We start from the raw sequence: 112,738 nt of genomic DNA, 5'->3' as shown, positions 1-112,738 counted from the left end.
GGTCACGACGGCCGTCGGGGCCGCGGCGCTGCCGATCTGGCCGCGCACCAGGACGGCGTTGTCGTTGATCTGGCTGCCGATCACCGCGAAGTAGAAGCCCGCCGCCGTATCGACGCCGATGTCGGACGTGAACGACGAGCTGAACTGGTCGTCGCCCGCACCGCCCACGCCGTTGCTGGCGACGGTGGTCTGGCTGGTTCCGTCGCTGTTGATCCGGTACAGGCGGGTGTCGGAATCGCCGCCTTCGGTGAACACCCAGAGCTGACCCGTCAAGGCCGCGCCACCGGCCCGTTGCGGAGCGTTGTCGGTGCCGTCACCGTTGGTGTTTACATGCGCCATGGATCAACCCCAAATTTGAACAGGCGCGCGGCGTGGCGCCTTGAAACTATCGGGCTGTCCTGGATGGCGAAGATTCTCGCGGGCGCTTACTAAACGCGCTTGCCCCAAGAACAATATTCACTCGGCTCCACGAATCTCCTGGCCGATGCACTGTTCAACCCTGGGTTTTCGCCGTTGGCGACTAACGCAACCCAAGACATTCACCACACTTAATTGGCGAATATTTAACTCAGAGACCGGATAGGCAACGTATTTGTTGTTCGTGACTCCGAACGTCCTTAGCTCTTCCCACCCATGTGTCGTGATTTCGACATCCGGCTTTCCGTTCCCGCCCGCCATTTCGCTTTCTAGCGCGCGTGATGTTCTTGCCATAGTCAAAGCACGTCTGAGACTTTTGCCCAGCCGTCGCCATTTTGGCCGCGAAAACACATTGGCGTCTTTGACTGAACGTGCCACTAATCTTGCACCAGCGTGCCAATCTGTCGGTTGTGCGATATATTCGAGACAACTATGGCGATATTTTCAGTTCCAACGCCGTGTCCCGGACCCGCCGCGCGCCACGAGACCGACGCGCCGTCCGAGACCTCCGCGCAGCGCGTGGAGTGGATGCTGTCCGGTCATCAGGGGGCGGAGCGCTACCGGTCCGGCATGGCGCCGCTGCTCGACGTGGCGCTGCCCGACGACATGGTCTTCCATGATCATCTGCGGGGCTATCACCTGGGCCCGGCCGTGGTCGCCCGCCGCCGGTCATCGGCCCGCATCCTGACCCGCACGCGCGCCCTGGCCCGGCTGGACGGGGTCGACTCCGTGCAGGTGATCCTGCAGCTGTCCGGGACATTCCAGGGCGATTGCGACGGACGCGAGATCGACGGCGGCCCCGGCGCGATCCGCATGCTGGACATGGGCCGTCCCTTCAGCCTGACCGAGAGCGACGGCGAGATGATCGAGCTGAGCCTGGCCCGCGAGCGGCTGGACGCGGCGACGGGCGGCCGCGACGCTCACGGGCTGGTCTTTCCCGACGGCGCCGCCATTGCCCGGCTGCTGGTCGCCCACCTGGAGGGTCTGGCCCGGGCCGCGCCCGAACTGACCCCGAACGAGGCGGCGGCCGCCGCCGACGCGGCCTGCGCCCTGGCCGCCGGCCTGATCGGCGGCCGGACCGGCCTCGATCCGGCCCAGCACGGTCCCGTCGAGGGCCGGCTGTTCGCCATCGCCCGCCGCTATATCGACGCCCAACTGGACAGCCGCGACCTGACCCCGACCGCCGTCGGCGCGCATCTGGGCGTCTCGCGCCGGACGCTCTACCGCCTGTTCGACGGCAAGCACGGCGTCGCGGGCTACATCCAGCAACGTCGCCTCGACCGCGCCTTCAGCGCCATCGCCCAGCATGCGCCCCCCGCGGCCTCGCTGGCCGAGATCGCCTATGCCCACGGCTTCCAGTCCGAGGCCCATTTCAGCCGCGCCTTCCGCGCCCGCTTCGACATGCGCCCGGGCGAGGCCCGCAGCTTCGGCCAGGACGGCCGCCGCCCGGTCGAGGTCGCCGGCCAGTCCGAGGTCGACAAGCTGCTGTCCTGGCTGCGGGAACTTTAAAGGCGCCGATGACCGCCCCCCTGTCGCCCACCCAGGTCGAGCCGCTGGCGACGGAGCAGACGGCCGCCCTCGATCGCGACGGCTATCTGCTGCTGCGCGGCGCCGTACCCGAGGCCTGGCGCCAGGGCCTGCGCGACGCGTTCGACGCCGGCGTCGGAACCCCGGACCAGTGGGGCGCGCCCAAGGGGCCGGGCTGGCGCCACGCCCTGGTCGATCTCGATCCCCTGGTGCGGCGGACGTGCCGCGCGCCGGCCCTGCTGGCGGCGGCCGGGCGGCTGGTGGGCGGCCCATTCTATTTCAGCCAGGTCGAGGGCCGCGAGCCCCTGCCCGGCGCCGGCCACCAGCCCCTGCACCGCGATGGCCTGGGCAAGCGCTGCGTCGCCGCCCTGATCTTCCTGGACGCCTATGGTCCGGACAACGGCGCGACCCGCGTGGTCCCGCGTCCTCTCGACCACGGCGCGCTGGATGAGTCCCTGGCGCGGACCCTGGCCGGCGAGGCGGGGGATATCCTGGTGTTCGACGCCGACCTGCCGCACGGGGCCACCCGAAACCGCGTCGGCGCGCGGCGGCGCTCCCTGCTGCTGAGCTTCCGTCCGGAGGCCGACCGGGCGGTCGACGCGGCCACCCGCGCCCTGCGCACCGTGCGAATGGACACCGCCGAGGTGTTCGTTCCGTAGCGGCCGGCGGCGTCAGTCGGTCGCACCTCCGCGCCCCGCCCCCGCAATTCTCGGTTAACCATCGAGGCGCTTACTCGGCCATTCCGGCAACCTTGAGCGATCCGCTTTCGTGCATTCGTCCGCTCTCCTCTCGGCCGTTGAGGCCTCGGGCCCTGGCGCTCCATCACCGCAGGACGCCCCCGTCCCGGTAGCGCGGCCGTTCATGCCGTCGGCCGAGGCGATCCTGCCGTATCTTCAGCGGATCGACGCCAAGCGCTGGTATTCCAATTTCGGCCCGCTGCTGATCGAGCTGGAAGCCCGCCTGGCGGCGCGGTTCACGCGTCCGACCCTGGCCTGCACCGCCGCCAACGGCACCCAGGCCCTGACCCTGGCCCTGCTGGCCCTGAACGCCAAGCCGGGCGGCCTGTGCCTCATGCCGGCCTGGACCTTCGTCGCCACGGCCCATGCCGCGATCCAGGCGGGTCTCGTGCCCTGGTTCGTCGACGTCGATCCCGTCACCGGCGTGCTGGACGCCGACCATGTCCGCGAGCGCCTGGCGCACGCGCCCGGCCCCGTCTCGGCGGTGATCCCGGTGGCTTCGTTCGGCCGGCCGCTGGATCCCGCGCCGTGGACCAGGCTGCGGGAAGACACCGGCCTGCCGGTCGTCATCGACGCGGCCGCTTCGTTCGACAGCGTCAGCGCCGCCCCGGTCCCGACCATGGTCAGCCTGCACGCCACCAAGTCGCTGGGCGTCGGCGAGGGCGGCTTCATCGCTTCCGAAGACCCAGCCTTCATCGCCCGCTTCCGGGGCCTGACCAGCTTTGGCTTCATGGGCGACCGCGAGGCGCGGTTCCCAGCCAACAACGCCAAGCTCAGCGAATATACCTGCGCGGTCGGCCTGGCCGCCCTGGATCAGTGGGCCTCGACCCGCACGGCCTACGCCGCCACCGCCCAGCGCCTGCGCATGGCCCTGCTGCACACGCCGTCGGTCGTCTTCCAGCCCGGCTGGGGCCCGGAGTGGGTGTCCAGCACCTGCGTGGTCGAACTGCCCGCCGGGTCCGCCGACGCCGTCGAGGCTGCGCTGCGCGCGCAGGGCGTCGACACCCGCCGCTGGTGGGGCGCGGGCTGCCACACCAGCCGGGCCTTCGCGTCCTGCCCGGCCGATCCGCTGCCGGTCACCGCCCGCCTGGCGGCCGCGTCCCTGGGCCTGCCCTATTTCGCCGACATGGACCTGGACCAAGTCAATCGCGTCGCCCTGGCGCTCGCCGAAGCGCTCGCCTGAACGCCTGAAAGCCATCCGCTGCGACGCCGCGCCGCAGCGGCCGGACCTTATGGTTAACCGGTCTTTAGAACTTGGAACCCTAGTCTCAGCCGTCGGTTGAGGAGCGTCTGCGTCCCGTGGGCACGAGCGGAAAAATCGTTGCGATCGCCAGCCACCTGCCCGAGCAGGTGCTGAGCAATGATGACCTGGCCGCGCTGTATCCCAGCTGGCCGGCCGACAAGATTCTCGACAAGACCGGCGTCCAGACCCGCCATATCGCCGCCCCCGACGAGACCGCCGTCGACCTGGCGCAGGCCGCCGCCGAGGCGTTGTTCGCCCAGGGCCGCGTCGCGCCCGGCGATATCGACTACCTGCTGTTCTGCACCCAGGCGCCGGATCACATCCTGCCGACCTCGGCCTGCATCCTGCAGCGGCGGCTGGGGCTGCGGACGGACATCGGCGCGCTGGATTTCAACCTTGGCTGCTCGGGCTTCGTCTACGGCCTGTCGATGGCCCAGGCCCTGATCGCCAGCGGCCAGGCGCGGCGCGTGCTGCTGCTGACCGCCGACACCTATTCCAAGCTGATCCATCCGATGGACCGCGGCGTGCGCAGCCTGTTCGGCGACGGCGCGGCCGCCACCCTGATCGAAGCCGTCGAGACCGATACGCCAGCCCTGGGTCCCTTCGTGTTCGGCACGGACGGATCGGGGGCCGAGAACCTGATCGTCCCGGCCGGGGGCTTTCGCCAGCCGCGCACGGCGCAGACGGCCGTCGTCACCGAGGACGCCTCGGGCAACCTGCGCTCGGCCGACCATCTCTACATGAACGGCGCGGCGATCATGACCTTCACCCTGGGGGCGGTTCCGGCGGCGATCGACAAGCTGCTGGCCCGCGCCGGCGCCACGCTGGACGACTACGACGCCGTGGTGCTGCACCAGGCCAGCGCCTTCATCCTCGACCGCCTGCGCCGCAAGCTGGCCGTGCCCGAGGACCGCTTCGTGGTGGCCCTGCGCGACCGGGGCAACACCGTCTCATCCACCATTCCCATGGCGCTGGAACCGCTGGTCAGGGACGGGCGTCCGCGCCGCGTCCTGCTGGTCGGGTTCGGCGTCGGCTATTCCTGGGCCGCCGCCCAGGCCCTTCTCTAGGAGCCCCTTATGCAAGAACTGTACGCCGGCCTGGCCGAGATCTTCGAGACCGACACCGCCGAGGTGAACGCCGACACCGTCCTGGCCAACCACAACTGGGACTCGCTGGCCATCGTCTCGACCATCGCCCTGGTCGACGAGATCCGCGGCGAGCTGCTGGACGGTTCGGCCCTGGCCGAATGCGTGACGGTGGCCGACATCGTCGCCCTGATCCCCCAGGCCCAGGCGGCCTGATCATGACCACGGCCACGTCAGCCGCCGGTGAGCGTCCGCGTCGGGGCGGCTACGCCCTGTCCGGCGTCGCCCTGCGCGGCGTGGTCTGCGCCGTACCCGGCGCGCCAGTGCCCAACGCCGTGATCGCCGAGACCCTGGGCGACCAGGCCGTGGCCGACGTCGTCAAGATGATCGGGGTCGAGACCCGCCACTGGTCCGCCCCGGACCAGACCACCGCCGACCTGTGCTTCGCGGCCGCCCGGCATCTGCTCCAGAAGCTGGACTGGGACCCCGGCAGCGTCGACGCCGTGATCTTCGTCACCCAGACCCCGGACCATCCGCTGCCAGCCAGCGCCTGCCTGCTGCACGGCCGCCTGGGCCTGGCCGCTGACTGCCAGGCCTTCGACGTCAATCTGGGCTGTTCGGGCTATGTCTACGGCCTGTGGCTGGCGGCCAGCCTGATCCAGTCCGGCTGCAAGCGCGTGCTGCTGCTGGCCGGCGAGACCATGAGCCGCCTGGTCGATCCCAACGATCGCGGCACGGCCGTCCTGTTCGGCGACGCCGGCTCGGCCTCGGCCATCGAGCACGATCCCACCGCGCCGGTGATGCGCTTCCGCCTGGGCTCCGACGGCTCGGGGGCTGGCGCGCTGATGGTGCCGCAGGGCGGCTTCCGCCCCGTCGATCCCGACCGCGCCTTCACCCTCGATCCGACCCGCCTGCACATGGACGGCGGCGAAGTGTTCACCTTCACCCTGCGCGAAGTGCCCAGGCTGGTGGCCGACACCCTGGCCGACGCGGACATGACCGGCGACAAGGTCGACGCCTATCTGCTGCACCAGGCCAACCGCTTCATGCTGCGCCATATCGGCAAGAAGATCGGCGCCACGGACACCGACCGCCTGCCGATCAATATCGACCGCTATGGCAACACCAGTTCGGCGACCATTCCGCTGCTGCTGGCCGACGACATGGCCCAGCGCCTGACCACGGGGGCGGAGACGCTGATGCTGGTCGGCTTCGGCGTCGGCCTGTCGTGGGGCGCGGTCTTGGCCGAGTTCGGGCCGCTGGCCTGCGCCGAGGTGATCTCCGCATGACCTTCTCGGCTGACGCGCTGAAGGATCGCTCCATCCTGGTCACCGGCGCCTCCTCGGGGCTGGGCCGCGCCACCGCCGCCCTGATCGCCCGGTGCGGCGGCCGGGTGATCGCCACCGGCCGCGACGAAGCGCGTCTGGCCGCCACCCTCGAGGCCCTCCCCGGTGACGGCCACACCGCCTTCGCCGCCGAGCTGAACGAGGCCGACGCGGTCGCCGATCGCATCTCGGCCATCGCCACGGAGGCCGGCGGCCTGGACGGCGTCTTCCACTCGGCCGGCAGCGAGCTGGTCCTGCCGGCCCGCCTGACCAAGTCCAAGCAGATCGACGGCGTGTTCGGGGCGGCGGTGCACGGCGCCCTGGGTCTCGGCCGCGCGGCCGGCAAGGCCAATGTGATGAAGCCCGGCGCGTCGATCGTGCTGATGTCCTCGGCCTCGGCCCAGCGCGGTCGCGCCGGCATGATGGCCTATTCCGCCGCCAAGGCCGCGATCGAGGGCCTGACCCGCTCCCTGGCCTGCGAGCTGGCCCCCAAGGCCATCCGCGTCAACGCCATCGCCGCCGGCGGGGTCGAGACCGAGATGCACGCGCGCCTGGCCCGGGGCCTCTCCGACGCCGGCATGAGCGCGTATGAGGCCCAGCACCCGCTGGGCTTCGGCCAACCCGACGACGTCGCGGGCGCCGCCGTGTTCCTGCTGTCGCCCGCCGCCCGCTGGGTGACCGGCGCGGTGTGGGCCGTCGACGGCGGCTACCTGGCCAGCTGAGGGGAAGGCGCGCGATGACGGACTATGTGCTGGTCGGCGGCGGGGCCTTCGCCCGCGAGATCCACGACTGGTTCGCCCCCGGCCTGCCCGAGGGCGACCGCTTCGTCGGCTATCTGGACGACGGCGACCGGCCGATGGCCGCCTTCGGCCGCGACCTGCCGCAGCTGGGCGACACCAGGGCCTATACGCTCGCCCCCAACCAGCGCCTGGTGATGGCGGTCGCCGGTCCGGCCGGCAAGGTCGCCCTGGCCGGACGGTTGGGCGGCCCCGACGCCTTCGCCACCCTGCTGCATCCGCGCGCCTGGGTCTCGGCCTCGGCCAGGCTCGGACGCGGCGTGGTCGTGGGTCCGTTCGCCGATGTCTCGGCCGACAGCCGGGCCGGCGACCTCGTCACCATCAACGCCCATTCGGGCCTGGGCCACGACGCCAGCCTCGGCGACTTCGTCACCCTCAGCGGCTATGTCGACCTGACCGGCGGCGTCACGGTCGGTCCGCGCTCGTTCTTCGGCTCGGGCGCGCGGGTGCTGCCGCGCCTGACGATCGGGGCCGACTGCACGATCGGCGCGGGCGCGGTCGTGGTGCGCGGCTGCGAGGACGGGGTGACCCTCTACGCGGCGCCGGCGAGGCGGCTTTGAGCCCTCTCGACACCACCCTGCTGAACGGCTTCTGGCGCCTCGTCGCCCACCGCGGCGAGCTGGCCGAGCCGGGCGCCTTCCTGCGCCTGGACTGGGCCCTGGGCGACCTCGTGCTGCACAATGACGAGGGCCAGATCGTCGCCTTCGACAATGTCTGCCCGCATCGCGGCGGGCGGTTCTTCGTCGAGGACCACGGCGTCGGCCGGGCCGTCTGCCCCTATCACGGCTGGAGCTATCGCGGCGGCCAGGTGCGCGTGCCTTTGGCCAAGACCTTCCCGCCCGGCGCCCTGGACAAGGTGGCCTTGCGCCGCTTCCAGACCGCCTGGTGCGGCGACTTCCTCTTCGTCGGGATCGCGCCCGCGCAGACCCTGGAAGACCAGCTGGCCGGCAAGATCAAGCCCGGCTACGAGACCGCCGTCGCGGCGTTCCTCGACTCCAGCGCCCGGGTCAACCGCCAGATCTTCGACGAGGATCACGCGATCTGCGCCCGCGTCAGCCCCCACTATGACCTGACCTCCGCCGACCGGGTGTTCTCGCCCGGCGAGACCCGCGTCGCGCGCCTGCACGCGATCCTAACGGCGATGACCCAGCAAGAGGACCTGCCCTGATGGCTCTGTTCGATTTCCTTCAGGAAGGCGCCCAGGAGCGGTACCTGCCTTCGATCCAGATCATCGCCGAGCGTTGGGACATCATGCTCGGCGAAGACGCCCTGGACGGCGTCAACGACTATACCTTCGCCGAGAGGGTGATCAACCTGCTGGAAAGCGGCAAATACCCGGCCGACTTCATCCTGCAGGTGATCTCCGACCTCGGCTCGATCGCCTGGTGGCGCGGCCCGCATCTGGGCGATGGCCACGCGGCCCGGGTCGCGGCCCTGGCGCGGCGCCTGCACCTGAACGGCGCCGACGCCCTGATCCTGCCGCCGCGCGACATTCCGCTCGGCGCCGTCCGGCGCGCCCACGTGGTCTTCGCCGGCGACCTGGCCGGCCCGTTTCACTCGCCCTCGCGCGGCGCGATCGACTATGTCGCCGCCCTGGCCATGGACCCGACGGTCGAGCGGATCGACCTGCACCATGGCGGCGATATCAAGGACAATATGCAGGCCTATATCGACGAGCGCCTGGGCCACATCCCGCCCGAGCGCGGCGTGCGGCTGATCTCGACGGTCGAACACCCCGACTACCTGGTCGACACGATCCGCAAGGGACCGTGCACCTATCACTTCTGGTGCGAGCCGATCATGGCCCCGCAGATCACCATCGCCAGCCGCCTGGGCCCGACGGTGATGTTCACCTGCGGCGACGAGCCGCCGCCGCAGTACGCCGACGTCTTCTGGTACTTCCACGAGCCCCAGCACATGGCGCCGATCTGGAAGCGCCGGGGCGCGCCGGCCAGCTTCATCCGCAACTATGTTCAGAGCCTGTCGGGGCCGTTCTACGACGAGGGTCCGCCCGCCCCGCGTTCCCGCGCCGAGGTCCACCTGCCGCAGGACGCCTTCGTCATCGCCACGGTCGGCAACCGCCTGGCGGTCGATCTGGACGAGACCTTCGTCACCGGGATGGAGAAGATCCTGCGCGACCGTCCCAACTGCATCTGGCTGGTGGTCGGCGGCCTGCCCGACAATCTGCTGGACGCCTGCCAGGCGATCCTCGGCGATCAGTTCCGCTACATCTACCAGGACCTGGAACTGGCCCGGCTGATGACCACGGTCGACGTGTTCGCCAACCCGTTCCGCCAGGGCGGCGGCAACAGCGCCATGATCGCCCTGACGGCGGGCGCGGTGCTGCTGACCACCAAGGACGGCGACGTCGCCTCCATGGCCCCGCCCGAGCATCGCGCCCAGGACCCCGACGACTATTTCGCCCGCCTGGCGACGCTGATCGACACGCCCGCGACCCTGGACGCCTGGCGCGGCCCGCAGCGAGAACGCTGTCGGCTGATTATTGACCAGACCCACTTCCTCAGCGCGCTGAAGGCCATGATCGACCTGGCCCATGAGCGCTTCGAGGCCCGCCAGGGCCGCACCCTGACCTCGGTGGTCAACGAGGACTGAGGGTTCGGACGAGGGTCGGGACCGGCGGCCCGGACAGCCGCTCATCGTCATGCGCGTCCGGCCAGGTCGTCCGGCGGGCCAGGCGCGGCGACAGGAACAGCAGCGGCAGTTTCACGGCCAGCAACTCGCCGTGGATGAACCCGTCGACCGCGCGCTCGTAGCCGTTCGCCTGGCGTCGGCCATGGTCCGCGAGCCAGCCGTCATAGGGCGCCCAGTGGCTGGGTTCGTCCTGTTCGATCACACGGAAGATCTTGGTCAGGGACCCATCCCCGAGGACCCAGGGGTTGCGAAGCAGCACCTCGACCTGCCGGTAGCCGCGCTTCTCGGTGAGGGAGATGATCCGGCAGAGGCGTTCGAACAGATCCTCGCGGCCGATCAGCGCGGGGTCCAGCGCGTCGATCGGCGACCTGAACATGATCTCGACGAAGCGGTCGATGTGGCCGCAGGCGCGATCCACGTTCAGCGGCATGACGCCCCGCCGCTCGAACCAGCGCCGGAACATCATGTAGTGCTTGCGCTCGTCGGCGCGGTGCTTCTCGATCAGATCGATCAGCCTGTGATCGTCCGGCCAGCTCGAACGGACCGCCCACAGCATGCGGTCGATCGCCGTGTAACCGCGGTGCTCGTTGTAGATGTAGATCGAGCACAGAAGATCGAGATAGCGGTCTCTGAACGCGCCAGCCATAGGCTCAACCCCAGTCAACCGGTTCCGGTTGGCGCCGATGCGCCGCGAACCTTCACCACAACGGTCTTTCGGCGCGCCCGTTCCGCCAGGGCCGCTCGGCCTTGTGTTATATTATATCACTACTAGATAGGAGGCATCGGGCAGGACCGGGTGTCGGCGGAGGCCGCGTCTGAATGTCCCGCGACGCGTAGATCAGGAACGCCTTCATGACCCCCACCCTCGCCAAGGCCCTCGACGCCTCCGCCGTCGGCCTGTCGGCCCTGTGCCTGGTCCACTGCCTGGCCTTGCCGGCGCTGGCCCTGCTGCTGCCGGTGCTGGGCCTGTGGGCGCGGGCCGAGTGGGTGCACGTGGCCTTCGTGCTGGTCGCCGCGCCGGTCGCGGCGCTGTCGTTCGTCGACCTGTCCACGCGCCGGCCGCGCTCCTGGCCGCTGGCGACCGCGGCGGTCCTGGGTCTGGCCCTGATGATCGCCGGCGCCCTGGAGTTTCCGGTCGCCGCCGACGAGCGCGCGCTGACCGTGCTGGGCGGCCTGCTGCTGGCCGGCGCGCACCTGGCCAACTGGCGCCGCCGGCACAACGACTCGCACTGCGCGGCGTGTGACTAGGGTTGTGAGGGGGCGCTGCCGCTGACGATAGCAGCCACGCTGGACTTCTGAGGAGGGTGGCGAGCGCTCGGCGCTCATCCCTTCAGTTGGCGATGATGACGGACCTGACACCGCCGCCGGACAGCATGACCGGAGCGACGATGGTCCCGCCCCGCTGCTCCAGGTAGGCACCCTGCTGGGACGGGAGTTCCCAGCTGACGACCACGGCGAGATGGTAAGCGCCATCGGGCAGTCCGGAGAACTGGAATCGGCCCTGGACGTCGCAGGTCGTGGCCTGCGGCTGGCCATCGAACGGTAAGCCTTCCCACCGCGTCGTCAGAATCAGACCGCTGCGTGATGGGCCGAAGGCCTGCTGCAGGAACGCGTCCGCCTTGCCGGAGGCGGGAATGATCCAAGCCTTGCCACCAGCGCAGGTCCGGGTCTGGCCCTCGCGCGTCAGCAGCCCCCGTCCGTCGATCTGGTTGCCCGCCAGCGTCGGCCCCTTGGGCGGAGGCCCCTTGGGCGGAGCAAAGCCGACAAGGCCCTCGGGGGCAGTCGCGACCGATCTCGTTATTGACTGTGACGGACGCGGTTCGGGATCGGACGGGGGCCTGGGCGGTGGCGAGACCGGCGCGCGCGGCGTCTGTCTGGCGGCCGGCGTGAGTGGAGCCGGCGCGGTTGGAGCCGGCGCAGGCCAAGCGGCGACTGTCGGCGCACGGATCGGGCTTGCGGCCGCAAGGCGCGCCCCGCCGAACCTGTAGCCCGCCTCGAACGGCGCGCCAGGGACCTCCAGGGCGTACATCCCCGGATCGGTGCAGATCGAGGTGCTGCCGTTCGTATAGGCGGCAGGCCTGACGCTCGATGCGGCCGGTTGGCCGGCCAGGTAGGCCTGCACGGGCGCCAGATCCAGATCAGGGCCTATCGCCGCCGCGCCCAGGTCGAAACTACCCAGATAGACGATCTCACCCGCCCTGACCTCGACGGAGGGCGAACCCAGGCAAAGGCTCAGCACCGGCATGTAGCCCAGGCTGCTCATCCGCCAGCGACCGGGCGCGACCGGCATGGCGACGAACTTGCCGTTGGCGTTGACGCTCACAATATCGGGTCGACGATCCAAGGTCGAAGGCGGAGTCCCCGGATCTGGACCCACGCGCGCGAAGCTCAGACCGGCCCCATTGCGCATGCCGCCGTTCGACACGCGGACCAGCACGATCCCGGCCTGAGGCGTCACCGCCGCGATCTCTGCGGGCTTCACGGGCTTGCTGGGAAAGGTCTTGTCAGCCTTGACCCGCTGCGGCGGCACGAAGTTGGGGCCTGTGGCCTGGTCGAGGGTCTGGCCGTTCACCGCCTTCAGGCTCAGCGGGCCGTCGTTCTGGTGCGCCGGTCGGATGGAAAAGCGCGGGATCGCCGCGTTGGCGGCGTCGTTGTTCCAGATGCGGACAACGGTCCCGGGCGGCGCGTCGGCGCCGATCCAGGGGGCGAGCCGGTCCATCAGCGGCGCCGGCGGCAGGGCGGCCAGGGCCTTGCCCTCGGCGTCTGCGAGACTCACGACGCGCCAGCCCCGGACGACCATGCAGTTCTCAAGACCCGCGCCGACCGTGCCGTGGTAATAGGCGTCGCCGATCGCGCCGCCGATGAGCATGCCTGCAATGCCCATATTGGCGCCGTTGTTGATGACCTGGTCGAACGAGCGCGTCGTCACCGCCTGCGAAAGGCAGGCCAGGACGTCCGCATTGTGCTCAGGGACGCTCGCTCCCGGCCTGTTGAAATAGCTGTAGCCCATGGTCATGCGCGACAGGTGCACGCCCTGGCCGTCGGCATCCGCCGCCTTCGGCGCGGGCGCGGCGAGCGCCAAGGCCGGCGTCGTTGCCAGCGCGCCAACCATCAACAGCCATTTCGCCCGTTTCATCGCCGCCCCCGGATGCTCAACCGCGTGTAGAGTGGGGATCAAGCGTTATCAATGTCCAAAGCTTGGGCTTACGGTGAACTGGCGATCGATGCCGATCTGATCGAGCGTTGGCGCAGTCTGGCGCGGCGGGGCCGTCCGAAGCGGGCCAGAGTCCAAAAGCGGCGCCTTGCCGACATGCCGACCTTCAGGTCGCCCCGTATGGCTTGAGCCCCGCGGTCGGATAAGGTTCGATCGCCACCCACACCCCGGAAAGGACCCGCGCATGATCACCGTCTGGGGCGGACAGACTTCGCGATCGATGCGGGTCGTGTGGGTGCTGGAGGAGATGGGCCTGCCCTATCGCGTGCGGCAGGTGGACATGCTGGCGCCCGAGCAGGACCCCGAGTTCCTGGCGATCAACCCCGCCAACTACATCCCGGCGATCCAGGACGGCGACGTCGTCATGGTCGAGTCGATCGCGATCATGGAGTACCTGATGGCCCGTTACGGGCCGACGCCGCTGGCGCCCGCGCCTCGGGATCCGACCTTCCCCGCCTATCAGCAATTTCTGCACCTGGGCGAAGCCGGCCTCGCGACCCTGATGATGCCCGTCGTGGTCAGCCGCTTCATCGCGCCCGAGACCGAGCGCGAGAACTGGGGCGCGACCTGGTGTCTGCGGTCGTTCCACAAGCGGCTGCGGCTGGTCAGCCAGAGGCTCGCCGACTCGCCCTACCTGGCCGGCGAGGCTTTCACGGCCGCCGACATCTCGGTGACCTACGCCCTGGACCTGGGCCAACGGACCTGCGGGATCACCCTGGGCGAGGTCGAACAGGCCTATCTCGCCCGTACCACGGGCCGCGACGCCTACAAGCGCGCCATGGCGCGTTCGCACGAAGGGGTGAACCCCTGATCCCGGTCTCCCCAGGTCGAGACACGAGCCCTCCGCGTTGGGCGGGAATGTCCCGCCATCCAGGGCCGTCGGAGCATTGGGGGGAGATTTTAGGCCGGGGTACTTTTTGACCCTTTCGTCAAAAGATTTAGCCAAGGCCCAGATACACCAAACCCGTCGCGGGGGATAATCGCGACGGGCTGGCTATTTTCTCGATCATTCGATCTAGGCGGGCGTTTCCTCCCCGAAACGCCGAAGAACGGGAGCTCTCTGTTGGGCTCGTTTCGCTCTTGCATCGTCTAGAAACGTCAAATTCATGACGGTGTCAACGCGGCAAATCCCTTTTTCGCAAAGGTTTGGCCGAATTTTTGACGCGAGCGCCGTAGTTTGGACCGGAAAGTCGATTTTACCTTGTGAATCGATGTTATATTTTGACTATATCGTCAAAAACTCAACAGCCGAGCGCGGCGGTGAAGCGATCCAGCACGGCCGAGCGCGACTCGAACACATAGTCCGGACGCGACACGGTGACGGGCTCGACCCCGGCGGCGGCCAGGGCGGCGGCGGCGTCGAACAGGTCGCCGGTGGCCAGAAGGGCGCCGTTGGCCCGGCGCGAGCCGCCCTTGGCGACGAACGCGGCCACGGCCGCCTGGCCCGCCGCGTCCTGCTCGGCCGGCCAGACCAGCGCGGCCAGCTTGCCGGCCCGGCCCTTGGCCTCGACCACGGCCAGCAGGCGCTTCAGGCTGTCCAGTTGCGACGGCGACCACGCCGCGATCAGCGAGGCGGTCAGCTGGGCCTGGCTCTTGAGGATCACGCCGTCCGACAGGATCTTCAGGCCGTTGGCGGCCAGGGTCGCGCCGGTGGTGGTGATGTCGACCACCAGCTCGGCCGCGCCGGCGGCCGGGGCCCCCTCGGTGGCGCCGCTGCTCTCGACGATGCGGTAGTCGGCGACGCCGTGGCGGGCGAAGAAGGCGCGGGTCTGGGTGACGTACTTGGTCGCCACGCGCAGGCGGCGGCCGGTCTTGGCCAGATGCAGGTGCCCGACCTCGTCGATATCGGCCATGGTGTCGACGTCCAGCCAGCTCTTGGGCGCGGTCACCACCAGGTCGGCGCGGCCGAAGCCCAGGGCGCGCAGCAGCATGACCCGGCTGTCCATGTCGTCGCCGCGCTCGCGCAGCAGATCCTCGCCCGTGACGCCCAGGTGCAGGTCGCCGCTGTCGAGGCCGGCGGCGATGTCGCCCGCCGACAGCAGCCGCACCGAGACGCCGGGCAGGCCGGCCAGCTCGGCCGAATAGCCGCGCGCGCCGCCGGTCATCTCCAGCCGGAAGCCGCAGTCGGCCAGCCAGGCCTCGACCTGGTCCTTCAGGCGGCCTTTCGAGGGGATGGCGAAGATCATTGGAGTCGCAGTCATTCGCCGCCTCCCGCATAGGCGCGCGCCGGACGGACCATGCAGCCCACCGCGCCGGTGTTGGTGGAGACGCCCAGCTTGCCTACTCCTAGCTTAAGGGGCAGGCCGTCGTAGCGGCCGCCAGCGGCCAGCGGCCGCTCGGGGCCAAGAGCGGCCGAATGCACCTCGAACAGGTAGCCGTCGTAATAGCCGAAGGCCCGGCCGAAGGCGGCGGCCAGGGTGACCCGGTCCAGCGGGACGCCCCGCTCGACCATGCCCGCCAGGCGCGCGCGCCAACCGGTGATGGCGGCCTTCAGGCTACCGTCGTTGGGACCGGCGAGCGCCGTGATCGCGTCCAGCGCCGCGTCCGGACGATCCGAGACGGCGAGGAAGGCGCGGATCTTGTCGGCCTGCTCCGCGTCCAGACGACCGGCCTTGGCGGCCTCGGCGCGCTCGACCAGGCGGTGGGCGATCTCGGCCGGGCGGCGGCCGCCGACGGGCTCGATCCCGGCCAGCGACCACAGCTCCTGCAGCACCGCCGAGGCCTCGGTCTCGGGCAGGCCGGCCAGCAGCGACGCGATCCGCGACTGCTCGCCGGTGGGCGCGGCCACGTCGCCGTCCAGCTCGGCCTTCAGCTGGCGCGGCTTGGCGAAGGCGCGCTTGAGCCGGGCGGCCAGGGGCGGCGCCAGGTCCAGGCTGTCGACGAAGGCGGCGAACAGCGAGACGTCGCCGAGGATCATCGACAGGTCCGATCGTCCGCCAGCGGCGGAAGACGCCCAGGCCAAGGCGGCGATCTCGGCGTCGGCGGCCACGGGGTCGCCCGCCTCGAAGGCCTCGACGCCCAGTTGCAGGAACTCCTCGGCCCGGTCCGAGCCGCGCGGGGCGACGCGGAAGGCCTTGCCCTCGTAGCGACGCCGCGCGGGCTGGGCGCCGTTCTCGAAGTGCTGGCGGGCCACGGCGACCGTGAAGTCCGGGCGCAGGCAGGCCTCCTCGCCGCCGTCGCCGGAGACGACGAACAGCCGCGAGCGCATGGCCTCGCCGGTCAGGTCCAGCAGCAGGCCCAGGGGCTGCAGCACCGGCGCGTCGGTCAGGGTCGCGCCGGCGGCCAGAAGCGGCGCGCGGATGGCGTCGAGCGCCTCCGCCGGAATGGAACGCTCGAGCCTCATGACCTAGCCCTCGATGATCTTCTGAACCGCCGCGACCAGCTGATCGCGCGGAATGGTCTGCTGGCCCGGACGCTCGGCCTTCCAGGCGGCGTTGTCGGTCACCCCCTCGGCGGCCTGGCGGCCGGCGTCGAGGTCCTTGATGGTCACCGTGCCGGCGGCGATCTCGTCGCCGCCCAGCATGACCACGGCCGGCGCGCCCCGGCGGTCGGCATATTTCATCTGCGGCTTCATGCCCGAGGTCCCCAGATAGACCTCGGCGGCGATGCCCGCCGCGCGCAATTGTCCGACCACGGAGAAGTACTCAGGCATGTGCGCCTGGTCGAACGCGATCACCACCACCGGCCCGCGCGCCGCGCCGCCCGGCTCGCGTCCGGCCGCCCGCAGCGCCGCCGCCAGGCGGGTAACGCCGAACGAGAAGCCGGTCGCGGGCGTCACGGCGCCGGTGAACCGCGCCACCAGGTCGTCATAGCGCCCGCCGCCGCCGATCGAGCCGAACGAGACCTTGTTGCCCTTCTCGTCGGTGGTCGACAGCAGCAGCTCGGCCTCGAACACCGCGCCGGTATAGTATTCCAGCCCCCGGACGATCGACGGATCGATGAAGGCCTGGTCGTCGGCGATGCCCAGGCTGGTCAGGGCCGCGTCGATCCGCGATAGCTCCAGCAGGCCCTCGTCGCCCTCGGCCGAGCCGCCGATCACCTTGGCGATATTGTCCAGCGTCGCCGCGCGGCCACCGGCGCTTCCCCCAAGAGTTCCGGCCGACACGAAGTCCAGCACCGAGTCGATCGCCTTACCCTTGAGGCCCGCGCCCTTGGTGAAGTCGCCGCTCTCGTCCAGCCGGCCTTCGCCCAGCAGCAGCCGCACGCCCTCGACGCCAAGACGATCCAGCTTGTCGACCGCGCGCAGCACGGCCAGCTTCTGGCCGGCGCTTTCCGCCCCCGCCGACGTCAGCAGGCCATTGAGCAGCTTGCGATTGTTGATCTTCAGCACCGCCGCCCCGCGCGGCAGGCCGGCCGCCTCCAGCCCCTCGACCGCCATGGCGATGATCTCGGCGTCGGCCTCCGGACGGGCCGAGCCCACCGTGTCGGCGTCGCACTGGATGAACTGGCGGAAGCGCCCCGGCCCCGGCTTCTCGTTGCGCCACACCGGCCCGAAGGCGTAGCGGCGGAACGGCTTGGGCAGGGTCTCCCAGTTCTGCGCCGCGAACCTCGCCAACGGCGCGGTCAGGTCGTAGCGCAGCGCCATCCACTGGTCGTCATCGTCCTGCAGCGCGAACACGCCCTCGTTGGGCCGGTCGCTGTCGGGCAGGAACTTGCCCAGGGCGTCGGCATATTCGAACGCCCCGGTGTCCAGGGCCTCGAAGCCGTAGCGCTCATAGACCGCCGACACCGCCTCCAGGATCGCCCGCTCGGCCCGCAGGTCGCGGGCGCGCTTGTCGGCGAAGCCGCGCGGGGCGCGGGCCTCGGGGCGGAAGTCTTGCGGGGTGTTCACAGAGTCGTCGGTCATCGTCGGTCCTTAGATCTTCAAGGCTTCGACGGATGGCGCTTTAGCCAAGCCCCATCCGCTAGGCGGGGCTCTGGCTGGGTCGCTCGGCTTAGAGCGCGCGGACCCGGCCGATCCCGCGAGGCGAGTTCGGATGGTGGTGGCAGCCGTGGTGGTGCGGCAGGCGGGTCATCGGGCGGGGGTGTAGCGGATGAGGGGCGGCGGGGGAAGGTGGGAATTTTCCCCTCTATACTCCTACCTGCTCAACGGCAGCTGAGTTGCGCCGACAAGCCTATGCATGCTTAGCTACACGCTATACGCGCTTTGATGACGACCTAACGTCTATGTGAGTAGCGTGCTGACCGAATTCCCAACGCCAATGGATGAGCTAGCGAATGAAACTAACGTTCGGCGATATTGAATTCGGAGAGACTGACGCCAAACACGAAGTTTTCGCACAAGCTAGAGAGGGTACATATGTGCTTCTCAACGCATTTCAGATGCCACCATCAGTGAAATTCGAGAAACTTCTCACCGGTGCCAAGTTTTTTATATCGGGACTTAAAGGCACAGGAAAAACATCTCTAATTCTTTATCTAAAAGATCAAATAGATAAGTCTGGCGGCAGGAGTCACGCCATTCTATTTAAAAGCAAACTCACTGACGCGGAACGCCAACGCCTAGCTCCGATTGCCGACCTCACAGCATTTATAGACCAAGACAAAATCAAATTTGAGCACGAATATAAAGTTAATTGGCTCTGGTATATAATTAGCGAATTTTCACGGCTGATCGAGCCGTCCGATCTACTTGAAGGCAAAGATCAGCTTCACGATCTAAAGATCCTAACGGGAGCAAAGCAACCAAGCTCGCGATCTATGTTTTCCGGCCTTCAGTTGACAAAAATCAAAGCGACACTTGAAACCGCGCTTAGCGCTGGACCGTTAAAAACAGGAGTTAAAGCCGAAATAGAGGCCATATCTGCGCCGAAAGAAGAAAAATTTATTCATCTAGTCGATATCTGCGAACGCCTACTTTATTCGCTGAAACCAGCACCAGGATTTCGCACCTGTCTCTTTTTTGATGAACTTGAGCTTTTCATCGGAAAAATAGATCAGAAGGAAAGAGACCTTCACCTTATACGAGACCTTCTATACGCCGTATCGCGTATCAATCAGGGTTTTGGTCCGGAGAATTCCAGCATATGCGCGTATGCATCTGTTCGGTCTGAGGTAATGTATGAAATCAATAGAATTGATCCCGAGATTTCGCGCGAAGTGAGCGATTTCGGCGTCTCAATCGATTGGCACGGAACCAGAAGCACGCCAGATCAGAGCATTTTAAAAATTGTTGAATCAAAAATTCAATATGCGGAATTGAATTCGGACGGCATTCAGACACAAGATATCTGGAATGGGTATTTTGAAGAATCTCTCCAAGGCACTTCTGCAAAACAATACCTTCTTGATATATCCATGTTTAAGCCGAGAACGCTTGTAATGCTTATGTCGACGATATCAGAGCAGGTTCCGGATGCAGAAAAAGTCAACTCGGAAATACTCAAGCAAGTTGAAACAACTTTTGCTAACGAAATGTGGCGAGAGGTAGAAGAAGAACTACGCACTAGCTATGACGCCGAAAGCGTTAGAACAATTAAATCCTCTTTGCGTGGAATAAAGATTAGAACAAATATCCAGAATTTGGAAAATCATATAATTAAATATTGCCAACAAGACGACGTCGCCAGATCTATACTTGGATCAAGGCCTAAAATAAGAAACCTACTAGAATCTCTATATCGTGTAGGAGCAATAGGGACACAATTTACTGGAAAAAATGGAAACAGCGAAGTGGTTCGAGATGCATGGGTATTTCGACACTCATATGAGCCGCAATTCGGCGGCGCCATTCTTTTTCACAAATCTCTAAGAAAAGCGCTTCAACTTACCTAACCCGTATCTCGCAGGGAGACGATCGCAGGGCTGCAGCCTCCAAGAGATATAAGGCTCGCGTCGACCTCCGAGAGGTTGGACGGCGGTACGGTTAGAGCACGGCCCATCCTCTTCTTCCCGTCATTCCCGCCCTTGTGGCGGGAACCCCTGGTTCAGCGGAGACGTGAGGCGCCTTGGCGGGCTGGCCCGCCACATCTCCGCACCTGCGGCGGACAGAGGGGTTCCCGCCACGAGGGCGGGTGTCCACCGAGACCGGCAATTGCTAGCGGTCGCGATCTAGACGTTCGAATTGCGCCCGGCGCGCGCCAACGCTGGTGCGCAGAAGGAACGGTGAGAAGAGCTATGCCTATGCCGTCGCCCTCTAAGCTACGATTTCTGCCAGCGGCCGAATGGAGCCGAGTCGGCCACGCCCACGTCTTCGCCGCCACGACCGATTCAGACACAGCTAGACTGGATCAATTTGCTGGAGCTGTTTGAGCCAGCGAAACTGATGACGATAGCCGCTTCAACGCCCTGGAACAAAAGAAGAATACGCCATAGGTTAAGGCCATGGCCAACTCCGCCCCGACAATAGAAATCTATCTTGGCGCTCCTCCCTCCGAGCAGTCGGAACGTGAGTTCGTGACGCGACTGCAGGCCGATCTTAGCCAGGGCGAAAGCGACGCCGTCGTGCTCGCCAACTTCAATATCGGTCCGAAGTCGCTTCAGATCGATCTAGTGGTTGCGACAGAGACGACCGCATGCGTGGTGGAGGTAAAGAGCTACCAGCTTCCTGTCACCGGAGATCTCAACGGCACCTGGAGACAGAAACTTCCGGACGGCGCGACCCGATCACTGGGCGAAAAGAACCCGTATATGCAGGCGATGGACGCGAGGTTCGCGATCATCGACGCGATGGTGATGTCGAGCGGGCGGACCCCCGCCCGAAAACTTGTACGAGATCATGAAGACCTGTTGGTCGCGGCGGGTCTATCACCTGTCGCTGGAAGCCATCGATCTTGGGCAACGCTTTGGAAGGCGTCTGGAAGGTGATGATCTCAAGCGTCTAGGCGAACTGATGGAGGGGTGGCTCAATAACTCATCACCCTGGCTGAATTCCTCAATTATTGACGTCCTCCAAATGATCGATCACTGGGATTCCGGGGGCGACGTCGAAGCGGCTGCTGAAGAGTATCGTCGGATCATCGCAAGCCCAGTGACGCCTGAGGTCTGCGAGGAGGCGCTAACAAGCTACATTCAGCTTATGGATGGGCCGTATCAACGGGTTTACGGCGAGGCCTGGTCCGAACACTTAAATGACCTAGAGCGAAGAGCGCTCGTGGCGCGTGCAGCCGGCGCGCACGACCGCTTGACAATGTTCATGTCGGTCGCGGTTTGTGAAGTCGCAGAAAACCCGACGCCTGAAGCCGTCCCGGCGTTGCTCCGACACGCCTCGGAACCGCAGATCGACACAATGTCATTGCAAGATTCGACGAGCATTTTTGCTAATGCAGCAGGAGCCCTTGCGCGTCTTGGAGTGCCGCTTAGCGACTTGCCTCCTCCCCAACCCGGCGCATCTGCCGCGTGGAGAAAGGCAGCAGAGCTAGTCCATGGTTTCAATCTTGACGAACCGCCAGGCGATCTGTCGAAAGTGTGGGATGAGCTGGAAGGTATGAGCGGGTACGCACTCGATCCGATCTGGCGGATCGACGCCACGGTGATGCACTGGCTGAAAGTCCGCGTTGCGTTTCGAGAGGAATTCAAAGACGGACTGATGCGTCTGTGCCGGCTTGCGCTCAAGCCAGGATATATGCCGGTCTCCATCTTCGAGGCAAAGACGCGCTTTCGCGAACTTCGCGAAGATCACGCAGGCTACGCCTTGTCCATTCTAAGTCTCCACGGACGGTCATCGGATCTGGCCATTATCCGCCCGTGGCTGGAGCATGCGACGCTCGGCGAAAATGCTCTCGCGGCAGCTCGTGCCGTCGAGCTCAGATCACAGGCGATCGACAGCTGACCAGCCTACACAACACGGATCGACGACATCTTGTCGGCAGGAAGCTGAAGCGCACTACAAATTGTAGATCCGACCTCGCCGGGTAAACGCCGCTTTCGCCCCTTCGAGCACGGCACACGCTAGCTCTTTGGTTTCCTGATGATCGATGGAACCTCGTGTGACGATCACGGCCTTCTCGTTATTAGCCTTCAAAATGATGATCTGTTCTGCATCGCCAAGCACGGCGATGTTTGGATTGTGCGTCACGATGATGATCTGCCGGCGCTCTTTAGCCATGCGGATGACGGGAACTAACTGCGAGTATATAAATTCACTGTCCAGATTGTCCTCCGGCTGGTCAATCAGTAGAGGGTTTGGATTTTCGGACGAAAGCATCAGCGCCAATAGAACTGACTGTTGTTGTCCCAAAGAGAGTTGACCAAATTCGCGGATGATCGGCTTTACACCGCCAGCTTCATCCGTCGTGACGCGCGTTACGGTTAGACGCGGGCGGTCAAAAACCTGCACGCTTTCCAGACGCGCCAGGACGGCGGGTTCTTTAAAACGGTCGATGATATTTTGCGCTTCGGCTTTGCTGAACATAGCAATCCCCTCTGGGGTAGCTATCGCCTGAATTGGTCCGGTGTCGTTCGCCCTCACACTGGCTATGAGCTTCGGGATGGTAAGCTGTCGTGTCAGCAGCGTAGCTCGGGGAACCTGTGTTGTGCGCCACCCCATGATCTCGACCAGTAAGTCATAACCCTGCGGCGAAAGGGCGTTTTCTTCGAACTTCAGGGTGACATTGAGATCAACGAGCGCTTTGCGAAGCTTGGTCGTCGCCACGGAGGCGAAAGCCTTTCGCTTGGCGTAAACGGCCTTTCTCGCAACCCATCTGGAAGCGATCAGTTTATCGCGGCTGGCTTGCAAATTAAGGAGGTGCGGCTCCCAGGTCTTCAGGTTGGAAATGTTCTGAACGAAGCCTGCTTCGTCCTTTGTCAGCTTCGTGATGTATGAGACGTCAACGACAACGCCTTGGGCCATCAGGGCCGCCTTTTGCTGATCTATCGAAGCAATCAGCGTCTTCTCTTTCGCCGTCCACTCGGCCACTTTGGTACGCACGACTTCAGCAAGGTGATCGGACTTCGCCCGCAAATCCCCTTCAGAGGCGGCAAGCCCTTTTTCGAATTCCACAGCGAGTGTTTGGATAGCGCCGAACTCATCCTTGCCCACAACAAGCGTGGATATGTCTGCCGCCCCCTTCAACGCCACAAGTGCGTCTTTGACTGTCTGGTAATCCAAGCTCGTCGAGATCTGTCGAGCCTGCTCGACAACGCGCGTCCTGGATTGCCTCTCGGCTTCTACCTGACGGCTCAGGCGGATGAGCTCCTTCGCATTCCCGTCCGTGAATTTCTTGATTTGCTGGCGCACGATCGCCAGTTCCCTCTCATTAGCTGGAATGAGCGCGACATTGGCCCGCGCTTCCGCGATTTTGGCCTCGATTTCAAAGAGTTGGACTCGTGCCGACTCCTCTGTCGCTAGCTCCGTTGTGACATCGACAAAACGATCAAGATATCCAAGCAAAGCGCCGGGGTCCTCTTGTGCCTTCTGGCTTATCTTTTGAGTTTCACCTTGCCCGTAGCACTCGATTGGGAGGGTCTCCGGCCCCTCTAGAGGATCGGTCACGTTCGTCGCGGAGGCGTCGCCCTTGCTCCATGCGAGTTGGTGAGCCTCACCAACCTCATCGGAAAAGACCACATCGATACGCTCAGGCCATACGTCAGAATTTACGACTGAATTGCCGCTTGGATATTTCGAGAAGGCGCGGACCCCCTCGAAGGTAGTAGATTTTCCGGTGCCCCGCCCGCCGATGATGCAAGTGAGGTTTTTGCTGAAGTGGATCGCCTGATCCTTGATGAACCCGCCCCGGAAACGAATTCCAGTGATGGTGGGAACGGATCGCGGAATTTCGTCTTCAAGCCTCACGCGTGCCTCCGAGTCAGAAAGCGCGAGCCTGAGAGCCTCAAAGCTTAGAACTTGAAGCTTATAGCGGGTCACACGTTGATCGCCCGCGGCGTTCCTTCCCAAAGCGGCAAGGGTGTGGGAATCGGAATTCAACACGCGGGCAAGGCAACTGGTCGTCGCGCCGACGCGGCCCTCACGTTCTCGGCCAATACCGGCCCTGACTGCGTCGGGATCCTTCGGCGTGTAGGTAATGTCAGATGCCGCGTTTTTGAGTTCGATGCCGAGGAGTGAGGGGTGGCAAATGACGTCGAGTTTGTGCGGGCCGGCTCCAGGCACCTCTCGCTCGAACCCCTTTGGCCCATCAACGTGGGCGAGGATGGCAAAGCCTCCGTGCGCCTGTAGCTTGTTCAAGCAGTCGATCATGCTGTTTTCGACGCGCGAGTTCGCGTTACCCGAGTCGCGGACGATGAGTTGAGCGTAGAACTGCTGAAGCGATCGAAGGTCGGGAAGATAGCAGAGCAGATGGCCTTGTATGGTGCTCAACTCGATCGCAGGGACCACAAGCAAGGCACGTCCTGCTGCGGCGGCCATCGCCGTTTCAACAGCGGTGATCTCGTTGTGATCTGCGATCGCGATTACGGACAGGCCGTTGTCGATCGCCGTCTGGACGATATTCTCGGGCGTCGCCTGTGGATCGGAGACGTCGTGAGAGCCCACGACACTGTGGATGTGTAAGTCGCCCCTGATCACCTACGCCAGTCGAACTGAAGCCTCTCAGATTCGGAGTGATGTGAGGGGTCTGTCTCCTCGGCAGAAGCACGCAATTCGTCAGCTCAAGGTGCTGATCGAAAGGTCAGACAGCGTCACGCCGGCCATGTTCAACAATGTGATTGCCAATCGTGCCATTGCGGCCAGCGATTTCATTCTTCGTGCCTGATTGTCTAACTGTCCGCCGATTTGTACGGCAAGATTGAAGCATCCGGCCCAGGTGGCCGGGATGCGCTTGTCTTCACACTGGATTTTCCTGGCCTGTCGCCTGGGGCGTGGTCCCGTGAAGAGCCCAAAATTCATGGATTTCAAGGCGCGAACTGGCCCCAATTTTCTAGGGCGAGATAAAAGGACAGGGACCTAGCGGCCCCATGTCATTGATGGTGTTGGGCTTTTGCAGGAACCTGCCAAAAGCCCGAGGTTCCTCATCAAACGGCTTCGCCTATAGTTTCAATACCTTGACCGGGACCTTCGTCCTTTTTGGGCGTCTTTCCACTCGCCGGTTCCCGCCCTGGAGCGCTTGGCGGAGCAAGGGCCGGACGGGCTGATGAGCGTCAAGGGTGGCGCCTTTGGCGCCATCGCGGAGCGACGGCGAAGCCGCCCTTGACCCTCACCAGCCCGCCCGGCAAGAGGCTCTCCAAGCGCTTCAGGGCGAGCCCCGACCGTGTCCGGTCTAGGCTCCCAGAGACGCTCAGTTGTGACCCCGGCCAAATCAGTGCGAAGTCCTCGACCTGGAATTTTGAACTGAGGGCCAAACCATGGACGACAAGAACGCCACGATCTCTTTGGCGGCTGAGGTGGTCGCCGCCTATGTCGGCAACAACACCGTTGCGGTCTCTGACCTGCCCGGCCTGATCCGTGCCGTTCACGACGCCCTCGCGAGCGTCGGCACACCTGAGGCCGCGCCCAGCGAACCGGCCACCAAGGCGACCGCCGCCCAGATCCGCAAGAGCATCACGCCCGACGCCCTGATCAGCTTCATTGACGGCAGGCCCTACAAGACTCTCAAGCGCCACCTCACCACACACGGCTCGACCGTTGAGGAGTACAAGGCGCGCTTCGGCTTGCCGAAGGACTACCCGACGACGGCGCCAGCCTACAGTGAGGCCCGTAGCGTCATGGCGAAGGCCTTGGGTCTGGGCCAGGGCGGACGGAAGGGCAAAGCCGGAGCGCAAGCACCCAAGAGCCGCGCCAAGAAGGCCTAGAAATGGAGGCGGCGGCGGAAGTCGTCGCCTACTTGGCCAGGCGAACGCCTAGCCCGCCGCCGGTCGTCGGCTCATCCACATCAAGAAATACGATGCCCGCGTCTTCAAACGCTCGGCGGACTGCCTCTACGTTTGCCAGTGTACTGCGGCTAGGCCCAAGCGGCCCCTCCATACGACTGATTGTCGGAAGTGACAGCTTCGCCGCCTCGGCAAGCTTGGGTTGGCTCCAATCGAGGAGAGCCCGAGCAGCTCGAATATGGGCGGTTGTCAGCTTTCGTGACAATTTTCACCTCGTATGATGATTTTCTATTGATTTGAAACAAGCGATTTGATAGGAAAATCATAACCACTGAATCAGGACCTACGCTATGGGCCAGCGTCGAAAGACGGGCGACGGCACGCGCCTGCCTGTTATCTCACGTCGTGCGGTAATCAGCGCGACCGTCATTCCGTTGGCGGGGCCTGCGCGGGGAGCAGCGCCCGCAGAGGCCGCAGGCATCCCCGCGCAGTGCGCCAGCTGGCTCGCCTTGGATCAGGAGATCGACCGCCTTGGCCGACGCTCGTCGGAGTTAGAGGCCTCGTTGATCGCCCAATATCCCTACTTCAAACTCACGGAGCGTCAGGCCAGCGCCTTGCCCGAGGGCAAGGAGATGGACGCCATCGCCGCCGAATGCGACCGCCTCTACGAGGTCCGCGACGCGGCCCTTGCTGTGCTGGCCAAGCTCAAACCACGCACGGTCCAAGACGCGACCGCAATGCTCTCGATCGCCTTTCGCCTCAACTACTGTGAGGACGGCGAGGCTTGGCCGTTCATTCGCGAAGCCCACAAGTTGCTCTCCAAGGCCTGTTGTCCTGGCTGCGGTGCGGTCTTCGCGCCCGCCGGATCGTTGCGGGGTTAGCCGCAATGATTTGGGAGTCGCACCCCAAATCGTTGCGTATCGCCTCTGCGATCGTTGCCGGTTTCGCGCGTCTGAGCGTTGGAAGGCGATTTAATTTCGCCTTTGTCGTTCCTGTCCCGTTGACGCCGGGAGTTTCCCAGCCGTCCCCCTTTGACGCCGCTGATGCGACGTCCGCGCCACTGCCAACTCATCCCCTTGCGTTGACCGCTGCCGACACGCGCCGAACGCTTTTGGCTCCCGCCTTTGAGGAGCCAAGCATGGACGACACGCAGGGTCCGCCTTCCCAAACCATCACCGCCGCCAACGACGAGACGTCGCCCGAGGTCGCCATCGACGCCGTGGTGATGACCTTCGCCCGGCTGCTGGGACGGCAGATGGCGCGCGAGCAGTTTTATGCGGCTCAAGAGGCCGCCAACGCCCCTGCCGAAAGCGGCGAGGCCTGAGCTTGGAGGTTTGGTCATGACCCGCGTTGCGCTCTACGCCCGTTACTCCGACGACAAGCAGTCGCCGCACTCCATCGACGATCAGTTCCGCATCTGCCGGATGCACGCCGACAAGCAGGACTGGACGGTGGTCGAGACCTATTCAGACGCGGGGATATCGGGATCGACGGTGATCTTCCGCCCTGGGGTTCAAGCCCTGATCCGCGACGCCCTGGCCGGCAAGTTCGAGATGGTATTGGCCGAGGCGCTGGACCGCATCAGCCGCGACCAGGAAGACATCGCCGCCGCCTTCAAGCGCCTGCGCTTCGCGGGCGTGCCGATTATCACCCTCTCGGAGGGTGAGATCACCGAGCTGCATGTCGGCCTCAAGGGCACGATGAACGCCCTGTTCCTGAAAGACCTCGCCGCCAAGACCCATCGCGGAATCCGGGGCCGCGTGGAGGCCGGCAAGGTCGGGTGTGGCAACGCCTACGGCTATCGCGTCGTGCGAACCATCGACGCTTCGGGCAAGGTCACGACGGGCGAGCGGGAGATCATTCCCGAGCAAGCCGAGGTGGTCCGCCGCATCTTCCGCGACTACGCCGCCGGCAAGAGCCCGCGCCAAATCGCGATTGAGCTGAACCGCGAGGGCGTGGCCGCGCCATGGGGCTCCACCTGGGGCGACAGCTCAATCCGGGGCAACCGCGCCTTGGGCTCGGGGATCATCAACAACGAGTTCTATATCGGCGAGATGATCTGGAACCGCCGTCGCCGGATGAAGAACCCTGACACCGGCCGTTCCGAGCCGAGGTTCAATCCGGAAAGCGAGTGGGTGCATGTGAAGGCCCCGCACCTGCGGATCGTCTCGGACGAGCTTTGGCAGGCCGCTAGGGCGCAGCAAGCCGGGATCGTGGGGATCTATGAGGCCAACCTCGCCAAGGGTCGCCAGGCCGGGATTTCCGCGACGGTGCGCCCCAAGACCATGCTGTCGGGTCTGTTGGTCTGCGGGGTGTGCGGCGGCTCAGTCGCAAAGCGCGGAAACAATCGGTTCGGCTGCGTCAGCCATGTGATGGGCAAGGGCTGCACCAACAGCCGCACCATCGTTCGCGACGTGCTTGAGGAGCGGGTGCTCGCGGGTTTGAAGGATCGGCTCATGGAGCCGGTGGCCTTCGCCCAGGCCATGCGCTCGTTCATCGAGGAGACCAACCGCCTCAACCACATGCGCCGGGCCAATCGCGGCGCCGAGGTGGAGCGCCTGGAGAAGGCTCGTAAGGCCGTGGCTGGCATCGTCACGGCCATCGAGGACGGCGGCTATAGCCGGCCGCTCATGGAGCGCTTGAAGGTGCTGGAAGCCGAAGCCGACGAGATCGAGCGTCGGCTAGATCAAGCGCCGGCCGACGTGCCAGATGTTCACCCCAACGTCGCTGAACTCTACCGGCGCAAGGTCGAACGGCTGTCCCGCGCGCTGGAGGAGCCCGACGAGCACGACGAGGCCGCTAAGGCCTTGCGGGCGGTCATCGACAAGATCGTGCTGGAGCCTGGATCCAAGCGGGGGCAGGTTCTCGCCACCCTCTACGGCGACCTTGAGACGATCCTGGCTTGGTCCGACGAGCAAGGAGGCAAACGGCGGGAAGCCATCGGCGGGTTTCAAGGCCGCGCGCAGTCGGTGCCCGTGAGCGCTCGGGCGGGAATGACGGGGGTGGGGTCGCGAGGCAGTGCGGGGCGCTGCCCCCCTCCACCGGCGTTCGCCGGTCCCCCTCCCCCAAGAGGGGGAGGAGAGCGGAAACGTCCAACGGCCTGCCCCAGGGGTCGCCAGCCGACCTTGGTCGGGGCGAGCCTTTCATCTCTTGGAGGCTGCAGCGTGCAGGGCTGTAGGGGTTGGTCAAGGACCGCCTCCGGCGGCCGCGCGCGGCGACGCGGAGCGTCGTCCTTGAGCAACCCCTACAGCCCTGCGATCGTCTCGCCGTGAGATGTAAGGATGGCGCTCTTCCGGGTCGGAAGGCTTTCCCACTGAACGAAGTCGCGCACCGGAAGCCCTCTCTCATGGAGAGAGGGTTTCAAAAGGCGCCCTCGCGGGGATTGAGCGCGCTGTATCCCCGGCGTTCGCGGCGCCGAATCCCACGAAATCAATCGCTTCTCACTTTTATGCGCCGCTGAATGATCCGCGCTCCGGATGCCCCCCATACTTCTCCTCGCCCCACCGCAGGGGAGGCCGTCCAGCTGGCGACCTGACGGGCGGCGGGGGCGGTTGAGCGGGCGGCGCTCGTCGGGGTCTCTTCGGAGGCGCCTTCGCGACGGATCCAGAGGCGGGCTCCCTGAAACATGGGACGAAGCCCTGGCGGCGAAGGTTGGCGAGCGCCAAAGGCGCGGGCTGAAATCGCCCGCGCGGTCCGGGGAGCAACGTCAGCTTCCCGCCCGCCGGAGGCCTCTCATCGGGAGCGGGTTAAAACCCCGCGCCCCGAGGGCTTCCGCATCGACAACCGCGCGGAGCGCCCGGGTCACGTCGAAACGGTCAACTCCACTATCCCCTCCGGGCGTCGCCCGGACGCTTCGCCGCCTCCCCAGCCCGCCGGCTTTCCCGGCGGAAGACCGTCGCCTCGCGCCTTCTTTCCTCAGCAACGGAGTCCCCTCATGTCCAAGCCGTCCAAGTCCAAATCCATGCGCGAAAAGACCGCGACCTCGGTCGCGCCGACCACCGCCGACAGCCCCGCCACCGCCATCATGGCCGAGAAGATCAGGATCCAGCTGGAGCTCCTGCGACGGCAGAGCTACCAGGACCTTCTGGCGCTGCGCGCCAAGCTGGCCCAACTGCCGCCCGTGCCCGAAGATCACGAGTCCTAGCGGTTAAAGCGCGGCCTTCGCCGCTCTATACACGAATTGTTAAGTCAAAGCCGGAACGCGCCCAGACTTATCCACACGCTCTGCCGGTATAGAAAGATGAACGCCCTGTAATATAACCCAAAAGTAATGCACATTTCGGTCTTGTAACTTGAGGCTGCGCGCCCACGCCGTCACAGCTTCCCGCACAGAGGGGGAACGTTGATGACCAAGACCATGCTGATGGCCACCGCGGCCATGCTCTGCATCGCCAGCGCGGCTCACGCCGGCGACGCCGACAAGGCTCCGGCCACTCCGGTTCCCGCCGGCCAGGAGGCGGCCCTGGCCCCCGTGCCGACCGGCCCGACCGATAAGGCCCCGCTGGACGACGCCAGCCAGCGCGGCGTGCTGGTGTTCCAGCCGGAGTTCTTCGCCGCCCAGCGTCCGAACACCGCCCAGGACATGGTCCAGCGGGTGCCGGGCTTCATCATCAACGACGGCGCCGGGACGCGCGGCTTCGAGGGCGCGGTCGGCAACGTGCTGATCAACGGCGACCGTCCGGCGTCGAAGAACGACACCAGCTCCAACGTGCTGGGCCGCATCCCGGCCAACCGGGTCGAGCGCATCGAGCTGATCCGCGGCGGCGCCCCGGGCGTCGACATGCAGGGCTATTCGGTGATCGTGAACGTGATCCTGAAGAAGGGCGTCAGCCGGCAGTCGATCCTGACCTGGAACGCCATGCTGTTCGACGGCGGCCACGACCTCTACGGCGGCAACTACCAGTTCACCGCCACCAATGGCGACAAGACCTGGAGCGTGACGCTCAGCGACAGCATGAGCAGCAGCGACAGCAACGGTCCGGGCACCAACGTCCGCCACGACGGAACCGGCAAGCTGATCCGCGACGAGAAATACCTGAACGACGGCTATGGCGGCGGGCGCGGCGTCCGCGGCAACCTGTCGACCCCGTTCAAGGGCGGCAAGCTGGAAGCCACGGCGCGCTTCGGCGTCAACGACTGGCGGCAGTGGCAGCAGCTGAGCTCGCCCGTCGCCCTGCGCCGCAGCGACTATGCCGAGGAGAGCCATTCGGGCGAGCTGGGCCTGACCTACACCCGCCCCCTGGCGCCCAGGTGGGCCCTGGAGACGCGGGCGATGTACTCGTTCGAGAACTTCGACAACGCCTCGACCAGCGACGAGACCCTGACCGGCGCGGCCAGCCCCCAGCAGCGCTTCACCGCCGACGGCGACGACTCCGAGTCGATCCTGCGCGGCCTGCTGCGTCACGACTTCTCCAAGGCCATCACGATCGAGGCCGGGGCGGAAGTCGCCTACAACATGCTGGACGTGAAGCAGGCCTATTCGGTCGGCGGCGCGCCGGTGGCCCTGCCCTCGGCCTCGGTCAAGGTCGAGGAGCTGCGCGGCGAGGCCTTCACCAAGGCCACCTGGCGCGTGAACCCCAAGCTGACGCTGGAGGGCGGCCTGCGGCTGGAGAAGTCGACGATCAAGCAGTCGGGCGACGCCAGCAACGAGAAGAGCTTCTTCTACGCCAAGCCCCGCTTCCTGGCGACGTGGACGCCGGTGGCCAACAACCAGCTGCGCGTGCGCTTCGAGCGCGAGCTGGGCCAGCTGGACTTCGAGGACTTCGCCGCCTCGTCGGACCTGGAGGACGAGACCGTCTATGGCGGCAATGTCGACCTCAAGCCCGAGCAGCGCTGGATCAGCGAGATCGGCTACGAGCGCCGCTTCTGGGGCGAGGGCGTCATCTCGATCACCTATCGCCACGACGAGATCATCGGCGTGATCGACCGCCTGCCGCTGCCGGACAACCTGTCGGCCACCGGCAATATCGGCGACGGCACGCTGGACCGCCTGTCGCTGAACATCGTGGCGCCAACCGACAAGCTGGGCATCAAGGGCGGCCGGTTCACGTTCAAGAACGACTGGAACGAGACCCACGTGAAGGATCCGACGACCGGCAAGGATCGTCCGATCACCAAGGTGCGCCCGACCCAGGCCAATATCGGCTTCCAGCAGGACCTGCCCAGGCATCGCATCCAGTGGGGGATCAACTGGCTGCCGCTGCTGGGCCAGGGCACCTACGACGTCGACCAGACCAACGTGTGGCGCGGCGCGAACTACTACGAGGCCTTCACCGAATACAAGCCGACCCCGACCCTGGCGATCCGCGCCCAGCTGAACATCTGGGACGACTACACCATCCGCCGCACGGTGTTCGCCAACCGCGCGCCGGAACGGGCCGTGGCCTATGTCGAGGACCGCGCCATCAACCCGCGGACGTTTGTGAGCCTGCGGGTGCGGAAGACGTTCTAGCGGCGGCTACTTCTTCAGCCGCCGGATCAAGGCCGTGGTCGACGGGTCATGCTGGCCCGTCGTTCCGCTCTCCAGCTCGGGCAGGATGCGGTTCGCCATCACCTTGCCCAGCTCGACGCCCCACTGGTCGAAGCTGTTGATCCCCCAGATCACGCCTTCGACGAAGGTCTTGTGCTCATAGAGGGCGATCAGGGCGCCGAAGGTCTGGGGCGTCAGGCGCTCCAGCACCACCAGGGTCGAGGGCCGGTCGCCGGCGAAGGTCCGCTGCGGGGCCAGGGTGGCGATCTCGGCCTCCGGCACGCCCTTGGCCGTGAGCTCGGCGACGACATCCTCCGTGGTCCGACCGACCATGAAGGCCTCGGCCTGGGCCAGCAGGTTCGACAGCAGCTTCTCGTGCATCCCGGCCGGGCCTTCGTCCGACCTGGCGACGCCGATCAGCTCCATCGGCGTGATGTCCGTGCCCTGGTGCATGCACTGGAAATAGGCGTGCTGGACGTTCGTCCCCTCGTCGCCGAACACCACCGTGGCCGTGCCGCGCTTGGCGGGCTGGCCATCGGGACCGACCGACTTGCCGTTCGACTCCATCTCCAGCTGCTGCAGGAACGAGGCCAGGCGGCGCAGGCGGTGCGAATAGGGCACGACCGAACGGGCCCGGCGATCCAGGCCGTTACGATTGAAGATCTGAGCCAGGGCCACCAGCACCGGGGCGTTCTTGTCGAGAGGCGCGGCGCGGAAGTGCGCGTCCATGGCCGCGCCGCCATCCAGGAAGCCCTGGAACGCGTCCCACCCTGCCGCCACGGCCACCGACAGGCTCACCGAAGACCACAGCGAATAGCGGCCGCCGACCCAGTCCCAGAAGCCGAACACGCGGTCATCGGGAACGCCGAAGGCGGCGGTCTTGTCCAAGGCGGTCGAGATGGCGGCCAGGTGCTGATTGGCGCCCTGCTCGCCCAAGGCCTCGACCAGCCAGGCGCGGGCGGCCCCGGCGTTGGCCAGGGTCTCCTGCGTCGTGAAGGTCTTGGAGACCACGATGACCAGCGTCTCTTCCGGATCCATGTCGGCCGTGGTCAGGGCGAATTCGGCGCCGTCGACATTGGCGATGAACCGCAGGTCGATCTGGGTCTTCACGGGTCGCAGGGCGTCCCACAGCAGGCGCGGGCCCAGGTCCGACCCCCCGATACCGATATGCAGGATCGCCTTGAACGGCTTGCCGGTCGCGCCCTTGATCTGGCCCGAACGGACGGCGTCGGCGAAGGCCTTCATCCGCTGGCGGACGGCCTCGACCTCGGCCATCACCGGCTGGCCCAGGGCCTTGAAGTCGGAGTCCGCCGGAGCCCGCAAAGCCGTGTGCAGCACGGCGCGTCCCTCGGACGAATTGATCGCCTCGCCGCCGAACATCCGGGTCCGTGCGCCTTCGACATCGGCGGCGTGGGCCAGGTCGAGGGCGGCCTCCAGCCCGGCCTCGTCCCAGGCCTGTTTCGAGAGATCCAGGTGCAGGCCCGCGACGTCCAGGGTCAGCAGATCCAGGCGGTCCGGCTCGGCCGCGAAGAAGTCGACGATGCGCTGTTCGCCCGCGGCCTTGGCGGCGGTTTCCAGGCGGGTCCAGGCGGCGTCGAGATCGGCCATCGGTAATCCTCTGAATCTTGGTAAATCGCTGTTTACGAGATGGGGCTTATCAAACGCCTGCCGCCACGTCATGGCAGACCAATGACGTTTTTTGCGGGAGTCCCCCATGTCCTGTGACGCCGTCGCCTTTTCCGCCATGCTCTGGATGGCTTCGTTCAATCCCGGATCGGTCACTGGCCCCGCGCCGGCCGTCCTGCAACAGCCCTCCGTTCCCCAATCGGTGGCCGGCGAACCGCTGTTCCTCGACATCGTCAAACGCGCCGGGCAGCTGAAGGCCGAGACGGAGAGCTATCGTCAGGCCCTGGCCAAGGCCGACCCGGCCGGCGCGGCGACGAAGCTGAAGAGCTTCGATGCGTTCTCCACCCGGATCGGCGACCTCTCGGCGCTGGACATGAAGGGCCACGTGACCCTGAAGGAACGCGGCGCGGTCGATGATCTCAAGTGCATCCTGCGCGGCATCAGCCAGGACCTGCCCGAGAAGCTCGCCGCCGTCGGCGCGGCCACGACGATCAAGGCTCAGGACCTGGCCCTGCGCGACATGGCCTATCTGCTGAACGACAATGTCGAAGTGATCACCGCGCCGCCCCAACCGGCGGCCTAAGGCCGAAACTTCGCCATGGTCGCTTGATACCTGACCGCCGGGCGCTCAGAAGATCGCCCTGCCCCTTCCTGCTCTCCCCGGCCCGATGTCCCGCACCAAGACCCTCGCCGCCGTCGTCGGCTCCGGCCTGCTCCTCGCCGCCTGCGCCAGCGAGACGAACACCACCGTCTTCGTGCCGGTCGTCGCGCCGGTGCTTCCCAGCTCGCTGACGCCGCAGCCGATCATGCTGTTCAACCAGACCAAGGACGGCCGCAAGCTGTTCACCCTGGACGCCGAGTTCCCCTATTGCGACGTCGAGACCGGCAAGGTGATCGTGGTGCCGCGCTGGTACGTGACCGACTTCGCCAGCGTGCCCTGGTACGGCCAGGGCTTCGTCGATCCGCAGGGACCGACGGCCCGCGCCGCCATCGTCCACGACTGGCTCTACACGATCGGCGAGCCGGGCAAGCGCGAAGAGGCCGACCAGATCTTCCTGCGGGCGATGCTGAAATACGGCGTCACGCCCTTCCAGGCCAATCTCGCCTATCAGGCCGTGCGGCTGGGCGGCGAAAAGGGCTACGGCCTGCCGACCGACTGGCGCTTCGTCGATCCCAAGCGCCAGGATCTCGTGCAGCCGGCGCCGTTCGCCAAGCCGCGCACCGGCATGGTCCGATACCTGCCCAAGTGCCAGGGCTTCGGCGCCCTGATCCAGACCGGCTGGCGGGCCTATCCGGTCAAGATCAACGCCCCGGTGATCCCGCCGCCGCTAGTCGTGACCAAGACCCCGCTGGACAAGGTCAAGGACAGGCTGCCCTTCGGCAACGACAAGAAGAAGTAACTAGGCCCCCGCCTTCTCGATCGCCTCGATCACCAGGCCCTCGGTCAGCAACTGGGGCAGGATGACCGGCGCGCCGCCGCCCTTCGGATAGACCACGTAGAGCGGCACGCCGACCCGGTCGAACTCGGCCAGGGCCTTGGCGATGACCGGATCGCGATTGGTCCAGTCGGCCTTCAGATAGACCGCGTTCCTGGCCTTGAAGGCCTCGGCGACCTTGGAACCCGAGAGAGCGACCTTTTCGTTGACCTGACAGGTCACGCACCAGGCGGCGGTGAAGTCGACCAGGATCGGCCGGCCCTCGGCCTGCAGCGCCTTCACCTTCTCCGGCGACCAGGCTTCCGCGGTCAGGCCAGGCCCCGAGGGCGCGGCCTCACCGGCCACGGCGGCGCTCGGCGGCTGGGCGGCCAGGGCGCCGGAAGCGGCCAGGGCGATGGCGCCGGCCACCGCCAGCAGAGCGATCACGGTCGAGACGGCCCCGCCCTTGCCCGCCGCGCGGCGGTTCTGGGCGACACCATGGAGCCAGGCGCCGAAGGCGGCCAGGACGCCGGCGGCCAGCAGCTGGCCCAGGGCGATCGGACCCGATTGTTGGGCGAACACCCAGGCCAGCCATAGGGCCGCGCCGTACATCGGGAAGGCCAGGCCCTTCTTCAGCACGTCCATCCAGGCGCCGGGACGCGGCAGCAGCTTCAAGAGGCCCGGGATGAAGGCCACCGCCACGAACGGGGCGGCGAAGCCGAGGGCCAGGGCCAGGAACACCGCCAGCGCCACGACCGGCGGCTGGGTCAGGGCGTAGCCCAGGGCGCCGGCCATGAACGGCGCGGTGCAGGGCGCGGCCACGACGACCGCCAGGGCGCCGGTGAAAAACGCCCCGGTCGCGCCGCCCTGGGCCGAGGCGCCCGAACCGACGTTCTGCACCGAGGTCCCGATCTCGAAGACGCCCGACATGTTCAAGGCGACCAGCAGCATCAGCAGGCTCAAGCCCGCGATGACCAGCGGCGACTGCAGCTGGAAGCCCCAGCCCACCGCCGCGCCGCCAGCGCGGACCGCCAGCAGCAGGCCGGCCAGGGCCAGGAAGGTCGAGATGACGCCCAGCAGGAACACCAGCCCCTGCAGGCGGGCCTTGCCAACGTCGTGGGCGTGGCCGGCCAGGCTGGCCGCCTTCATTGACAGCACCGGGAAAACGCATGGCATCAGGTTCAGGATCAGCCCGCCGACGAAGGCGAACAGCAGGGCGCCCGCCAGACCGCCCGAGGTCTTGCCGTCCCCGGCGGCCTTCTCGGCGGGCGGCGGCCCCATCCCCGCGGCGGTCGCGGGCGGGTCGCCCGGCGTCGCGGTGATCTCCCAGGCCCCGGCCTTGGTCGCGATGACGCCGGCCACCTCGGCCGGCGCGGTCCCGCCGCCGACGAAGTCGTAGCCCGGCTTCAGCGACAGGGTCAGGCCCTCGGGGCCGCGATCGACGACCTGGTCGGCGGCGTGCTCGATGGCCTTGGGCGAATAGGGGAAGAAATAGGCGCCAGCCATGTCGGCGCCCTTCAGGGCTTCCCCGGTGACGGCCAGCTTCAGGGCCTGGCCGTCCAGCTTGAACACCGCCTTCAGACCGGCCGGCTTGGGCGCCTTGGCCAGGACGTCACCGACGACCGTCCCCCACTTGGGATCGGCGGCCGGCGCGGCCACGACCGGCAGCAGCAGGGAGAGCCTGGCCTCCTCCGGCACGCAGACCTGTTCGCAGACCAGGTAGAAGACGTCGGCGGTCAGGCTGATCGTGGTCCCGACCTGAGCGTCCGCCGCGGCGGTGATCGGCACGGGAATGAAGACTTCGCCCTCGTAGGCGTAGTCGAGCAGCGGACCCAGCCTGGCGGTCTTTGGCGTCGGCCAGACCATGTCCCCGGCCTTCCAGCCGGCGGGCAGGGTCCAGGTGATCTTGGTCGCCTCGCCCGCGTCGCCCGGATTGCGCCAATAGGTGTGCCAGCCGGGAATGATCTTCTGGCGCAGGGCTACATAGACCGTGCCGCCCGGCGCGACGCCGGTCTCCTGGGCGACCAGCTCGGACTGGATATGCCCGGAATTGACCACCGGCCCGGCCAGCGCGGCGCCGGCCAGAAGGCTCGCGGCCAGCAAGGCTTGCAGGGCAAGGACGGCTCTCTTGAGGAACATGCGCGGGTCCGGAAGGTAAAGTCTGCGGACGAACACATGGCCCGGCCTAGCCGGCTCGACAATGGCGAAGACGCAGCCGACAGTCGAATACGGAATCACCCGGAGAGACCCATGCCCGCCGCGTTCGACGACATCGAGATCGGCCAGGTCGTGAACCTGGGCTCGCGGGCCGTGGACGGCAAGGCGCTGGACGCCTTCATCGCCGCCTTCACTCCCGGCTGGCCGGTCGAGAACGGCGCCCCGGACGGCATGGTCTTCGCCATCTGGACACGCCTCGACGGCGAGGCCAGCGCCGCCTGGCCCCAGACCAAGCGCCTGGGCGTCGACGCGCTGCGCTGGATGCGCAACCCGCCCGTCGGCGAGTTGCTGCGCGGCCGCATGACCGTGATGGGCAAGGACCCGGTCGGCGAGGGCAAGGGCATCGTCATCGCCCAGCACGACCTGCTCGACGAGGCCGGCCGCCTGGTCTTTTCCTGCCTGACCCGCAGCATCTTCGCACGGTAGCCGCGGCCAAGAAAAAGGGCGGCCAAGAAAAAGGGCGGCGAAGCCGAAGCCCCGCCGCCCTCTTGTCTTCAGCGCTCGCCGAACCTTAGTTCAGGTTCGCGGCGGCGGCGGCGGTCTCGGCTTCGGCCTGACGCATCATGGTCTTGTTGACCAGACGGTCCCAGCCGAGCAGCGACACCAGGTGCGCGTAGATCTGGGCCAGGGCGCCGTTTTCCTGCAGTTCCTTGAGCTTGGCGGCCGGCAGGGCGTTCAGCTTCTCTTCCGAGACGCCGTAGTACTCGGCGACGGTGACCGGTTCGCCAGCGGCGGCGCCGGTTTCGTCCTGCGGCTGGAAGGTAGCCTTCTTCAGCTCGAACAGGTCCAGCTCCTTCAGCAGGGCGACGAACGAGTCGGTGCGGCGACGCTCCAGCTCGAAGTCGTCGCAGAACTTGATGCACTGCTGGGTGTATTCGGTCGGCTCGCCCTTGGCGTCGAACAGCGGGGTCTGGCCTTGCTCGCTCAGCAGCTCCGAGCCGCGGTCGATGCAGACGATCAGGCGGTCCTGGCCGTCGTCATTGGCCAGCACGAACGGATAGCGGCGGATATAGGCCGGGATGTAGACGTTCGGCTCGACCGAACCGTCGGCGCCGATAAACAGGTTCTCGGCGTTGTTCAGGCCCATCACGGCCAGCGGCACGCGATCTTCGCCAGCGAAGATCACCGGGAAGGTCAGGGCGGCCGGACCGAATTCCGAGACCGTCAGCGGCACGGCGGTGCCGGCGGCGGCGAAAGCGTACGGCTTTTCCTTGTGGACCAGGGCCAGCTTGGCGTGCTGTTCGCGGTTCAACGGCTCCGGCGAATTGTAGAACAGGACGTTGCCGGAGATCTGGCCGGCGGACTGGTTCGTTTCCATGAAGAGCTCTGCGACAAAATAAGAAACGGACGCTCGAACGCTTCAAGACGACCGCAAAGGGTCCGGCGTTCTAGCCGATCCAAAAAGAACCGGCAATCTGGACCGCCGTCATAGCGACACTCGACGGCCGTTATTCAACGGACGCGGGAGCGGTTAAGCTTGATATCCGCCTCGCGGGGCGAGACGCAGTCCGGAGCCTGGCGGAAAGGGGCCAGGCTCCGGCGCTCGGCGGGACCTCTCTGGGGCTGGCGGAGAGGGCCGCTCCTCGACCCGGCGCTAAAAGCGCCAGGCGAAACCGGCGCGGACCGAGCGGCCCGGCGAGGGCGCGAAGTCCTTCAGGAACGAGACGTGCTCGCGGATGGTCTCGTTGGTCAGGTTGCGGCCGTCGATGAACACGCGAAGGCCTGAATCGGCGATCGGCTTGTAGGTCACCATGGCGTTGACCTGGGTGTAGCTGTCGGTCGGCAGTTCGAAGGCGGCGACGCGGTTCTGGCTGGCCACGCGGCGGACCTCGCCCTGAACCTCGAGGCGCGTGGTGCTCCAGATGGCGCGGCCGGTCACGGCCCACGGCGGCACGCGGGCCGGCACGCCCAGGTCGGTCGAGCCGCGCACCCAGTCGTACGAGCCTTCCAGCTTCAGCGACCGCTCGCCCTCGCGCCAGGCGACGTAGGAGGCCTCGGCCTCGGCGCCGTGGAACTTGGCGTCGGTCTGGCTGTACTGGAACACCGGCAGGCCATCCTCGACGGCGCCCGTGCGGGCCTCCTCGATGAAGCCGCTGTACTGGGCGCCCCACAGGTGGGCTTCGGCGCGCAGGCGATCGCCGGTGTAGCGATAGGTCGCCTCGACCGAGACCACCTTCTCGGACTTCAGGTCGGCGTCGCCGACCTCGTAGCCGCCGGTGCCGGGGTGCGGGCCGTCGGCGAACAGCTCGGCCTCGGTCGGGGCGCGGCCGTTGCGCGACACGGTCAGGGCCACGAACTGGTGCTCGGCGGGCTTGTAGAACACGCCCAGCGAACCCGAGACATTGTCGAAGGTCTTGTCGGCGAAGCTGGTCTTCAGCTCGCGGCTGTCGAAGCGCAGGCCCGCGTCGACGCCCCAGTCGCCCTTGTCCAGGCGCTGCAGCGTGAAGACGCCGTATTCCTTGATGTCGGTCGAGGGCACGAAGGCCTCGTCGCCAATGGCCTCGAAGTGGCGCTTCAGGGCCTGGAAGCCCACCGCGCCCTGCCAGCCGTCGCGTTCCTTCTGCACCAGTTCGACGCGCCCCTCCGTGCCGTCGGACAGGAAGCGGGTGCCGACTTCGCCGCTGTCGACGCCGATCTCGGCGTGCTCGTACTTGGCGTGGCCGACCGACAGACGGACCTTGTCGAACGGGCCGAGGTCGACATCCTGCTCGCCGCGCACGTCGTAGCGGGTCTGCTGCAGGTGGATCGACACCGGGCCTTCGGCGTTCGGATCGATCGGGGCCAGGATCTGCTCGTAGGGCACGCCGTAGGTCGTATCGATCTTCTTGACCGAGACCCCGAAGAAGCCGCTGTCGTGGACGTAGGAGACGCCCGCGCCGTAGGCGTCGACCTCGACGTCGGCGTTGCGAACCTTCTTCTCCGGATCGACGGTCAGGCCGTTGACCTTGGCCAGGCGGGCCGAGACCGGGGCGGTCGGGACGTCGTAGTCGCTGCTCTCGCGGTGATCCGCGTCGATGGCGAAGACCAGGGGGCCCTTGCCGAACTTGGCCGAACCGTTGATCGACTTGCCGTCGTCGACCGACGAGACCGAGCCGGCCAGGCGGCCTTCGAAGCCGTTGGCCGGGGCCGACGACGGCACCCGGTCGTCGATGATATTCACCACGCCGCCGATGCCCGAGCCGCCATAGGCCAGGGTCGAGGGACCACGCAGCACTTCCACCCGCGACGCCTCGCCCGGATCGGAGGCCACGGCGTGGTCGGGCGACAGCGACGAGGCGTCGACCTGGCCGACGCCGTTCTGCAGCACCATCACCCGTGGCCCCGACAGGCCGCGGATCACCGGGCGGCTGGCGCCGGGACCGTAGAAGGTCGAGCGCAGACCCGGCTGGCCGTTCAACATGTCGCCCAGGCCGGCGGGCGGGGCGACGTCCAACTGGTCGCGGGTCACGATGTTGACGCTGCTGGTCACCGTATCCAGCGACACCGCATAGGGGGCGGCGGTGATGACGACCTTGTCGACCTGGTTGGCTTGCTGGTCAGCGGCCGGCTCCTCGGCGTGGGCGGAAACGGCGGCGGCGAGCGCGACGAGACTCGCGGCGGAGAAGGCGACGCGACGAAGCATGGGCGGTCCTGAAACGACTGAAACTTGGCCGGAGGCGTGGCCGCGAGAGCGCGTTATGAAATAACATATCTTCGCGTCAATCCGCTTTCTCTCGACGCGCGACTTTCCCGCCCCTGTGTGGGCGAATGACCATGCGGATGCATCCGATGACCCGTTTCGCGCTCATCGCCGACGCCGCCACGGGCCTGGTCCTGGCCGGCTGCGCGGCCTGGGTTCGGCCAGGGTCACGCGGCGGCATGACGATCCGGGCTTCATGGCCGATCTGGCCAGGGCGCGGGCGGAGGTGACCGCGTCGAAGGCCGGGGGCGCGCCGGGAGGGTGCGAGGCCTAGGCGCGCGCCACGAACACCACATGGGCGCGCAGCGGATCGCTTTCCGCCACGCCCGGATGGTCGAAGTCGCGCGCCGGGTCATGGCTCATGCCGATCCGCCGCATGACGCTCTGCGAGGCCAGATTCGTACGGGCGGTGAAGGCGATGATCTCGGGCAGCCGCAGGGTGTCGAAGCCGTAGGCCAACGCCGCCTTCGCCGCCTCGGTGGCGTAGCCCTGACCCCAGGCCTCGGGATGGAAACGCCAGCCGATCTCGACCGTCTTGGGCATGGCCATCTCGGGTGGAATCCACCAGAGGCCCGTCATGCCGACCACGCGCGCGTCGGCCTGGCGCTCGACGACCCAGAAGCCGAAGCCGTGCTCGGCCTGATGGGCCTGAACCCGGTCGACGAAGGCGTCGCTCTCGGCCCGGCCGCGCACGCCGCCCAGCCAGGCGCCGACTCGCGCATCGCCGTTCATGGCGGCGATGGCGTCGCGGTCGGCGTCGACCGCCGGACGCAGGACCAGGCGGTCGGTGGAAATCATGCCAAGCCCTCCACTAAGCAGGCCGACCGGTGGCCAGGGCGGCGTAGAACTCTGGCCGGCGATCGCGGAAGAAGCCCCAGGCGGCGCGGTGCGTCGTCAGGAAATCCAGATCGAAGGTGGCGTTGACCAGGCCCTCGTCGGCGCGGCCGAGCTCACTGACCAGATCGCCGCGATGGTCGGCGATGAAGCTGGAGCCATAGAAGGTCTGGCCGCCGTTCGGATAGCCGTCCCACGGCTCGAAGCCGATGCGGTTGGCGCCGACCACCGGGATCACGTTCGAGACGGCGTGGCCCTGCATGGCCCGCCGCCACGGCAGGGCGGTGTCCAGACTGGAGTCATGCGGCTCGCTGCCAATGGCGGTCGGATAGAACAGGGCCTCGGCGCCCATCAGGGCCATGGCGCGGGCGGCCTCCGGATACCACTGGTCCCAGCAGATGCCGACGCCCAGACGGCCGAAGCGCGTATCCCAGACCTTGAAGCCCGTGTCGCCGGGCCGGAAGTAGTACTTCTCCATATAGCCCGGACCGTCCGGAATATGGCTCTTGCGATAGACGCCCAGCAGCGACCCGTCGGCGTCGGCCATGACCAGGCTGTTGAAGTAGTGTGGTCCTTCGCGCTCGTAGATCGAGATCGGGATCACAACGCCCAGCTCGCCGGCCAGCGGCGCGATGGCCTTGACGACGGGGTGCTCGCGCCACGGATGGGCCTCGGCGAACCACCGCTCCTCCTGGGCGACGCAGAAGTATGGGCCCTGGAACAGCTCCGACGGCAGGATGACCTGCGCGCCGTTGGCGGCGGCTTCACGGATGAAGGCTTCCGTCTTCTTGATGTTGGCCTGCAGATCCAAGCCATACGAGGTCTGGATCGCGGCGACGCTGAGCGTGCGGGCCATTAGGCGGTCTCCGGCTCTTGCTGGGAAATGCAGTGGAACGAACCGCCGCCGGTCAGGATGGCGGTGGACGGCAGGCCGATGACCTGACGCTCCGGGAACACGCCCTTGATCACCTCGACGGCGAAGGCCCCCGACTCCTCGGCGTAGATCGGCACGATGATCGCCTCGTTGGCGATCAGGAAGTTCATGTGCGAGGCCGGGATCGGCTCGCCGTCCTCGTCCAGGATCAGGCCCGGCGACGGGATGCGGACGACCTGCAGCGGCGAGCCCCGGCTGTCGGTCATGCCGGCCAGCAGGCGGGCGGTCTCGGCATAGACCTCGGCGTTCGGGTCGTTCGCGCCGAAGCCCATCGGGCAGGCCACGACGCCCGGCGCGACGAAGCGGGCCAGGTTGTCGACGTGGCCGTCGGTGTGGTCGTTCAGCAGGCCGTCACCCAGCCACAGCACCTTCTTGGCGCCCAGGGCGTCGGCGAGGGCGGCCGTGGCCGCGGCTTCGTCCCAGCCGGTGTTGCGGTTGGCGTTCAGCAGGCACTGGCGCGTCGTCAGGATGGTGCCGTTGCCGTCGTGGTCCAGCGCGCCGCCTTCGAGGATGAAGGGGTTGCGGACCAGCGGCGCGCCCGAGGCGGCCGCGATCTGCTCGGCGACGATGTCGTCGCCCTCCAGGCTGTACTTCCCGCCCCAGCCATTGAACTGGAAACCGGCCGCGCGCGCCGAGCCCTTATCGTCGACGAAGATCGGCCCGGTGTCGCGCAGCCAGATGTCGCCGAACTGGCCGCGGACGATCTCGACCGTGGTGTCGGAGAGCAGGGCGCGGGCGGCGGCCTCGGCCTCGTCACCGACCACCATCAGGCGCACGCGCTCGCCGCCCGGGCCGGCCAGAGCGCGGGCCAGGTCGGCGACTTCCTGCTGCGCCTGTTCCAGATTCTCCTGCCAGAGGTCGGCATGGCTGGGGAAACCCACCCACATGGCGCGGTGCGGAGCCCACTCGGCGGGGACGGTGACGGTCATTCGAAAGCCCAATAGAGACGGGGAAAAACGAAAGGGGGCGCAGATGGCCCCCAAAGGAGTCCGGGTCAAGGGGTCCGGGTCAAGCGTCGCCTAACTATCAGGCCTAGATGACAAAGAAAAAGGGCGGCCCGGAAGCCGGGCCGCCCTCGTCCTTGGTTTGCCTGATGGTCGGTCTAGAAGCCGGCCCGCAGGGTGAGCGTGAAGCTGCGCGGCGAGCCGATGTTGGCGTAAGGGCGGCCATAGCCGGGGGCGCCCGGGGTCGCGCTCGTCTGCGTGCCCAGGTTGCCGTAGTATTTCTTGTCGAACAGGTTGCTCACGTTCGCCTGGATGAACGAGTTCTCGAAACCGAGCCCCTTCAGCGAATATTTAGCGTCCAGGTCCGTCAGGACGTAGCCACCAACCTTCAGGTCGTTGACGTCGGTCACCCAGCGCGAGCTGACGTACTTGGTCTGGACGCCCAGCGTCAGGCCTTCCATCGGTTCCAGCTCCAGGCGGTTGGAGAAGGTCCAGTGCGGCGTCTCGGCCAGGGACTTGCCCTTGGTCGCGGCGAAGGTCGTGGCGCTGGTCGCGATGTTGTCCTGCACCTCGCTGTCGTTGTAGGAGACCGAGAAATAGGCCGCCAGGTATTCAACGGGGTTGAAGCCGGCCGAGGCGTCGACGCCCCACTGCTTCACCTTACCGACGTTGCGGTCGATGTTGATGCCCAGGTCCTGGTCGTACGAGCTGACGATGCGGTTCTGGAACTGGGTCGACCAAGCGCTCAGGTTGACCAGCCATTCAGCCGTCTGGAAGCGATAGCCGCCTTCAAACGTCTTGCTGGTTTCCGGCTGCACGTCCGAGTTGCCGACCGTACCGTCGGTGAGGCGCTTGACGGTGTACAGGTTGTCAGTGCGCGGCAGCGAGGTCGACTCGGCGTAGCTGCCGTAAACTTGGCTTTGATCGCCCAAACGATACATCGCGCCGACGTTCGGCAGAACGTCGTCATACTTCAGGGTCTTGGAATAGGGCGCGATATATTCGGTCGTGCCGGTCGCCGCGAACGTCACGTTGCCGTTAGCCAGCGTGGGATTCGGGGTTTCGGTGGTGCAGCGCACCGAGCTCGAGCCGTTCTGCGAGTAGCAGAACTGGTTCAGTTCGCGCTTAAAGAACGGTGCGCGGACGCCGACGCTGACGTTCAGATTGTCGTCCATGAACTTGCCGCGATATTCGGCGCTGAACTGGTTGAGCGTGGCGATCGAGAAGCGGTCACGCGCGCGCATGAAGCTCTTGCCGTCCACGGTCATGATCTTCTCGCCGTGGCCGTCCTTGCCGCCGAACCACGAGGTGTAGCGCGGACCGTCCGAGCCACCGAAGTCGATGGTGCTGTACTCGCCGGTCTGGCGGTGGCGACCGTAGTCCAGCGTGTAGCCAACGCGGAACGCGTTGTTGTCGTTCAGCTTCCAGATCAGCGACGTCAGCACGCCATAACGGCGGGTGTTGGTGTTGCTGGGCGTCATGACCCGAACGGTGTCGTTCAGATCGCCATCCTTGTTCAGATCGACGCCGCCCGTGGTCGTCGAGCCGCGCAATTGCGGGCTGGTTTCCGACAGCGTGCCATTCTGCGTGCCGCCGTTGGCCAGGACGTACTGGAACGACGGGTCGAAGGTGAAGGTCAGGCCATGGCCCAGCGAGAACTTCGACTGACCGCGCAGGTTGCCGGTGTTCGACGGGTTGATGCGCAGGCCGTAGTAGCTGGAATTCGTCGCGCCGTTGTCGTTGTCGACGTCACCGGTCACGCCCGTCGGCGTGGTGACGGCCGGAGCGATATAGACGGTGGCAAAATCGACGTCCCAGCCGTCCGTCGCGGTCTGGTCCGGCGCGTCCGCGCCGTTCGGCAGCCTGCCGGTCGAGGTCCGCAGGTTCGGGCCGTAGTAAGCATTGTTGCGGTTGACATTGTAGTGAGCTGCCAGGCTGACGAAGTCACCGTTGTCGCCGATCGGCTGATAGATCTTAGCGTTGACCTGACGCTTGTAGATCTCGCCCTGACCCTTGAACTTGTCGTACTTCTGGTACGAGCCCTCGACCCACATACGGGTGCCCCACGGACCGAGCTCGCCGGTCTCGGCAAAGGCGGCGAAGCGGCGATAGTTGTCGGTGCCGACGCTGGCCTGGGCCCAGACGCTGGCCTCCTTGCTCGGCGTCAGGGTCGAGATGCCGATGGTGCCGCCGGTGCTGGCCGCGGTCGGGCTGTCGACGTCGGTCGAGCCGGTGTTGACCGTGGCGCTGGCGATGATTTCCGAGTCGGGCAACTGGTTGGTGTAGGTCGCGTAGTTGCCGGTGTCGTTCAGCGGCATGCCGTCGAACGTGAGAGCGACGCGGTTGCCGTCGAAGCCGTGCAGACGAATGTTGCCGCCGCTGCTGCCGTAGGCGTCGTTGTTGGTGAAGTTCAGGCCGGGAACGAGAATGCTCAGCGACTGGATCACCGTCTGGCCCGGAACTTGGGTGGCCAGGAACTCCTGCGACACCGTCGCACGGCTCTTAGCCACGGTTTCGGCGTTCAGCATGCCGCCGACGGTCTTCGGACCGGTCGCCGCGGTGATGACGACGCTATCGAGTTCGGTCGAGGCCGTGGACTGAGCATAGGCGCCATTGGCGGCCATCAGGCAGCCGACCAGCGCGGTCGTCGCCAGGGCGAAATTTCTCATATTCATCTTGAAGATCCCCTCATTATTCGACACGCCTGCCGCGGACGGCATGGATGAGCATCGTTGAGGGCCGTTTAGCGAAAGTTTTAGAAGGTTTGGTGACGGAAAGGCCACGCCATCCCCCAAACTGTCATAAAGGCCGGATAACGCGGAAGAATTGGTCAAATTTTTCTTACTTGGCTAGTTAGGCGTCATGGTAACCGCACACGAATCTTCGAGATTTTCGATCGAGTCCCGCGCCTGGCGCCTGACGCTGATGATGGTCGCCGCGCTCACGCTCGTGCGGCTGATCGCCCTGTTTTCGACGCCTCTTGAGCTGTACCCGGACGAAGCCCAGTACTGGCTGTGGTCGCGCGAGCTGGCGTTCGGCTACTTCTCCAAGCCGCCGATGATCGCCTGGCTGATCTGGGCCACGACCCACGTCGGCGGCGACGCCGAGGCCTGGGTGCGACTTTCCGCCCCGCTCCTGCACGGCGCGACCGCCCTGGTGGTCCACCGCATCGCCCGCAAGCTCTACGGCGGCTGGACGGGTCTGGTCGCGGCGGCGATCTACAGCCTGATGCCGGGCGTGGTGCTGTCGTCGGGCCTGATGGCCACCGACGCACCGCTGCTGTTCTTCCTGTCGCTGACGATCTGGGCCTATGTCGCCCTGGCCGAGGAGACCGCGCCCCGCCGCTACTTCGTCGCCGCCGGCATGGGCGTGGCCCTGGGCCTGGCCTTCCTGTCCAAGTACGCGGCGGTCTACGCCCTGGGCAGCATCGTCATCCACTTCGCCATCTCGAAGTCGGCTCGCGATCGTTGGTGTATCGCCGCGGCGGTGCTGTTCGTCACCGCCTTCGTCCTGACCCTGGCCCCGAACTTCGCCTGGAACGCCAGCCACCATTTCGCGACGGTCAAGCACACGGCCTCGAACGCCAACTGGGGTTCGCATCAGCTGTTCAATTTCCGTGAGCTGATCGAGTTCATCGCCTCGCAGTTCGGTGTCTTCGGTCCCGTGCCGTTCGCCGTGCTGCTGGGCGGCGCGGTCTGGCTGGGCGTGAAGAAGAAGCTTCAGTCGCCGGACCTGCTGCTGCTGTGCTTCTGCGCGCCGCCGCTGATCATCGTGGCCGGCGAGGCCTTCGTCTCGCGCGCCAACGCCAACTGGGCCGGGGCCGCCTTCGTCGCGGGGTCGGTGCTGTCGGCCGGTTGGCTGCTGCGCTGGAACGCCCGCCGCTGGCTGATCGCGGGTCTGGCCTTCGAGGCCCTGTTCGCCGCCTTCTTCGTGGTGTGCATGGTCAACCCGAAGGCCGCCGACGCCGTGGGCCTGTCGAACGGCTTCAAGCGCGTGCGCGGCTGGGACCAGACCGTCCAGGCGATCATCGAGCGCTCGCGCGAGGAGCAGGCCCTGCGCGGGCCGCTCAGCGCCGTCGCGATGGACGACCGCTTCGTCTACAATGCCGCCGCCTACTACGGCCGCGACTATTTCGGCCAGCCGGGCGCGCCGCCGCTGCGGATGTGGGTGCACGAGGCCCAACCGCAGAACCAGGCCGAAACCGAGGCCCCACTCGACGCCGACTACGGCCGCCGCGCCCTGATCGTCAGCCTGGAGGGCGGCTACCGGCCCGAGATCGAGCAGGACTTCAAGGCGACCTCCGGCATGCAGATCAGCCGCGTGCGCCTCGACAAGAAGCGCTCGCGCCGGATCGATCTGTTCATCGCCGAGGGCTTCGCCCCCCTGCCCCGCGATCCGGTCACGGGACTGCCGCCGGAGCCACGGAAAACGGCGAAGTAACGCCCTGGACCTCGCCCTTCGACAGGCTCAGGGTGAGGTCCGAATGTTGGCGCCGCGATAGCCGGCAACCTCATCCCGAGCTTGTCGAAGGACGAGGTTGCCGCGCCACCGCTGTCTAAACGGCCACCTCGAACGCGGCCTCGGTCTTGGCCTTGACCTCGTCGACCGTCACGCCCGGGGCCAGCTGGATCAGCTTCACCGGCGTCTTGCCGCGATTGATCTCGAAGACACCCAGCTCGGTGATCAGCAGATCCACGACACCCGCGCCGGTCAGCGGCAGCGAGCACTGCTTCAGGAGCTTGGGCGCGCCGGATTTCTCGCAGTGGTCCATGACCACCACCACGCGCTTGACGCCGGCGACGAGGTCCATGGCCCCGCCCATGCCCTTGACCATCTTGCCGGGCACCATCCAGTTGGCGAGATCGCCCGTCTCGGACACCTGCATGCCGCCCAGGATCGACAGGGCGATGTGACCGCCGCGGATCATGGCGAAGCTGTCCGACGAACTGAAATACGAGCTCGAGTCCAGCTCGGTGATCGTCTGCTTGCCGGCGTTGATCAGGTCGGCGTCCTCCTCGCCCTCATAGGGGAAGGGGCCCATGCCCAGCATGCCGTTCTCGCTCTGCAGCGTCACCGACATGCCCTCGGGAATGTAGTTGGCCACCAGGGTCGGGATGCCGATCCCAAGGTTCACGTAGAAGCCGTCCTGCAGCTCCTTGGCGGCGCGGGCCGCCATCTCGTCACGGGTCCAGGCCATCAGACTTCAACTCCAGCGGCGGCGGTTTCCTTGGGACGGGTGGTCACCCGCTCGATGCGCTTCTCGAACTTGGCGCCCTTGACGATGAAATCGACATAGATGCCGGGCGTGTGGATGGCGTCCTTGTCCAGGGCGCCGATCTCGACCAGCTGCTCGACCTCCACGACGGTCTTCCGGCCGGCCGTGGCCATCATCGGATTGAAGTTCCGGGCGGTCTTCCGGTAGATCAGGTTGCCCTCGGCGTCGCCTTTCCAGGCCTTGACGATCGCGAGGTCAGCGGTCAGGCCGCGCTCCATCACGTACATCTCGCCGTCGAACTCGCGGACTTCCTTGCCTTCGGCCACCAGGGTGCCGTAGCCGGTGCGCGTGAAGAAGGCCGGGATGCCCGCCCCGCCCGCACGGATGCGTTCGGCCAGCGTGCCCTGCGGATTGAACTCAAGTTCCAGTTCGCCGCTGAGGTAGAGCTGTTCGAACAGCTTGTTCTCGCCCACATAGGACGAGACCATCTTCTTGATCTGGCGGTTCTCCAGCAGGATTCCCAGGCCGAAGCCGTCGACGCCGCAATTATTGGAGATGACCGTGAGGTCCTTCGTCCCCGCCTCGCGGATCGCCGCGATCAGGTTCTCCGGAATGCCGCAGAGGCCAAAGCCCCCGGCCATGATGGTCATGCCGTCGAACAACAGCCCGGCGAGGGCCTCGACGGCGTCCTTCTTCACCTTGTCGACCATGGTGTCTCCCTATTCCCGAGCTCGCGGGCTATCCCGAACGGGGTCGGCCTGTTTATCCGTAGCGGATGAAAAGGCTGCCTCGCCGCACCTGTTTGGCTCTTGGCGAACCGTGTCGCCCGAGCCGCGAAGAAATTCAACCCTTGATGAATTATTTTCCGAAAGGGTCGCCTGATGACCGACGCTAGCACCGGCTCCGTGACGCCCGCCACCCCAAGGGCCGCCTCCGGCGTGCTCCTCGTGCTGGCCCACCCGGCGCTTGAACGGTCTCGCGCCAATCGCGCCCTGGCCAAGGCGGCCAAGGCCCTCTCGGGCGTCACCTTCAAGGATCTCTACGAGATCTATCCGGACTTCGCGGTCGACATCGAGGCCGAGCAGGCGGCCCTGCTGGCCCACGACGTCATCGCCCTGCAGTTTCCGCTCTACTGGTACTCGACCCCGGCCCTGATGAAGGAGTGGCTGGATCTGGTCTGGCTGCACGGCTTCGCCTATGGCGAGGACGGCGTGGCGCTGAAGGGCAAGAAGCTGTTCGTGGCCTGCTCCACCGGAGCCAGCGCCAAGGCGTACCACATGCACGGCTACAACCGGTTCAGCATGGACGAGTTCCTGCGGCCGCTGGAGCAGACCGCCCACCTGTGCGGCATGGAATGGGAGACGCCGTTCGTGGTTCACGGCGCCTCCGTGAAAGACGACGCCGCCCTGAAGGCCGAGGCTGAGCGCTACAAGGCGCGGGTGGCCTCGCTGCTGCCGGCGCCGCGGGTTTCGGGCAAGGCGGAGGCTTAAGGCGGATGGAGAACTTTCTCACCCAGACCCTGGTCTATCTGGGCGCGGCCGTCGTCTCGGTGCCGATCGCCAAGCGGCTGGGGCTGGGCTCGGTGCTGGGCTACCTGATCGCCGGCGTCGTCATCGGCCCGTTCGCCCTGTCGCTGGTCGGCGACCAGGCCGACGTCATGAAGTTCGCCGAGTTCGGCGTCGTTATCCTGCTGTTTCTGATCGGCCTCGAGGTGCAGCCCTCGATGCTGTGGGACATGCGCAAGGCCATCTTCGGCCTGGGCGGCGCCCAGGTGCTGGGCACGGCCCTGGCCATCGCCGCCGCCGCTCTGGCGCTGGGCCTACCCTGGCAGACGGCCCTGGCCGTGGGCCTGGTGCTGGCCATGTCCTCGACCGCGATCGTCCTGCAGACACTGGACGAGAAGGGCCTTCGGCAAGGCCCGGTCGGCCGCGCCGCCTTCGGGGTGCTGCTGTTGCAGGACCTGGCGGTCATTCCGATGTTCGCCCTGCTGCCGCTGCTGGCCACCGGCGCGGCGGGCCATGCGGCGGATGGCGGCGGCCATGGCGGGGGGAGTCTCGTGGCCCACCTGCCGATCTGGGCCCAGACCCTGTCGGTGTTCGCCGCCGTGGCCGGAGTGATCGGCGGCGGCCGCTATCTGGTCCAGCCGCTGTTCCGCTTCATCGCCAAGGCCCGCCTGCGCGAGATCTTCGTCGCCGCCGCCCTGCTGATCGTGGTCGCGGTCGCCAGCCTGATGCAGATCGTCGGCCTGTCACCCGCCCTCGGGGCCTTCCTGGCCGGGGTGGTGCTGGCCGAGAGCGAGTTCCGCCGCGAGCTGGAAAGCGACATCGAGCCCTTCCGGGGCCTGCTGCTGGGCCTGTTCTTCATCACCGTCGGGGCGGGCGTCGACCTGCCGCTGGTGGCGCGCCAGCCGTTGCAGCTGCTCGGCGTCGTCATCGGCCTGATGGTGCTGAAGTTCATCGTCATGTACGGCATCGCCCGCCTGTTCGGCGCGCCCAGGCGCGGGGCGATGGCGGTGGCCACGGCCCTGGCCCAGGGCGGCGAGTTCGCCTTCGTGCTGCTCAGCTTCACGGTCGGGGCAGGGGTGATCGGCGCGCAGCTGGCCGCCCTGCTGACCGCCGCCGTCGCCGTCTCCATGGCCCTGACGCCGGTGGCCATGATCCTCTACGAGCGCGTCGCCGCCCTGATGGACGCGGCGATCCCGGACGTCGTCCCCGACACCGGCGACTTCGACGAGGGCGAGCCGGACATCATCATCGCCGGCTTCGGCCGCTTCGGTCAGATCACCGGTCGCCTGCTGCAGGCCAGCGGCTTCAAGTCAACGGTTCTGGACAGCGACATCGAGCAGATCGAGCTGCTGCAGCGCTTCGGCCGCCGGGTGCACTATGGCGACGCCACGCGCCTGGACCTGCTTCGCGCCGCCGGCGCCGAGCGGGCTCGGATGCTGATCGTCGCCCTGGATGACCGCGAAAAGACCGTCGAGCTGGTCGAGACCGCCCGCAAGGCCTTCCCGGACCTCGTGATCCTGGCCCGCGCCTGGGACCGCCGCCACGCCTACGACCTGCTGGCCAACGGCGCCGACGCGGTCGAGCGCGAGACCTTCGAGTCGGCCCTGGCCCTGGGGACCACCGCCTTGCAGAAGTTGGGCTACCGCGCTCACCGGGCGCACCGGGCGGCCGCCTTCTTCCGTCGCCACGATCGGCGGGTGTTCGAGGAACTGCGCCCGATGTGGGGCCAGGAGGAGGCCTATATCCTGGCCTCGCGCGACGCGGCCAAGACCATGGACCGCCTGCTGGACGCCGACCTCCACCGCATGCGCCCAGGCGACGCCGGCGGGGCCTGGGACACGGCCAGCCTGGACGAGGAACTGCGCGAGCGCGCCGAGCGGGAGGGGGCGGAGTAGGCCCCAGAAGCTAAAGGGCCCCTAGGCCGCGTCCAGCGCCCTCAGCCAGTCCGGCAGCGCGCCGGCCGAGGCCTGCAGCGCGCTGGCCCGCGCCGCCGCCATCGCGCCCTGTCCACGCGCCTCGCCCGGCGTCATGCCGAAGCGGCTCTTGAACGCCCGGCTGAAGCTTGACCAGACGGTGAAGCCGTAGCGTTCGGCCACCTGGGCCATGGCCAGGGGCTGGATCGGATCGGACAGCGCCTCGAACACCCGGCGCAGGCGTCGGTTGCGGATGTGTTCGCTGACCCCGCCCAGCGGCGCGAACAGCCGATAGAGCGAGGCGCGCGAGACGCCGAACTGGCGGCACAGCATCTCGGCCCCAAGATCTGGGTCGTGCAGGTTGCCGTCGATGAACCGGCGCATCCGCGCGCGCTGGGTGTCGGCCGAGGCCCGCCGAGCCGCGTCGCCGCGCTGGCCCAGGATCAGGCCGGCCAGCAGGTCGGTCGTGGCGCGGCCGACGCCATACGCCTCCTCCGGGCGCAGATTGGTCGCCACGCGCATCAGGCTCTCGGCGTGCGATTTCAAGAGCTGCGCGCCCGCGCTCTCTCGGCCCAGGACGAGGCCATGCAGCGGGTCCAGGTCGATGTCGCGAGCGTCGAAAGCGTCGCGCGGCAAGGCCAGATTCAGGTTCACGCAGTCGCCCGCCTGGGACTGGAAGGTGCGGGTCAGGTCAAGAACGCAGACGTCGCCAGGCCGCGCGAAGGTTTCGTCCCGCCCCGTCCGGCGGCTATCCCCGCCCTCGAGGATGATCTGCACCAAGATCAGCTCCAGCCCGGTCGCGGCGACCTTCCGCGCGTCGCGGCCATAGGCGAAGGCTCCGCCGGTCATGTGCGCCGCGCCCAGCAGCATCGGCCCGATGTTGAAGGTGTCTACCCAGAGGTCGGGGCCCGCGGCGTCGACGCCGTTCAGCCGGACGTCGAAGATCGGCGCGATGGCCTCCGCATAGGCGTGCACGCCCTGGCGGCCCGGCGTGACCTGGGTGCCCGCCTGGTAGTGGGGAAGCATCGACGCTTGCGACATGGAACTCGAACCCGGAAACGCGAACCAACGATAAGCGGACAGCTGAGCCAAATCCCGAAAGCCGTCCGCCGTCAACGGCTGGGCCAGACGCGCGCCGCGTCTCAGATTCATGACCCGCCGTCTCAAACCCCTGGCGCCCCGTTGCCAGGCGTCAGACCCAGCCTCTACGGAAGCGGCCGGCGCGAAAATCGTCTGATCCATTCCCTTGGTGACGAACTCGCGCCGAGCGGTTTGGTCCGGTCCGTCCAGGGTGGGGAACTTTTGGAGGGTCCGGACCACCGCGTGAACAACCCAAACTACCGCGACGCGGACTCCCGCCGAGTCCGCGTCGCTTTTTTAGGTCGCCGGCTGCTTCTGGCCCACCCGGCGGAAGAGATCCGCCAGGGCCTCGAGCAGGCCCTTCTCCGAGGCCTGATGATAGATCGAGTCCGTCGTGAGGGCGGCCGACAGGCGGGCGTGGGCCTTGCCCAGATTGTGATACGGCAGGCGCGGCAGCAGGTGGTGCAGGGCGTGGTAACGCAGGCCGACCGGGGCCCACAGCGCCGAGGCCAGGTTCGGCGGCGGCACGTTGACCGAGTCCAGGAACTGTTCGTCGAGGCTCATCTTGTCGCCCTCGTTGTCCCAGTGGTGGGCGACCAGGGTGCGGGCCTGGTTGAGGAAGGTGGCCAGCGAGAAGATCAGGAGACCCGTCAGCACGGCGCGCAGCGGCAGCCAGCCCGCGACGGTGGCGGCGATCACCGCCCACGACCACAGCCAGCAGGCGACGTCCTGGACCACCCAGGCGGCGCGCCAGCGGTTGAGGTCGTCGCGCACGAAGCCGGGATTGATGATCAGGGCCGACAGCTTGGTCTTCAGGTAACGGCGCAGCGGCGGGACCACGAACGACAGCGGAATCAGGATCGCCGAGCGCAGGATCACGCCCAGCGGAGCCAGCAGGGCCACGAACAGGAAGCCGGCCAGCTTCAGCGGCGTGAAGCGCGACAGCGGCATGTATTCGGGATCCAGCGCCGTGCCGAAGCGGTCCTTGATGTGGTGGATGTTGTGCACGCCCTCGTACATCAGCGAGGGGGTCATCAGCGGCACGCCGACCAGGATGTTCCAGCCGACGCGGAAGCCCGGGGCCTCGTCGTCGCGGATGTGGGTCAGCTCGTGGATGAAGCTCAGGGCGCGATAGAGGGCCAGCACGCTGACCAGGCCCGCGCCCAGGCCGATAGCCAGGTTGGCCGTCGTCGCGGCGACATAGAGCCCGCCCCACATCAGGACGACCGAGACGATCATGTCGACCCAGTAGATCGCCGCGTTCGGCGTCATCAGGTCATCGGTCAGCGCATAGGCCTGCTTGGTCAGACTGACGCCCTGGCTCGCCAACTTGTTCACTTCGACCTCGCGCCGCCCACAAACCCGTAACAGGCATGACGAATTGGCGACGACGCGAGGGAAAAGCAACCGTTTGGATCAAAGACGCGACAATTCCGCGCCCTTAGGTGTTCACTGGACTAGCGGCCGCAGGATGATCTCCACCCGGCGGTTCTGGGCGCGGCCGGCGGCGGTGGCGTTGTCGGCGATCGGCTGGCGCGAGCCCATGCCGGCCACGAAGACGCGGTCCGACAACACCCGGCCCTGGCGGACCAGGTAGTCGGCCACCGCGCTGGCGCGGCGCTCGGAAAGACCCTGATTGTAGTCCGCGCCGCCGCTGCTGTCGGCGTGGCCCACCACGTCGATCGTGGTCTGCGGATAGGCGTTCAGCGTACGGGCCACGTCGTCCAGCACGCGGGTGAACTGCGGCTGCACGTCCGACTTGTCGACGGCGAAGGTCACGTCGCTGGGCATGACCAGAACGATCTGATCGCCGTTGCGGCGGATCATCACGCCCGAGGTCTCGAGGCTGCGGCGCAGGTCGGCCTGCTGGCGGTCCATGTAGTTGCCGACCGCGCCGCCGGCCAGCGCGCCGATGCCCGCGCCGATCAGCGCGTTCTTGCGACCCTGCTCGCCCTTGTTGGTGTTGGTCAGATAGCCCAGCAGGGCGCCGCCCGCCGCGCCGGCCAGCACGCCAGTGCCGGTGTTGTTGCGCACCGGCATGCCGGTATAGGGGTCGGTGGTGGTGCAGGCGACCAGGGCGGTAGCGCCCATCAGTACAGCGACCAAGGCAATCTTGCGCATTCTCGCAACCCTCACGGCTTTGTTGTAGATCAACGTCAGACGGGCAAACGCCCTTCTTATGGTCAAGTTCCAATATCGCACCTGACGCCAGGATGAACGGTCTTCGTTTCACCCCTGGCTCGGTGTAGTAAGAAGGAACTTACTCATCTCCCATTCCGCTGTCTCAGGGCTCGAAGAAGTGTCTACCTCCGCCATCGAACCGATCTCGTTCTCCCTCTACAGCAAGGATTTCCCGCGCTTCGCCCAAGAGCTGGGCGCGTCGTTCGAGCGCTACGGCTTCGCCGTGCTGTCGGAGTACGACATCCCGCAGGACCGCATCGACGCGGCGATCGCCGACACCAAGGCCTTCTTCGCCCTGCCGGAAGAGATCAAGAAGCAATATGCCGGGGTCAAGGGCGGCGCGCGCGGCTACATCCCGTTCGGGGTCGAGACCGCCAAGGGCGCCACGCACCACGACCTGAAGGAATTCTGGCACATGGGCCGCGACCTGCCGCCCGGCCACCGCTTCCGCGCCACCATGGCCGACAATGTCTGGCCGGCCGAGATCCCGGCCTTCAAGCACGACGTATCCTGGTTCTACAACGCGCTCGACAGCATGGGCGGCAAGGTGCTGGAGGCGATCGCCACCTATCTGAAGCTGGACCGCGACTTCTTCTATCCGACCATCGAGAACGGCAATTCGGTGCTGCGCCTGCTGCACTATCCGCCGATCCCGCAGGACGCCACCGGCGTGCGCGCCGGGGCCCACGGCGACATCAACACCATCACCCTGCTGATGGGCGCCGAGGAAGGCGGTCTTGAGCTGCTGGACCGCAACGGCGACTGGCTGCCGATCAACCCGCCCCCGGGCTGCATCGTCATCAACATCGGCGACATGCTGGAGCGGCTGACCAACCACGTCCTGCCCTCGACCATCCACCGCGTGCAGAACCCGCCGCCCGAGCGCCGCCACATCCCGCGCTATTCGACGCCGTTCTTCCTGCACTTCGCGTCGGACTACGAGATCAAGACCCTGCCCAACTGCATTAGCCCTGAGAACCCGGACCGCTATCCGGAGTCGATCACGGCGGACGAGTTCCTCCAGCAGCGCCTGCGCGAGATCAAGCTGGCGTAGACTCCCCGGCGTGCGGACAGAACAAAGCCCCGCCGATCGCTCGGCGGGGCTTTTCGTTGCGCGACAGCCGGGTCGCTACTTGGCGATCCGCAGGTTCTGGATCGAGCCGGCGATGGCGTTGAAGACGGTGGTCAGCTGCGAAGCGTCGGTCACGTCGTAGTACATGTCCGTCGTCGTGGCGCAGCCCTGCAGGATGCTCTTGGAGTGGGTCGAGACCCCCACGCCGATCGAATAGACCAGGATTTTCCTGTCCCGCAGGTTGTCGCAGATCTTGGTCTGACGGCTATCGATGGCGTCGCGGCGTGCGTCGTTAGAGGAACCGGCGTCGAGCGAGACATTAGAGGCGTTCTTCAGGCGCTTCTGCCAGACATAGCCATAGCCGCTATAGGTCGAGTCGTTCTTGTTGCTGTTGCCGCTCATGACGTTATCGCCGTCGGTCAGCAGCACGATGATCTTCTGCGTCTTCGGCGCGCCGTAGGCCGCGCCGTCCCTGAAGGGGGCGTTGGGCGAGATCATGTGCCAGCCCCACACCGCGCCCATGGCCACGTTGGTGTTGCCGCTCGCCACCATCTGGTCGAGCTTGGCCTTCACGACATTGGCGTTAGCCGTTGTCCGCACATTCGTCAGCCGCAGGACGTTGGTGATGCCGCAGCCGTCGTTGGGACCGGCGTCAAAGGCGCTGGCGCCTGAGCGCAGGTTGGCGGAGATGTACTTGGTGACGACACCTTGTCGCGTCCACCAATCAGTCGGCGTAGGGTACGGATTAGGATTGCCGCCGTAGTCGCGAAGATAGTCGTTGGCCGGCTTATTGGAATATTTGTCAGTCTGGTAGCCGCTGCTGTAGCGATATTTTGAATACGAAGAGTCCGGCTCGTCCGCAGCGAAAAACGGCACAAACATCGTGCCGGGCACGGACGAGTTCGGCGCATCGTCGGTGGTGTCGTAGGGGCTGGGCCGGCTTTCGACACAGCCCGTCCAGCTAAGACCCATATTGCTCAGCAGCGTGAAACGATCTGGACGGGCGCCGTCATTGAAGAGGTCCGAGCCGTATTCCGAGGGCAGGCTACCCGTCATCCACGAAGAGGTCTTGTAGGTCGAGCCGATGTTCACGGTCATCGAGAACGGCACCACGGCGATCTTGACCGCATCAGTTTCGGAAGCCCGCGCGGCCGCGGCGGACAGCACGTCGACCAGCGACTTGGACGCGGTGATCAGGGCGGTGATCTTCTTACCGCCCGACCCCAGGTTGCTGTCCATTGAACCGGTGTTGTCGAGCACCAGAGCCACTTCCAGCTTGTTGACCGAGCGGACGACTTCCGAATTGGCCGTCACGGTGATGTTGGCGTTCGTCCAGAGGTTGGCGATGATCGGCTTGATCACGCCGGTGGCCGTGCCGAGAACCCGGTTGTTCGTGCCGGACTTGAAGGTCGAACTGGCGGAGGAGAGCCCCAGGTTCAGGCCGGAAATCTCGGCCGCGAAGGCCGCGTCCCCGATGCTGTCCAGGTCGACGTCGGTCACCGCCGTCGAGCGCGCGGCGATCAGGGTGGCGGCGTCCAGGGCGTCCTGCATCTGCCGGCGCTGCAGGCTGACACGGCTGATATCCACCAGGCCGAACACCAGCACCGCCAACGGCAGGGCCAGCAGGGCGAACTGCACGGCGATCGCGCCGCGTTCGTCGCGCCGCAGACGGCGAGCGAAGGCGGCGAAGCCCTCGGTCAGGCGTCGGAGGAAGCGGCTCTCGGTCGGCATGGTCGGGTCCCAGGCGTGATTTTCGGCCTGACCTTCGCCGATGAGGGTGAACAAGCCGAAAACGCCGCTGATGAACGCCCCTTCGACACCGAGCCCGCCTGCGGTTAAAGAGCGCCCATGCCGTTCACCGCCACCGTCCTGACCATGTTCCCCGAGGCCTTTCCCGGCCCGCTCGGCGTTTCGATGATCGGGACCGCCTGGAAGGAACAGGACCTGTGGCGTTTGGAAACACTGGACATTCGGGCCTTTTCCAAGGATAAGCGCGGCTTCCTCGACGACACCCCCGCGGGTGGCGGCGCGGGAGCCGTGCTCAAAGCGGACGTCATCGCCTCTGCGCTCGACAGCGTGGAGCTCGATGGTCGGCCGCTTTTGTACATGAGCGCCCGGGGCAAACCCCTGACCCAGGCGCGCGTTCGAGAGTGGTCCAAGGCGCCCGGCATCGTGGTGCTGTGCGGCCGCTTCGAGGGGGTGGATCAGCGGGTGCTCGACGCCCGCGGGTTCGAGGAGGTCTCGGTCGGAGACGCCGTTCTCGCCGGTGGCGAGGCGGCGGCGATGGTCGTGATCGAGGCGTGCGTTCGACTGGCCCCGGGTGTGCTGGGGAACATCGAGAGCACGCTGGAAGAAAGCTTCGAGGACGGTCTCCTCGAGCATCCGCAGTACACGCGACCGCGGACGTTCGAAGGGCTCGACATCCCCGAGGTGCTGCTGTCGGGCGATCACAAGCGGATCGACCAATGGCGGCGCGGTATGCGTGAAGAAACGACCCGCGAGCGGCGGCCCGATCTCTGGGAAGCGCATCTCGCCAATCAACAGGCAAAAGGCGGCCCGAAAACGGGTAAGCCCAAGGAGAAATGATCATGGCGATCAACATCATCAAGCAACTCGAGCAGGAAGAGTCCGCTCGCCTGCTGGCCGTCCGCGCGATCCCGGAATTCCGTCCCGGCGACACCCTGCGCGTCAACGTGAAGATCAAGGAAGGCGAGCGCGAGCGCGTTCAGGCCTATGAGGGCGTCTGCATCGCCCGCGCCGGCTCGGGCGTCCACGAGAGCTTCACGGTCCGCAAGATCTCGTTCGGCGAAGGCGTGGAACGTCTGTTCCCGCTGCTCTCGCCGAGCATCGAAAGCATCGAAGTCAAGCGTCGCGGCGTCGTCCGTCGCGCCAAGCTGTACTACCTGCGCGACCGTCGCGGTAAGTCGGCCCGGATCGCCGAGCGCTCGAACAGCAACACCAAGGCCGCGGCCGCCGCGGCTTCGTCGGAAGACTAAGTCTTCTCGACTTTCGCGAATGAACGAGGCCCCGGCGGGAAACCGCCGGGGCCTTTTTCTTGGTCGATGGCCACGCAGGGCCTAGACGTCTCCGCTGGCGAGCACCAAGGCGGGACCCATGAAGGCCATTCTCATCACTGGCGCCAGCCGAGGGATCGGGCGAGCGACAGCCCTTCGCGCCGCCGAGGAAGGCTGGTCGATCGCCATCAACTACAGGACCGACCGCGACGCGGCGGAGGCGACCTTGGCGGCCGTGCGCGAGCGCGGCGTCCCGGCCGTTCTCGTTCCCGGCGACGTGGCCTCGGAGCCCGACACCATCGCCATGTTCCAGCAGGCGAAGTCGGTTCTTGGCCCCCTGGCTGGCGTCGTGATCAACGCCGGGATCGTCGCCCCGCCCCAACGCCTGGCGGACATGGACGCCGCCCGCCTGCGGCGGATGTTCGAGGTGAATGTCCTGGGCGCCTACCTCACGGCGCGCGAAGCCGCGCGAGCGCTCACGAGCGCCCAGGGCGGCGCGATCGTCGTGGTGTCCTCCGCCGCGGCGCGACTGGGCTCGCCTTTCGAATATGTCGACTATGCCGGATCGAAGGCCGCGCTCGACACCCTCGCCGTCGGCCTGGCGAAGGAACTGGCGGGCGACGGCGTGCGGGTCAATTCCGTCCGCCCCGGCCTGATCGAAACGGAGATCCACGCCAGCGGCGGCCAGCCGGACCGCGCCCACCGCCTCGGCGCACAGACCCCGCTAGGCCGCGCCGGCCTTCCCGAGGAAGTCGCCGAAGCCATCGTCTGGTTGCTGAGCGACGCGGCCTCGTACGTGACGGGCGCGACCCTGGATGTCAGCGGCGGCCGCTGACATCCACCGGGCTATCGCGGGACGATCGGACGCGGATGCTTCCGAGGCTTGGCCGGCGCCCGCAGGGCGGCCCACAGCTCCTGCAGGGCCAACACCCAGCCGAACGTGGTTTCCTTATGGGTCTTGAAGGCTTCGTCCATCATGTTGGCCTCCCATGGCTATCCATGACGGCGAAAATCGTCGTTCCGCGCCCGAGTGACAAACGCGGACTCCTTGGATACACATAAGCACTGCTTATGGCTGACATCCTTTCCCGCCTGCCGCTCAGCGCCATTCGCGTGTTCGAGGCGGCCGCTCGCCTGAAGAGCTTCACCCGCGCGGCCGACGCCCTGGGCGTGACCCAGGCCGCCGTCAGCTGGCAGGTGAAGGCGCTGGAGCGGCAGCTCGACCAGCCGCTCTTCAACCGCCTGCCGCGCGAGGTGACCCTGACCCCGGCCGGCGAGCGCCTGTCGCGCGCCGCGACCGAGGCGATCTCGTTGCTGCGCTCGGCGGTCTCCGATCTGGTCGAGGCCGAGGAAGGGGTTCTGTCGATCACCACGGTCCAGAGCCTGGGCGGCCAATGGCTGGCCCCGCGCCTGGGCGGCTTCCAGATCGCCCATCCGCGCATCGCCGTCCGACTGGAGGCCTCGAGCCGGGTGGTCGACCTTTCGCGCGAGGGCGTCGACATGGCCCTGCGCGGCGGCCACGGGAAATGGCCGGGCACGACCGCGCATTTCCTGATTCCCGCCGTCCAGACGCCGCTGGTTTCGCCCGAGTTCCTGGCCAGGATCGGCGGCCTCGGCCGGCCCGAGGACCTGCTGGACGTCCAGCGCATCGGCGTCGCCCGCGAATGGGACGAGTGGTTCCAGGCCGCTGGCGTGGCGGCCAATCCCGAGCAGCCGCCGCCCACCCTGGCCTCCGACGCCCAAGCCCTGGAGGTGGCCAGCGCCCTGGCCGGCCACGGCGCGGCCCTGGGCTCGCCGATCTTCTTCGCGCGGGAACTGGCCGAGGGCCGGCTGATCATGCCGTTCGACGTCGTCGCTCTCTACACCGGCGGCTATTGGCTGGCCTATCCCAGCGACCGCGCCCGCGTGCGCAAGATCGCCGCCTTCCGCGACTGGGTGCTGGACCAGGCCGCCGCCGATCCGCTGATCGCCCGCTACGCCACGATGGCGCCCTTGGAGTCACCGGCTGTCTCGCCGTTGGCGCGCTCGACCCCATAGTCAAGCTTGCGTGCGGACGCACTATCTTGACAAACCGCCGTTCCGTGAGATGGTTAATCCACCCCCGGCCTCGGCCGGGCTTCCTGACCGTCTCCTTTCTAGTGGACGGCCCTTTCCGGGCGGAGCCATCGGCCCCCGGAAGCAAAGAATGATGCTAGGGCGCGCCGAAACCACTGGCGCGCCCTATGTCGTTCTGTCGTCCGGGTCACACTGAACGCAAGAATTTGGCCCGCCAGCCGCCCGCCACTGGATTTCGACGCACGATCCGCCCTATATCCCCGCCATGTCCGGCAAAACCCTTTACGACAAGATCTGGGACGCCCACGTCGTCAGCGAAACCGACGGCGAAGCGATCCTCTATATCGACCTGCACCTGATCCACGAGGTGACCACGCCGCAGGCCTTCGCCGGCCTTCGCGCGGCCGGTCGCAAGGTGCGCCGGCCCGACCGCACCCTCGCCGTGGCCGACCACAATATCCCGACCGAGGGCCAGGCCCTGGGCGTCGATGCGGTGGCGGACGAGGAAGCAAGGCTTCAGTTGAAGACCTTGGCCCGCAACGTCGCCGATAACGGCATCGAGTTCTTCCCGATGGGCGACATCCGCAACGGCATCGTCCACGTGGTCGGTCCCGAGCAGGGCCGCACCCAGCCGGGCATGACCATCGTCTGCGGCGACAGCCACACCTCGACCCACGGGGCCTTCGGGGCCCTGGCCCACGGCATCGGCACGTCCGAGGTCGAGCACGTCCTGGCCACCCAGACCCTGCGCCAGAAGAAGGCCAGGAACATGCTGGTCCGCGTCGACGGCCAGCTTGGCCCCGGCGTCACCGGCAAGGACATCGCCCTAGCCGTGATCGGCGAGATCGGCACGGCCGGCGGCACCGGCTATGTCATCGAGTTCGCCGGTCAGGCCGTGCGCGACCTGTCGATGGAGGGCCGCATGACCCTCTGCAACCTGACCATCGAGGGCGGCGCCAAGGCCGGCCTGATCGCGCCCGACGACAAGACCTTCGCCTACATCCAGGGCAAGCCCGCCGCGCCGAAGGGCGCGGCCTGGGACATGGCGGTCAGCCACTGGAAGACCTTCTTCACCGACGAGGACGCCGTGTTCGACCGCACGGTCGTCATCGACGGCTCGGCCCTCGTGCCGATGGTCACCTGGGGCACCTCCCCCGAGGACGTCGTGCCGGTCACCGGCAATGTCCCCGATCCCGAGAGCTTCGCCACGCCCGACAAGCGCGCGGCCGCTCACCGGGCGCTCGACTATATGGGCCTGACCGCCGGCCAGCCGATCTCGGCGGCCCGCATCGACCGCGTGTTCATCGGCTCGTGCACCAACAGCCGCATCGAGGACATGCGCGCCGCCGCCGCCGTGGTTCAGGAAGCCTTCCTGCACGGCCGCATGGTGGCCCCGCACGTCAAGGCCATGGTCGTGCCCGGCTCGGGTCTCGTGAAGGAACAGGCCGAGGAAGAAGGCCTGGACGCCATCTTCAAGGCCGCCGGCTTCGACTGGCGCGAGCCTGGCTGCTCGATGTGCCTGGCCATGAACCCCGACAAGCTGCAGCCACACGAGCGCTGCGCCTCGACCAGCAACCGCAACTTCGAGGGCCGCCAGGGCCGCGCCGGCCGCACCCACCTCGTCTCCCCCGCCATGGCGGCGGCGGCGGCGATCGCCGGGCATCTGACCGACGTGCGCACCTTCCTTGAGGAGACCGTCTGATGCGCGCCTTCACCCGCCTCGACGGCCGCGCGGCTCCGCTGGAGCTGGCCAATATCGACACCGACCAGATCATCCCCAAGCAGTTCCTCAAGACCGTGGAGCGCGAGGGGCTGGCCAAGGGCCTGTTCTACGACTTCCGCGTCGACGGCGAGGGCAACGAGATCAGCGACTTCGTGCTCAACAAGCCGGAGTACAGAGGCGCCTCCGTGCTGATCGCCGGCGACAATTTCGGCTGCGGCAGCTCGCGCGAGCACGCCCCCTGGGCCCTGATGGACTTCGGGATCATGTGCGTGATCTCGACCAGCTTCGCCGACATCTTCTACAACAACTGCTTCAACAACGGCCTGCTGCCGGTGGTGGTGAAGCCCGACGAGCTGGCGCTGCTGATGGACGAGGCCAAGGGCGGCAACCACATGGTCAGCGTCGACCTCGAGGCCCAGACCGTGATCTCGCCGTCGGGCAAGACCATCGCCTTCGACATCGATCCGGTGCGCAAGGAAAAGATGCTCAAGGGCCTCGACGCCATCGGCGAGACCCTGATGCACGGCGGCGACATAGATGTGTTCGAGAGCAAGCGCGCGATCAGCCAGCCCTGGCTGGAGGTTTAAATCTCTTCCCTCCCCCTTGATGGGGGAGGGGTAGGGGTGGGGGTGATGCGGCGATGGATATCGTCACGGCCCCTCTCCATTCTGACGCGTGGTTTCACCCCCATCCCCAACCCTTCCCCCATCGAGGGGGAAGGGAGCGAGAGAAGCCGATGACCATCATCCTCGCCGGCACGATCCGCATCGCGCCCGACCGCCTGGCGGATCTCCGTCCCCACCTCCGCGCCCAGGTCGAGAACAGCCGGGCCGAGCCGGGGTGCCTGGACTACGCCCTGACCGAAGACCCGCTCGACCCTGGCCTGATCCGGGTCTACGAGCATTTCGTCGACGAAGAGGCCCTGGCCTTCCACCGCGCCAGCCCGCACATGGCCGCCTGGCGCGCCTGCTGGCCGGAACTCGGCGTCGGCGAGCGCCGCATGTCGTCGTTCGACGTCTCCGCCTACCGCGAAATCTGATCCTAGAGAGAGCCTCCCATGTCCACCCTGCTCCTCCTGCCCGGCGACGGCATCGGCCCGGAAGTCTGCGCGCAGGTGCGCCGCGTGGCGGCCGCCCTCACGCCGGATCTCGAGGTCTCCGAAGCCCCCTATGGCGGCTCCAGCTATGACGCCCACGGGACGCCGCTGCTGGACGAGGTCCGCGACCAGGCCATCGCCAGCGACGCGGTGCTGATGGGCGCAGTCGGCGGCCCGCAGTGGGCCAACGCCCCGCGCCACCTGCGTCCGGAAGCGGGCCTGCTGAACCTGCGCAAGGCCATGGACGTCTACGCCAACCTGCGCCCCGCCTACTGCTTCGAGGCCCTGGCCGACGCTTCCAGCCTGAAGCGCGAGCTGGTCTCGGGCCTGGACATCATGTTCGTGCGCGAACTGGTCGGCGGTGTCTATTTCGGCCAGCCGCGCGGCATCGAGGACCTGCCGGACGGCCAGAAGAAGGGCTTCGACACCCAGGTCTACACGACCAGCGAGATCGAGCGGGTCGGCCGCGTGGCCTTCGAACTGGCCCGGGGCCGGACCAACAAGGTCCACTCGGCCGAGAAGTCGAACGTCATGGAGTCGGGCCTGCTGTGGAAGCAGGTGATCACCGAGCTTCACGCCCGCGAATATCCGGACGTCCAGCTGGAGCACATCCTGGCCGACAACTGCGCCATGCAGCTGGTCCGCGCGCCCAAGCAGTTCGACGTCATCGTCACCGACAATCTGTTCGGCGACATCCTGTCGGACGCCGCGGCCATGCTGACCGGCTCGCTGGGCATGCTGCCCTCGGCCGCCCTGGGCGCGGCGGGCAAGCCGGGCCTCTACGAGCCGATCCACGGCTCGGCTCCCGACATCGCCGGCAAGGGCCTGGCCAATCCGCTGGCCGCGATTCTGTCGTTCGAAATGGCCCTGCGCTGGTCGCTGGGTCAGGTCGAGGCGGCCGACGCGCTGCTGGCGGCGGTCAAGAAGGCCCTTGATGACGGCGCGCGCACCCGGGATCTGGGCGGATCGCTGACCACCGCCCAGATGGGCGACGCGGTGCTGGCGGCGCTCTAACCCCTTCCCGAACACCCGTTACAGGCCCTAGGCTCCTCCCAACAAGACATGTTGGGAGGGACCGATGATCGCGGGCCTGATGCAGACGACGCCGCTGATGATCAGCGGCATTCTCACCTATGCGGCCCAGGCCCACGGGACGCGCGAGATCGTCTCCAAGCTGATCGACGAGCCGCTGTGGCGCTACGACTATGCGGGCCTCGGCCGCCGTAGCGCCCAGCTGGCCCACGCCCTCCAGCGCCTGGGCGTGAAGGCCGGCGACCGGGTCACCTCCCTGGCCTGGAACACCCACCGGCACCTGGAGCTGTTCTACGCCGTCCCCGGCCTCGGCGCGGTGCTGCACACCGCCAATCCCCGCCTGTTCGACGAGCAGATCATCTACACGATCAATCACGCGGAAAGCGGCGTGCTGTTCTACGAGCGCGGCTTCGCGGCCCTGGTCGAACGCATCGCCCCGCAGCTGACCACGGTGAAGACCTTCGTCATGCTGTCGGATCCCGAACGGACCCTCCCCGGCTCGGTCGGCGCCCTCTCCTACGAGGCCCTGATCGCCGGCGAGGCTGAAAGCTTCGACTGGCCGGTCTTCGACGAGAACGCCGGGGCCTTCCTCTGCTACACCTCGGGCACGACGGGCGATCCCAAGGGCGTGCTCTATTCGCACCGCGCCGTGGTGCTGCACGCCATGGCCGGCGGGCTGAACAGCGCGTTCGGCTTCACCGCCTTCGATGTCGTCATGCCCTGCTCCAGCCTCTACCACGCCACCGCCTGGGGCCTGCCGTTCAGCGCCCCGATCTGCGGCGCCAAGCTGGTGCTCCCCGCCGACAAGATGGACGGCGCCAGCCTGCATGCGCTGATCGAGGGCGAGGGCGTCACCTTCACCGGCGGCGTGCCGACCATCTGGACGATGTATCTGGACTGGCTGGAAAGGAACGACGCCTCGCCGACAACGCTGAAGCGCGTCGTCATCGGCGGCAGCGCCGTGCCGCGCGCCATGGCCGAGGCGTTCAAGCGGCTCTACGGCGTCCAGACCCTGCAGATCTGGGGCATGACCGAGACCTGCCCGATCGGCGTCGTCTCCACCCCCACCCCCGCTCTCGCGGCCCTGGGCGAGGAGGCCATGGACGAGGCCATCTGGACCCGCCAGGGCCGGCTGCAGTTCGGCATCGCGCTACGCGTCGAGCTGGAGGACGGGAGCGAGGCCCCGCACGACGGCGAGACCTCCGGCGCCCTGCTGGTGCGCGGCCCCTGGGTGGTGCGGCGCTACTTCCGCCAGGGGGCCGACGCCGCGCGCGCCGACGGCTGGTTCGACACCGGCGACATCGCCACGCTGGACGCCCACGGCTTCATGCGCATCACCGACCGCCAGAAGGACGTCATCAAGTCCGGCGGCGAGTGGATCAGCTCGATCGACCTGGAGAACGTCGCCGTCGGCTGCCCCGGCGTGCGGATCGCCGCCGTCATCGGCGTGCCGCATCCGAAGTGGGAGGAACGGCCGCTGCTGGTCATCGAGGCCCATGAAGGCTCGATCCTTGGCAAGGCCGATGTGCTCGACTATCTGGCGCCCCGGATCGTCAAATGGTGGACGCCCGACGACGTGGTCTTCGCCATCGTGCCGCTGACCGCCACGGGCAAGATCGACAAGAAGGTCCTGCGCGAAGCCTGGAAGGGCCACCTTATCCATGGCTGACCCTGTCACTGTCCGCGCGGCGCGCCCCGACGAGGCTCCGCAACTCACCGACCTGGCGATGGGCGCCAAGGCCTCCTGGGGCTATGATGAAGCCTTCATGGCCCAGTGCCGCGACGAGCTGACCCTCACGCCGGAGAAGATGGCGACCTGGACCGTCTGGGTCGCCGAGTGCGACGGGCGGCTGGCCGGCATGATCGCCCTGGCCTCGGGCGACGGCATGGCCGAACTCGAGGACTTCATGGTCGAGCCGGGCTTCCAGGGCCGTGGCGTCGGCACGGCCCTGATGGACGCCCTGCTGGCCGAGGCCCGCGCGCGCGGCCTGGATCGGATCGGCCTCGACGCCGATCCAAACGCCGAGACCATCTACCGCAAGCTCGGCTTCGAGACCGTCGGTCGCTCGCCCTCGCGCTCCATTCCCGGCCGCCCCCTGCCCCGGATGGTCCGGGCGCTTTGAGGCCTCAAAGCTTGAGCCGCCAGCTCTCCGAGACCAGCTCCTCGCCGAAGCCGTCATAAGGCCAGCTTGTCTCCAGCTCGAAGTCGAAGCGGGCGTAGAGCCGGCGGGCCGGCAGCAGGTTGCTCTGGGTCCAGAGCACCATCTCGGCATAGCCGGCCTCACGGGCCCGGGCGACGCAGGCGGCGATCAGGGCCTCGCCGACGCCGAGGCCTCGCGCGGTCGGCTCGACCAGCAGCAGGCGCAGACGGCCAACCGTGTCGCTCTCCTTGGCCAGCATGATCGAACCGACCTTCTCGCCGGCGTGCTCAGCGATCCAGCAGGCCTCATAGGCGGGGTCGTACGTCTTCACATAGTCGGAGACGACGCCGGCCACCACGCCCTCGAAGCGATGGTCCCAGCCTTCCTCGGCGGCGTAGAGCGCGCCGTGGCGCTGGACGATCCAGCCGAGGTCGCCCGGCGCGGGTGGGCGCAGGACAATGCTCATGCCTCGAGCAGCGCCTTCAGCCTGGCCAGGTCCTTGGCCACGGCCGCCGCGTCGCGGTCATAGGCGGCGTCGTCGTACATGTTGGGCGGCCGGTAGAGGACCATGCCGACCTCGGCCCCCTCGCCGTTGGCCACCACCCGCAGCGGCATGTAGAGTTCGGTCCCGTCCGCCAGGGTCACCCAGTGATCGAGCACGCCATAGGGGTTGTCCGGCGAGAACCGCACGCGGACATCGCCGCCCGGGCCGTGGGCGAGCCACTGGTCGCCGTCCGGCGTGAGACCCGAGGCCAGGCCCGCCGCCCATTTGGGGAAGCTCTCCGGAGCCTTGGCGAAAGCGTAGACCGCCTCCGCCGGCTTGTGGATGCGGATGCTGATGTAGCGCGACTCGAACATGTGTCTCTACTCCACGGTCACCTGGGTCTGGGCTGGGGCCTGGGCTCACTTTTGTTAAAGGGGAGCGGCTGTCCAGCAGCATCCGTTCAGGGTGGACAGCCGCCTTCAGGTCCGCACCGCCATGGCCAGCACAACGAACGTAAGCCAGGCCGATAGCGCCACGCTGCTGAGAACCTGCAAACGTTTGGTATGAACCGTCAGATCAGGATCGTTCATCCTCCGATCCCGACGGAAGAGGGCGAACCACATGAGCTTATTTGGTAGCGAAAGTCCGCGCATCCGGCGGTAGGTTTCGGGATGCCGGGCCGCAAGAGCCGAAGCCAGCTTCGGTCCGAACCAGAACTGGGCCCCGCAGCACCCAACGAATATCGCGAATGGTATAAGTGGCAGCCATCATTCTGGCGAACGCTAGCGCTCCGCCGATTAAGCCACAACCGGACTTAGGCTAAGTCTGCAACGCGGAAGCGCTCATTGGCGCTGGCGTCGATTGCGGCCTGACCCTAACGGCGCCATCGGAGCAACCCGGTCTATCGGCCGGTCCGGAGTTGGGCGGGGCTACGCCAGTTGCTGACGTTGCCTCACCTCCAGGAACACGACGTTCGCCCGGTGAGGTGGCGCGCAGAATCGAATGGCGAGGAGCACTACGCCTACGCCAAAGCCCTCTGAGCTACGATTTCCATCAACGGCTAACCCAGCTCGCCGGTGGCCAATCCTTAGGATTGCTGGGGAGGGGCAGCTCGCAGGCCGCCAAGACCTCGTCACCGCCCGCAAGCTCGCCGGCGCGCGTGAGAAGCCGCGAGAGATGCTTGAAATGATCGACGACCTGCAGTCCGAGCAGGCCCAGGCGATCCAGCGCGGCCTCTATTCGTGACGAAGCGCGTCCATCGGATTGAGCCGCGCGGCCCGGCGGGCGGGGAAGTAGCCGAACAGCACGCCGATCAGGGCCGAGAAGACGAAGGCGACCGTGTTGATGGTCGGGTCGAAGATGTACGGCACATTCAGCATTGGCGCGAGGATCAGGCTGGCGCATAGGGCCAGCGTCAGGCCCAGAAGGCCGCCCAGGCTGGACAGCACCACGGCCTCCACCAGGAACTGCAGAAGCACCTCGCGCCCGAGCGCGCCGATGGCCAGCCGCACGCCGATCTCGCGCGTGCGCTCGGTCACCGACACCAGCATGATGTTCATGATCCCGATCCCGCCCACCAGCAGGCTGACCGCGGCAACGGCGCCCAAGAGGCCGGTCAGCATCTGGGTCGTGCTCCGCAGGGTCTCCGAGATCTGCTGGGTGTCGAAGATGTTGAAGTCATCGGCGTCGGCCGGCTGCAGGTGGCGGCGCTCGCGCAGCAACGACTTGATCGAGGCCTGAACGGTCTTGGAGTCGTAGGCCGGGTCCACCGAGACCATGATCATGCTGACGTGCTGGTTGCCCGTGATCCGGCGTTGCGCGGCCTTCACCGGCATGATCACCACGTCGTCCTGGTCCATGGGGCCCATGCTGGACCCGCGCGCCGCCAGCGCGCCAACCACCTGGCACGAAAGATCGCGGATGCGGATGGAGGCGCCGACCGGGTTCTCGTCGCGGAACAGGTTGCGCCGGACCGTGGAGCCGATGAGGCACACCGTCTTGCCCGCCTGTTCCTCGGCCACCGTGAAGGTTCGCCCCTCGGCCATGTTCCAGGACTGGGCCTTCAGGTAGTCGTTGCTGGTGCCATAGATGGTGGTCGACCAGTTGGCGGCGTTGCGGACCGCCAGGCCCGACGACTGGACAAGGGGGGCGACCGACACCAGGCCGGCCACCTGTTGCCTGAGCGCCTCGATATCGTCGGCCTCGAAGGGCTGCGGCTGCGAACCGCCGCCACCGCCGCGCCCAAACCCCTGGCCAGGCCGGATCTGCAGGATGTTGGCGCCCAGGCTTGAGATCTGCTGCTGGACGGCGGCGGTGGTGCCGTTGCCGAGCGTCACCATCGTGACCACGGAGCCCACGCCAATGACGATGCCGAGCACGGTGAGAAACGACCGCATCAGGTGCCGGCGAATCTCCCGAAGCGCCAGGGCGAATGTGGTGACCAGGACAGCGTTCACGGAGCGGCTCCAACCCGGGGCCTGCCGGCTTCGATCGCCTCGACCAGGCCGTCGCGGAACTTCACCGTGGTGCGGGCGAAAGCCGCCATGTCAGGCTCGTGCGTCACCATCAGGATGGTGATCCCCAACTCGTCGTTGAACTGTTCGAGCAGCCGCATGATCTCGAGCGAGCGCTCGGTGTCGAGGTTTCCGGTGGGCTCGTCGGCGAGCAGCACTTCGGGCTGGGTGACGATGGCCCTGGCGATGGCGACGCGCTGTTGCTGGCCACCGGAGAGTTCGGCGGGCATGTGGTGCGACCAATCCTCCAGCCCGACCTTCCGAAGAGCGTCCATGGCGATCTCCCGCCGGGTCCGTTTCGGTTCGCCGCGATAGAGCAGCGGCAACTCGACATTCTCCAGAGCGCTGGTTCGCGCGAGCAGGTTGTAGCCCTGGAAGATGAAGCCCAGATAGCGCCGCCGCAGCAGGGCCCGCTCGTCCCGATCGAGCTGTTCCACATGGACGCCCTTGAAGACGTATTCGCCGCCGGTGGGCGTGTCGAGGCAGCCCAGGATGTTCATCATCGTGGATTTCCCGGAGCCCGACGGTCCCATCACCGCCACGAAGTCGCCGACCTGGACGTCGAGATCGATGCCCTTCAGCGCCTGGAACGCCGCCGCGCCGTTGCCGAAGGTCTTGGTGATCCCGCGCAACGATATCAGCGGCTCGGCCGTCATCGCGCCGCCCCGGCGAGCTGGCCGGTGACGACCTTCATCCCGACCTTCAGCGCGTCGCCGGCGACCTCGGTCTGGCTGCCGTTGCTGTCGCCGGCCTGAACCGGAATCGGTCGTAGTTCGCCGTCGTCCCGCAAGACATAGACGGTCTGGCGGCTGCCCCGCCCGATCGCGACGTCGGCGGTCTGTCCCTGCGAGCGCGGCATCCTCTGGATCAGCATGCTGGTCGCCCCGCCCGTACTCCGGGCGGCGGCCGCGGCGGGCGCGAACCTGAGCGCCGCGTTCGGGACCAGCAGCACATTGGACTTCTCCGTCGCCACGATGGCGGCTGTGCCGGTCATGCCGGGACGGAGCGCAAGATCGGGGTTGTCGGCCGTCAACACCGCCGTATAGGCGACCACCTGGCCTGAACCGCTGGAGCTCGTGGTTGTCGTGGAGCCGAGGTCCAGGCGCTTGACCACGGCGTTGAACGTCCGGCCGGGATAGGCGTCGACCTGGAAGGTGGCCTTCTGGCCGTCCTTCACCTGACCCACGTCGGCCTCGTCAACCTTCACCTCCAGCTGCATCTTCGAAAGATCCTCGGCCAGGGTGAACAGCACGGGCGCGTTCAGCGTCGCGGCTACGGTCGAGCCCGGCTCTACATCTCGTGACAGCACCACGCCGTTCACCGGCGAGCGAATCGTGGCCTTGGAAAGCTGGGTGCGGTTTGACGACAGGTTCGCGCGAGCCTGGCCCACCGCGGCCTGGGCGGCGCGAAGGTTGGCCGCGGCTCGGGCCTGTTCGGCGCGCGCGACGTCCAGTTCGGTGGCGGAGGGCGCCTTGCCGCCGGATAGACGATAGACCTCTTCCATGCGGGTAAGACTTGCCCGCGCCTCGGTCAGAGTGGCCTGGGCCTGGGCGACACTGGCCTCCGCCGAAGCCAGGGCGGCTTCGCTTTCGCGGACCGTGTCCTCCAGGCGCGAAGTGTCCAGTCGGGCCAGAATCTGGCCCTTGGTTACGCGGTCGTTGTTGTCGACATAGACCGCGCTGACGATGCCGGAGAGCTCGGAGCCGACCTCCACCTTGTTGGTGGGCGCGAGGTTGCCGGTGGCCGAGACGGTCACCCGGAGGTCGCCGCGCTCGACCGGAGAGGTGGCGTACCGGGGCTCGTCGCCCGAGCCGCGCAGCAGGAAGAAGATCAGCAGGGCCAGGACCACGCCGACGGCCAGGGCGGCGATCATCAGCAGCCGCGGCCGGCGCGAGCCGGGCTTCACGCCCAGGAAGCTGTCGATCTTGGCGCGTGCGCCGGAGGTCTGGTCCATGGGGTTCCTCTAGGGCGCGGCGACGCTATAGGGCTCGGGCGCGGCCTGCCAGCCGCCTCCCAAGGCCTTGTAGAGCTGGACCGCCGCAGTCGCGCGGGCGACGCGCGCCGAGGCCAGGCTGTCCTGACTGGAGAGTAAGGTGCGCTCGGATTCCAGCAGCGATTGGAAATCGGTGCGGCCGGAGCGGTATTGGATGCGGGCGATTTCGGCGGCGCTGCGGGCGGCGGACTCGGCGGCGACCAGCGCCCGCAGCCGGCGGTCCGTGGCGGACACCGAGACGAGGGCGTTTTCGGTCTCCTCCAGGGCGGTGAGGACGCTGGTGCGATAGGCGGCCAAGGCGCCGGCCGCGCTGGCCCGCTGAGCCTCCACCGCGGCGCGGATCTGGCCGCCCCGGAAGATCGGGGCGGTGATCCCGGCGACCAGGCCGCCAGCCATGTCGCCCGCGGCGTTCGACAGCGAACCGCCCGAGCCGGAAAAAGTCCCGCTCAGCGTCAGCGCCGGATAGAGCTGGGCTGCCTGGACGCCGATGCGGACGGTCTCCGCCGCCAGGGTGCGTTCGGCCAGCGCCACGTCCGGCCGCCGGCGGATCACGTCGGCGGGAATGGCGGCGGGCAGCGCGACCGGCGCGGTGGGCGGGTCGGCGGCGGGTTCGAGCAGGCCGTTCACCGCCCCCGGCGCTTCGCCCAGCAGCACCGCTAGTTGGTTGGCCGCGGCGGCGTAGTTTGTCTCGATCGCAGGGATGCTCGCCGCGGTTTGAGCGCGGAGTTGGCGGGCCTGCTCCAGGTCGAGGGAGCCGACCAAACCCGCCTGCAGCCGCCAGCCAGTGATCTCCACCGTCTCGTCCAGGGTGGAAAGCGTGTCGCGAGCGATGCGCAGCCTGGTTTGGGCCTCGCGGGCGTCGAGATAGTTGAGAGCGATCTCGGAGGCGACCGTGAGCTGGGTGGCTCGCAAGCTCGCCCGCTTTCCGTCGGCGGTGGCCCGGGCGGCCTCGATCGACCGACGTTGGCCGCCGAAGAGGTCGGCTTCATAGGCCGCGTCGAAACCGATCTGATAGTTCTTGCGCGCGCCGGTCGCGCCGGACGTGCGCTCTCCGACCTCACGGCTTGCCGAGCCGGACGCGTTCAGGCTGGGCAGCAGCGCCCCGCGCGCGGCGCGGAGGTCGGCGCGCGCCGCCCGCACCCTCGATCCCGCCTCGTTGATGTCCAGGTTGGCGGCCAGCCCGCGTTCCACCAAGGCCGTCAGGGTCGGGTCGCCGAACGCCTGCCACCAGCGGGCGAGGTCAACGTCGGCGGAGATTTCGCGCGCCCCGGCCGTGAATTGCTCAGGGACCCTCAGCTCGGCAAGTGTCGGCGCGTGATAGTCGGGGCCCGCAACGCAGCCGGCAAGCAGGATCACGACGCCGCCCGACGCCGCCCGCAGCATATTTCGGAAGTGGATCAACTGTCCCCTCCTGTCCAGAGGCGCAACTTGAGGCCCACTTACCGAACTTTGCCCTACGCCACCTTGATGCCGGTCAAGCGGACAAGGTGACGCCTTCGTCACCTTTGATCGCAGGCAAATCGGGCGGAAAAAGCCGCTCGTGTCCAGAACCCCGCCACGCCGTCATCGCCGCCTCGCCTCTGCTACTGGCAGTACCGGCGCAGACCGTCACGTCCGAGATAGGTGCCGCTGCGGGGATCGAAGGACCGGTATTTGCGGGCGCAGTAGGCGATCCAGTCCGGATCGTTGAGCCGGGGCTCGACCCGGTCCTTGTCCTGGCTGGAGCCGGCGATCGCCGCGCCGAGCGCAAAGCCCAGAACCCCGGCGATGATCGCGTCGCTGTGGTCGTTCCGACGGTCCGGGTAGCGGCGGACATAGTCCTGGCGATAGCGCCACTGCGGCTCGGTCCAGCCGGGCGGCGGCGGGCGCCAGCGATCGTGACGCGACTCGCTCGGCGGGTGGCGGCCGGGTTGGGCGAGCGCCGGAACAGGGGCTTGGGCGGCAAGGGCCAGGATCAGGGTGCTGGCGACCAGGACACGCGGCATCTGAAATCTCCTTCTCATCATAAGCCCTGGGGAGCGTAGAGACTGGCCGCCGCCAGCCTTTGCCGTCGATCAAATCGGCGGTGGGACGAAGTTCAGCCCATCCGGACCTGCGCGCCCGCCGCGCCGGCGATGACGGCTTCGGCGTCGGCCAGGCGCTCAATGGCCGCTGCCCCCAGCGCCTTCGACGAACCGGCAGACAGGCCCGGCGACCAATAGATCGGGTGTCGATAGAGGGTCCCACACCCGATCCGACGCGGCCATGCGACATCGCGGCCTATTGTCGATCCCGTGATTTTGGCCAGGCTCACGACCTGTAAAGGGCGACTTGCGTGCTGATGGGTTGGTCAAGGGAAATCGATGGATGATCGAGTCTCCAGACGTCACTCACCCGATCCTGGTGGTCGATGTGAGCGGACTTCAAGCCCGCTTCGGCCTGGCCGCGCCCGGTCAGGCGCCCGCGTCGGTGAGCGTGGTCGATTGTACGAGCCAGGACCAACTGATCGACATCTTGGCCCAAGCGCGCGCATCGTTCGGTAGCCCTTTGCTCGGCGTGGCCATCGCGGCGCCGGGGCCAAACTTGGATGGCGTTATCCAGCTAACCCACTCTGATATGCGCCTCGATGCCGACCTCATCGCCGACCGGCTCGGACTGCGGCGCCTACACCTCGTCAATAACTTCACCGCCCGAGCCCTAGCCGTGCCGCTGCTGGCGCCCGAGGCGCTAGAACCGATCGGCGGCGGCGCGCCGCACCGAGACGCGCCGGTCGGCGCGGTGGGCCCCTCCGAAGCGGGCCTTGGCATGTCGATCCTTTATCCCGACGGATTTGTCGGCTGGACAGCCGCCGCCGCCGAGGGCGGACACGTGGACCTGGCCGCCGCCAATGACCGCGAAGCCGACATTATCCGCGTGCTGCGGGACAGGCACGACCATGTCTCCGCCGAACATGTGCTTTCGGGCCAGGGGCTGCTGGACGTAGCGCTGGCCGTCTCGACCCTGGCTGGCGCGCCGCGGCGTCCAGCCAACCTCCAAACACTGCTGGAAGCCGCCAACCGCGGCGAGGCCGTGGCGCTGGAGACCTTCAACCTGGTCTCGGGATGGCTGGGCGCGGTGTGCGGCAACCTTGTGCTGACCACCGGCGCGCGAAGTGGTGTCTACATCATCAGCGCGACGGTGCTGTCGTGGGGCGATCGGCTAGATCGCGCTATTGTCCGGCAACGTTTCGAAGCCAAGGGACGCATGGCCGCCTACCTCCGCGACGTCCCACTCTATCTGGTCAACGATCCCAACTGCGGCCTATTGGGTTTGACCACCCTGTTCGATTGAAGCGGCGACGACGACTTGAGCGCAGGCCGCGATCATCCTGGCGGAGAGGCGCGAGGCGCCCGCGGCAAGCAACCTGTTCCGATAAGTCGTCGCCAGCCCGATTGGGAAGGTCGCTTCGCGACACCGCTCAGGAAGCCTGGCGTTGATGATCCCAGTCCAGATCGCGTGTCGATCGTAGGACCCTGTAGCGGGGCCCCTCGCCCAAGAACCTGACGCGCACCCGAGCGCCTCGTCGCCAGATCACGGCCGACAGGTAGCTGAGGCCGGTCCGCGGATCGACCAACACAAGCCGCTGTGGCAAGCGCCTCTCGTCGGCATCGATCAGCGCCCCATCCCCGGCGAGGTCAACAAGGACGGCCTTTCGCGCCAAGGCGCCGTCGCAGACATAGACGGTGTCGCCGTCTCCATGTCCCAGGGGCGGCGCAAATCCCGAACCGTCTGTCGTAAGATCGAAAGCCAAAGTCATGGTTCGAAGCGTAGGTCGCGATCATTGATCGGATCTGCCGCCTAGGTTGCGACCTGTCGCCTCACGCGGGATCGGCGTGCGCCGACAACGATGACCGGCCCTCGCCGGCGACGCTTCATCTAGGGGAGCTCAAATGGCATGAAGCCAGCCGCCGACACGGTTTGAAGGTCCAGGACGAACACAACGTCCCGCCACCGCCCCGTCGAAGCCGGCGCGGGTTGAGCATCATCGAACGTGGTCATGCGACACCGCACCGCAGGCGCGAGGCGCGTCTCCGACGCGTCACGCCAGGGTTCTCGCGCGCGGCGTGGCTGCGACAATCGGTCTACGTGAAGTTAGTAAATTGATCGATCCTGACTTGTAGATTGTTGAAACAGAGACCCAGGATCCGCGCCATGAGAAATCTGTTTCTGACACCAGAGGCGACGGCAGAGCTGATCGCAACCGGCGCGGTGGCGTTCATCTCGGGATCCGAGGTGCTGCTTCGCGGCTTGCCGCGCGGGCGATGGATTGGCGGCACAACCGCATACTTTGTCACGGAAGCGGGCGGGGTAGCCCGCGAGGACCGGCTTTTTTGCACCGTTTTTGACGAGGCTCTGCGAGCCCGAACCGCCATCCTGCCGGCAAGCCGGTTGGAGGCTGTAACGGAGGGCCGCTTCAGCCACGGCGTGACTTGCATCATCACGCCAGCTTTTGCCGAGGCGCACCAGCGATACGCGTTGGAAGGGCCCGCCCTGCCCGGGCTGTATGATCAACCCGTCTTCGGCTGGGTCGCTGGCGTTCGGCTGGATCTGGCGCAGCAACAGCTTCCGAAGGTGTTCGATGGCGCCACCGGCCTGGCGGCCTGTGATGGCCTGGCCACGCTCTGGCTGGAGTTGCCTCCTCATCTCGAAGCAGATCTCGACATCGTCAATCTGTTTGAAGAGGGCGACGGGGACGTCATTTGTTTCCCGGAGGCCGGGTTTTCGGTGAGCGATTGTCTCGTCGATGGACAGGCGGCCAACTTCGCAGAATATCTTGTCGCCGGCGGGTTCGATACGCGCTCGCCCATGGTGGCCGACTATGGCGGAGCCGTGATCAACGTCTCATTCCAAGCGGTGGATCGGGAGGCGGGGATCGTGCGCCTCTACGCACCGGTCGTCCCCGGCGTCTCCTACCGCTTGGCGCGATCGGTCCAGGAACATACTCTGCCCTATGCCTATGCCGCGCCACCAGATGAGGCCCCAGGCATGCTATCCTGCAATTGCATACTCAACTACCTGCACGCCGGCCTGGAAGGGCGCTCCGCAGGGGGCTTTGTCGGTCCAGTAACGTTCGGCGAGTTCGCCTACATCCTGCTTAATCAGACACTTGTTCGCTTAGCGATCTTTGATCCCACCGAAGATAGCGTAGTCGCCGGAAGGCTCGGCGCAAATGTCGCCTCATACGCCCAAGCCATTGGGCGATGACGAGCCTGCCACCGCCCCGTCCATCGCCTCGCCATCAAGAGTTTGAGCGCGCGTCATGACCGCAATCGCCTGCCTTAAGATATTCGTCGGGGACGACCTACAATTCGCCGACACGGAAGCCATGGCGGGCCTGGTGGCCAAGGTGGCCGGAGCCTATCTCGAATCCGTTTGGACGTGGCCACGCCGTCACGGCCTCGTCGCGCCCTTCTCCTTCGTCTTGGCTGACCCTCGCGCGACCCGGCTCGATGCTCGGGAGATGCGCCAGCTTGCGGTCGACTTGCAGCATAAGCTGTTTGGCGACAAGGGCGCCGGGGAAATCGCCCTGCTGATGTTTGAAGGCGACCAGAGCGACGTAATGCGCTTTGCCGGAACCTCGAATGAAGCCCTTAGGGCCCTCATGGCAGGTGAGGGCGAAGGAGACTTCGCAGGCCGGATTTGCAAGATCACCCCGCAGGGCGTGACCAGTCTTATTCCTCGCGATGGTCCCGTGGAGGGCTCGCCCCCCGCGGAGGAGTTGGAGGCGATCGAGCCAGACCCGCCGAAAGGTGGCCCCAGCAGCTTGCTGGGGGTGCCGGTGGCGACCACGGGGTGGTGGGGAATCTATTACCTCCTAAGGGAGCGGTTCGTTGGGAGCGGCGTCGATTGTCGCGCGGCTTGGGACGGCGATCCGTTCAGCTCTGTCGAAGACTCCGATGCATCGACGCGAGACATGATCTGCCTGAACGCCGCAAACGAGGCGCTGCAGGGCGCGAATGCGGGCGGCTACATGTTCGTCCCGTTCAGTTTCTCCTCGATGATCAAACCCACCCTGCGGGAAACCTATCGCCCCCTGGTCGAGAAGCTCCCTCTCGCCGCCCGCCCCAGGCTGGCCGCCAATGTGTATGATGTGCCGCGCGAGCCTTCCTACGGCGCCATCAGCCAGTTGCGCGCATTTTTACAGCCTCGCTTTTCCTTGATCGACCTACAGGTTCGCGACCCGGGGTTTAGGATCGAAAGCCTGCCGGCCGGGGCTGTAAACAGCGTCACCTTGGTGCTCACCGGTCAAGATGAGCGGGCCCGCCTGGATTTGATCACCCGCTTCCTGAAGGCCGCTGAGGCCTATCGTGCAAAGCGCGTTTGGCAGGGAGTCGCTGGGCTCGCCAGTCTACGCGAGCTAGATCTCTGCCGGCGATTGCGAGCGCCCTTTCTCAGCGGACCGATGGTGGCGCCCCTGGCGGATGCGCCCGGTGGCGAAGTCGAGTGCCCGGCGCTCAATCTCCCGATTCGGCTCTCTGATCATCGGCGGCGGCAGACGCCAGCCTGAGCGGACTCTGAGTTCGTCTCGCAATGCGGACATGGGCGTCCGCCAATTTCACAGCGCCCTTGCGCGCGCCATGGGCTGGACCAATTGGTCAGGGCGCGGCGATCTGGGCGATGATCGGGAAATGGTCAGAGATAGCCTGGCCGCCATCCGTATCGGTCAGGGTGGCGAAACGCAGAACCCGCAAAGCGCGGTCGACGAAGACATAGTCGATGGGCCCCGTCGGCGGGATGCTCGGCGAGAAGTCGTTGAAGGTTCCCGCTGGCCCAAAGACGATGGGGCTCGCGGCGCGCGCGTCCCGCAGCCCGTCGACGCCGGATGTCAAGGCGTCGTGGGGCGGCTCGCCGGGCGCGCTGTTGAAATCGCCGAGCACGACCAGACGCGCGCCTGGCCAAGCGGGCTGGTCGCGTAGCTGCCGGGCGCAAAGCCGCCGCGACTCCGCGCCCACATGGTCGAGATGGGCGTTGCGCACATCCAGCAGCACGCCGCTGGCGCGATCGCGCAACACGACCCGCGCATAGGTTCGCGGCAGCGCCGCGTCGTACGCCTTGCCAGGCCGCTCGGGCGTCGGCGAGCACCACCGGGTCTGCGCCAGCAGTCGCTCGAACCGGGCGCTGCGATAGAAGATGGTCGTGGTTTCGCCGGCCTTGTCGCCATCGTCGCGCCCAACGCCGTAGTGCGCGTAATCCGGCAGGGCGACCGACAGGTCCGCCACCATCGGAACCAGCGCTTCCTGCAGGCCCAGAATGTCCGGCGAGAAGAAGCTGATCTGCCGCGCCATCGGCCCTCGGCGGGCGCGCCAATCGGGCCGGTCGTCCGGATTGTCGTAGCGGATGTTGTAGCTCATCACCCAGAACGAAGGCGATTGGGCTTGAACGGCCGCGGGGTGCGCGCCGGCGAGCGCGACGGCGGCCGCGGCGAGTCTGAGGACATGGATGATCATGGCGCGCGACGCTAAGGCGCGATGACGACGGTGGCGCGACGAAAGGCCTGGGCGTAGGCGTCGTCCAGCGGCTGGTCGGTCACCAGGATATCGACCTCTTCGGGCGAAGCGGTGCGGATCAGGCCCAGGCGGCCAAACTTGGTGTGGTCCGCGACCAGCAGAACGCGGTCGGCGCGCTCGTAGACGATCCGGCTCATCACCGCCTCGCGCGCATGCCGATCCATAAGGCCATGATCGGGATGAACGCCCCCCACGGTCAGGATCGCCAGATGCGGCGTGAACTGGGCGATATAGGTCTGGGCCACGTGATCGGAGAACGCCTTGTAGTCGTAGTCCAGCTCGCCGCCGGCCAGGAACAGGACGTTGCCGTTTCGCCCGCCCAGGGTCTCGGCCACCACCAGCGAGTTGGTGATCACCTTCAACCTCTGCCGCGACGTCGCCAGCAGGCGCGCCACGAAACAGGCTGTGGTCCCCGCGTCGATGAAGAGCGTGTCGCCGTCCCGAACGAACTCGGCGGCGGCGGCGGCGATGCGGTTCTTTTCCGCGACGTTCTCCTGCATGCGCCGGTCCAGGGGGCCTTCACTGGAGGCTACCGCCAGCTGGACGGCGCCATGGGTCCAGACGACGGCGCCCCGCGCGGCCAGCACGCGCAGCTCGCGGCGGATGGTTTCCTCGGAGACCACCAGGTCCTGCGCCAGCCGCCCGATGGCGTGGTTCTCGCCCGGCTTCAGCCTGCGCAGAATTTCGCGCTGACGATCCTCGCGCCTCAGCATCGGTCTTCACTCCCCGGCTCTGACGTCTTCAAACTGCACGATATGTGACGCGTTTATGTGGAATTGCAAAGAATTTCCACATGTATTCAGTTGAATTGCGCACAAACGTCACATGCCTGTCTCAGCGCCTCGCTAAGACCCCCGCCGTCGCGAAACGGCGAACAAGGCAGGGGCTGACATGTTTAAGTGGACGGGTGAACACGACGCGCGCGGGGCTCGCGCGACGGGCAGGGCGATCAAGGTCGTCCTTCTGGCCAGCGTCTTCGGCCTGGCGTCGGCCGCCGGCGCCCATGCCGAAGCCGCCGCCTCGCCGGCCGATCCTTCGGAGACGATCGACTCGCTGGTGATCGTCGCCAAGCGCAACGACGCGGCCAAGACGCAGATGCGCGCGGCGAACGCGATCGCGGTGCTGTCGGCGGAAGACCTCGAACATACGGCCGTCCACAACGTGGCCGAAGCGCTCGGCATGATGCCCAGCGTCAACGTGATGAACACCGGCTCGTCGTTCTTCGGCGGCATCGACGGCGCCTCGCGCGGCGAAGGCATGTTCGTCTCGATCCGCGGCCTGAACGCCGAGTTCAACGTCAATATGATCAACGGCGTGACCGTGGCGCAGGGCATGCCCTACAGCCGCCAGGTCCAGCTGAGCCTGATGCCGCCGTCGGGCCTGCACACGATCGTGCTGAACAAGACCTCGACCGCCGACATGGACGGCGACGCCATCGGCGGCACGGTCGACTTCCGCACTCCCTCGGCCTTCGACTTCCGCGACGATTTCTCGGGCTCGATCACCGCCTCGGGCCGGGTCGAAAGCCGCGCGCGCGACTATGGCGACAAGGGTCTGGGCGGCGGCCTTTCGGCCGAACTGGCCAAGAAATTCGGCCCGGACAACAGCTTCGGCCTCTATGCCAGCGCCTTCTACGACAAGCGCAACTACGCCAACAGCGAGATGGCCGGCGTCATGGCCGCCCAGAACGACGGCGGCTGGAGCTACCTGGTCCGCAACGCCGCCGGCGCCAGCTATCCGGGCCTGGATCCCGAGAAGAACATCACCCAGACGGGCGTGAACTTCGGCGTCTCGAATGGCTACACCGAGCGCTGGGGCGGCAACTTCACCCTGAACTGGCGCCCGGACGCCACGCTGGACGCCTATCTGCGCGGCTCCTACGCCTACGCCAAGACCCAGCAGAACTCGACGCTCAGCCAGTTCGTCAGCACCAGCAAGAGCTACAAGGAGGCGGTCGCCGGCAGCGGCCGCTACGCCCTCAGCGTCGACGCGATCTCCACCCGCGTCTGGTACGAAACCAACCCCGAGGAGGCCGATCTGGCCACCCTGCAGGCTGGCTTCGACAAGACGCTGGGCGCCTGGACGCTCTCGCCCCAGGTCTTCTACAGCGAAGGCGCCAATGACCGCCCGAACCACATCGAGACCTCGGTGCGGATCAATCAGAGCGACAAGTACAACAACGGCTCCAACCGTCCCCTGGGCGGTCTGTCGATCGGCTATGCCGACAACCTCCCCTACCCGCTGTTCACCAGCACGATCTATGACGACCTGAACAACGCCAACACCGCCCTGCTGGCCCGCCGCGCCGGCCAGCTGACCGAGCAGTACAGCGGCCAGCAGAAGTACGGATTCAAGTTCGACGCCAAGCGCGTGTTCGAGGGCGGAGCCCTGCAATGGATCAAGCTGGGCGGCAAATATGTCGATAGCCACCGTCGGGTGACCAACCGCGATTGGACCAACGACCACTTCGCCAACCTGATCGGCCAGGGCGGCCTGACCTGGCAAAGCCTCGGCCTCTCCACCAGCTACTACGACGCGGTGTTCCCGGGTCAGTACAAGTGGCGCGTGCCGAAGGTCAGCCAGGAAAAGCTGTTCGAGTACTTCTACAAGTACAAGAACGCCGCCTCGTTCGACACCTGCGGCTCCAACGCGATCAACAACTATAACTGCAACACCCAGAAGGGCGACGAGGCCGCGGCCTCGATCTACGCCGCCGCCAACTATCAGTTCGGCGATGTCGAGGTATCGCCCGGCCTGCGCTACGAGCACAGCAAGATCGACAATACCTATTGGGCGATCCCGACCACAAGCGCCGGCGAACAGACGGGCAATTGGGCCAAGAGCAACACCGAATATAATGAAGTGCTGCCCAGCGTGTTCGTGACCTGGCGCCCCGGCGACGCGGCCGTCTATCGCGGCTCGGTGTGGACCTCCTACACGCGGCCGGCCTTCATCCAGCTGGCCGGCGGCGAGCGCCGCTCGATCAGCGACGACGGCAACGTCTCGATCTCGCGCGGCAATCCCGACCTGAAGCCGATCAAGGCGATCAACCTCGATCTCTCGGGCGAATGGAGCAACGCCAAGGGCGGCTACGCCATGCTCGGCGGCTTCTACAAGCGCCTGTCGGACTACATGTACGACAATGGCTCCAGCTCGGTGAACACCGACACCTACGCCGAGGGCAAGACCACGATCAGCCAGCCGACCAATGGCGGCGACGGCGACGTGTACGGCCTGGAACTGCAGCTGCGCCAGAAGTTCTCGGACCTGCCGGGCCTGCTCAGCGGCTTCGGCGCCGGGTTCAACGTCACCCGCCAGTGGACGAGCGTCGACCTGGGCGACGGCGTCGACAACCGCATCCAGAACGCGCCCGACTGGCTGGCCAACGCTCAGCTGTTCTACCAGAAGGGCGGCTTCAGCTTCGACGTGATGTACCGCTACACGGGCGCTTACGTGGCCGGCTATGATGTTCTGGATCAACCCGGCGAGTGGGACAATCTGTGGGTCCGGCCGATGCGTCGCGTCGATCTGCACGTTGGCTATGCGTTCGACAACGGCTTCAAGCTCGACCTGTCGGTCTCCAACCTGCTGAAGAACTACAGCTACTGGTCGCACATCGGCAAAGACAGCCTGGCCCTGTCGGACGTCGTCGACTCCGGTCGGACCACGCTGCTGACGCTCAAGAAGAGCTTCTGACGACGCCACGACCTCCGGCGCTTTGAAGACGCGATGCGCTCCTCCCGCGAGGAGCGCATCGCTGCATTTGGACCAGAACCCGCAGAGGATCGCCCATGCTCGGCCTTCGCCCCCGCCGCCTGATGGCGCAAGCGCTGCTCGCCTGCGCGGCCCTGGCCTGCGCCAACGCCAGCCAGGCCGCCGCTCCGCGTGTGGAGCGCGTCGTCATGATCATGCGCCACGGCGTGCGCGCGCGGATCGTCGGCGAGGCGCCGCTGGACACCCAGACCGGCGCCCCCTGGCCGACCTGGTCGGTCCCGCCCGAACATCTGACGGCGCGCGGCGCCACGGCGCTCGAGGTCCTGGGGCGTTCGGACCGCCGCTGGCTGGCCGGCCTGGGGGTCCTGCCCGCGCGCGGATGCCCCGCCAAGGGTCAGGTGCGGATCTGGACCAACACCGCCCAGCGCACGATCGCCAGCGGCGAAGCCTTCGCCCAGGGCCTCGCGCCGGGATGCGGAACCCGCGTCGGCCATCGCCCGCAAGGCGAAGTCGATCCCCTGTTCGAGCCTCTGCGCGCGGGCGTCGCCCCGTTCGATCCGGCCGCCGCCATCGCCTCGATCCAGGCCTATACGGGCGGCGTCGACCGCCTGGCCGCCCGTCTGCGGCCAGCGCTCGACGAACTGGACCAGGTGCTGGACTGCGGCGCGGCCAAGCCCTGCTCGCCACGCCGCGCCTCCACCGTGACGCCGTCGGCGGACGGACTCGGGATCGACCTGACCGGCCCCGTCCGTGACGCCTCGGGCACGGCGCAGGTGCTGCTCCTGCAATATGTCGAGGGGCTGTCGCCCGCCCCGAAGAGCTGGCGCGCCATCAAGCCCAGCGCCCTGAAGCGCCTGGGCGCGCTGCACGCCGCGCTTTTCGACGTCTTCACCCGCCCGCCTTACATGACCGCGCGCCAGGCCGGCCCGCTGAGCCGGCGCGTGCTGGAAACGTTCGACGCGCCAGGGACAGGCGGCGTCGACGTGTTCATGGGCCACGACACCAACGTCACGGCCATGGCGGCGGCGCTCGGCGCCCCCCTCGACGCGCCCGGCTACGCCACGGGCGACGTTCCGCCCGGCGGTGCGCTCATCTTCATGAGCCTCGTGGACGACGCGGGAAACCGATCGGTTCGCGTCTACTACCAGACCCAGTCGCCAAAGACGTTGAGACGACTGGGCGCCCGCGTTTCGAGGCCGGCGATCGCCATACCAGGCCATGACCGCAACGCTATCCCGCTGGAAGAATTCCGCCGCCGCCTCGCTGTCGGCGCACCCTCAAGCAGCCCAGTAAGTAATTGATATCATTGAAATGTATAGTTCTGGCGACTTAAGAGAAACAACGTAACGCGTGGAAACGCATTTCGGATTCGCTCCGGAAGGCGTCGCCCGCGGACAAGACGGTTGTGCTTGTTCACGGTGGTTTCGTCGACGGCTCGGGGCGGGAACGCGATCACCTACATCGCGCCGGACGTCTTCCCGCACTAGATCCATGTCGCGTTTCACGGCCAAGCCTTCTTGTGACACGGCGAACAGCGCCAGGAGCTGCCATTGGCGCACTTCCAGGAAGGCGACGTTCAGGGCGCGGGACGTAAGGCGAGATGGCTCGGATCGTTGAGCGAGGGCGAGGGGCGCAAATCCAGGGCCGAACGCCAGGTCCGATATTTAGTCCGACAAGTTTAGCCCGTCTGGCGCTAGCTGGACGAATTTCCGACGGGCCCTTTGTGATCCGCGCCCGAACCCTGGACGGCGGCGCCCGGTGGGCGAACCTCTACGCCTTTGGTCTAGAAGGGCGCCAGGACCCACCACGCCTGTTACCTCGCGACATTTCAGGCTTCGCATGCCTCGATGGCTACGTTAGCATTAGTCAGACAAAAGAAAAGGGGAAGGCGTTCAATGATAAGCTGGTGTTGCATTCGCCACGAGAACGCCAAATCCGGACACCGGCGCCTAGCGGCCAAATGAGCGGCGCGACGGACTTGTTCGCGGCTCGGCCGCCGACCGGCGGCGACACGCAGGCGTGTCTGCTCGCGAGACCTGTCCTGTTCGCGCTCGCCGCGCTGATGATCGGTCTGTTCGCGACCAAGGCGCGGGCCGACAATCCGATCATCCAGACCCGCTTCACCGCCGATCCGGCCCCGCTCGTGCACGACGGCGTCGTCTATCTGTACACCAGCCATGACGAGGACGACGCCGAGGGCTTTAAGATGCTCGACTGGCGGCTCTATAGCTCGACGGACATGGCCAACTGGACCGACCGGGGCGTCGTGGCCTCGCTCAAGACCTTCCCCTGGGCGGTGCAGACCAACGATGCCTGGGCGCCGCAGGTCATTGCTCGCGACGGCAAGTTCTATCTCTACGTTCCGATCAGCGTCGCCGGATCGCCCAAGAATGTGATCGCCGTGGCGGTGGCGGACAATCCTGCGGGACCGTTCAAGGACGCGCTCGGCAAGCCGCTGATCGGGCCAGCTCGCGACAACATCGATCCCACGGCGTGGATCGACGACGACGGCCAAGCCTATCTCTACTGGGGCAACCCGAACCTTTGGTACGTCAAGCTGAACAAGGACATGGTGTCCTATTCCGGGCCCATCACCAAGGTCGAGCCTGGTGTTCGCGACTACCAGGAGGGGCCGTGGTTCTACAAGCGCCAGGGCCGCTACTACATGGCCTTCGCCTCGACCTGCTGCCCGGAGGGCATCGGCTACGCGATGAGCGACAGGCCGACGGGGCCATGGACCTACAAGGGTCCGATCATGGACCACGACCCGCGCGCGACCGGCAATCACCCGGGCATTATCGACTACAAGGGCGGCTCCTATGTCTTCGGCTTCAGTTACGAGCACAATTTCGCGCTGACGCCGATCCATCACGAGCGCCGATCGGTGTCGGTGGCCAAGTTCGACTACAACGCCGACGGGACCATTCCGAACCTGGGCTGGTGGGACAAGGCCAGCGCGCCGCAGATCGGGACGCTCAACCCCTACAGGCGGGTAGAGGCCGAGACGATCGCCTGGACCTCCCGCCTCAAACGCGATCGCGACCGGCCATACGCCTGGGCGCCGGGGGTGACGACGGCGCAGGACGATCGTGCGGAGGTGTACGTCACGCGGATCACCGACCGCGGCTACATCAAGGTCGCCGGCGTCGACTTCGGCCGGATCGGCGCCAAGACCTTTGTCGCCGGTCTCGCCAACGGCCGGCCCGACGGGGCCATCGAGCTGCGGCTCGACAGGGTCGATGGCCCGGTGATCGGCACGCTGCGGGTCGAGGCGACCGGCGCGGCGGGCCAGTGGCGCGAACAGTCGACCCTTGTCACGGCGGCGACTGGAGTGCGGGACCTGTTCCTGGTGTTCAAGGGCTCGGGCGACAGTCCGCTGTTCGATTTCGACTACTGGCGCTTCGAACAGTGACGACAACGCGACCGCGGGGCAGGTGTGGCATGAAGACACGTTGGATGATTGCGGCGGCCATGGTCGCCATGGTCGTGGCCGCCCCCGCGCTGGCCAGGCAGACCCCGCCCCCCACCGGTCTGGACGTGCTGGGTCAATTGCCGGCCTTGGCGCCCGCGACCGGCGCCGCGTTCCGTCTCCAGCGACTGCGCAACGGCGTGCAATTCCAGCTGAACGGCGTCACCAAGTCGGTGCTTTTCTATTCGCCCACGGTCGTTCGGGTGAACGCCAATCTGGGTCAATCCTATTGGACCGCGCCGAGCCTCGTGGTGATCCGCCAGCCCGAGACCGTGGCCTTCACGGTGCGCGAGACCTCGACCGAGGTGGAGCTGGTCGGCCAGAAGCTGCGCGTCGTCATCGACAAGCGCACCGGCGCCCTGACCTATCACGACGCCTCGGGCCGACTGCTTACGCGCGAGAAGGCAGACGCCCCTCAGTCGATCGACAAGCGCACCATCAGCGACGCGCCGACCTACGAGGTCGAGAACCGCTTCACGCTCAAGGTCGGCGAAGGCGTCTACGGTTTCGGCTTCACCGGCGACGACGAGGTCAACCGCCGGGGCAAGGACCTGCTGCTGGTGCAGACCAATGTCGGCATCATCATTCCGGTGATGGTCTCGACCGAGCGCTACGGCGTCCTGTGGGACACCTATTCGCAGATGCGCTTCAAGGACGATGCGCAAGGCGCGCGCCTCTGGGCGGAAAGCGCGCCGGGCGGCGTCGACTACTATTTCATGGCCGGCGACACGATGGACGGCGTGGTCGGCGCCTATCGGTGGCTGACGGGCGACGCCCCGATGTATCCCAAGCAGGCGTTCGGCCTGTTCATGAGCAAGGAGCGCTACAAGACTCAGGAACAGCTGCTCGAGGTCGCGCGCACCTTTCGCAAGGACCAGTTCCCGCTCGATTACATCGTCCAGGATTGGCAGTACTGGGGATCGGACAAGGATGGGACCTGGTCAGGCATGACCTGGGATCCCGAGCGTTTTCCCGATCCAGTGGGCATGACGCGCTCGATCCACGACCTTCACCTCAAGCTGATGGTGTCGATCTGGCCTTCGGTCGGCAATGACACGGCGCTGGGCCGCGAACTCGACCAGCACGGTCTGCGGTTCAAGCCGCCGCACTGGATCTCCAAGCAGGCGCGCGTCTACGACGCCTACAGCCCGCTGGGCCGGGAAATCTATTTCAAGCACATCAAGTCGGGCCTGCTCGACAAGGGCGTGGACGCCCTATGGATGGACGGGACCGAGGTCGAGGTCAGTTCGGCGATGTGGAACCCGGTCGACAATGTCCGCGACACTAAGGCCCTGGGCGTCAACGCCATGGGAGACTTCACCCGCTACCTGAACCCCTATTCCCTGCTGACGACCGAAGGGACCTACAAGGGCCAGCGGGCGACCAGCGACAAGCGCGTCTTCACGCTGACGCGCTCGGCCTGGGCCGGCGCGCAGCGCACGGCCGCGGCCTCATGGTCGGGCGACATCTATGCGAGCTGGAAGACCTTCGCCCAGCAGGTGGCGGGCGGCGTCAACGTCACGATCACTGGCAATCCCTACTGGACCCAGGATACCGGCGGCTTCTTCGTCACCGATTTTCCCGGCGGCGAGAAGAATCCCGCCTGGCGCGAACTCTACGCGCGCTGGTTCCAATACGCGGCCTTCAACCCGATCATGCGGGTCCACGGGACCAGCGTGGAGCGGGAGCCCTATCTGTTCAAGACGCTGGATCCGCCGGTCTACAAGGCGCTGCTGGACGCCACCCATCTGCGCTACCGGCTGTTGCCCTACACCTACAGCCTCAGCGCCAAGGTCACCGCCGATCGATACACCTTGATGCGCGCCCTGCCGATGGACTTTCCGCGGGATCCCGCGACGTTCGATATAAACGACAGCTTCATGTTTGGACCCTCGCTGCTGGTCCACCCCGTCACGCGGGCCATGTACAATATCCTCCCATCCGTCCCCACGACGGTGCCGGCGCAGCATTTGCGCACCGCCGACGGCCAGTCGGGCCTGGCGGTGCGGTATTTCGCGGGCGAGAACTTCGAGACGCCGCGCGGCCAGGCGGTCGATGCGAAGATCGACCACACCTGGCCCGATCCGCCCCTGGCGGAGCTTCCGCCGGGCCTGACCTCGCTCAGCCACTTCTCCGCGCGATGGGAGGGCGAGCTGATCGCGCCGGAAGACGGCGAGTACGAGATCGGGCTGACGGGCAACGACGGGATGCGCCTGGCCCTGGGCGATGAGGCGGCGATCGACGAGTGGACCCGCGCGGCGACCCGCACGCGTCTGGTGCGGCGCACGCTGAAGAAAGGCGAAAAGCTGTCGGTCCGGCTGGAGTTCTCCCATCCCGAGGGCGGCCGCGTGTTCCGTTTCGTCTGGCGCACGCCCAGCGAACTGAAGCGGGACGCCGCGGTGATGAGCGCGCCTCGCGACCTGACGATGCGAACCTATCTGCCCAAGGGCGCGGACTGGTACGACTTCTGGAGCGACCAGCGCTACCGCGGCGGCCAGACGATCGCGCGCCAGGCGCCGCTCGACGTCATGCCGCTCTATGTCCGGGCCGGCGCGATCATCCCGATGGGGCCAGTCGTGCAATACGCGACCGAGCGCCCCGACGCGCCCTACGAGGTCCGCGTCTATCCCGGCGCGGACGGCAAGTTCACGCTCTACGAAGACGACAACGAAACCTACACCTACGAGAAAGGCCAATCGGCGCGTTACGACCTCAACTGGAACGATGCGACGCGGACCTTGACGGTGGGACCTCGGCGCGGCGCGTTCGTCGGCATGGTCAAGCAGCGAAAGCTCAAGATCGTGGTGATCGGCGCCGCCGGAGCAAGCGCGCTCAGGCCGCTGTCGACCGATCGTACAGTCTTGTATAGTGGACGAGCCTTGACCTTAAGGTTCTAACGCCGGCCGTCCTATGGGAGATTACGTTGGCGCGCTGCGCGAACGCCCTGCCCCCACGGCCCGGCGCCGGCCGGACTGGCCACGGGCTATTTCCTTCGCCGAACCGGCCTGAGCTTTGCAATCTTGGACGGCGAGCCAGATCCTGGCGGGGCTTGGCGCCATGGCTGGGATTCGCTTCGGCTCTTCTCACCCGCTGAGTGGAGCTCGCTGCCCGGCTGGCCCATGCCCCCCAGCGGCGAAGCCTATCCCACGCGTGAGGAGGTGGTGGCCTACTTGGCGGCCTACGAGGCGCGTTACAATCTGCCGGTCATAAGGCCAGCGGAAGTCGAACTTGTTCACGCTGAACAGGATGCGCTTGTCGTGGAAACCTGCCCTGCGACGTGGCGGGCCCGCGCTGTGGTGAGCGCCACCGGCACTTGGCGCGCGCCCTATAGACCGCCCTACCCGGACCAAGCCCGTTTTGAAGGCGTGCAAATCCACTCGGCTCAGTATCGCCGCCCGGAAGAGTTTGCGGGACAGCGGGTGCTGGTCGTTGGCGGCGGCAACAGCGGGGCGCAGATTTTCGCGGAGGTGTCGCAGGTCGCCGACACGACGTGGGTGACACAGGCGCCGCCAACCTTCCTGCCGGACGAGGTCGACGGGCGCGTGCTGTTCGAGCGGGCCACTGCCCGCTGGCAGGCCAAACAGGGGATCGCCGCCGATGCGCCGCCGCCGGGCGGGCTCGGCGATGTCGTAGTGGTTCCGCCGGTCAAGGCGGCCCGCGACCGCGGCGTGCTGAAGGCGGTTCGCCCCTTCGAGCGCTTCACCCCACGCGGCGTCGTCTGGCCGGACGGGCGGGAGACCAAGGTCGACGTGGTGATCTGGTGCACAGGCTTCCGGCCGGCGCTCCAGCATCTGGCCGCCCTGGGCGTGGTTGAACCCTCTGGACGGGTGGCGGTCGACGGCACGCGGTCCATCAAGGAGCCGCGCCTGTGGCTGGTGGGCTATGGCGAGTGGACGGGATTCGCGTCCGCCACCTTGACCGGCGTCATGCGGTCCGCACGGGACACCGCGCGCGAGATCGCCCAGGGGCTTGCGCCAGCCTAGCCTCTCGCGCCCTGAACGGTCACTGGCTTGAAGCCCAACTTCCAGTCGCATACCGCGTCTAGCGCACCGATTTGACGCAGCGCATGGACCTGGCCGTGTTCGTGATCAAGGCTAGCGCACGCCTTGAATCCCAGAGGGCCGCATGAGCGCCGACACGCCCTCGATCCATCGCAAGCCATCCCTCGACCGGACCGGCCTGGTCTGGCTTGGCGCGACGACGCTTGCCATGGCCGTCTGGTTCGCCGTCTACGGCCAGCTTAAGCCGTTCTCGGAGTGGGCGGTCGCCCGCCTGCCCTTGGCCCCCGGCAGCCGCGCGGCCTCGCCGTCGGCTACCTGTTCAATTTCCTCTTCATCTGAGAAGGCGTCCTCCATGAAAAACGTGAAAGTCCTGGGTCCTGGCTGCAAGCGGTGCGAGGCCGCTGAAGAGATGGTCCGCAAAGAGGCGGCCAAGCAGGGACTGGCGGTCCAGATCGAAAAGGTCAGCGACTATGCCGCCATCGCCGGATACGGAATCCTCTCGACACCCGGGATCGTCATCGACGGCAAAGTTGTCCATGCCGGCGGTCTGCCCAAACCCGACGATCTCGCTAAGTGGCTGGCCGCCTAGGCTCTGTCGCGTATGATCCCATCGTGACTCCGACTAGGCCGAAGCCGGATCAGCAGACCGCCGCCTCTTGGGCACCAACGGCGGACCTGGGCATCCCTCCAGCCTCCAGACCTCCGACCTATTGCATCAAGGACGAAGGCTGATCTAAGCGGACGGTTGGCGCGTCATCCTCGATCAAGATGCATCCGAGGTCAGGCCCTCAAGCCTGGGCCAGACCCTTTGGCGTCGCGCCAAAAGCGCGTCGAAACGCGTAGGTGAAGGCGCTCTGAGACCTATAGCCGAGTTCGCGGCCGATGCTGGCGATGTCGTCACCGCGCGCCACCGCCGCGCGCGCTAGAGTCAGACGCCACGCCCTTACATAGGCCAGCGGTGGCTGCCCCACCTGGCGGGTAAACGCAGCGGAGAAGGCCGCCCTCGACATGCCGGCGGCGCTGGCGAGCTGCGCCACTGTCCAGGGGCGGGCGATGTCGTCATGAAGGGCGCGAAGCGCGCTGCCGAGCCGGGGATCCGCGAGCGCGCCCAGCCATCCCGTCCGCGGACGCTCGCCGCCTTCCGCATACGCGCGGATCGCCTCGACCAGCAGCACATCGGCAAGCCGGGCGCTGACGATCTGGCCGCCCATGGAGCCTCGCGCCGCCTCGTCGTTCAGCAACGCCAAGATCGTGCTCACAGCGCCCGACCCCGGCGACGACCGTGGAACCGGTAGGAAGTCAGGCAGCATGTCGAGCAGGAAGTCGGCGTTCCCCGGCGAAAAGGTGACCGTTCCCCCGAGCCCGATCGTATCGTCGCCGCCAAGCCGCGCCACGTCGCAGCTGTCGTAAAGGGACAGGCCGTCGCGGAGCGCCAGGTTTGGGTCGCTGGCCACCGCATAGGCGGTGCGTCCGATCAGGCAGACGTCGCCGGCCCTCAATAGCTGCGGCCCCAGCGCGGGTACGGTCAGCCAAGCGGTCCCTTTCAACAGGGCGACAAACTTCAGGCGATCGAGCGGCGGGAACGACAGCGCCCATTGCCCCGAGGCTTCCAGACGCGTGCGACGCGTGACGTTCGCGCCAAGCGCCATCAGAACGTCCGAGAGCGGATCTGCCGACGATTTAGACGATCGCGACAAAACCATGGATCCCATGCTGTAGATCGTCTTGCAACTTAGACCTATCTCCCGAGCGAAGGAGAACGGCAATGAATATTACCGGCAAGGTCGTCATCATCACGGGCGCGAGCAGCGGCATCGGACGGGCGACAGCCAAGCTCCTTGCGGAGCGCGGCGCGTTCGTGGTGTTGGGCGCCCGCCGCGAGGAGAAACTCGCGGCCGTCGTCGGAGAGATCACGGCCGCTGGCGGCAAGGCCATCCATAGGGTGACCGATGTTCGCCAGCGCGGCGATCTCGAAGCCCTCGTCCATTTGGCTATCGAGCGAGGGGGGCGGCTCGATGTACTCGTGAACAATGCCGGGATTGGGCCCATCTCGCGCTTCGATGCTCTGCGCGTGGACGATTGGGACGCCATGATTGACGTCAATCTGCGCGGGACCCTGTATGGCGTCGCGGCGACCTTGCCAGTCTTTCAGCGACAAGGATCGGGCCACATCGTCAATATCGTGTCGACCGCCGGCCTCAAGATCCTGCCGACCATGGGCGTCTATGCCGCGACCAAGAACGCCGTGCGGACCATCACCGAGGCCTTGCGGCTGGAGGCAGGGCCGCACCTCAGGGTCACCGAAATATCGCCCGGCATGATCTCGACGAATTTCGCGGACTCGATGACCGACCCGGCCGTCAAGGAGGCCATGAGCAAACGCATCGGGGACGTCGCCATTTCGCCCGACGCGATTGCGCGCGGCGTCGCCTATGCGATCGAGCAACCCGCTGATGTCGACGTCGGCAGCATCGTCATCCGACCGACGGCCCAGGATTGATGGTCTGTTGACCGTGTCCAATCCCAAAGCTCGCGCGCCCGAGCCTATCCATGATGTCGCTAGGCCCATCAAGATCGCGCCAAGCCTTGTCCTGCGCTTGTCCGCCCAAGGGCGGCATGGGCGGTTCGGCCAACGGCAGACTCCACGCCGCTCCAGGACTCCCACCATTGGCCAAGGTCGACCGAGGAAGATCGCTCTATCGTGACCTTAGCCAGCAGGATCAGCCCGCGCTCGCGCCGCCTTCGCACGGCAGGATGGCGCCGGTGGTCCAACGGGACTCATCGGAGAGAAGGAACAGGGCGGCGCGGGCCATGTCATCCGGTTCTGCGATGTAGTTCATCGGAAAGGCGTTCGCCATAGCCGCGCGCGCGTCGTCGCTCGACATCCAGTGGTCGAACATTTCCGAACGGGTCGGCCCCGGCGCGATGGCGTTCACCCTGATGCCGCGACGCGCATAGTCCAGCGCCGCGCACTTCGTAAGTCCCGCAAGACCCCACTTGCTGGCCGCGTAGATGCTGTTCTCCGGCGCGCCGACAAGCCCGCCGATGGAGGAGGTATTAACGATGGAGCCACCGCCGGAGTCCAGCATCGCTGCGATCTCATGTTTAAGGCAGTGGAAGACGCCTTTCAGGTTTACCCCGACCACCCGATCGAAGGCGGTAGCGTCCGCCTCGTGAAGCGGCGCTCGCCCACCTCCCACGCCAGCGTTGTTGAACGCCCCGTCGAGCCGGCCGAAGGTCTTCACACTGAAGTCGATCGCGGCTTTCACGGACTCCTCGTCGGTGACGTCGCAAGCCACGGCCTCGACCGTGAGACCCTCCGCTTTCAGGCTGGCCGCAAGGATTTCCAGCCGGTCTTTCCGCCGCGCCGCCGCGACGACCCGGGCGCCCTCCAGAGCGAACAACCTGACGGCCGCGGCGCCGATGCCGCTTGAGGCGCCGGTCACGAAAATGACCTGCCCCTCGAGACGTCGGGCATGGAAATCCAACGGTGGGGGATTGTTATAGGACATGACGAGCCTCGTGGTTGACAACGTCAACCTTGCGCACCGAGGTTGACGTTGTCAACCGGCCGCAGCAAGAAGGCTTATGATCGAAACGACGCGTGACAACCTGATTGCGGCGGCTGCCAAGCTGCTTGACAGCGGCGGGCCCGGGGCTGTCACCATGCGCGCCGTGGGGACTGCTGCGGGCGTTTCGCACAATGCCGCCTACAAGCACTTCCTCGACAAGGATGATCTGCTTGCCGCCGTCGCCGGCCGCGAGCTGAAACGACAACCGCCGTCGGCGTCTCGGACGACTGGCGCCGCGCCAACGGCCCGCGACCTGATGATCGGATATGTTCGCTGGGCGAGCCGCTACCCGGAGCGCTTCAAACTGACCTTCGGCCGCTGGACGAGGGACAATCCGGGTCTGGCCCAGGCTGCGGAGGAGTCCCGCGCGAACCTTGTCGCCGCTGTCATCGCCGGGCAGATGGCCGGCGACCTGCCTCCCGGCGAGCCCGAACGTCTCACGGCGCTACTCCTGGCGCTCGCGCACGGCGCCGCCGATCTCGCACTCTCCGGACACCTAGCTTCGGATGGTAAGGGCAAAGCTGATCCGGAGGACCTCGTCGCCGATCTGTTCCGGTATCTGGAGAACTCTCGGCCCGCCCGCTAGATCGCTCTCGGCCGCGTCCTCTGGCCTCCGTATCCGTCGCGTCGTTCTTCTGCCGTTTGACGTAGGGCTTTACGAGCTCGGCGGCATCAGCCGAACCTGATGACCCCGCCGGCCAACGCCGCGTCGCCCGCAACGTCCCAGCCTTCGATATCACCTCGTCCAAAATGACCACTCGATCCCCTGACGTCAGATCTTTCGACTTGCCTCAGGGGGCTCTAGCGTCGGGCCGAGCGCCCGCTAAAAACCGACACGGTCCCCGCCTTTAAGGCCGAGCAAAGCCCGCGCCTCGGCCGGCGTCGCCGGCTCCAGCCCCATTTCGCCGAGGATCCTCCTGACCTTGAGCACCTGCTCGGCGTTCGAGGCCGCCAGCTGTCGCCTGCCGATGAACAGGCTGTCCTCCAGGCCCACGCGCACGTTTCCGCCCAGCAGCGCGGCCTGGGTGCAAAATGGCATCTGGTGGCGGCCCGCCGCCAGGACCGACCATTGGTAGGCCTCACGGCCGAACAGGCGGTCGGCCGTCTGCTTCATGAACATCAGGTTTTCGGGGTCGGGGCCGATCCCCCCCAGGATGCCGAACACCATCTGGATGAGGAACGGCGGCTTGACCAAGCCCTCGTCGACGAAATGGGCCAGGTTGTAGAGATGACCCACGTCGTAGCATTCGTGTTCGAACTTGGTTCCGGCGCCGGCGAGCGTCTCCAGGATCGTGCGAATGTCGCGGAAGGTGTTGCGGAAGATGTAGCCGTCCGAGTCCCGGACATAGGCCTCTTCCCAGCCATATTTCCACCGCGCGATCCGCTTGGCCGCCGGGAAGAAGGCGAAGTTCAGCGAGCCCATATTCAGCGAGCACATCTCCGGCTCGAAGGCCAGAGCGGCGGCGAGCCTGTCCTCGACGCTCATGGTGGCGCTGCCGCCCGTGGTGATGTTGACCACCGCCTCGGTGGCCTGCTTGATCACCGGCAGGAACTGGCCATAGACGGCCGGATCGCCAGTCGGCGAACCGTCCTCGGGGTTTCGCGCATGCAGGTGGATGATCGCCGCGCCGGCCTTGGCCGCCTCGATCGACGCCGCGGCGATCTGGTCGGGCGTCAGCGGCAGGGCGTCCGACATCGACGGCACGTGCGCGGAGCCGGTGATCGCGCAGCTGATAATGACCTTGTTGCTGGACATGGCGAGGCTTTCCGCGGGCGCGCCGCTTGGGCGCGCCGGCTGAGGGAACGGGGCGATTGGGGGAACGGGGCGATTTGGGGGGGGCGCGGGAGGGACGGCAAGTCCCCCCCGGCCAGGCTAGGACAGGGTCTTGGCCCAGTCGGTGAGCACCTTCACGTAGCGCGCCGGATCGGCGATGTGCATCTGGTGCATGGCGTCCGGCAGCAGGGCGAAGTCGAAGCGGACGCCGGCGCCCTCGACGAGGCGCTTGACCTGTTCGACCTGGAAGTCGCTGATCGCGCCGATCAGGTTGCCGGTCACCGGGTCGATCGCGCGCATGTGCTGGGTGAGCAAGACAGGGGTCTTGACCTGGGAGTACGTCCGCGGCGCATGTCGCACGCGGCCTTCTTCACCCCGGATCTCGAGGCCACCCTGACCTTCTACATTGACGTCCTGGGCCTGCGCCTGTCGGACCGCTCGGGGCCGGGCGCGTTCCTGCACGGCGCGCATGGCAGCGAGCACCACATGGTCGCCTTCGCCCAGTCCAGCCAGGCCGGCTTTCATCATAGCGCCTGGGAGGTCGGCTCGGTCGACGAGGTGGGCCTTGGCGCGGCCCAGATGGCGCGCGCCGGCTACACCGAGGGCTGGGGCCTTGGCCGCCATGTGCTGGGATCGAACTATTTCCACTATGTTCGCGATCCCTGGGGCGGTTTCGCCGAATACAGTTTCGACATGGACTACGTGCCGGCCGACTTCGACTGGCCTAGCACCGAAGCCTCGCCCGAAAACGGCCTCTATCTCTGGGGCCCACCCCCGCCCGACGATTTCGGCGTCAATAGCGAAGGTGCCAAGCCTTGACCCCCGTCTCCAGCCCCCTGCCGGCCGCCGCGACGCCGGCAATGCGGCGCGGCGCGGGGGAGCTTGGCCTGCTGCTGGCGCTCGCCACTTGCGCCGCGCTGGTCTTCCTCAACCGCACCGGCATCAGCTTCCTGTTTCCGGCGATCCAGGGCCAGTTGCACCTGACCAACACTCAGCTCGGGCAGCTGATGTCGGCGACCTCTCTGGCCTGGGCCGTGTCGAGCATCTTCTTCTCGCTAGCCAGCGACGTGCTGGGCGTTCGCCCACGGCTGCTGATCGTCATCTGCACGATCGGATTTTCGATCGTCGGCGGACTGTCGGGCTTGGTCTCAACCTTCGCGGCGCTGTTGCTGCTTCGCGTGGCCATGGGCGTCTTCGAGGGGCCGGTGCTGCCGCTGATCCAGTCGACCGTCTCGGCGGCCTCGCCGGCCGATCGCCGCGGCGCCAACCTCGGCGTGATCATCGGCGGTTCAGCCCTCGTGGGCGCGGCCCTGGCGGGCGTCGCCTTCATCGCGGCGTTGTTCGTCGAGGAACCTCCCCGATCGTCGACCTCGCCCCACCCAACGCCGGCGAAACGGGTCGTTAGAGCGCGATGGATACCCAGCCCCGAAATGCACAAGCGCTGGGCCGAGCTCCCCAAGGACAAGCCGATCGTTCTTTGCTGCCGGGACGCCTGATGCAGCCTGGCCACCTCAGCGGCGCTCATAGCCGATGGCGACTTCCGCGGCCGCCTCGCGCCAACATCTGCCGTTGGAACGCCTCCAGGAAGGCGAGGTTCGCAGCGCTGACCAACTGCTCGACGATACCCGCCGCGCGGCGCGGGCGGGCGCTAAGATTATCGCGTGGTCCGAAACCGCCGCGCCCAGCACCCAGGCCGACAAGGCGATACCCCGCCTGGCTCGCCGAGCGTGTGCCGTGAGCGCTCACGCATCGAACTGGGCCCTGAACAGCATCTCATGGGGCCGCCAGTCGACCCCGCGCTCCCGCAGCCAGTGATCGTCATAATAGGTGCAACTGTATCGATCCCCCCCGTCGCACAGGATCGACACGATCGAGCCCGTCTCGCCCTGGCTCGCCATCTCTTCGACCAGTTGAGCGATGGCTACCAGGTTCGTGCCGGTGGAGCCGCCTACCCGACGCCCCAGACGATGAGACAGGGCCCGCATCGCGCCAATGCTGGCGGCGTCGTCGACCGCGATCATCCGGTCGATCACCGAGGGGATGAAGCTGGGTTCGACACGCGGCCGCCCGATCCCCTCGACGCAACTGGCGCTCGCTTCCGGCAGTGACACGACCGTCGGATCGGCGAAATGCCGATGGAAGACCGAGTGAACCGGATCGGCGACGCAAAGCCGGGTCGCATGGCGCTGATAGGCGATGTAGCGGCCGATCGTGGCGGACGTCCCGCCCGTGCCGGCGCCGCACACGATCCATGCCGGGACCGGAAACGCCTCCGCCGCCATCTGCGCGAAGATGCTTTCGGCGATGTTGTTGTTGCCGCGCCAGTCGGTCGCGCGTTCGGCATAGGTGAACTGGTCGAGATAATGGCCTTTCGTCTCGCGTGCGAGGCGGTGGGCGACGTCATAGACGGTGCGCGGGTCGTCGACCGTATGAATTTCGCCGCCGTGGAAGCGGATCGCATCGAGCTTGGGCGCCGCCGTCGATGCGGGCACGACCGCGATGAAGCGCAAGCCGAGCATCCGTGCGAAATAGGCCTCGCTGACCGCCGTCGATCCCGACGATGCCTCGATGATGCAGGTGTCAGGCCTGATCCAGCCGTTACACAGGGCATAGAGGAACAGCGAGCGCGCCAGACGGTGTTTCAGGCTCCCCGTGGGGTGGCTGCTCTCGTCCTTCAGATAGAGCGTGATTCCTGGATAACGCGCCAAGTCCAGCCGGATAAGGTGCGTGTCGGCGGAGCGGTTGAAGTCCGCCTCTATCCGTCGGATCGCGTCGGCCCGCCAGGCCTGGACGGGAGTCTCGCCGCGATCACCGGGCATCGGCGGTCAGTCCATGCCGGACCAGCATCGCGGCGGGATCCGCGTCGCGTCCGCGGAAAGCGCGGAAGCTCTCCGCCGCCGGACGGCTCGCGCCCCGGGAGAGGATTTCCTCGCAAAAGCTCGCCGCGACGCCGCGGTCGATCAGCCCCGCCTCGGCGAAGCGCTGGAATCCGTCGGCGGCCAGCACCTCGGCCCAGAGATAGCTGTAATAGCCCGAGGCATAGCCGCCCGCGAAGATATGGGTGAAGGCGTGCGGAAAGCGGTGCCATGACGGCGGCCGCACCACCGCCACCTCGTCGCGCACCGCCTCGATCACGTCGATCGGGTCGTCGCCGAGCACGCCCAGATGCAGCAACAGGTCGAAAAGCGCGAATTCGACCTGACGCACGACGAACATCCCCGACAGGAAGTGGCGCGCGGCGAGCAGCGTCTCGAACAACGCATCGGGCAGCGGCGCGCCCGTCACATAATGGCCGGACATGTCGCCCAGCACGGCGCTGTCCCAGGCGAAATCCTCCATCAACTGGCTGGGCAGTTCGACCGCATCCCATTCGAACCCGCTGATGCCGGCGATATTGGGCCGGTCGACGCGGGTGAACAGGTGATGCAGGCAATGCCCGGTCTCGTGCAGGAAGGTGACGACTTCCTTGTGGCTGAGCAGGGCGGGATTGCCATCGGTCTTCGGCGCGAAGTTGCAGACGAGATAGGCGACCGGCACGCGCTGGACATTCCCATCGTTGAGCCGCGGTCGCGCTTGCGCCATCCAGGCGCCGCCACGCTTGCCCGGGCGCGCGTGCAGGTCGAGATAGACGCCCGCGAACACCGCGCCGGCTTCGTCCGCCACGTCATAATAGCAGGCGTCGGGGTGATAGACGGCGACATCGGGCCGCGCGATCAGACGGATGCCGAACAGCCGGTCGAGCAGGCGCCGCCACCCGGCGATGACGCGCTCGACCGGGAAATGGGCGCGCACCGCCTGCTCGTCGACGGCGTACAGGGCCTGCCGCATCCGCTCGGCGACATAGGCGACGTCCCAGGGCTGAAGATCGGCGATGCCCAGACGCCTGGCGGCATGATCCGCCAGCGCCGCCATCTCGCGCTCGGCGGCAGGCTTCGCGCGGGCGGCGAGATCGCGCAGAAAGGCCAGGACCGCGTCCGCATCGGTGGCCATCTTGGTGGCGAGCGACCATGCGACCGGATCGGCGAAGCCGAGCAGCCGCGCGGCCTCGCGCCGCCGGTCGAGAATCTCGGCGATCCGCCCGGAATTGTCGAACTGTCCGGCGTGCGGGCCCTGGTCGGACGCGCGCGTGCCCGATGCGGCATAGACGCGCTCGCGCAGCCCCCGGTCCTCGGCGAAGGTCAGGATCGCGTTGACGCTGGGCATCTGGAGCGTGACGACCCAGCCGGTCAGCCCCTTCGCCCTGGCCGCCTCGGCGAACATCGCCTTGTCGGCGTCGGAAAGTCCCGCGAGGAGCGCCTCGTCCTCGACCTGCTCGAACCAGGCGTCGGTCGCGTCGAGCACGGCGTTGCCGAACGCCGTCGAAAGCCGCGACAACTCCACCGAGACGGTCGCGAAGCGGGCGCGATCCTCGGGCGCGAGCGCGACGCCGGAAAGCTTGAAGTCGCGGATCATATGCTCGACGGCGGCGCGATTGGCCTTGGGCGAGGCGGCGAAATCCGCTGTCGCGGTCAGCGCGACCAGCACCTCGTAGAGCGCCCGGTTCTGCATGACCTGAAGCCGGTTCTCGACCAGCCGCACCTGCCCGGCGCCATAGGCGGCGCGCAGTTCGGGCGTGTCCGCCACGCCTTGCAGATGCGAGACGGCCGACCAGACGCCCGCGATCGCGGTGTCGGCCCGTTCCAGCGGCAGCCAGGCGTCCGCGAAATCGGCCGGCCGGGTCGCGACGATCTTGGCCACGACCGCGCGGTGGTCGGCGAGGACCTGGTCGAGCGCGGGCGCGATCTGGTCGGGGCGGATATCGCCAAAGTGCGGCAAGGCCAGCGTGTCGAGCAGCGCGTTCGTCATGGAATTTCCCATCTTGGGCGAGAGTTCAGACCAGCACGCCGACATCGGCGCCTTCGGCGGCGATCGCGTGCGCGTTGCGCCCGGCCAGATAGCGCTCGGCCTCCAGCGCGGCCATGCAGCCCGTGCCCGCGGACGTCACCGCCTGACGGAACAGCCTGTCCTGCACGTCGCCGGCCGCGAACACGCCCGGCACGCTGGTGGCGGTCGATCCGGGCGCGACGAGGATATAGCCCTCATCGTCCATTTGCAGTTGCCCTTTGAACAAGGCGGTCGCGGGATCGTGGCCGATCGCGACGAACAGCCCGTGCGCCGCCAGGTGCGACACGGCGCCGTCACGGGTGTCGCGCAGCGCCACGCTGGTCACGCCGCCGCCATCGCCCAGCACCTCGGCGACTTCGGCGTTCCAGACCATCTCGACCTTGGGATTGGCGCGAAGCCGCGCTTGGTTGGTGCTATCGGCGCGCAGCGTGTCGCGGCGGTGGATCAGATAGACCTTCTCGGCGAAATGGGTGAGGTGCAGCGCCTCCTCGACGGCCGTGTTGCCGCCGCCGACGACCGCGCAGACCCGACCGCGATAGAAGAATCCGTCGCACGTCGCACAGGCTGACACGCCGCGTCCGCGATACTCGGTTTCGCTCTCCAGTCCCAGCCAGCGGGCGGATGCGCCCGTCGCCACGACGATGGTGTCGGCGGTGTAGCGCGCGCCGCCATCGCCGACCGCGAGGAACGGCGCGCGGGTCAGGTCGACCTCAACGATCTGGTCGCTGACGAGGTCGACGCCGGCCTTGCGCACCTGCCCGCCCATCCGCGCCATCAGGTCAGGACCGAGCACGCTCTCCTCGCCCGGCCAGTTCTCGACCTCGGTGGTGAGGGTCAGCTGCCCGCCCGGCTGCGCCCCCTCGATCAGCGTCGGCGCCAGCGCGGCCCGCGCGGCATAGACGGCGGCGGTATAACCCGCCGGGCCCGAGCCGATGATCAGCATCTTGCTGTGCCGCACGCGCGGCCCGGTCATTCCCGGCATCCTATGCCCTCATCCTTACTGTGCGGGAACCGGCGCGGCGGCAAGCGGCGCGCGCTCCATCAGCTCGATCGTTTTCCAGCCGAACGACCGATACCGTTCGTTGGACGCCTCCATCCGCTCCAGCCGCAGGCGAAACTGCCGCGCCAGGGCCGGATGGTCGGCGTCCAGGATCGCCAGCACGCGGTCGAGCCCGGAGAATTCGGCCTTGTATCCGTCCTTCTCCGCCTGATCGCGGATATGGAAGACGCGGCTTTCGTCTTGGTCGGTCCAACCGATCCTCGATAGGGCGAGATAGAGTTCGAAGGTTCCCAGCCCGTTCAGCGTGTCACGCAGGACGGTCCGCATGGAGGTCGGCCAGGCCGCCGCCTCGATAACCTGCCCCGCCCGACGATCGAGCGTCGCCTCCTCCAGAGCGTCCGTCGCGGCGACGGCGGCCATCCGGGCGGCTTTCCACGTCTTTCGATCGGGTTCATCGCCGTCGATCGCACGCCGATGCAAGGCCATGATCGCCAGACGGCCCCGCTCCACATCCGGGCGTTGTTCGGTCAGAGCCGCCAGTTCGGCGCTGGCGAGAAGGTCCAGCACCAGTTGCGAGACGATCCGCGTCAGATCCGCCCCGACGGGCGTTCGCTCCAGCCAGGCCCACGCGAAGCGCTCGGCCTCGGCCTTCGGCCGGAAGCCGTTGACGAAGATCGGCAGCGCCTCGGCCAGCGCGATCGGATATCCCAGTCGCTCGGCGAAGCCCGGCGTATCGTCGGCTTCCATGACGGCGCCGATGACATTGGCCTGTCCGTTCTCCCAGGCCGGGAAATAGACGAAGCTGTCCGCCGCGATGTGGCGCCGCAGGCGCTCCATCGCCTGCGCCTTGACCGCCTTGTCGCCGTGGAACGCGACCATCGTCATCATTCCGTTCCCACATGGGCGTCGACAAAGGCGTCGAGCCGGCTGCGCGAGATGGTGCCGAAGGTCCGCCCGGTCTCGGCGCCGTCCTTCACGATCATCAGCAGCGGGATGCCGCGGACCGCGAACCGTTCGGCCAGCTTGGGATTGGCCTCGATATCGACCTTCACGATCTCCATCTCGTCGGCATATTCCTCGGCCATCTCGTCGAGCGTTGGGGCCAGCGCCTTGCACGGCGCGCACCAGGGCGCCCAGAAGTCGACCAGCACGGGCTTGTCGTTCTTCATCACGATCTCGTCGAAATCCTGCTCGGTCGCGTTACGCATGATACTTGTCCTTTCGGGGAAGTAGGGGGTCATCCGGCCTGTCCGCCGACCATCATCCGGTCGATGCGCAGCGTGGGCTGGCCGACGCTGACGTGCAGCGATTGGCCCTGCTTGCCGCAGGTCGCCATGCCGCTGTCGAGCGCCAGGTCGTTGCCGATCATCGAGACATGGCGAAGCGCCTCGTGCCCAACGCCGATCAGTGTCGCGCCGCGCACTGGCGCGACCAGTCGACCCTTCTCGACCAGCCAGGCCTCGATCGTGGTGAAGTTGAAACGGCCGGTGACGATATCGACCTGCCCGCCGTCGAATTCGGTCGCATAGACGCCGCGATCGATCGAGGCGATGATATCGGCCGGATCGGCGGCGCCATTCGCAAGGAACGTGTTGGTCATGCGCGGCATCGGCAGATGCGCATAGGACTGCCGGCGACCGTTGCCGGTCGAGCGCGCGTTCATCAGACCCGCATTGAGCCGGTCCTGCATCAGCCCGGTCAGCACGCCGTCCTCGACCAGCACGGTGCGGTCGGGCGCGGCGCCTTCGTCGTCGATGCCCAGCGACCCCAGCCGCCCCGCGATGCCGCCATCGTCGATCACCGTCACGCCGGGGGCTGCGATGCGTTCGCCGACCTTGCCGTCGAAGGCGGACAGATGCTTGCGGTGGTGATCGGCCTCCAGACCGTGGCCCACCGCCTCGTGGAACAGCACGCCCGGATAGCCCGGCCCCAGCACGACCGGCATTTCGCCGGCCGGCGCGGGAATGGCGTCGAGATTGTTGACCGCCATGCGCGTCGCGGTCGCGATCATCGTATCGATCGAGGCCGCATCGAACCCATCCAGGCCGGCGCGCCGGCCCAGACCCGCCTGTCCGCGCGCGCGCTGACCGTTGTGCTCGGCGATCACCACCATCGACAGGATGGTCATGGGCCGCACGTCGCCAGCCAGCAAACCGTCGGCATCGGCGACCAGCACCGTCGTGTCGGTCGCGCGGACGTTGGCGTCGACCCGCACGATGCGCGGATCGTGCGCGCGCGCCTGTTCGTCGATCCGTTTCAGGATCGCGATCCAGGCGCCGGCGTCCTCGACCGCGACCGGATCGACCGCGGGATAGAGATCATGTCCCGCGACCCGGCGGTTCAGCGCGACACCTTGCGGATGTCGTCGCGACTCCCCGCGACGCTCCAGCGTCCGCACCGCGCGCACGGTGTCGAGCAGCGCGCCCTCGCGGATGTCGGCGGAGTGGGCGAAGCTCACCTGGCCGGCATGGGCCGCGCGGGCGCCGACGCCCTGGCGCATGACAAAGCCGCCCTGGGTGACGCGCCCGCCCTCCAGCCCCCAACTGCGCATGCTGGTCGTCTCGAAATAGAGGTCGGCGAAATCCGCGCCGCCTCCGGCCAGCTCGCCCAGCGCACGGGCGATCGCCGCTTCGTCGAGTCCGGCCGGGCCGAGCAACGCCGAGCGTGCGCGGTCGATCGCGAGGGCGCCGCCGTTCATGTCCTGCCTCCCACCAGCATGTCATCGATCAGGATCGAACCGGTGCGGATCGCGCCCAGCCGCTCGACATCCCGGCCGACCGCGCGGACGCCGTTCAGCATCGCGGGCATGGTCCCGGCCAGCGTCACGTCGGTGACGGCATGGACCACCTGTCCGTCCTCGACCCAGAGGCCCCGCACCGCCTGGGTCCAGTTGCCGCTCGCGGGATCGGTCTTGCCGCCCTGAAACTGGGTGACGACCAGCCCGGCGCCCAGCATCCGCAGCATCTCGGCCCACTCGCCGCTTTCGGCCGTGCTGGTCAGCCGCAGATTGTAGTAGCCATCGGCATTGCCGGTCGAGGGCAGGCCCAGCTTGCGCCCCGTGAAGCTCGACAGGAAGAGCCCCTCGACCACGCCGGACCGGAGGATGGCGCGCGGCGATCCGGCGATCCCCTCGCTGTCGAAGCCGCCGCTGGCCAGACCCAGCGGCTCGAACGGGTCTTCGTGAAGATCAAGGTGCCCGGCGGCCACGCCGCGTCCGATCGGATCGGGCAGGAAACTCATGCGCCGATGTTGCGCCGCGCCGGTCAGCGCGCCCGCCAGTTCGCCGACCAGAATGGCGGCGACGCGCGGCTCGAACAGCACCGGACAGCGACGGCTGTCGACCGAGCGCGCCCCCAGGGCCCCGAGGGCGCGGTTGGCGGCCGCCTTCGCGAGCTGTTCAGCGGACGACAGGGCGTCGGCCCGTCGTTCCTGCGATTGGCAGAAGTCGGAAATGCCGCCACCCTCGTCCTGGGCCAGCATCACCGTCCAGCGGGCGTCGTTGGAGCGCGGCGCGCTGCGGCAGAAGCCGTCGCTGGTCGCCAGCGCCCAGAGGCCTTCGGTCGCCACCGCCACCGACTCGCCCGCGCGCAGGCGGCTGTCGGCGGCGGCGACGCCGATGGCGATGCGGTTCATGGTGTTCGCCGCGTCCAGCAGCGTCGCCGGACCACGGGGACTGTCGGCGTAGAGCAACGGCGCCGGACCGGAAAAGGCGAGCGCATCGGCGGAGGGCATGTCGGCGTCTGGATCGGGCTGGACATGTCCGGCGATCAGCATCGCCTCCTCGACGACCCGCTCCACCGCCGCCCGATCGAACCCGGCGGTCGAGGCCGATCCGCGGCGCCCTTCGTGAAACACGGTCAGGCCCAGGCCCTGACCGCCGCTGCGCTCGGCCGTCTCCACCTCGCCGTCGCGCACCGCGATCCTGGCGACGGCGTCATGATGGACCGAGGCGCGGGCTCGAGCGCCACGCCGGCCCGCCAGCTCCACCGCCAGCTGGGCGGCCTCGCGCAGTTCGGTCTCGGTCTGGGTGAGCAGCCTGGTCACGCCTGAACCTCGATACGGGCGGCGGTGGCGTGGCCGTGATGCAGTTGCAGGCGATCGGTGTGATAGGCGGCCAGCTTCTCATCGTGCACCACGCTGACGATGGTCGCCTCGGGCATGGCGTCGAGCACCGACTGGTAGAAATGCGCGGCATTGTCCGCGTCGAGCGCGCTCGTCGCCTCGTCCAGCACCAGCAAGGTCGGACGCTGAAGCAGGATGCGGGCGAGCGCCACGCGCTGCTGCTCGCCGGGCGACAATTCGTCCTGCCACATGCGCGACTCGTGCATGGCCTCGATATGGGCCTCGAGCCGGACCCGCTCCAGCAGCCGCGCGATGGCCGCATCATCGTGATCCTCGGTCCGGTCGGGGAAGCAGATGGCGTTCTTGAGCGTGCCGAGCGGCAGGTAGAGCCGCTGCGGCACCAGCATCGCCGTACCGCGCCGGGTCATCGCGACCTGGCCCGATCCATCCGGCCACAGTCCGGCGATGGCGCGCAGCAGGGTGGTCTTGCCCGTGCCCGAAGGCCCTTCGATCACCCAGCGCTCGCCATCGCGGATGGTCCAGTCGGCGACCGACAGCAAAGGCTCGCCATTCGGGCGACGCAGCATCAGACCCGTCGCGCTGATCGCCACGCCCTCGGGCGCGCCGCCGGGCGTAAAGCCGATGCCACGCGGCCGCTCATAATCGATCGCATCGTCCAGCGCCTTCAGACGATTGATGTTGGCGATCTGGCGGGCGATGCTCGGATAGGCGGTAACGATATAGGACAGACTGCCCGCGAACTGCGCGAAGGCGTCGCGCGCCGCCTGGACCTGACCGAAGCTGATCGCGCCCGCGAAGTATTTCGGCACGGCCAGAAACAGCGGGACGATGCCCATGACCTGCTGATAGACGCCCTGCCCTACCTGCAAACCCGCATTGGCCAGCATCATGCGGTACCAATTGCGCCGGATGTTGTCGAAGGCGATGCGAAGTCCGCTCTGTTCGATCCCCTGCGCGCCGGAAAAAGCGATCTGTTCGCTGTTGCGCCGAACATGCAGCAGGTCGCTACGGAAGTCGGCTTCGAAATGCTGCTCAAGCATCCGGCGCCGGACGAACGGCTTGCCGATCCAGGTGATGAACACCGTGCCAAACAGGACATAGACGATCGCGAACCAGACGAGGTCGCCGCCGGGCAGAGGGATGCGATGGCCGAAAAGGGGAATGCTGATCGGCGAGGATGTCTGCAGCAATATGGCGGCGAAGACGATCGCGCGCACCAGACTGAAGACGAGCGCGATCACGATGGCGAGCGGCGATGTCCCGTACACCAAGCCCATCGCCGTGAATTCCTTCACGTCTTCGGCGATGCGCTGGTCGGGATTGTCGATCATCCGCAACCGCTCGATCTCATAGAAGCGATCGCGGGCGAACCAGCGGCCCAGATACCATTCGGTCAGCCATTGGCGCCACCGCATCGACAGCGTCCAGCCGACGAGATTGTGCGCGAAGGCCGTCCCGATCTGGAGAACGATGATCATCGAGAAGGCGAAGACCAGCGACAGGAACAACCCGCCCTGCCGCTGTTCGATCGCATCGTAGAAATGGCGCTGCCACTGATTGGACAGCAGAAAGGCGTAGGTGGTGCCGATCTCGATCGCGCAATAGCAGGCGACCAGGAACCACGCCCATTTCCAGTCGTCCGACACGAAATAGCGCGTGCTTAAACGCCAAGCATAGGCCCAGCGTTCGCGCCCCGGCTGGGAGAACCGAAGACCCGCCTCGCGGCGGGTCTCCTCTACATTGACAGGTGGCGGCGTCATCGGTCTGCGATACCCGATCAAAACAGGCGCTTGGAAATGCTGAGGCGCACGCTGCGCGGCTCTCCGACCGGCACGTAAGAGAAGATCGAGGTCGACCCGTAGTTTCGGCGATCGAGGATATTGCGGACACCGATATTGATGTCGAAGCCCCTCACACTCAGGAAGGCATTCGCATCGATCTGCCGCGACGACGGTACGACATACTGGCCCAGCAGGTTGGCGAACGAGCTCGACCGCCCGTACAGGCCGGCCGATACGCCGCCGCTGACACCCTCCGAAATCTTCGTGCGATAGGTCGAATAGACGCTGTACGTGTCACGCGGCTGGTTCGCCACGACGGTCTGAAGGGCATTCGTGGTCAGCAGCGCATATTTGGTGCGCGTCAGCGACGCCAGCACCGTCCATCCCGGCGACAACTGCCCGGCGATGTTCAGATCGACGCCCCGCCCGCGCTGCCCCGGTCCGGGGAAGAGGTTGGTCGGATCCGTTGGGTCACGAACGATGATATTGTCCTGCTGGATATCGAAATAGGACGCATTGACCGTCGCGCGCTTTTGGAAGACGTCGAGCTTGACGCCCACTTCCTTGTTGTTGGTGATGATGTTCGGCAGGATGGAGCCATCCTTGGCGACCGTGAACGTGGCCTGCTCGCCTCGCGCATAGTTGGCGAAGATCGAAAGGTTGTCCGTGGCGTCGAAGATGACGCCGCCGCTCGGTGATACGCCACTCTTGCGTTGCACCAATAATGGCGACGGGCCCGCGAAAAACGTCTGCGATGTGCTTTCGAACCAGTTCTTGCGAACGCCGCCCAGGACCTTGATCTTCCAGAACTCGATCAGAGCCTGGCCATAGACCCCCTCTTGCTTGCCGCCGTTGCGGATCTGCACATCGCCAAACGCTGACCACGGTATGTCGACCAAGGGTGTATTGGCGTCGAGCGACGGGTTCGTGGCCCGGTTGTAGACCAGCCCGCTCTGCTGCGCGCTGTCGCCGTCGCTGTAATTGTAGCCAAAGTTGAAGCTGGCCTTCACGCCGTCGCCGATCCGCGTCTTGATCCGCAGGAAGCTGTCGATGGCGCTGGATGAGCCGTCCTGCCGCGACCCTTGGGTATCGGCCACCAGAGCGCCTGCACGGCTGTAGCCGACGTTGGCGGCCCGGAGCTTCAGCAGGGTCTGGTCGTGCGTACCGCGTACGACGAGGTCGATACCCGGCACGATCTGTCGCGTCGCATCGAAGTAGACACGCGTGGTGTTGATGTGAATACCCTGGTTGGGCGCATAGATGGGCCGCGAGGGGTCGCGATCGATGATCCGCCGGGTCTTGTTGTCGAACAGCGTGAAGGCGCCGATGCCGCTGGAGCCTTCGTTGATGCTGGCGCCGATCACGACATCGGTCAGGCGATCCTTGTACCGCACGGTCGGCGCGAACAGCCAGTTCTTGTCACCCGTATAGCCGCCGTAATTGTGGTCCATCGTCTGCGCGCTGGCGATGACGCGCGCCGACAGCTTTTTGTTGGCGATGATCGCACCGTTGGCGTCGATCACGCCGCGCACCAGCCCGAACGAGCCGGTATCGAAGCCGACGGCCAGCCGCCGCTCGGCGCTCGGCTTCTTCGTCACCACGTTGACGTTACCGCCCAGATTGCCGAACCCGGCCAGCAGCGCGTCGGGGCCCTTCAGGACTTCGACCCGCTCGATATTGGCGACCGGCTGATCGGCCCCCGCATTGACGCCATATTGCGACGTCGTCGTCAGGCCGTTGACCAGACCGCCCGCCGAGAAGCCGCGGAGCGTATAGCTGGCGCCGCTATTGGGGGTGTTGACCAGCGCCGACACACCGCCCGCGTTGCGCAGGATGTCGGTGATGTTGAGCGCCTGCTGTTCCTCGATCGTCTTGGCGGTGATGACCTGCGTATTGCGCGGCTGGTTGCGCAGGCCCAGGCCGTTGCGATCGGAGGTGCTCGACTGGCGGACCAGCGCGCTGGTTTCGGCCTCGTCGCGACGGGCGATCACGACAATCTCGTTGAGGATGACCGGATCGATGACGACGACCAGACCCGCCTTCGCGCCCGAAAGGACGGCCAGACTGCTGCCCTTGATCGCCGCTTCAGCCGCCCGCCGGGCGTTCGTGGCCCCGTGCACCGGCCGGGAGGTCAGTCCCCGGACGGCGTCAGGGTCGTAATTGATCGTCTCGCCCGTCCGCGCGGCGATCGCCTGAAGCGCCTCGGCCATCGGCATGGCGGGCAGGTCGATGGCCGTGGCCTGTGCGCTCTGCGCCGAAGCGGACGACGGTGTGACGACGCTCACCAGCGCCAGAACGCCGAGGCTTGCGGCGCTTAACAGACATCGGGTCTTGGCAGTCATATGCATCACGCAGTTCCCCCTTTGAGGGCCGCACGCCATCCCCGCACGGGCGCGACTGCCCGTCCGCTAAGCCGCAGACCCTATGACAAAACGAACTCGCCTAACGGCGCGAAACAGTCGCTTCCAGATCGGCTACGACTGCGGCCCCCTCCTGCTCGACGGCGCCCCCCAGTCTTGGAAGCCAAGCCCTGGCGGGACTTTTCCGTCGAAAGAAACGCTATGTGTCCGTTCCATGACTGGCAAATTCGAAGTGTTCATGCCCCCATAAGCCGCATGGATGGCCTACGGTGATGTCCCGGGTGGATTGCAAGCCCGCGCGAAGATTGAACTGCCAATCGACCAACGGGTCTGCGGACGCCAGAAGCAACTACAGTCTACATATGGAAGATTGCTGGAAGCAGCGGTCCGGCAAAGTCGGTAAGGGGCAGGCACAGGATGAACGCCAAGCAACCCGAGGCGGAGGTGCGGACACCGCCTCCCGACGTCTTACCGCTGCGCAAACTGAATTTGAACCTTCTCTACCCCCTGGATGCGATCCTGCGCGCGCGGTCCCTGACCGAGGCGGGACGAGAGGTCCGGCTCAGTCAGCCGGCCATGAGCCATGCCCTGCGACGCCTGCGCGAGCACTTCGCCGATGATCTTGTGATCCACCTGGGCGCCGAGCAGCAGCTCACGCCCCTTGGTCTGGCGTTGCGTCCCGAAGTGCAGCGGGTGATGCGCGAAGTGGAGGGCGCCTTCAACTTCTCGCTCGCCTTCGATCCCATGACCACCACCGGCGCCATCCATGTCGCCACGTCCGAGGCGATAGAGCAGATGCTGCTTGGGGAGGTGCTGCGCAATCTGTCCACGACCGCCCCCGGTTTGACCGTGAGCATTTTACCGCTCGATATCGCACGACCGCGGCGCGCGCTGGATGATGGGGCCGATTTGTTGCTGCTTCCCGGACAGTGCGCGCTCGACGGTCTGGAGACATTGCCGATCCTGAACGACCAAGCCTCCTGCATGATCTGGACCGAGCACCCAACGCTGCGGGACTGCCATGACCTGAACGAAGATCAGTATCGCGCCGCGCGGCACATCGTGGCGCGCGGCGAATTGACGGAAAGCTTTCCGCTCGACGCGGCTGGCGCCGAGATGCTGCGCGCGCGCCGGATCTGCATTCAGACCAGCTCGCAGGCCACGTTGCCCGCTATCGTCATCGGCAGCGATCTGGTGGCGACCGGCAGCATGTGGCTGTTTCAACACTATGCATCGATGATGCCGCTGAAGGTCGTCACCGCGCCTTTTACCAGGCGTCGAACCCCAGTCGTCGCGCAATGGCCAAAACATCGTCGAGATCCCATGCTGGCATGGTTCGTCGACCAGATCAGGGAAAGGCGCCGACAATATCCCCGCGGTCTTGAGTGACGACACGTCTTTCCATGCGGGAATGACCAATCAAAATTAGAGATGCCGCAACGATCGGCGGAACGCCGCAGACGGGTCGCCCGCTGTCTGGCTGCCGATGTTCCCGTTATTCGTCTGCCCTACGCATCCGGTGAGGACCTCGGCGGCTAGCTCCGGTCAGCGGACGTCATCAAATTCCGGGCGGGGTGCTTAGCGTACCCATCCGGTGAGCGCCGCGGCGAGGATGGCGCCTATAGGGGATGAAGGTGTCCGTCGGTTTCGATCAGTTTGAGCGCTTGGGCGAGTGATTTGCCCCGGTGCAGGCAGAACCAGGCGCCGGTGTGCCGATGCCACTGGATGTTGAAGCGGTCG

General features: G+C 66.8%; 100 protein-coding genes and 2 pseudogenes (1 of these 102 cut by a window edge). 54 read left to right on the top strand and 48 right to left on the bottom strand.

Annotation, left to right across the window (positions count from 1 at the left end):
• A protein-coding gene (locus tag AC1RJ9_RS04375; RefSeq protein WP_492836311.1) for a hemolysin-type calcium-binding protein crosses the window boundary here: on the bottom strand, positions 1–339 show its beginning. Its footprint begins 5,778 nt before the window's first position; 339 of the gene's 6,117 nt are visible here — the first part of the coding sequence; the start codon lies at positions 337–339; its stop codon lies beyond the left edge, outside the window.
• Positions 340–945: 606 nt separating this feature from the next.
• Between AC1RJ9_RS04375 and AC1RJ9_RS04370 the strand changes: the two genes are divergently transcribed.
• The 10 genes from AC1RJ9_RS04370 (at position 946) to AC1RJ9_RS04325 (ending at position 9,744) form a co-directional block, all read left to right on the top strand.
• Positions 946–1,926 carry a helix-turn-helix domain-containing protein gene (locus AC1RJ9_RS04370; protein WP_492836309.1) on the top strand — a complete coding sequence of 327 codons (981 nt, stop codon included), beginning with the start codon at positions 946–948 and terminating at the stop codon, positions 1,924–1,926.
• A gap of 8 nt (positions 1,927–1,934) precedes the next feature.
• The gene (locus tag AC1RJ9_RS04365; RefSeq protein ID WP_492836307.1) at positions 1,935–2,603 is read left to right on the top strand and encodes a phytanoyl-CoA dioxygenase family protein; all 669 of its coding nucleotides are present in this window, start codon (positions 1,935–1,937) and stop codon (positions 2,601–2,603) included.
• A 202-nt stretch (positions 2,604–2,805) separates the two neighbouring features.
• On the top strand, positions 2,806–3,864 hold the full coding sequence (locus AC1RJ9_RS04360) for a DegT/DnrJ/EryC1/StrS family aminotransferase (protein ID WP_492836305.1): 1,059 nt from the start codon (positions 2,806–2,808) through the stop codon (positions 3,862–3,864).
• Positions 3,865–3,980: 116 nt separating this feature from the next.
• A complete protein-coding gene (locus tag AC1RJ9_RS04355) occupies positions 3,981–4,991 on the top strand; it encodes a ketoacyl-ACP synthase III (protein ID WP_492836303.1) in 1,011 nt (336 codons plus the stop codon).
• A gap of 9 nt (positions 4,992–5,000) precedes the next feature.
• A complete protein-coding gene (locus AC1RJ9_RS04350) occupies positions 5,001–5,225 on the top strand; it encodes a phosphopantetheine-binding protein (protein ID WP_492836301.1) in 225 nt (74 codons plus the stop codon).
• Positions 5,226–5,227: 2 nt separating this feature from the next.
• A complete protein-coding gene (locus AC1RJ9_RS04345; RefSeq protein ID WP_492836299.1) occupies positions 5,228–6,298 on the top strand; it encodes a 3-oxoacyl-ACP synthase III family protein in 1,071 nt (356 codons plus the stop codon).
• Positions 6,295–7,056, top strand: coding sequence for an SDR family NAD(P)-dependent oxidoreductase (locus AC1RJ9_RS04340; protein ID WP_492836297.1), 762 nt, complete (start codon positions 6,295–6,297; stop codon positions 7,054–7,056). The genes AC1RJ9_RS04345 and AC1RJ9_RS04340 overlap by 4 nt, the downstream gene beginning before the upstream one ends.
• A gap of 14 nt (positions 7,057–7,070) precedes the next feature.
• Positions 7,071–7,691, top strand: a complete 621-nt coding sequence (locus AC1RJ9_RS04335; RefSeq protein ID WP_492836295.1) for an LbetaH domain-containing protein — start codon at positions 7,071–7,073, stop codon at positions 7,689–7,691.
• Positions 7,688–8,299 carry a Rieske (2Fe-2S) protein gene (locus AC1RJ9_RS04330; RefSeq protein ID WP_492836293.1) on the top strand — a complete coding sequence of 204 codons (612 nt, stop codon included), beginning with the start codon at positions 7,688–7,690 and terminating at the stop codon, positions 8,297–8,299. Before AC1RJ9_RS04335 ends, AC1RJ9_RS04330 begins: the two co-directional genes overlap by 4 nt.
• Positions 8,299–9,744, top strand: a complete 1,446-nt coding sequence (locus AC1RJ9_RS04325) for a glycosyltransferase family protein (RefSeq protein ID WP_492836291.1) — start codon at positions 8,299–8,301, stop codon at positions 9,742–9,744. The genes AC1RJ9_RS04330 and AC1RJ9_RS04325 overlap by 1 nt, the downstream gene beginning before the upstream one ends.
• On the opposite strand, the gene AC1RJ9_RS04320 is transcribed toward AC1RJ9_RS04325, so the two are convergent.
• Complete coding sequence (locus AC1RJ9_RS04320) at positions 9,731–10,429, bottom strand: ferritin-like domain-containing protein (RefSeq protein WP_492836289.1); 699 nt, start codon at positions 10,427–10,429, stop codon at positions 9,731–9,733. The two genes, AC1RJ9_RS04325 and AC1RJ9_RS04320, sit on opposite strands and share 14 nt — an antisense overlap.
• A 206-nt stretch (positions 10,430–10,635) precedes the next feature.
• Here AC1RJ9_RS04320 and AC1RJ9_RS04315 point away from each other — a divergent pair, with 206 nt between their 5' ends.
• A complete protein-coding gene (locus AC1RJ9_RS04315; protein ID WP_492836287.1) occupies positions 10,636–11,031 on the top strand; it encodes a MerC domain-containing protein in 396 nt (131 codons plus the stop codon).
• A gap of 82 nt (positions 11,032–11,113) precedes the next feature.
• Here AC1RJ9_RS04315 and AC1RJ9_RS04310 read toward each other — a convergent pair whose 3' ends face one another.
• Complete coding sequence (locus tag AC1RJ9_RS04310) at positions 11,114–12,919, bottom strand: hypothetical protein (RefSeq protein WP_492836285.1); 1,806 nt, start codon at positions 12,917–12,919, stop codon at positions 11,114–11,116.
• A gap of 262 nt (positions 12,920–13,181) precedes the next feature.
• On the opposite strand from AC1RJ9_RS04310, the gene AC1RJ9_RS04305 reads away from it, so the two are divergent.
• Entirely contained in the window at positions 13,182–13,808 is a 627-nt protein-coding gene (locus AC1RJ9_RS04305; RefSeq protein ID WP_492836283.1) for a glutathione S-transferase family protein, read from the top strand.
• Positions 13,809–14,238: 430 nt separating this feature from the next.
• On the opposite strand, the gene hisG is transcribed toward AC1RJ9_RS04305, so the two are convergent.
• Genes hisG through hisS form a run of 3 tightly spaced genes read right to left on the bottom strand, consistent with a single transcriptional unit; the run spans position 14,239 to position 17,843 of the window.
• Positions 14,239–15,198 carry an ATP phosphoribosyltransferase gene (gene hisG, locus AC1RJ9_RS04300; protein WP_492836281.1) on the bottom strand — a complete coding sequence of 320 codons (960 nt, stop codon included), beginning with the start codon at positions 15,196–15,198 and terminating at the stop codon, positions 14,239–14,241.
• Entirely contained in the window at positions 15,195–16,340 is a 1,146-nt protein-coding gene (locus AC1RJ9_RS04295; protein WP_492836279.1) for an ATP phosphoribosyltransferase regulatory subunit, read from the bottom strand. Before AC1RJ9_RS04295 ends, hisG begins: the two co-directional genes overlap by 4 nt.
• A gap of 3 nt (positions 16,341–16,343) precedes the next feature.
• On the bottom strand, positions 16,344–17,843 hold the full coding sequence (hisS, locus tag AC1RJ9_RS04290) for a histidine--tRNA ligase (RefSeq protein ID WP_492836278.1): 1,500 nt from the start codon (positions 17,841–17,843) through the stop codon (positions 16,344–16,346).
• Between the two features lie 371 nt (positions 17,844–18,214).
• On the opposite strand from hisS, the gene AC1RJ9_RS04285 reads away from it, so the two are divergent.
• From AC1RJ9_RS04285 to AC1RJ9_RS04275, 3 genes are all read left to right on the top strand, one after another.
• The gene (locus AC1RJ9_RS04285) at positions 18,215–19,771 is read left to right on the top strand and encodes a P-loop ATPase, Sll1717 family (protein WP_492836277.1); all 1,557 of its coding nucleotides are present in this window, start codon (positions 18,215–18,217) and stop codon (positions 19,769–19,771) included.
• Between the two features lie 549 nt (positions 19,772–20,320).
• Positions 20,321–20,803 carry a nuclease-related domain-containing protein gene (locus AC1RJ9_RS04280; protein ID WP_492836275.1) on the top strand — a complete coding sequence of 161 codons (483 nt, stop codon included), beginning with the start codon at positions 20,321–20,323 and terminating at the stop codon, positions 20,801–20,803.
• A complete protein-coding gene (locus AC1RJ9_RS04275; protein WP_492836273.1) occupies positions 20,715–21,767 on the top strand; it encodes a hypothetical protein in 1,053 nt (350 codons plus the stop codon). Before AC1RJ9_RS04280 ends, AC1RJ9_RS04275 begins: the two co-directional genes overlap by 89 nt.
• A gap of 54 nt (positions 21,768–21,821) precedes the next feature.
• Here AC1RJ9_RS04275 and AC1RJ9_RS04270 read toward each other — a convergent pair whose 3' ends face one another.
• Together AC1RJ9_RS04270 and AC1RJ9_RS04265 are read right to left on the bottom strand one after the other, a co-directional pair.
• Positions 21,822–24,458 (bottom strand): TrlF family AAA-like ATPase, encoded by a 2,637-nt coding sequence (locus AC1RJ9_RS04270; RefSeq protein ID WP_492836271.1) that lies wholly within the window; start codon positions 24,456–24,458, stop codon positions 21,822–21,824.
• Between the two features lie 78 nt (positions 24,459–24,536).
• Positions 24,537–24,788: a hypothetical protein gene (locus AC1RJ9_RS04265; RefSeq protein ID WP_492836269.1), complete on the bottom strand. Its 252-nt coding sequence runs from the start codon at positions 24,786–24,788 to the stop codon at positions 24,537–24,539.
• A gap of 446 nt (positions 24,789–25,234) precedes the next feature.
• Here AC1RJ9_RS04265 and AC1RJ9_RS04260 point away from each other — a divergent pair, with 446 nt between their 5' ends.
• The 6 genes from AC1RJ9_RS04260 (at position 25,235) to AC1RJ9_RS04235 (ending at position 32,150) form a co-directional block, all read left to right on the top strand.
• Positions 25,235–25,681 carry a Ros/MucR family transcriptional regulator gene (locus AC1RJ9_RS04260; protein WP_492836267.1) on the top strand — a complete coding sequence of 149 codons (447 nt, stop codon included), beginning with the start codon at positions 25,235–25,237 and terminating at the stop codon, positions 25,679–25,681.
• Positions 25,682–26,049: 368 nt separating this feature from the next.
• On the top strand, positions 26,050–26,580 hold the full coding sequence (locus AC1RJ9_RS04255; RefSeq protein WP_492836265.1) for a hypothetical protein: 531 nt from the start codon (positions 26,050–26,052) through the stop codon (positions 26,578–26,580).
• A gap of 257 nt (positions 26,581–26,837) precedes the next feature.
• Complete coding sequence (locus tag AC1RJ9_RS04250) at positions 26,838–27,023, top strand: hypothetical protein (RefSeq protein ID WP_492836264.1); 186 nt, start codon at positions 26,838–26,840, stop codon at positions 27,021–27,023.
• A 16-nt stretch (positions 27,024–27,039) separates the two neighbouring features.
• Positions 27,040–28,971 carry a recombinase family protein gene (locus AC1RJ9_RS04245; protein WP_492836262.1) on the top strand — a complete coding sequence of 644 codons (1,932 nt, stop codon included), beginning with the start codon at positions 27,040–27,042 and terminating at the stop codon, positions 28,969–28,971.
• Positions 28,972–29,633: 662 nt separating this feature from the next.
• Positions 29,634–29,843 (top strand): hypothetical protein, encoded by a 210-nt coding sequence (locus AC1RJ9_RS04240; RefSeq protein WP_492836260.1) that lies wholly within the window; start codon positions 29,634–29,636, stop codon positions 29,841–29,843.
• A 198-nt stretch (positions 29,844–30,041) separates the two neighbouring features.
• Positions 30,042–32,150, top strand: a complete 2,109-nt coding sequence (locus AC1RJ9_RS04235) for a TonB-dependent receptor plug domain-containing protein (protein ID WP_492836258.1) — start codon at positions 30,042–30,044, stop codon at positions 32,148–32,150.
• 6 nt (positions 32,151–32,156) lie between these two features.
• Here the strand turns inward: AC1RJ9_RS04235 and pgi are convergent, their stop codons facing one another.
• Positions 32,157–33,776 (bottom strand): glucose-6-phosphate isomerase, encoded by a 1,620-nt coding sequence (pgi, locus tag AC1RJ9_RS04230; RefSeq protein ID WP_492836256.1) that lies wholly within the window; start codon positions 33,774–33,776, stop codon positions 32,157–32,159.
• A 106-nt stretch (positions 33,777–33,882) separates the two neighbouring features.
• On the opposite strand from pgi, the gene AC1RJ9_RS04225 reads away from it, so the two are divergent.
• Together AC1RJ9_RS04225 and AC1RJ9_RS04220 are read left to right on the top strand one after the other, a co-directional pair.
• A complete protein-coding gene (locus AC1RJ9_RS04225) occupies positions 33,883–34,377 on the top strand; it encodes a hypothetical protein (RefSeq protein ID WP_492836254.1) in 495 nt (164 codons plus the stop codon).
• Positions 34,378–34,462: 85 nt separating this feature from the next.
• Positions 34,463–35,194, top strand: a complete 732-nt coding sequence (locus AC1RJ9_RS04220; protein WP_492836252.1) for a DUF1353 domain-containing protein — start codon at positions 34,463–34,465, stop codon at positions 35,192–35,194.
• Here AC1RJ9_RS04220 and AC1RJ9_RS04215 read toward each other — a convergent pair whose 3' ends face one another.
• Complete coding sequence (locus tag AC1RJ9_RS04215) at positions 35,195–37,348, bottom strand: protein-disulfide reductase DsbD family protein (RefSeq protein WP_492836250.1); 2,154 nt, start codon at positions 37,346–37,348, stop codon at positions 35,195–35,197.
• Between the two features lie 111 nt (positions 37,349–37,459).
• Here AC1RJ9_RS04215 and AC1RJ9_RS04210 point away from each other — a divergent pair, with 111 nt between their 5' ends.
• Entirely contained in the window at positions 37,460–37,852 is a 393-nt protein-coding gene (locus AC1RJ9_RS04210; protein WP_099581833.1) for a hotdog family protein, read from the top strand.
• A gap of 85 nt (positions 37,853–37,937) precedes the next feature.
• Here the strand turns inward: AC1RJ9_RS04210 and AC1RJ9_RS04205 are convergent, their stop codons facing one another.
• Both AC1RJ9_RS04205 and AC1RJ9_RS04200 read right to left on the bottom strand, forming a co-directional pair.
• On the bottom strand, positions 37,938–38,744 hold the full coding sequence (locus AC1RJ9_RS04205) for a SapC family protein (protein ID WP_492836248.1): 807 nt from the start codon (positions 38,742–38,744) through the stop codon (positions 37,938–37,940).
• A gap of 276 nt (positions 38,745–39,020) precedes the next feature.
• On the bottom strand, positions 39,021–41,048 hold the full coding sequence (locus tag AC1RJ9_RS04200) for a TonB-dependent receptor (RefSeq protein ID WP_492836246.1): 2,028 nt from the start codon (positions 41,046–41,048) through the stop codon (positions 39,021–39,023).
• Positions 41,049–41,194: 146 nt separating this feature from the next.
• Here AC1RJ9_RS04200 and AC1RJ9_RS04195 point away from each other — a divergent pair, with 146 nt between their 5' ends.
• Positions 41,195–41,335: a hypothetical protein gene (locus AC1RJ9_RS04195; RefSeq protein ID WP_492870903.1), complete on the top strand. Its 141-nt coding sequence runs from the start codon at positions 41,195–41,197 to the stop codon at positions 41,333–41,335.
• A gap of 40 nt (positions 41,336–41,375) precedes the next feature.
• Here AC1RJ9_RS04195 and AC1RJ9_RS04190 read toward each other — a convergent pair whose 3' ends face one another.
• The 4 genes from AC1RJ9_RS04190 to AC1RJ9_RS04175 form a co-directional block, all read right to left on the bottom strand.
• The gene (locus AC1RJ9_RS04190) at positions 41,376–41,903 is read right to left on the bottom strand and encodes a GNAT family N-acetyltransferase (RefSeq protein WP_492836244.1); all 528 of its coding nucleotides are present in this window, start codon (positions 41,901–41,903) and stop codon (positions 41,376–41,378) included.
• 13 nt (positions 41,904–41,916) lie between these two features.
• The gene (gene aguB, locus AC1RJ9_RS04185; protein WP_492836242.1) at positions 41,917–42,795 is read right to left on the bottom strand and encodes an N-carbamoylputrescine amidase; all 879 of its coding nucleotides are present in this window, start codon (positions 42,793–42,795) and stop codon (positions 41,917–41,919) included.
• Positions 42,795–43,802: an agmatine deiminase family protein gene (locus tag AC1RJ9_RS04180; protein WP_492836240.1), complete on the bottom strand. Its 1,008-nt coding sequence runs from the start codon at positions 43,800–43,802 to the stop codon at positions 42,795–42,797. The genes aguB and AC1RJ9_RS04180 overlap by 1 nt, the downstream gene beginning before the upstream one ends.
• Positions 43,803–43,975: 173 nt before the next feature.
• Positions 43,976–46,492 (bottom strand): TonB-dependent receptor, encoded by a 2,517-nt coding sequence (locus AC1RJ9_RS04175; protein ID WP_492836238.1) that lies wholly within the window; start codon positions 46,490–46,492, stop codon positions 43,976–43,978.
• A gap of 187 nt (positions 46,493–46,679) precedes the next feature.
• On the opposite strand from AC1RJ9_RS04175, the gene AC1RJ9_RS04170 reads away from it, so the two are divergent.
• Positions 46,680–48,257, top strand: coding sequence for an ArnT family glycosyltransferase (locus tag AC1RJ9_RS04170; RefSeq protein ID WP_492836236.1), 1,578 nt, complete (start codon positions 46,680–46,682; stop codon positions 48,255–48,257).
• Positions 48,258–48,261: 4 nt separating this feature from the next.
• Positions 48,262–48,355 (top strand): annotated as a pseudogene (locus AC1RJ9_RS04165) (hypothetical protein); the annotation flags it as partial.
• 17 nt (positions 48,356–48,372) lie between these two features.
• On the opposite strand, the gene AC1RJ9_RS04160 reads toward AC1RJ9_RS04165, so the two are convergent.
• Positions 48,373–49,014: a 3-oxoacid CoA-transferase subunit B gene (locus AC1RJ9_RS04160; RefSeq protein WP_492836234.1), complete on the bottom strand. Its 642-nt coding sequence runs from the start codon at positions 49,012–49,014 to the stop codon at positions 48,373–48,375.
• Positions 49,014–49,742, bottom strand: coding sequence for a CoA transferase subunit A (locus AC1RJ9_RS04155; RefSeq protein ID WP_492836232.1), 729 nt, complete (start codon positions 49,740–49,742; stop codon positions 49,014–49,016). The genes AC1RJ9_RS04160 and AC1RJ9_RS04155 overlap by 1 nt, the downstream gene beginning before the upstream one ends.
• 171 nt (positions 49,743–49,913) lie before the next feature.
• On the opposite strand from AC1RJ9_RS04155, the gene kefF reads away from it, so the two are divergent.
• A complete protein-coding gene (kefF, locus tag AC1RJ9_RS04150) occupies positions 49,914–50,522 on the top strand; it encodes a glutathione-regulated potassium-efflux system oxidoreductase KefF (protein WP_492836230.1) in 609 nt (202 codons plus the stop codon).
• Between the two features lie 5 nt (positions 50,523–50,527).
• A complete protein-coding gene (locus AC1RJ9_RS04145) occupies positions 50,528–52,432 on the top strand; it encodes a monovalent cation:proton antiporter-2 (CPA2) family protein (protein WP_492836228.1) in 1,905 nt (634 codons plus the stop codon).
• 21 nt (positions 52,433–52,453) lie between these two features.
• Here AC1RJ9_RS04145 and AC1RJ9_RS04140 read toward each other — a convergent pair whose 3' ends face one another.
• From AC1RJ9_RS04140 to AC1RJ9_RS04130, 3 genes are all read right to left on the bottom strand, one after another.
• The gene (locus AC1RJ9_RS04140; RefSeq protein ID WP_492836226.1) at positions 52,454–53,491 is read right to left on the bottom strand and encodes a helix-turn-helix domain-containing protein; all 1,038 of its coding nucleotides are present in this window, start codon (positions 53,489–53,491) and stop codon (positions 52,454–52,456) included.
• Between the two features lie 336 nt (positions 53,492–53,827).
• Positions 53,828–54,859, bottom strand: a complete 1,032-nt coding sequence (gene cerH / locus AC1RJ9_RS04135; protein ID WP_492836916.1) for a ceramide hydroxylase CerH — start codon at positions 54,857–54,859, stop codon at positions 53,828–53,830.
• Positions 54,860–54,979: 120 nt separating this feature from the next.
• On the bottom strand, positions 54,980–55,651 hold the full coding sequence (locus AC1RJ9_RS04130; protein ID WP_492836224.1) for a YiaD family glycine zipper/OmpA-like lipoprotein: 672 nt from the start codon (positions 55,649–55,651) through the stop codon (positions 54,980–54,982).
• A 178-nt stretch (positions 55,652–55,829) separates the two neighbouring features.
• Between AC1RJ9_RS04130 and AC1RJ9_RS04125 the strand changes: the two genes are divergently transcribed.
• Complete coding sequence (locus AC1RJ9_RS04125; protein WP_492836222.1) at positions 55,830–56,765, top strand: isopenicillin N synthase family dioxygenase; 936 nt, start codon at positions 55,830–55,832, stop codon at positions 56,763–56,765.
• A 75-nt stretch (positions 56,766–56,840) separates the two neighbouring features.
• On the opposite strand, the gene AC1RJ9_RS04120 is transcribed toward AC1RJ9_RS04125, so the two are convergent.
• Positions 56,841–58,514, bottom strand: a complete 1,674-nt coding sequence (locus tag AC1RJ9_RS04120) for a TadE/TadG family type IV pilus assembly protein (RefSeq protein WP_492836915.1) — start codon at positions 58,512–58,514, stop codon at positions 56,841–56,843.
• A 117-nt stretch (positions 58,515–58,631) separates the two neighbouring features.
• Between AC1RJ9_RS04120 and trmD the strand changes: the two genes are divergently transcribed.
• The 3 genes from trmD (at position 58,632) to AC1RJ9_RS04105 (ending at position 60,632) form a co-directional block, all read left to right on the top strand.
• Entirely contained in the window at positions 58,632–59,369 is a 738-nt protein-coding gene (trmD, locus tag AC1RJ9_RS04115; protein WP_492836220.1) for a tRNA (guanosine(37)-N1)-methyltransferase TrmD, read from the top strand.
• Positions 59,370–59,371: 2 nt separating this feature from the next.
• On the top strand, positions 59,372–59,779 hold the full coding sequence (gene rplS, locus AC1RJ9_RS04110; protein WP_492836218.1) for a 50S ribosomal protein L19: 408 nt from the start codon (positions 59,372–59,374) through the stop codon (positions 59,777–59,779).
• A 118-nt stretch (positions 59,780–59,897) separates the two neighbouring features.
• The gene (locus AC1RJ9_RS04105; RefSeq protein WP_492836216.1) at positions 59,898–60,632 is read left to right on the top strand and encodes an SDR family oxidoreductase; all 735 of its coding nucleotides are present in this window, start codon (positions 59,898–59,900) and stop codon (positions 60,630–60,632) included.
• A gap of 11 nt (positions 60,633–60,643) precedes the next feature.
• Here AC1RJ9_RS04105 and AC1RJ9_RS04100 read toward each other — a convergent pair whose 3' ends face one another.
• Positions 60,644–60,775, bottom strand: a complete 132-nt coding sequence (locus AC1RJ9_RS04100) for a hypothetical protein (protein ID WP_492836214.1) — start codon at positions 60,773–60,775, stop codon at positions 60,644–60,646.
• Between the two features lie 93 nt (positions 60,776–60,868).
• Between AC1RJ9_RS04100 and AC1RJ9_RS04095 the strand changes: the two genes are divergently transcribed.
• From AC1RJ9_RS04095 to AC1RJ9_RS04065, 7 genes are all read left to right on the top strand, one after another.
• Entirely contained in the window at positions 60,869–61,834 is a 966-nt protein-coding gene (locus AC1RJ9_RS04095; RefSeq protein WP_492836212.1) for a LysR substrate-binding domain-containing protein, read from the top strand.
• Between the two features lie 283 nt (positions 61,835–62,117).
• Positions 62,118–63,554, top strand: a complete 1,437-nt coding sequence (gene leuC / locus AC1RJ9_RS04090) for a 3-isopropylmalate dehydratase large subunit (RefSeq protein ID WP_492836210.1) — start codon at positions 62,118–62,120, stop codon at positions 63,552–63,554.
• A complete protein-coding gene (leuD, locus tag AC1RJ9_RS04085) occupies positions 63,554–64,162 on the top strand; it encodes a 3-isopropylmalate dehydratase small subunit (protein ID WP_492836208.1) in 609 nt (202 codons plus the stop codon). Before leuC ends, leuD begins: the two co-directional genes overlap by 1 nt.
• A gap of 149 nt (positions 64,163–64,311) precedes the next feature.
• Positions 64,312–64,614: a putative quinol monooxygenase gene (locus tag AC1RJ9_RS04080; RefSeq protein ID WP_492836206.1), complete on the top strand. Its 303-nt coding sequence runs from the start codon at positions 64,312–64,314 to the stop codon at positions 64,612–64,614.
• A gap of 18 nt (positions 64,615–64,632) precedes the next feature.
• Positions 64,633–65,685: a 3-isopropylmalate dehydrogenase gene (gene leuB / locus AC1RJ9_RS04075; protein ID WP_492836204.1), complete on the top strand. Its 1,053-nt coding sequence runs from the start codon at positions 64,633–64,635 to the stop codon at positions 65,683–65,685.
• Positions 65,686–65,749: 64 nt separating this feature from the next.
• Entirely contained in the window at positions 65,750–67,372 is a 1,623-nt protein-coding gene (locus AC1RJ9_RS04070) for a long-chain fatty acid--CoA ligase (protein WP_492836202.1), read from the top strand.
• The gene (locus AC1RJ9_RS04065; RefSeq protein WP_492836200.1) at positions 67,365–67,826 is read left to right on the top strand and encodes a GNAT family N-acetyltransferase; all 462 of its coding nucleotides are present in this window, start codon (positions 67,365–67,367) and stop codon (positions 67,824–67,826) included. Before AC1RJ9_RS04070 ends, AC1RJ9_RS04065 begins: the two co-directional genes overlap by 8 nt.
• A gap of 4 nt (positions 67,827–67,830) precedes the next feature.
• Here AC1RJ9_RS04065 and AC1RJ9_RS04060 read toward each other — a convergent pair whose 3' ends face one another.
• From AC1RJ9_RS04060 to AC1RJ9_RS04025, 8 genes are all read right to left on the bottom strand, one after another.
• Positions 67,831–68,310, bottom strand: a complete 480-nt coding sequence (locus tag AC1RJ9_RS04060; RefSeq protein WP_492836198.1) for a GNAT family N-acetyltransferase — start codon at positions 68,308–68,310, stop codon at positions 67,831–67,833.
• Positions 68,307–68,702 carry an SRPBCC family protein gene (locus AC1RJ9_RS04055; protein ID WP_492836196.1) on the bottom strand — a complete coding sequence of 132 codons (396 nt, stop codon included), beginning with the start codon at positions 68,700–68,702 and terminating at the stop codon, positions 68,307–68,309. The genes AC1RJ9_RS04060 and AC1RJ9_RS04055 overlap by 4 nt, the downstream gene beginning before the upstream one ends.
• Positions 68,703–69,563: 861 nt before the next feature.
• Positions 69,564–70,784 carry an ABC transporter permease gene (locus AC1RJ9_RS04050; RefSeq protein WP_492836194.1) on the bottom strand — a complete coding sequence of 407 codons (1,221 nt, stop codon included), beginning with the start codon at positions 70,782–70,784 and terminating at the stop codon, positions 69,564–69,566.
• Positions 70,781–71,497: an ABC transporter ATP-binding protein gene (locus AC1RJ9_RS04045; protein ID WP_492836192.1), complete on the bottom strand. Its 717-nt coding sequence runs from the start codon at positions 71,495–71,497 to the stop codon at positions 70,781–70,783. Before AC1RJ9_RS04045 ends, AC1RJ9_RS04050 begins: the two co-directional genes overlap by 4 nt.
• Positions 71,494–72,795: an efflux RND transporter periplasmic adaptor subunit gene (locus AC1RJ9_RS04040; RefSeq protein ID WP_492836190.1), complete on the bottom strand. Its 1,302-nt coding sequence runs from the start codon at positions 72,793–72,795 to the stop codon at positions 71,494–71,496. Before AC1RJ9_RS04040 ends, AC1RJ9_RS04045 begins: the two co-directional genes overlap by 4 nt.
• 9 nt (positions 72,796–72,804) lie before the next feature.
• Entirely contained in the window at positions 72,805–74,235 is a 1,431-nt protein-coding gene (locus AC1RJ9_RS04035) for an efflux transporter outer membrane subunit (RefSeq protein ID WP_492836188.1), read from the bottom strand.
• Positions 74,236–74,417: 182 nt separating this feature from the next.
• Positions 74,418–74,819: a BA14K family protein gene (locus AC1RJ9_RS04030; protein WP_492836186.1), complete on the bottom strand. Its 402-nt coding sequence runs from the start codon at positions 74,817–74,819 to the stop codon at positions 74,418–74,420.
• 92 nt (positions 74,820–74,911) lie between these two features.
• The gene (locus AC1RJ9_RS04025) at positions 74,912–75,127 is read right to left on the bottom strand and encodes a hypothetical protein (RefSeq protein WP_492870902.1); all 216 of its coding nucleotides are present in this window, start codon (positions 75,125–75,127) and stop codon (positions 74,912–74,914) included.
• 17 nt (positions 75,128–75,144) lie between these two features.
• Between AC1RJ9_RS04025 and AC1RJ9_RS04020 the strand changes: the two genes are divergently transcribed.
• The 3 genes from AC1RJ9_RS04020 to AC1RJ9_RS04010 all read left to right on the top strand — a co-directional run bounded on the left by AC1RJ9_RS04020 (position 75,145) and on the right by AC1RJ9_RS04010 (position 79,360).
• The gene (locus AC1RJ9_RS04020) at positions 75,145–76,143 is read left to right on the top strand and encodes a glucokinase (protein WP_492836184.1); all 999 of its coding nucleotides are present in this window, start codon (positions 75,145–75,147) and stop codon (positions 76,141–76,143) included.
• Positions 76,144–77,004: 861 nt separating this feature from the next.
• Positions 77,005–78,057: a DUF6976 family protein gene (locus AC1RJ9_RS04015; protein ID WP_492836182.1), complete on the top strand. Its 1,053-nt coding sequence runs from the start codon at positions 77,005–77,007 to the stop codon at positions 78,055–78,057.
• A 55-nt stretch (positions 78,058–78,112) separates the two neighbouring features.
• Positions 78,113–79,360 carry a hypothetical protein gene (locus tag AC1RJ9_RS04010; RefSeq protein ID WP_492836180.1) on the top strand — a complete coding sequence of 416 codons (1,248 nt, stop codon included), beginning with the start codon at positions 78,113–78,115 and terminating at the stop codon, positions 79,358–79,360.
• Between the two features lie 88 nt (positions 79,361–79,448).
• Here AC1RJ9_RS04010 and AC1RJ9_RS04005 read toward each other — a convergent pair whose 3' ends face one another.
• Positions 79,449–80,300 carry an endonuclease/exonuclease/phosphatase family protein gene (locus AC1RJ9_RS04005; RefSeq protein ID WP_492836178.1) on the bottom strand — a complete coding sequence of 284 codons (852 nt, stop codon included), beginning with the start codon at positions 80,298–80,300 and terminating at the stop codon, positions 79,449–79,451.
• A gap of 11 nt (positions 80,301–80,311) precedes the next feature.
• Positions 80,312–81,073, bottom strand: a complete 762-nt coding sequence (locus tag AC1RJ9_RS04000) for a DeoR/GlpR family DNA-binding transcription regulator (protein WP_492836176.1) — start codon at positions 81,071–81,073, stop codon at positions 80,312–80,314.
• A 178-nt stretch (positions 81,074–81,251) separates the two neighbouring features.
• On the opposite strand from AC1RJ9_RS04000, the gene AC1RJ9_RS03995 reads away from it, so the two are divergent.
• The 6 genes from AC1RJ9_RS03995 (at position 81,252) to AC1RJ9_RS03970 (ending at position 92,133) form a co-directional block, all read left to right on the top strand.
• A complete protein-coding gene (locus AC1RJ9_RS03995; RefSeq protein ID WP_492836174.1) occupies positions 81,252–84,056 on the top strand; it encodes a TonB-dependent receptor in 2,805 nt (934 codons plus the stop codon).
• 95 nt (positions 84,057–84,151) lie between these two features.
• The gene (locus AC1RJ9_RS03990) at positions 84,152–85,375 is read left to right on the top strand and encodes a histidine-type phosphatase (RefSeq protein WP_492836172.1); all 1,224 of its coding nucleotides are present in this window, start codon (positions 84,152–84,154) and stop codon (positions 85,373–85,375) included.
• 659 nt (positions 85,376–86,034) lie between these two features.
• A complete protein-coding gene (locus tag AC1RJ9_RS03985) occupies positions 86,035–87,486 on the top strand; it encodes a glycoside hydrolase family 43 protein (RefSeq protein ID WP_492836170.1) in 1,452 nt (483 codons plus the stop codon).
• 29 nt (positions 87,487–87,515) lie between these two features.
• Positions 87,516–90,440, top strand: a complete 2,925-nt coding sequence (locus tag AC1RJ9_RS03980; protein WP_492836168.1) for a TIM-barrel domain-containing protein — start codon at positions 87,516–87,518, stop codon at positions 90,438–90,440.
• Between the two features lie 75 nt (positions 90,441–90,515).
• Complete coding sequence (locus AC1RJ9_RS03975) at positions 90,516–91,526, top strand: ArsO family NAD(P)H-dependent flavin-containing monooxygenase (protein ID WP_492836914.1); 1,011 nt, start codon at positions 90,516–90,518, stop codon at positions 91,524–91,526.
• A 142-nt stretch (positions 91,527–91,668) separates the two neighbouring features.
• Positions 91,669–92,133: a thioredoxin family protein gene (locus AC1RJ9_RS03970; RefSeq protein WP_492836166.1), complete on the top strand. Its 465-nt coding sequence runs from the start codon at positions 91,669–91,671 to the stop codon at positions 92,131–92,133.
• Positions 92,134–92,332: 199 nt separating this feature from the next.
• Here the strand turns inward: AC1RJ9_RS03970 and AC1RJ9_RS03965 are convergent, their stop codons facing one another.
• Positions 92,333–93,256 (bottom strand): AraC family transcriptional regulator, encoded by a 924-nt coding sequence (locus tag AC1RJ9_RS03965; protein ID WP_492836164.1) that lies wholly within the window; start codon positions 93,254–93,256, stop codon positions 92,333–92,335.
• Positions 93,257–93,309: 53 nt separating this feature from the next.
• On the opposite strand from AC1RJ9_RS03965, the gene AC1RJ9_RS03960 reads away from it, so the two are divergent.
• Positions 93,310–94,044: an SDR family oxidoreductase gene (locus AC1RJ9_RS03960; RefSeq protein WP_492836162.1), complete on the top strand. Its 735-nt coding sequence runs from the start codon at positions 93,310–93,312 to the stop codon at positions 94,042–94,044.
• 220 nt (positions 94,045–94,264) lie between these two features.
• On the opposite strand, the gene AC1RJ9_RS03955 is transcribed toward AC1RJ9_RS03960, so the two are convergent.
• The gene (locus AC1RJ9_RS03955; protein WP_492836160.1) at positions 94,265–95,056 is read right to left on the bottom strand and encodes an SDR family NAD(P)-dependent oxidoreductase; all 792 of its coding nucleotides are present in this window, start codon (positions 95,054–95,056) and stop codon (positions 94,265–94,267) included.
• A gap of 76 nt (positions 95,057–95,132) precedes the next feature.
• On the opposite strand from AC1RJ9_RS03955, the gene AC1RJ9_RS03950 reads away from it, so the two are divergent.
• Positions 95,133–95,702, top strand: coding sequence for a TetR/AcrR family transcriptional regulator (locus AC1RJ9_RS03950; RefSeq protein ID WP_492836158.1), 570 nt, complete (start codon positions 95,133–95,135; stop codon positions 95,700–95,702).
• A 22-nt stretch (positions 95,703–95,724) separates the two neighbouring features.
• On the opposite strand, the pseudogene AC1RJ9_RS03945 reads toward AC1RJ9_RS03950, so the two are convergent.
• The 3 genes and pseudogenes from AC1RJ9_RS03945 to AC1RJ9_RS03935 all read right to left on the bottom strand — a co-directional run.
• Positions 95,725–95,807, bottom strand: a pseudogene (locus AC1RJ9_RS03945) (hypothetical protein); the annotation flags it as partial.
• A 132-nt stretch (positions 95,808–95,939) separates the two neighbouring features.
• Positions 95,940–96,872 (bottom strand): 3,5-dioxohexanoate:acetyl-CoA acetone transferase, encoded by a 933-nt coding sequence (kce, locus tag AC1RJ9_RS03940; RefSeq protein WP_492836156.1) that lies wholly within the window; start codon positions 96,870–96,872, stop codon positions 95,940–95,942.
• A 117-nt stretch (positions 96,873–96,989) separates the two neighbouring features.
• Positions 96,990–97,205, bottom strand: a complete 216-nt coding sequence (locus tag AC1RJ9_RS03935; protein WP_492836154.1) for a hypothetical protein — start codon at positions 97,203–97,205, stop codon at positions 96,990–96,992.
• A 36-nt stretch (positions 97,206–97,241) separates the two neighbouring features.
• On the opposite strand from AC1RJ9_RS03935, the gene AC1RJ9_RS03930 reads away from it, so the two are divergent.
• Together AC1RJ9_RS03930 and AC1RJ9_RS03925 are read left to right on the top strand one after the other, a co-directional pair.
• Positions 97,242–97,709 (top strand): VOC family protein, encoded by a 468-nt coding sequence (locus tag AC1RJ9_RS03930; protein ID WP_492836152.1) that lies wholly within the window; start codon positions 97,242–97,244, stop codon positions 97,707–97,709.
• On the top strand, positions 97,706–98,386 hold the full coding sequence (locus tag AC1RJ9_RS03925) for an MFS transporter (RefSeq protein ID WP_492836150.1): 681 nt from the start codon (positions 97,706–97,708) through the stop codon (positions 98,384–98,386). Before AC1RJ9_RS03930 ends, AC1RJ9_RS03925 begins: the two co-directional genes overlap by 4 nt.
• 246 nt (positions 98,387–98,632) lie before the next feature.
• Here the strand turns inward: AC1RJ9_RS03925 and AC1RJ9_RS03920 are convergent, their stop codons facing one another.
• From AC1RJ9_RS03920 to AC1RJ9_RS03880, 9 genes are read right to left on the bottom strand one after another with little or no spacing between them, the layout of a single operon-like run.
• On the bottom strand, positions 98,633–99,709 hold the full coding sequence (locus AC1RJ9_RS03920) for a PLP-dependent cysteine synthase family protein (protein WP_492836148.1): 1,077 nt from the start codon (positions 99,707–99,709) through the stop codon (positions 98,633–98,635).
• A complete protein-coding gene (locus tag AC1RJ9_RS03915; RefSeq protein ID WP_492836146.1) occupies positions 99,699–101,735 on the bottom strand; it encodes a M3 family metallopeptidase in 2,037 nt (678 codons plus the stop codon). Before AC1RJ9_RS03915 ends, AC1RJ9_RS03920 begins: the two co-directional genes overlap by 11 nt.
• A 25-nt stretch (positions 101,736–101,760) precedes the next feature.
• Complete coding sequence (gene trxB, locus AC1RJ9_RS03910) at positions 101,761–102,747, bottom strand: thioredoxin-disulfide reductase (RefSeq protein WP_492836144.1); 987 nt, start codon at positions 102,745–102,747, stop codon at positions 101,761–101,763.
• A 24-nt stretch (positions 102,748–102,771) separates the two neighbouring features.
• Positions 102,772–103,659 carry a hypothetical protein gene (locus AC1RJ9_RS03905; protein ID WP_492836142.1) on the bottom strand — a complete coding sequence of 296 codons (888 nt, stop codon included), beginning with the start codon at positions 103,657–103,659 and terminating at the stop codon, positions 102,772–102,774.
• Positions 103,659–103,982 (bottom strand): thioredoxin, encoded by a 324-nt coding sequence (gene trxA / locus AC1RJ9_RS03900; protein WP_492836140.1) that lies wholly within the window; start codon positions 103,980–103,982, stop codon positions 103,659–103,661. The genes AC1RJ9_RS03905 and trxA overlap by 1 nt, the downstream gene beginning before the upstream one ends.
• A gap of 29 nt (positions 103,983–104,011) precedes the next feature.
• Positions 104,012–105,472 (bottom strand): metallopeptidase TldD-related protein, encoded by a 1,461-nt coding sequence (locus AC1RJ9_RS03895; protein WP_492836138.1) that lies wholly within the window; start codon positions 105,470–105,472, stop codon positions 104,012–104,014.
• Positions 105,469–106,818, bottom strand: a complete 1,350-nt coding sequence (locus tag AC1RJ9_RS03890) for a TldD/PmbA family protein (RefSeq protein WP_492836136.1) — start codon at positions 106,816–106,818, stop codon at positions 105,469–105,471. Before AC1RJ9_RS03890 ends, AC1RJ9_RS03895 begins: the two co-directional genes overlap by 4 nt.
• Positions 106,815–108,617 (bottom strand): ABC transporter ATP-binding protein/permease, encoded by a 1,803-nt coding sequence (locus tag AC1RJ9_RS03885; protein ID WP_492836134.1) that lies wholly within the window; start codon positions 108,615–108,617, stop codon positions 106,815–106,817. Before AC1RJ9_RS03885 ends, AC1RJ9_RS03890 begins: the two co-directional genes overlap by 4 nt.
• Positions 108,618–108,634: 17 nt before the next feature.
• Complete coding sequence (locus AC1RJ9_RS03880; protein ID WP_492836132.1) at positions 108,635–110,986, bottom strand: TonB-dependent siderophore receptor; 2,352 nt, start codon at positions 110,984–110,986, stop codon at positions 108,635–108,637.
• Between the two features lie 429 nt (positions 110,987–111,415).
• On the opposite strand from AC1RJ9_RS03880, the gene AC1RJ9_RS03875 reads away from it, so the two are divergent.
• Positions 111,416–112,387 (top strand): LysR family transcriptional regulator, encoded by a 972-nt coding sequence (locus AC1RJ9_RS03875; RefSeq protein ID WP_492836130.1) that lies wholly within the window; start codon positions 111,416–111,418, stop codon positions 112,385–112,387.
• Between the two features lie 230 nt (positions 112,388–112,617).
• On the opposite strand, the gene AC1RJ9_RS03870 is transcribed toward AC1RJ9_RS03875, so the two are convergent.
• Positions 112,618–112,725, bottom strand: a complete 108-nt coding sequence (locus AC1RJ9_RS03870) for a hypothetical protein (RefSeq protein ID WP_492836913.1) — start codon at positions 112,723–112,725, stop codon at positions 112,618–112,620.
• Positions 112,726–112,738 lie beyond the last annotated feature (13 nt).

It is taken from the genome of Caulobacter sp. GW822-FHT07D08 (assembly GCF_058798735.1).
This window is presented reverse-complemented; position numbering and strand designations above follow the sequence as displayed.

What these genes read in the sequence shown, in the direction of transcription:
- AC1RJ9_RS04080 (WP_492836206.1), top strand. Translation starts at nt 64,312, where the DNA reads ATGACCATCATCCTCGCCGGCACGATCCGCATCGCGCCCGACCGCCTG.
- AC1RJ9_RS04295 (WP_492836279.1), bottom strand. Translation starts at nt 16,340, where the DNA reads ATGAGGCTCGAGCGTTCCATTCCGGCGGAGGCGCTCGACGCCATCCGC.
- leuD (WP_492836208.1), top strand. Translation starts at nt 63,554, where the DNA reads ATGCGCGCCTTCACCCGCCTCGACGGCCGCGCGGCTCCGCTGGAGCTG.
- AC1RJ9_RS04225 (WP_492836254.1), top strand. Translation starts at nt 33,883, where the DNA reads ATGTCCTGTGACGCCGTCGCCTTTTCCGCCATGCTCTGGATGGCTTCG.
- AC1RJ9_RS04010 (WP_492836180.1), top strand. Translation starts at nt 78,113, where the DNA reads ATGACCGCAATCGCCTGCCTTAAGATATTCGTCGGGGACGACCTACAA.
- AC1RJ9_RS04335 (WP_492836295.1), top strand. Translation starts at nt 7,071, where the DNA reads ATGACGGACTATGTGCTGGTCGGCGGCGGGGCCTTCGCCCGCGAGATC.
- leuB (WP_492836204.1), top strand. Translation starts at nt 64,633, where the DNA reads ATGTCCACCCTGCTCCTCCTGCCCGGCGACGGCATCGGCCCGGAAGTC.
- AC1RJ9_RS04130 (WP_492836224.1), bottom strand. Translation starts at nt 55,651, where the DNA reads ATGCGCAAGATTGCCTTGGTCGCTGTACTGATGGGCGCTACCGCCCTG.
- AC1RJ9_RS04215 (WP_492836250.1), bottom strand. Translation starts at nt 37,348, where the DNA reads ATGTTCCTCAAGAGAGCCGTCCTTGCCCTGCAAGCCTTGCTGGCCGCG.
- AC1RJ9_RS03875 (WP_492836130.1), top strand. Translation starts at nt 111,416, where the DNA reads ATGAACGCCAAGCAACCCGAGGCGGAGGTGCGGACACCGCCTCCCGAC.
- AC1RJ9_RS03980 (WP_492836168.1), top strand. Translation starts at nt 87,516, where the DNA reads ATGAAGACACGTTGGATGATTGCGGCGGCCATGGTCGCCATGGTCGTG.
- AC1RJ9_RS04160 (WP_492836234.1), bottom strand. Translation starts at nt 49,014, where the DNA reads ATGGCCTGGACCCGTGACGAGATGGCGGCCCGCGCCGCCAAGGAGCTG.
- AC1RJ9_RS03950 (WP_492836158.1), top strand. Translation starts at nt 95,133, where the DNA reads ATGATCGAAACGACGCGTGACAACCTGATTGCGGCGGCTGCCAAGCTG.
- AC1RJ9_RS04340 (WP_492836297.1), top strand. Translation starts at nt 6,295, where the DNA reads ATGACCTTCTCGGCTGACGCGCTGAAGGATCGCTCCATCCTGGTCACC.
- AC1RJ9_RS04325 (WP_492836291.1), top strand. Translation starts at nt 8,299, where the DNA reads ATGGCTCTGTTCGATTTCCTTCAGGAAGGCGCCCAGGAGCGGTACCTG.
- pgi (WP_492836256.1), bottom strand. Translation starts at nt 33,776, where the DNA reads ATGGCCGATCTCGACGCCGCCTGGACCCGCCTGGAAACCGCCGCCAAG.
- AC1RJ9_RS04015 (WP_492836182.1), top strand. Translation starts at nt 77,005, where the DNA reads ATGAGAAATCTGTTTCTGACACCAGAGGCGACGGCAGAGCTGATCGCA.
- rplS (WP_492836218.1), top strand. Translation starts at nt 59,372, where the DNA reads ATGGCGATCAACATCATCAAGCAACTCGAGCAGGAAGAGTCCGCTCGC.
- trxB (WP_492836144.1), bottom strand. Translation starts at nt 102,747, where the DNA reads ATGACCGGGCCGCGCGTGCGGCACAGCAAGATGCTGATCATCGGCTCG.
- AC1RJ9_RS04320 (WP_492836289.1), bottom strand. Translation starts at nt 10,429, where the DNA reads ATGGCTGGCGCGTTCAGAGACCGCTATCTCGATCTTCTGTGCTCGATC.
- AC1RJ9_RS04155 (WP_492836232.1), bottom strand. Translation starts at nt 49,742, where the DNA reads ATGGTCGACAAGGTGAAGAAGGACGCCGTCGAGGCCCTCGCCGGGCTG.
- AC1RJ9_RS04055 (WP_492836196.1), bottom strand. Translation starts at nt 68,702, where the DNA reads ATGTTCGAGTCGCGCTACATCAGCATCCGCATCCACAAGCCGGCGGAG.
- AC1RJ9_RS04190 (WP_492836244.1), bottom strand. Translation starts at nt 41,903, where the DNA reads ATGATTTCCACCGACCGCCTGGTCCTGCGTCCGGCGGTCGACGCCGAC.
- kce (WP_492836156.1), bottom strand. Translation starts at nt 96,872, where the DNA reads ATGTCCAGCAACAAGGTCATTATCAGCTGCGCGATCACCGGCTCCGCG.
- AC1RJ9_RS04250 (WP_492836264.1), top strand. Translation starts at nt 26,838, where the DNA reads ATGGACGACACGCAGGGTCCGCCTTCCCAAACCATCACCGCCGCCAAC.
- AC1RJ9_RS04140 (WP_492836226.1), bottom strand. Translation starts at nt 53,491, where the DNA reads ATGTCGCAAGCGTCGATGCTTCCCCACTACCAGGCGGGCACCCAGGTC.
- AC1RJ9_RS04060 (WP_492836198.1), bottom strand. Translation starts at nt 68,310, where the DNA reads ATGAGCATTGTCCTGCGCCCACCCGCGCCGGGCGACCTCGGCTGGATC.
- AC1RJ9_RS04065 (WP_492836200.1), top strand. Translation starts at nt 67,365, where the DNA reads ATGGCTGACCCTGTCACTGTCCGCGCGGCGCGCCCCGACGAGGCTCCG.
- AC1RJ9_RS04240 (WP_492836260.1), top strand. Translation starts at nt 29,634, where the DNA reads ATGTCCAAGCCGTCCAAGTCCAAATCCATGCGCGAAAAGACCGCGACC.
- AC1RJ9_RS03920 (WP_492836148.1), bottom strand. Translation starts at nt 99,709, where the DNA reads ATGCCCGGTGATCGCGGCGAGACTCCCGTCCAGGCCTGGCGGGCCGAC.
- leuC (WP_492836210.1), top strand. Translation starts at nt 62,118, where the DNA reads ATGTCCGGCAAAACCCTTTACGACAAGATCTGGGACGCCCACGTCGTC.
- kefF (WP_492836230.1), top strand. Translation starts at nt 49,914, where the DNA reads ATGACCGACGCTAGCACCGGCTCCGTGACGCCCGCCACCCCAAGGGCC.
- AC1RJ9_RS04040 (WP_492836190.1), bottom strand. Translation starts at nt 72,795, where the DNA reads ATGGACCAGACCTCCGGCGCACGCGCCAAGATCGACAGCTTCCTGGGC.
- AC1RJ9_RS03985 (WP_492836170.1), top strand. Translation starts at nt 86,035, where the DNA reads ATGAGCGGCGCGACGGACTTGTTCGCGGCTCGGCCGCCGACCGGCGGC.
- AC1RJ9_RS03990 (WP_492836172.1), top strand. Translation starts at nt 84,152, where the DNA reads ATGCTCGGCCTTCGCCCCCGCCGCCTGATGGCGCAAGCGCTGCTCGCC.
- AC1RJ9_RS04365 (WP_492836307.1), top strand. Translation starts at nt 1,935, where the DNA reads ATGACCGCCCCCCTGTCGCCCACCCAGGTCGAGCCGCTGGCGACGGAG.
- AC1RJ9_RS04000 (WP_492836176.1), bottom strand. Translation starts at nt 81,073, where the DNA reads ATGCTGAGGCGCGAGGATCGTCAGCGCGAAATTCTGCGCAGGCTGAAG.
- AC1RJ9_RS04285 (WP_492836277.1), top strand. Translation starts at nt 18,215, where the DNA reads ATGAAACTAACGTTCGGCGATATTGAATTCGGAGAGACTGACGCCAAA.
- AC1RJ9_RS04030 (WP_492836186.1), bottom strand. Translation starts at nt 74,819, where the DNA reads ATGCCGCGTGTCCTGGTCGCCAGCACCCTGATCCTGGCCCTTGCCGCC.
- AC1RJ9_RS03930 (WP_492836152.1), top strand. Translation starts at nt 97,242, where the DNA reads ATGTCGCACGCGGCCTTCTTCACCCCGGATCTCGAGGCCACCCTGACC.
- AC1RJ9_RS04175 (WP_492836238.1), bottom strand. Translation starts at nt 46,492, where the DNA reads ATGAATATGAGAAATTTCGCCCTGGCGACGACCGCGCTGGTCGGCTGC.
- AC1RJ9_RS04095 (WP_492836212.1), top strand. Translation starts at nt 60,869, where the DNA reads ATGGCTGACATCCTTTCCCGCCTGCCGCTCAGCGCCATTCGCGTGTTC.
- AC1RJ9_RS04195 (WP_492870903.1), top strand. Translation starts at nt 41,195, where the DNA reads ATGACCCGTTTCGCGCTCATCGCCGACGCCGCCACGGGCCTGGTCCTG.
- AC1RJ9_RS04255 (WP_492836265.1), top strand. Translation starts at nt 26,050, where the DNA reads ATGGGCCAGCGTCGAAAGACGGGCGACGGCACGCGCCTGCCTGTTATC.
- AC1RJ9_RS03915 (WP_492836146.1), bottom strand. Translation starts at nt 101,735, where the DNA reads ATGACGAACGCGCTGCTCGACACGCTGGCCTTGCCGCACTTTGGCGAT.
- AC1RJ9_RS04345 (WP_492836299.1), top strand. Translation starts at nt 5,228, where the DNA reads ATGACCACGGCCACGTCAGCCGCCGGTGAGCGTCCGCGTCGGGGCGGC.
- AC1RJ9_RS04220 (WP_492836252.1), top strand. Translation starts at nt 34,463, where the DNA reads ATGTCCCGCACCAAGACCCTCGCCGCCGTCGTCGGCTCCGGCCTGCTC.
- AC1RJ9_RS04145 (WP_492836228.1), top strand. Translation starts at nt 50,528, where the DNA reads ATGGAGAACTTTCTCACCCAGACCCTGGTCTATCTGGGCGCGGCCGTC.
- AC1RJ9_RS04245 (WP_492836262.1), top strand. Translation starts at nt 27,040, where the DNA reads ATGACCCGCGTTGCGCTCTACGCCCGTTACTCCGACGACAAGCAGTCG.
- AC1RJ9_RS03965 (WP_492836164.1), bottom strand. Translation starts at nt 93,256, where the DNA reads ATGGGATCCATGGTTTTGTCGCGATCGTCTAAATCGTCGGCAGATCCG.
- AC1RJ9_RS03970 (WP_492836166.1), top strand. Translation starts at nt 91,669, where the DNA reads ATGAGCGCCGACACGCCCTCGATCCATCGCAAGCCATCCCTCGACCGG.
- AC1RJ9_RS04350 (WP_492836301.1), top strand. Translation starts at nt 5,001, where the DNA reads ATGCAAGAACTGTACGCCGGCCTGGCCGAGATCTTCGAGACCGACACC.
- AC1RJ9_RS03995 (WP_492836174.1), top strand. Translation starts at nt 81,252, where the DNA reads ATGTTTAAGTGGACGGGTGAACACGACGCGCGCGGGGCTCGCGCGACG.
- AC1RJ9_RS03955 (WP_492836160.1), bottom strand. Translation starts at nt 95,056, where the DNA reads ATGTCCTATAACAATCCCCCACCGTTGGATTTCCATGCCCGACGTCTC.
- AC1RJ9_RS04070 (WP_492836202.1), top strand. Translation starts at nt 65,750, where the DNA reads ATGATCGCGGGCCTGATGCAGACGACGCCGCTGATGATCAGCGGCATT.
- AC1RJ9_RS03885 (WP_492836134.1), bottom strand. Translation starts at nt 108,617, where the DNA reads ATGACGCCGCCACCTGTCAATGTAGAGGAGACCCGCCGCGAGGCGGGT.
- AC1RJ9_RS04005 (WP_492836178.1), bottom strand. Translation starts at nt 80,300, where the DNA reads ATGATCATCCATGTCCTCAGACTCGCCGCGGCCGCCGTCGCGCTCGCC.
- AC1RJ9_RS04310 (WP_492836285.1), bottom strand. Translation starts at nt 12,919, where the DNA reads ATGAAACGGGCGAAATGGCTGTTGATGGTTGGCGCGCTGGCAACGACG.
- AC1RJ9_RS04120 (WP_492836915.1), bottom strand. Translation starts at nt 58,514, where the DNA reads ATGCCGACCGAGAGCCGCTTCCTCCGACGCCTGACCGAGGGCTTCGCC.
- AC1RJ9_RS04315 (WP_492836287.1), top strand. Translation starts at nt 10,636, where the DNA reads ATGACCCCCACCCTCGCCAAGGCCCTCGACGCCTCCGCCGTCGGCCTG.
- AC1RJ9_RS04200 (WP_492836246.1), bottom strand. Translation starts at nt 41,048, where the DNA reads ATGCTTCGTCGCGTCGCCTTCTCCGCCGCGAGTCTCGTCGCGCTCGCC.
- AC1RJ9_RS03905 (WP_492836142.1), bottom strand. Translation starts at nt 103,659, where the DNA reads ATGACGATGGTCGCGTTCCACGGCGACAAGGCGGTCAAGGCGCAGGCG.
- AC1RJ9_RS04105 (WP_492836216.1), top strand. Translation starts at nt 59,898, where the DNA reads ATGAAGGCCATTCTCATCACTGGCGCCAGCCGAGGGATCGGGCGAGCG.
- AC1RJ9_RS04275 (WP_492836273.1), top strand. Translation starts at nt 20,715, where the DNA reads ATGAAGACCTGTTGGTCGCGGCGGGTCTATCACCTGTCGCTGGAAGCC.
- AC1RJ9_RS04180 (WP_492836240.1), bottom strand. Translation starts at nt 43,802, where the DNA reads ATGACCGTCACCGTCCCCGCCGAGTGGGCTCCGCACCGCGCCATGTGG.
- AC1RJ9_RS03880 (WP_492836132.1), bottom strand. Translation starts at nt 110,986, where the DNA reads ATGCATATGACTGCCAAGACCCGATGTCTGTTAAGCGCCGCAAGCCTC.
- AC1RJ9_RS03960 (WP_492836162.1), top strand. Translation starts at nt 93,310, where the DNA reads ATGAATATTACCGGCAAGGTCGTCATCATCACGGGCGCGAGCAGCGGC.
- AC1RJ9_RS04210 (WP_099581833.1), top strand. Translation starts at nt 37,460, where the DNA reads ATGCCCGCCGCGTTCGACGACATCGAGATCGGCCAGGTCGTGAACCTG.
- hisG (WP_492836281.1), bottom strand. Translation starts at nt 15,198, where the DNA reads ATGACTGCGACTCCAATGATCTTCGCCATCCCCTCGAAAGGCCGCCTG.
- trxA (WP_492836140.1), bottom strand. Translation starts at nt 103,982, where the DNA reads ATGCGTAACGCGACCGAGCAGGATTTCGACGAGATCGTGATGAAGAAC.
- AC1RJ9_RS04280 (WP_492836275.1), top strand. Translation starts at nt 20,321, where the DNA reads ATGGCCAACTCCGCCCCGACAATAGAAATCTATCTTGGCGCTCCTCCC.
- AC1RJ9_RS04370 (WP_492836309.1), top strand. Translation starts at nt 946, where the DNA reads ATGCTGTCCGGTCATCAGGGGGCGGAGCGCTACCGGTCCGGCATGGCG.
- AC1RJ9_RS04170 (WP_492836236.1), top strand. Translation starts at nt 46,680, where the DNA reads ATGGTAACCGCACACGAATCTTCGAGATTTTCGATCGAGTCCCGCGCC.
- AC1RJ9_RS03895 (WP_492836138.1), bottom strand. Translation starts at nt 105,472, where the DNA reads ATGAACGGCGGCGCCCTCGCGATCGACCGCGCACGCTCGGCGTTGCTC.
- AC1RJ9_RS04205 (WP_492836248.1), bottom strand. Translation starts at nt 38,744, where the DNA reads ATGGAAACGAACCAGTCCGCCGGCCAGATCTCCGGCAACGTCCTGTTC.
- AC1RJ9_RS04360 (WP_492836305.1), top strand. Translation starts at nt 2,806, where the DNA reads ATGCCGTCGGCCGAGGCGATCCTGCCGTATCTTCAGCGGATCGACGCC.
- trmD (WP_492836220.1), top strand. Translation starts at nt 58,632, where the DNA reads ATGCCGTTCACCGCCACCGTCCTGACCATGTTCCCCGAGGCCTTTCCC.
- aguB (WP_492836242.1), bottom strand. Translation starts at nt 42,795, where the DNA reads ATGGCCCGCACGCTCAGCGTCGCCGCGATCCAGACCTCGTATGGCTTG.
- AC1RJ9_RS04045 (WP_492836192.1), bottom strand. Translation starts at nt 71,497, where the DNA reads ATGACGGCCGAGCCGCTGATATCGTTGCGCGGGATCACCAAGACCTTC.
- AC1RJ9_RS04305 (WP_492836283.1), top strand. Translation starts at nt 13,182, where the DNA reads ATGATCACCGTCTGGGGCGGACAGACTTCGCGATCGATGCGGGTCGTG.
- AC1RJ9_RS04260 (WP_492836267.1), top strand. Translation starts at nt 25,235, where the DNA reads ATGGACGACAAGAACGCCACGATCTCTTTGGCGGCTGAGGTGGTCGCC.
- AC1RJ9_RS04100 (WP_492836214.1), bottom strand. Translation starts at nt 60,775, where the DNA reads ATGATGGACGAAGCCTTCAAGACCCATAAGGAAACCACGTTCGGCTGG.
- hisS (WP_492836278.1), bottom strand. Translation starts at nt 17,843, where the DNA reads ATGACCGACGACTCTGTGAACACCCCGCAAGACTTCCGCCCCGAGGCC.